The sequence below is a fragment of the Shouchella rhizosphaerae genome (assembly GCF_900142675.1).
In the GTDB taxonomy this organism is placed as follows: Bacteria; Bacillota; Bacilli; order Bacillales; family Bacillaceae_D; genus Shouchella; species Shouchella rhizosphaerae.
Map to the genome: position 1 here is coordinate 114,269 of NZ_FRBS01000003.1, position 115,343 is coordinate 229,611.

A 115,343-nucleotide genomic window follows, 5' to 3' on the forward strand; every position below is an offset into this window, starting at 1 on the left:
CGTGTTTGGTGCAAACTTTCCTACTACCGTTTTCGCTCCTACAAATAATAAAGCCAAACAAGCAGCACAAGCGACCATAGGCAAAAACAGCTTTGGCCCCAGCACAATAGCAAGCACGACAAATAATTTCAAATCCCCACCGCCCATGCTTCCATTGAGGCACGCAGCTACGAGAATAAGAAGCATCATTGCTGTACTGATTGCACTAAGCCACGAAAAAGGTACTGGCACGACACACAAGCGCAAAAAAACAAGAGGAATGGCAAAAAACAACAACACCATATTCGGGATCATCATCCGGCTATAATCAGTCATTGACACTAAGAGAAGCATAGCGATGAGAAGAATGGAAACAACCAATTCAAGGCGAAGACCTATCAAAAGCCAGGCAAGCAAATACAAACCAGCGCTGGCGATTTCGATAAGTGGATAGGAGATGGAAAGAGGCATTCGGCAATGTTTGCATTTTCCAGATTGGATGACATACGAAACAATCGGAATCAACTCAGACGGCCCTAATACGCGGCGGCAGCCCTCACAACGCGACCGTCCCCAAAAACTTAAGCGCAGTGGCACCCGTGTTGCCGCTACATGGAGGTAAGAACCCATTAGCCCTCCACAAATAGCAGCATAACAGGATATGACGAGAGACATCTTCACCTCTCCTTCCTTTTCGTCTTCGTTTTTCGACGAAAATAGCCTAATTCCTGCAAAAATGTTTCAATCTTCTAGTGAATATCGCCATTTTTAACTCATGTGAGACGAGCCGCAAATGAAAGCCTGCTGCATTATAAGTACGTCACATGCCTTCTTTGTGAGAAGCCAACAATTGCCGCACCTCTGAAATAAAATAAAGGGACCCTGTCACAACAAGGACATCCTGCTCGCCAAGGTTTTCCATCATTGTTTTGAGCGCTTTTCGCCAATCAGCTGCTACCTGCTTTCGCTTGACTGGTGCTTGTTTGAATAGGTCTTCAGCATTCGCAGCACGGTGGAAGTCGAAGCTTGTGAATGAAAATGCTACTTCAAGGCCGCTTGTTGCAAACGGCTTTAACAACACGTTCATGTCTTTTTCTTTTGTCGATGCAAGCAATACATGGATGCTCTTGTCGCTAAAACGTTCTTGTAAAGCAGCTGTTAGGGCTAAAAAGCCTTCTTCATTATGAGCTCCGTCTAAGACGATTGGTGGATTCACTTGGATAATTTCAAACCTTCCTGGCCAACTTGTGTTGGCAATCCCGATTGCCTTGGCTTCCTTCCCGATCTGCCGCTTCAGTGAATTGCTGAGCAACGAAACAGCTTTAAGGGCAAGCGCGGCATTTTTATGTTGGTGTGCCCCGTAGAGCCCAGCATGATAACGAACGGCTTCCTCGTCCTTTTCCTCTTTGTATGTAAACGTTCGTCCTTGAAGGCTCTCAACAAAAAACGTTTCATTTAACTGGTGCAAGGGACTTCCTATTTGGCGAGCTGTCTCGGAAATAACTGTATACGCTTCTTCCCCTTCGACACCGGAAATAACCGGAATGCCTGGCTTAATAATGCCCGCTTTTTCATAGGCAATTTCCGCCAGAGTATGGCCGAGAATGTGCATATGGTCGTGACCAATCATGGTGATAATAGATAAAACAGGCGTCACTACATTGGTGGAATCGAGTCTGCCACCTAGGCCGACTTCAATTAAACAAATGTCCGGTTTAGCGACTTCGGCAAAGTGGTAAAACATCATCGCCGTCAGCACTTCAAACTCTGTTGGCGACCCAAGGTCAGACTGTGCCACTTCCTCGACAATCGGCTTTAGGCGCTGGGCAGCTTGAAGCAAATCACGATCGGAAATGGGCACACCGTTCACCGAAATGCGCTCTGAAAACTGCTCAATGTAGGGCGATGTAAACGTGCCGACTGAAAAGCCGTCCGCTGTAAGGATGTGACGTAAAAAACTGACAGTCGAACCTTTTCCGTTGGTGCCGGCGACATGGACGGCCGTCAGCCTTTGTTCTGGGTGGCCTAACGCTTCAAGCATCCATTCCATTCGCTTTAATCCTGGCTTTATGCCAAAAGGCAATAGCGAGTGGATCCATTGTACTGCTTCCTCTGCTGTTTTCACTTCCATCCCCGCTTTCCTAATCAGTCTGTTTGAAAAAAACCCAGCGAACGGCCGCTGGGCTAAAAAATGCGTTATGCCTTCAGTTCAGCGATGCGCTCAATCACCGTTTGCCGCTTCGCTGCGTAATCTTGCTGTTTGGCTTTTTCCTCTTCTACGACATGGGACGGCGCTTTTGCAAGAAAGCCTTGGTTGTTTAACTTTTTCTCAATCCGTTCAACTTCCTTGTTTAACTTATCTAGTTCTTTTTCTAACCGCGCCACTTCTTTATCTAAGTCGAGCATGCCAGCCAACGGCAAGAATAGTTCCATTCCCGAAAGTGCATGGGACATAGCCTTTTCTGGTGTAGCCAAGTCGACCGCTATATCGAGCAGACTTGGATTGGCAAATTTCTCAATATAAGCGACCCCTCTTTGGAGCCGTGCCGCCATTTGTTCGTCTTGCGGACGGATCTTTAGCTCAATTTGTTTGCTCATTGGCACATTTAGTTCCGAGCGTGTTGTCCGGATGGCATGGATGAGCGATTTAAGTGCTTCCATGTCTTCTACGGCTTCCTCAAAAACAAGAGATTGATCGTACACTGGCCAGTTGGCAACGGTAATCGATTCGCCCTCATGAGGAAGATGCTGCCATATTTCTTCCGTAATAAATGGCATAAACGGATGGAGCATCCGCATCGTTTGGTCAAGGACATGAGCTAACACAGAACGAGTTGCCTGTTTTGCTTGCTCATTTTCCCCATAAAGGGCGAGCTTTGCCATCTCAATGTACCAATCACATACATCGTCCCAAATGAACGAATAGAGTAATCTTCCAGCTTCGCCGAATTCGTAAGCATCGATTAATCGAGTCACCGACTCTACCGTTTCTTGCAAACGCGTTAAAATCCACTTGTCCGCAATTGACTTTTCTTGGTTAATATCGATGTCGCTATAAGAGAAACCATCCATGTTCATTAAGGCAAACCGGGAAGCATTCCAAATTTTATTGCCAAAATTCCAAGTCGACTCAACTTTTTCCCAGTAAAAACGCAAATCGTTTCCAGGTGTGCTGCCTGTTGCCAAGAAGAAACGTAAAGAATCAGCGCCATACTTGTCAATAACCTCTTGCGGATCGACGCCATTGCCAAGAGATTTGCTCATCTTCCTTCCTTCCGCATCACGAATCAGACCGTGAATAAGCACGTCTTTAAATGGCCGTTGGCCAGTAAAGGCTTTGCCTTGGAAAATCATCCGCGATACCCAGAAGGCAATAATGTCATAGCCTGTCACTAACACATTAGTCGGGTAGTAACGCTTATAGTCAGGCGCTTCCTCGTCAGGCCAGCCCATTGTTGAAAAAGGCCAGAGTGCAGAGCTAAACCAAGTATCAAGGACGTCTTCATCTTGACGCCAGTTTTCGCTGTCACGAGGAGGCTCTTTGCCAACATAAATTTCGTTTGTTTCTTTATGGTACCAGGCTGGAATTTGGTGACCCCACCACAGTTGTCTCGAAATACACCAATCGCGGATGTTTTCCATCCAGCGTATATATGTCTGTTCAAACCGTTGCGGCACAAATGTCACTTTTGTATCAGCATGTTCTTGAAGCTTCAATGCCTCTTCTGCTAACGGGCGCATCTTCACAAACCACTGTGTTGATAAGTATGGCTCTACTACAGCGCCGCTACGTTCTGAATGGCCGACAGAATGGAGATGGTCTTCAATTTTGAAAAGAACTTGTTGTGCTTGCAAATCTTTGACAATCTGCTTCCGGCACTCAAAACGGTCCATTCCTTCATACTTCCCTGCTTTTTCATTCATCGTGCCGTCTTCATTCATGACAAGGACACGAGGCAAGTTATGGCGGTTGCCAATTTCAAAATCATTAGGATCGTGGGCAGGCGTAATCTTGACAGCGCCAGATCCAAATTCACGATCTACATAATCATCGGCAATGATCGGAATCTCTCTTCCTACAATTGGCAGTTTGACCATTTTTCCAATTAAATGCTGGTACCGTTCATCATCAGGATGCACAGCTACAGCTGTATCACCTAGCATGGTTTCGGGCCGTGTCGTGGCAATTTCGATTGAACCGCTTCCGTCGCTAAGGGGATAGCTCATGTGGTAAAACGCCCCTTGGACGTCCTTGTAAATGACTTCAATATCAGACAGAGCCGTTTTTGTTTGCGGATCCCAATTAATAATATATTCGCCTCGATAAATAAGCCCTTTGTTATATAGACTGACAAACACTTCTTTTACCGCATCGGACAGCCCTTGGTCTAGGGTAAACCGTTCTCGGCTATAGTCAACGGAAATGCCGACTTTTGCCCATTGCTCCCGTATAAACTTAGCGTATTCGTCTTTCCACTCCCACGATTTCTCTAAAAACGCCTCGCGGCCAAGGTCGTATTTGGAGATGCCTTGTTCCCGGAGTTTCCCCTCTACTTTTGCTTGCGTAGCAATGCCTGCATGGTCCATTCCAGGCAGCCACAGCGTGTCGTACCCTTGCATCCGCTTCGTCCGTGCTAGGATATCTTGAATGGTCGCATCCCAAGCATGCCCTAGATGAAGTTTTCCTGTTACATTTGGGGGCGGGATGACAATCGAGTAAGGTTGTTTATCAGGGTCACCTGTCGCCTCAAAAAATTTTCCTTTGAGCCAATACGTATACCATTTTTTTTCGGTTGCGCTTGGATCATACTTAGTTGGCATCGAGTGCTGTTCTTCCATTTTTTATCCTCCTTCACGTAAAAAAACCCCCGTTCATCTCAAAGGACGAAGGGAGTGTTCGCGGTGCCACCTTTGTTCACGGCATACTTGTAACCGTGCAGCTCGACTTTTTTGTAACGGTCAAAAACCGATTCCGCTTACTAACTCGTTCAGCGGAACAGCTCACAGGCGACCTTCAAACGCTTGTAGCCTAGGAAACTTCCAGCCTTGGTTTCCCTCTCTTTGAGGCACAGCCATTCTACTCTTCCTGCTCATCGCTTTTTATAGGATATGTCCGTATTTTACCGTTTGCCAGTGCAATCGTCAATAACAGCTTTGCCGGATAAGCGTTTTTTATACGAAGCCTTTCTTGGAGCACGCAAATAAGCAATGTTTGCATAAACTATTGCAAACCATTCACAGGAGGTCATGAACATGGCTAAACGGTTTCGGGGCTTTCCGCCTCCACACCCACCACATTGCCCGCCGAAAAAAGGATGGGGATTTAAAAACATTTTGCTCCAAGTGCTGCCGCCTATTATTGTTTTCCAACTTCTGCGCACCCTCTTTTTTCCGACTACGTTTGATTTGATTGTGTTAACTGTTATTATTGTTTTGTTTTTCTGCCTCTTCCTGCGTATTTTTTAAAGTGGCTGTAGCGTGTGGGGGAGGTGGCAAGGCTACCGGCATTTGCCCACCTTGCGTTTGTTCCTGTTGTTCCTCTAAAACGTATTTAAGGCGCCTTGCGCCAAACCAGCCGACAACGGACAGCACAAGGAACAACAGGCTACTCGGGAAGTCCAATATCACTGTAAGAAGCCCATCCCAAAGCCTCATTGCCGTAAAAAACAGCAACACAGCGAGCAGCTGACTTGCGACACCAGCTACTTTCCAAATGTTCGCGCGTTTTTTTTGCTTTGTGCCATGCACCATATAGATGCCTGCAAGGCCAAAAACAGCGAGTAACACGAGGGGAAACAATGAAAATTTTGTCGCTTGCACAGTGGCATCAAAAAAGCCAATAAATTGGACGATTGTCTGGACAGCAAAGGCAACCGCCAAAATGAGCATGCCTGTTGCAAGCGCTTGGGCTACTTTCAGTTTTGCAGGCTGCTTCGGTATACCTAAAAGCCGTTGTTGACAATAAGCAGCGACACTATGCTTTTGTACATGAAGAGGGAGGCGGCGCTGTTCAAGCTCAAGCCATTCAGCAATGATTTCAGCGAGGACTTGATTCGCCTGCCGCGAAGAAATCGGCGCTGAATAGATATAATGGGATACTTCTTCAAAAAGAAGTTGGTTTTCTTCGCTTAGCTTCTCTGCTTTCGTTCTAATATCGTTTGCGCGCAACATGTTGCCCACAGCTCATTGACACCTGCCTTTGCTCCTCATCGTTGTATTTTATTAAGATCTAGACTCTTTCATTTAACAGGAGAGCGGATTGTTTTTCAAGCTTTAACATTGCAGCAAAGCATTAACGCAAAAAAGGAATGCACACCCAATTGTCAACTAGTTGCCAGAAATGAATAGACAACCTATATTCCATGGAGCCTGATTTTTTTATTTCTTCGGTGGCAAAGAAAAAGCCTTCAGAGTGAAAGCTGAAGGCTTATGCTTCCTTTTTTTCTTCGGCTGGAGCAAGTTTGGACACAAAACGCTGAACTTTGCGCATGGCCATGATCCGCTTCTCAAGGCGCCGGACATGCTCAAGTTCGTTTCCCCCGTGCCTATAATCGCCGATCGCGTAATAAATTGGATCTGGATACAATAAGTACGCACAAAGGAGATGCTTTTCAGAATCAAGCAATGGCAAATGTTGCTCATAGCGATGCAACCAACGGAACACTTCATCCTCTTCCCATAATGCGTAAGGAAAGCTGCGTCGGCAAAAGGCGGCCAAGTCCCGTGCTGGTGTGTCTAAACTTGCTTGTTCAAAATTAAACAACAACAGTTCGTTTGTTTCGGTCGCCATTGCATGGTGACGAGAAAGCCTTCCATGTGTCAGCACGCTTCTATAGGAACGTTTTTCTAAAGTTGCTTCGTACCATTTTTCCAACTGGTTGCGCGCCCCTTCAGCAAGCTGTTCCAGCAAGCCGTAATGGGTTAAAAACGTTAACTCAAAGGGCGAAATATAACGATTCTGTTCAGCTTGATCAGCAAAACGGGACATTTCTAAAAAATGCCTGTCCCAACGAGCCAACAACCGTTCACACGATCCATCGAGTGACTCTTTTACAGCTGGCTGTGTCTTTACCGTTATGCGGTGGATGACACCAAGATGATCTGCAATCGTTTCTTCAATCGAGACGCGGCTTTGATAGTCAACCTCATTGACCCACGGCATTAAATAATAGCTTTTATCCCCAGCAAAAAGCGTATACTCGCCAAACTTCGTTGGCAAAACAGGGATAAATTGCCTGAAACGAAGCTTTGTCAACTTGCGGATCGCATGAACAAATTCATCGGCGCGGATTCGGTCAATATCCGTCTCCTTTAAAGCAAATATGCCTTGGTCCGTCTCTACACGGATTAACTTCTGGCCGACTTGTTCGATTGCCCTTGGCTGTAAATCATAGTAAAACAAAATGGCTTCATAGAGCGGATTCATACTTTCACCCTCTTTTCATCTAGCCAATTAGCAAATGCTGAAACAAACGTCCTTGTTTTGTCCCAATCGGAAACGGCACGTTCCACTAACACTGCCAGCTCTTTGTCGCGATTGCCTGATGCGTACGACAACAACGGGTCAAGCTCATGCACTTGCAGCCCTTCTGCCAACAGCGCCTTTTTTTCTGGCGTTGTCAATGCTGCTTGTGCATCCAATGCATCGAGCAACGCCCAAAATGATTCTTGTCCATGTTCAGCGTACCAGTTCTTTAAAAAGCGCATCATTGAACCGTATCCTACTTCAGGAGGCTTAGTCGTCCCTTTCACTACAAGCATATGAAAGAGAATTCCAGACTGTTCAGGCGCTTCGATCTGAGCCATTACCGGTTGCTTTTCCTGCGCTAGTTTTTCAGCTTTTGCCTGACGCTTCTCCGCTTCCTTCCACAATCCTTTTACAACCTTTTGTTGTTCAGGCTCGAGGCTGGGCAGCAGGCACTCCAATTCTGCCAAAGGTTTGGCCCTTTCTTCCCTATCCTTGCTTTCCTTCCTCCCGTTCGCCACCATAGCTCCTAATAGCGTGCCCCACTGCTGTTCATACCCTTTTTGCAAACAGCTAGGAACGATGTGGTCATGAACCGTGACGTACCGGCCATCCACTTTTATAAAAGGCTTTCCGTCTTTTGTGCGAATCATGCGATCCATCAAGACAGTTGGCGTGACGCTGCAACTGTCACGCCAATTTGTATGCCAATCCAATAACGCTTTATCTTGCCAGTATTCAAGCCGTTTTGTCCCATAGTCTGTCAAGAGCTGATCGTTTTCCAGAGTGGCATCTCCAAACCCGTAGCGTGCTTTCAATTGCTCAATCATTGTCTGCCTACTCCGCTTTCACAGGTATATAGAGAATTTGCCCTTCTGATACCTGTTCATCAGCTAAATTGTTATAGCGCGTCAATTGGCTTGCTGACAGTTCATACCGCTCGGCAATCGTGTCAAGCGTTTCATTTTCTTGAATGATGCACATTTTCCACTTTGTAAATTGCTCGACTTCATTTCTGAGCATGCTCGTCAAATACGTCGCGTTTTCTTCTCGCTCACCTTTTTGATCTTCCTCTTCAAGTGCTTCTTCTTCTAGTTCTTGGTCATCGCCTGCTAGCCCGTCTTCCTGCTGTTGAGATTCCTCATAACGAACCTCTTCTGCTACGGCTTCTATCACCTCATCTTCAGTCGTTTCCACAGACGCTTTTTTCTCTTGCTCAACGTCCAGTTCATTCTCTGTTGACCTTGGCGACACCGATTCAGAAGGCGGTGATGTTTCATGATTGTTTTCAAGTGCTGCTTCAAAAGCGGCAGAGATGTCCAACACTTGCTCTCGATGTTCTTGAGGATTTTCTGCGCCAGCTGATGCTGTTTGTTGTGCATCGGATTCGACTGTTGGTTTTTGCAAACTCGGCTCTTCTCCGTCAGGCTCCTTGTAAGCAGTGAAAGAAAAAGCCGTTTCTTCCGCTTCTTCTTCCTGTTCCAACTCACGGTCATCTGCATCGGCTTCCAGCTCCTGTTTTTCCGCTTTCATGCCGCTAATGCTAACGTCAGCCGTCAATTGGATGCAGCCTTTCTCTGGCAGATCATAGTCAAAGCTGGCAATTTCCACAAAAATATCATCAATATGTTGGATTCGAGCCATCGGAATTGTAATATCAATTGGAAACAAATGCTCAATCTCGCCAACTTCCCCTTCATGCTCAGTCAATTGCCCAGATTGGCGGAAATCGCTCAAGTCAGCAAATGATTCTCCATCATCAATGCGCTGTTCTTCTTCTACACCACGGTCAATTTTGTACTCACCGACAAAACGTAGTCCACCCTTAATCGTTACATGCTCGCCGTCTTGATCGACAAAGATCTCTGGCGTTAAGGTCATGCCAAGAATTTCGTCAATTTGTTGCCCTTGGTTCAGCCATACGGAATCTTCTATGGAAAAGGTTAACGTCGATGATTGCTCCTGCGCCACTCTAATTCCCCCTTCTCAAATGTCCTAAAAACGTTGTACATTATAACGTTTATGACACAGTTTATGTGATTATGCGTGGCCTCGGTCTATTTAAATCGTTAATAAAGATCTGGCGGCCTCTCCTAATCGGCCAAGCTTGACGAAAAACAGGGGGTGAGAGGAGCGGACTGATGATAAGCAATGGTTGGCGCCCATACAAAAAAACCAGTTGGCAACTGTGCTCAACTGGTTTGTGCAAGTGAATGCTGTTTATTTCGTGGCGATTGCTTGAAAGACTCGCTCTGCTGCTGCAATGGTCGCCTCAATATCTTCGTTTGAGTGGGCCGTCGATAAAAACAACCCTTCAAACTGCGATGGGGCAAGAGAGATGCCCTCTGCCAACATTCCGCGGAAATAGGCGGCAAACAAATCCAAGTCGGACGTCTGCGCTTTTTCAAAGTTATACACGCGCTCGTCTGTAAAGAATAAGCCAATCATCGAACCAGCACGGTTAATTGAGTGGGGAATGCCATGCTGTTTCGCTGCGGCTGAAAGACCAGCTTCCAAACGTTCTGCTTTACGAGCAAACTCGCTGTAATCTGCTTTTGTAAGCTGTGAAAGTGTGTAATAACCTGCCGTCATCGCAAGAGGATTTCCAGAAAGGGTTCCTGCTTGGTAAATCGGTCCGCTTGGGGCGATTTGCTCCATAATTTCCCGTTTGCCGCCAAAGGCGCCGACAGGAAGGCCACCACCGATTACTTTCCCAAGGCATGTGAGGTCAGGCGTTACGCCAAATTCCCCTTGTGCACACGTATAGCCAACGCGGAAACCAGTCATGACTTCATCAAAAATCAGGAGCGTACCGTTTTCTTCCGTCCATGTTCGCAATGTTTCTAAGAAGCCTGGTTCTGGAGGGACAACTCCCATATTCCCTGCGACTGGCTCGACAATGACGGCTGCCAAATCATCTCCAAACGTCTCAAATACATAGCGGACGCTCTCCACATCATTGTAATGCACCGTCAGTGTATTTTGGGCTACACTTTCTGGAACACCTGGACTATCAGGGAGGCCCAGTGTTGCCACACCTGAACCTGCTTTAATTAATAGCGAGTCGCCATGTCCATGGTAACAGCCGACAAACTTCAAAATTTTGTTTCGGCCTGTATAGCCCCGTGCTAGGCGCAATGCGCTCATTGTCGCTTCCGTCCCTGAATTGACCATCCGAACAACATCAATCGAAGGAACGCGCTCGATGACAAGTTTGGCAAGCCTCGTTTCATATTCGTGGGGAGCGCCAAAACTTGTTCCCAGTTCTGTTGCTTTTTTTAACTCTTCGACGACAACGTCATTGGCATGTCCTAAAATGAGCGGCCCCCAAGACAGGACATAATCAATGTATTCATTTCCGTCAATGTCTTTTATTTTTGCGCCTTTCCCCTCTTTCATGTAAACCGGGTTCATGCCTACTGATTTAAATGCCCGCACCGGGCTGTTCACTCCGCCTGGCATAAGCGGCTGTGCTTCTTTAAACGCTTCAATCGACTTTGTCCAATTTCCCATGCTTTCAGCTCCCTTTAAGCCAGTTGGCTACATCTTTGGCATGATAAGTCAAAATCAAGTCTGCTCCTGCCCGCTTCATGCTAATTAATGTTTCCATTACCATTGCTTTTTCGTCAATCCAGCCATTTTGGGCGGCCGCTTTTACCATTGCATATTCGCCGCTTACGTTATAAGCGACAAGCGGCATGCCTGTTTCATTTTTGACTTCGCGGACAATATCCAGATAAGAGAGCGCAGGCTTGACAATTAAAAAGTCGGCTCCTTGTTCTACGTCTGAATGGGCTTCTCGCAAGGCTTCTTCACGGTTGGCAGCATCCATTTGGTACGTTTTGCGGTCACCAAAAGCAGGAGCGCTATTAGCCGCATCACGGAACGGGCCGTAAAACGCAGAAGCATATTTAACGGCATAAGACATAATTGGAATATCGGTAAAACCTGCCTCATCCAATCCGTTGCGGATCGCATAAACAAAGCCGTCCATCATATTGGATGGGGCAATGATGTCCGCCCCTGCTTCTGCTTGGGAAACAGCCGTTTTCGTAAGCAACGCTAAACTTTCATCGTTTAGGACATCGCCCTCTTTCACAAGTCCGCAATGGCCGTGGTCCGTAAACTCGCATAAACACGTATCGGCAATCACGACCATATTTGGAAACGCATGCTTTACTTGTCGAATCGCACGCTGGACGATGCCTTCCTCCGCATACGCTTGTGAACCACAAGCATCTTTTTCTGACGGGATACCAAATAGAATAATAGCCGGGATCCCTAACTTTTCCACTTCTCCCACTTCTTCATTTAGGCGATCAAGTGAAAACTGATAGACCCCTGGCATCGACGGCACTTCTGTCTTCTTGTTTTTTTCTTCTGTCACAAAAAGCGGATAAATCAAATCATCAGCTTGTAATGTCGTTTCTCGAACCATGCGGCGAATCGCGGCACTTTGGCGTAAACGGCGGTGGCGCGTAAATGGTTGGTTCATCGTTTCATTCCCCCGATATCGTTTAAAATCGTATCAATTAGCCCTTTAACAGTATATTCGCTCGCAGTCACTAGAGGAGATAGTCCGCATTGCTTTGCTGCTCGGGCTGTAACTGGGCCAATGCAGGCAATCGTTTTAGCGCGAATCCCAGCTGCAGGTGCGACATTGGCATAATGTACGGCCGCTGACGTACTTGTCAGCGTAACGTAATCAAATGTCTTTTGTTGTAAACGTTTCGCCTGTTCCTCGGCACCAGCAGGGCATAGTGTATCGTATACGATCATTTCTGTAACAGTGGCCTGTCTGTCAGATGATGAAAGGATGTCGCACACCGTTCTTTTAGCCAGTTGTCCCTTTACAACCAATACATCCGAATGTGGAGCAAGCAATGGGACCAACTCTTTTGCGAGCGCTTCACCTGTATATTCACTCGGAATAAAATCGCAATGGAGCCCTTGTTCTTCAAGAAGTTGTGCTGTTTTTGGGCCAACAGCCGCTACTTTTGCCGTAAATGGCTGCCCTTTATACAGGTCAAAAAAAGCGCGCACGCCATTAGCGCTCGTAAAGACAACCCAAGCAAACTGGTGTAAATGAGCAAATGTTTCCCTCAGCGCCGGTGTCAAATTCCTCGTAACGCATTGAATGAGCGGCAAAGAATGAGGTATAGCGCCTAAAACAGCTAGCTCGGCTGCCCACCTTTCGTTTTGCCGCTCATCTCTCGTAATGAGAATATGTTTCCCCTTTAGCGGTTTCATGACCCTTCCAGTTCGCTCCTGACCTTTTCAAGAATCGCTCCAGCCCCTTGTGCAGTCAACAGGCTAGACACCTCTTTCCCTAGCTCATCCGCAACCATTCCGCTTTTTCCTTCTTTTAGTATCGTTTTGCCGTCAGGAGAACCGACAAGCCCTGTCAGGAATACTGCGCCATCCTCAAGCACCGTTGCATACCCGCCAATCGGCACTTGGCAACCGCCGTTCATTTCCTTTAAAAAGGCTCGTTCTGCCAAAACGGCTTTTCCTGTTTCTTCATGGTGCAGCTTTGCTAACAGTTCCGTTGTTTCTACGTCATCCACACGGCATTCAAGCCCTAGCGCCCCTTGGCCAATCGCAGGCAAGCATACGTCTTTGTCTAAGTATTCGGTGATGACGTCCTCGCCATAGCCAAGCCGCTTTAACCCAGCTGCAGCCAAGACAATCGCCGAAAAATCTTCCTCTTTTAGTTTGCGCAAACGGGTCTCCACATTGCCCCGTATCCATTTCACTTGCACGTCTGGGCGCCTATGTAAAATTTGCGCAGAACGCCGTAAGCTGCTCGTTCCGACAATTGCACCAGCTGGGAGCTCGTCCAGTGTGTGGCCATTTTCGCTCACAAGCACATCCCGTGGATCTTCTCGCTCTGTAATTGCAGCAAGAGTGAATTCTTCCAACAGTTCGGAAGGCACGTCTTTCATTGAGTGGACTGCAACGTCAATTTCCCCAGAGCGGAGCGCTGCTTCAATTTCTTTAACAAACAACCCTTTCCCGCCTACTTTTGATAACGTCACATCGAGAATGCGGTCGCCCTTCGTCACAATTTCTTTCACTTCAAACTCATAGGGAACGCCAAGCTGTTTAAGCTGGTCAATGACCCAATTCGTTTGCGTTAACGCCAATTTGCTTCGGCGTGTGCCAATCACAATCTTTCGCATGTGCTCCTCCTTATAACCATGTGTGAAAATCTGTATAACGGCCGCTGACAATATAATTAATGAGCAAAACGGCAAAGGCGCCTATATTAAGCCAAATCGACCGATAGCCTTTTCCGACAATCACCAGCCGCAAATAAAAATAAAGCCCATAAGCAGCAAGAACGGACAATGACCAAATCGTTTTGGCATCCGTCCACCAAACATGGTCATATTGGCTAATCGACCAAACGACGCCCCAGATGACGCCGACCAAATAGAACGGAAAACTGGCCACAGATGCGAAGTACGAAAACTTCTCCGTTTGTGGCAGCGAATCAAGGCGAATGAGCCGCTTCCCCCATAGCCGCCGCTTCAAAAGCTGGTGCGCCAGCAAATAGAGCACTGCAGCAGCGGCTGCGACAGTAAAACCTGTGTAGGAAAGCAAAATAAACACAACATGCATGACAAGCAGTTCCGAGGCAAGCAAATCCATCGTTGCTTGTGTCACATCACCAGAAGGGACGAACAAGCTGCCTGACATTACGGCAAAACCGAGGACATTTAGGACGAACACTAAAAAGGCCATTTTCACTTTCCAATTAATGAAAAGCGAAACGGTCACAATCGACCATGCATAAAAAAACAGCCCTTCAAACGGAGTGATTAATGGGAGCCGGTCCAATTCAAACATCCGCATAACGAAGTAAACAGTTTGTAGCCCCCACACAAACAAAAGCAACCAAAAGGCAATTCGGTTGGCTTTTTGGTTGTTAGTCAAAAAGTCGATAAAATATCCAATTAAGCTCAAACTATAGAGCAAGACGGTGATTGGATAAACGAAATCCATTGGCCCTCACCACGCCCTATGTCCGCAACGCCATGCCTTGATTTAAGGAAGGGCGCTGCCCTTCTTTCCAAGATTGTTCCGCATGATCGGCTTCTGCCTTTTCAGCCAGTTCTATTTGTGCTTCAAGGGCGAAAATCGTCTTAAACAATTCAAGGGAATGCTTGGCATCTGGCTCAGCTGCAAGCTCTTTCACTCTCGTCAACGGGTCGCGGAGCAATTGATTGACAATGCTTTTCGTATGTTTGTTCAACACTTTTATGTCACGTTCTGATAAGTGAGGAAGCTTTCGCTCAATGCTTTCCATTGTATCGCCTTGGATTTGCAATGCTTTCTCACGCAAGGCTGTAATAAGAGGTACAACCCCTAGTGTGTTTAGCCATGCTTTAAAGTCATCGATCTCTGCCTCGATCATAACACCGATTTTTTCAGCCTCTTTTTTGCGCTCTTTTTTATTCGTTTCAACAATGTTTTGTAAGTCATCAATGTCGTATAAGTAAACGTCGCTAATCGTTGCAATTTCCGGGTCGATATCCCGTGGCACCGCGATATCAATCGCAAACAGCGGCCTGCCCTTCCGTTTTTTAAGGGCGTCTGCAGCATTTTCCTTTGTGACAACAAAGTCGCGGGCTCCTGTGGAGCTAATCACGACATCCGCTTCTTTCAAAGCATCATTCAATTCAGCAAAAGAGCGAGCCGTTCCGGCAAACTGGCTTGCCAGTTCCACCGCTTTTTCTTTTGTCCGGTTCATGACGCTAATCGAAGCTGCCCCATTCGCATAAAGATGTTTGGCCGTCAGTTCGCTCATTTTTCCAGCGCCTAAAATCAGCACATGTTTCCCTGAAAACGTACCGAAAATTTTCTTTCCCAGTTCTACGCCTGCATAGCTAACAGAAACCGCTTGTGAAGAAATTTCGGTTGACGAGTGCACACGTTTGCCGAGCGTAACCGCTTGTTTAAATAGCTGGTTAAACACCGTGCCTGTAACTTTCTCTTCTTGCGCGAGCAAAAAGGCCTGCTTCACTTGTCCAAGAATTTGCGTTTCGCCGATTACCATTGAGTCTAGCCCACAAGCAACGCGGAAAAGGTGTTCAATAGCATGGTCATTTTCACGGATAACCAAATACGGCGTTACATCTTCCATATCGACAGAAAACCACTCTGCCAAAAAGGCTTTTGCAAAATAGCGCCCAGTATGAAGCTGATCTGCGACTACATACAGTTCAGTCCGGTTGCAAGTAGAAAGGATAACGCATTCCATCATGCTTTTAGATGAGCGAAGCTTCTTAAGTGCTTCTGGAAGCTGGTGTTCGCTAAATACTAGTTTTTCCCGTATTTCTACTGGGGCTGTTTTATAATTTAATCCTATTGCGATCGTATGCATGTCATAGCCCCCTAAAGGTCGATCCAATTCTAGTTTCTCTACTTTACTTTGCCCAAAATCGATTATAACATGTCTTAATTATAACATGTCTAAATAAGGACTCAAAAACATTTTGTGAACAAACAAAGAAAACGCTCTTATTTTGAATGAATGTAATCTAGGCTTGATCACTTGCAAAAAAAGCAGTGGAAGTTTACTCCACCGCTCATTCGGTTACTTTTAAATGGTTCAAAATCGTTCGCCAAGCCTCATCTTTGCCGAGCCCTGTTGCAGAAGAAAAGAATAGCAACGGGTCACTTGCCTCTTTGTCCAACGTTTTGGCAATGGCCGTTAACTGCTTCTGCCATTTTCCTTTCGGGATTTTATCAGCCTTTGTCGCGACCAAAATGACAGGGATGCCGTAATGCTTCATCCAGTTGTACATAAGTTGGTCGTCTTCGGATGGGCGATGCCGAATATCAACGAGTTGCAACACGGCTTTTAGCTCTTCTCGCTCGGACAAATACGTTTCAATCATTTTGCCCCAAGCAGCTCGTTCCGTTTTTGAGACTTTGGCATATCCATAGCCTGGAACATCCACAAAGTAAAGGCGTTCGTTAATTTCATAGAAATTGAGCGTTTGTGTTTTGCCTGGTTGGCCTGACGTACGGGCAAGCCCTTTCCGATTTAGCATTTTGTTGATGAAAGAAGACTTGCCGACGTTAGAACGGCCGGCAAGGGCAAGTTCAGGAAGCTGGTTCTTTGGGTATTGCTCTGCTTTTACAGCGACATGCGCTAATTCTGCCTTTGTTACTTTCATTGGGTTTCCTCTTTCAACGCAACTTTCAATACTTCATCCAAATGGGAGACAGAAACAATCTTTAATTCCTTTCTGACGCTTTCTGGAATATCATCGACATCCCGTTCATTGTCTTTCGGAATAATGATCGTCCTAATGCCAGCCCGATGAGCACTCATTGCTTTTTCTTTTAAGCCGCCAATCGGCAACACCCGGCCACGTAATGTAATTTCGCCAGTCATGCCGACTTCGCGGTCAACTTTCCTTCCAGTCAGTGCAGATATAAGTGCTGTCGCCATTGTAATCCCCGCTGACGGGCCATCTTTCGGAGTCGCCCCTTCAGGTACGTGGATGTGTATGTCTGTCTTTTCATTAAACCCAGGATCAATCTCAAGCTCTTTTGACCGGGAACGGATATAGCTGAAAGCTGCTTGGGCCGATTCCTTCATGACATCGCCAAGCTTGCCCGTTAGCGTCAGCTTGCCTTTTCCAGGAACTGCTGAAACCTCAATTGCCAGCGTTGTCCCTCCAGCGGATGTATAAGCAAGGCCAGTCGCCGCGCCAACTTGGTCTTCCACTTCCGCCATCCCATAGCGAAAACGCGGTTTTCCTAGCATCGTTTCCACCATTTTTTCGGTAAGGACGACACGCTTTCTTTCATTCATCACAATCATTTTCGCGGCTTTGCGGCATAGTGTTGCTAGCTGCCGTTCAAGACCACGGACACCTGCTTCTCGAGTATAGTAGCGGATTACTTTTTTAAGAGCTTCAGGTTTTGCTTGTAATGTGCTCTTTTTTAACCCGTGCTCGCTCACTTGTTTCGGCAGCAAGTAGCTTTGGGCAATCTCTAACTTTTCCAGCTCGGTATAGCCTGGGATTGAGATGATCTCCATTCGGTCAAGCAGAGGTCCAGGGATTGTGGCAATATTATTTGCCGTTGTCACAAACATTACCTTCGAAAGGTCATAAGCTTCTTCAAGGTAATGGTCGCTAAATGTACTGTTTTGTTCAGGGTCTAACACTTCAAGCAAAGCAGATGCTGGATCGCCCCTAAAATCTTGGGCCATCTTATCGATTTCATCGAGGAGAAATACTGGATTGATCGTCCCTGCTCGTTTCATTCCTTGGATGAGACGGCCTGGCATTGCGCCGACGTATGTGCGGCGGTGGCCGCGGATTTCTGCTTCGTCACGTACGCCACCTAGTGACATACGTACAAACTCCCGGTTTAATGAGCGGGCAATGGAACGGGCCAGTGACGTTTTGCCGACTCCAGGTGGTCCAGCTAAGCACAGAATCGGGCCTTTCATGCTTTTTGTCAGTTGGCGCACGGCCAAATACTCAAGAACGCGCTCTTTCACTTTATCAAGTCCGTAATGGTCTTCATTCAAAATCGCTTCAGCGCGACCGACGTCAAGCTCATCTTCTGTTTCGTTTTTCCATGGAAGTTGGATGAGCCAATCCAAATACGTTCTTAAAATCGAGCTTTCCCCCGCATTGGCTGGCATTTTTTCATAGCGACCTAGTTCTTTGATCGCTTTTTCATACACATGTTCAGGCATGCCAGCTGCATCAATTTTTTCACGGAGCTCCGCAATCTCGCCCGTTCGCCCTTCACGGTCGCCTAATTCCTTCTGAATTGCCTTCATTTGCTCACGCAAGTAATATTCTTTTTGCGTTTTCTCCATTGCCTTTTTGACGCGCTGGCCAATTTTCCGTTCAAGCCCCAGCACTTCTTGTTCATTGCCTAATCGTTCAATCAGTTTATGGAGCCTTTTGTTGACATCAATCAACTCAAGCAATTCTTGCTTTTGCGTTAGTTTCAACGTTAAGTTCGCAGCAACGGTGTCCGAAAACAATTCAGGGTCTGTCGTTTCTCTAAGGGAATTAACCGTTTCTTGTGAAGCTCGTTTCGATTGTTTGGCAAATTGTTCATACATCGATAAAAGCGTGCGCATCAATGCTTCTGATTCAATATCGCCTTCCCGTTTTACTTCAAATAAGGAAACATCGACAACTAAGACATCGCCATAATCTTTAAAAGAAGTGATTTCCCCTCGTTGGATCCCTTCCACTTGTATTCTGACAGTGCCGTTTGACAATTTTGACGCTTGGTTGATTTTCGCAAACGTTCCTATTTTATACAAATCCTCTTGTTGAGGATCATCTAACGTCGTTTCTTTTTGGGTGGCCAAAAATAAGTGATGGCCATTGCTTTTCGCTTCCTCTAACGCTTTGACAGATTTTTCGCGTCCAACGTCTAAGTGCATGATCGTGCCTGGAAAAATAAGCACACCACGCAAAGGAAGGAGCGGAACACGTCGTTCCGAACGAATTTCACCCATCCGTCATACACCTCCGCACAGTCTTCTCTAGAAGCCTTAATCCTTTTTGTTTTACCAGTGTATCCGAATGCAAGAAAAGATAATACTGTTTTCTTGCTTTCAAGCACACAACGCTTAGAGCGCCACTCAAATGATTGACGCTCTGTCATTTACATCATTTCTACTCATTCAACTTATTTTAGCTTACTTACGCGCCCTTTGTCTAATACTTAGATTGGAGAGGGATCGTATCCCACCGCAGACGCTGGGATCGCCTCTGTTTCAATTTTTTCCTCTACGAGTGCAAGCTCAAGGACTTCATCAAACGTTTTCACGGGATGAATGGTAATCCCTTCTATTGTTTTCAAGAGCGCTTGTTCATTTTCTTTCGGAATAATAATCCGTTTGGCTCCGGCTTGCTTTGCCGCTTTCACTTTTGCAATAACGCCGCCAATCGGTCGCACTTTCCCATGAACACTTAATTCCCCTGTCATCGCAACTTCGTTTGAAACGGCCTTTTGTTTAATACCCGAGTAAATACCAGTGGCAATGGCAATCCCGGCAGACGGGCCATCAACAGGCGTACCCCCTGGGAAATTGACATGAATATCGTAGTCACCAGTCGGCAGCCCTTTCCGCTTCAGAACGGTAATGACATTTTCAACGGATGACCGGGCCATGCTTTTTCGTTTAATTGAACGCATTTGCGAACCGGACTGTTCTTCTTCCGCAATTCCTGTGATCGTCAGCGTACCATTCCCTGCCCGCTCTTGTACAAGCACTTCAATTTCCAGAAGGGCGCCGCTATTTGGCCCTGTTACTGCCAAGCCATTGACGAGGCCAACGGCAGGCTGTTCGTGGATGCGCCGTTCGGGCCGTGGCGACATTTGGCTCGAATGGAGAACCCATTCAATATCATGCTTTTCAATGGAAGTGCGTTTATCGGCTCGGGCGGCTCCTACCGCAATTTGGACGACATTGACCGTTTCCCGGCCATTGGTAGCATAGTCAGCAACCTTTTTGGCCGCTTCACTTGTTAACGCCATGCCCGCTTTATCAGCAGCTCTTTTTGCAATTTCCACAATCTCATCAGGATCAAGAGCCCGGAAAAACACTTCTAGACAGCGAGAACGAATGGCTGGTGGCATTTCTTCTGGCTGGCGTGTCGTCGCAGCGACTAGGCGAAAATCAGCAGGGAGCCCCCTTTTGAAAATATCGTGTATGTGAGAAGGGATTTGCTCGTTTTCCGAGCTGTAATAAGCACTCTCTAAAAACACTTTTCGATCCTCAAGCACCTTTAACAGCTTATTCTGCTGGATTGTATGAAGTTCGCCGATTTCATCAATAAACAAAATACCGCCATGTGCTTTTGTAACAGCCCCTGGCTTTGGTTGGGGAATGCCCGCTTGCCCCATTGAGCCCGCCCCTTGGTAAATCGGGTCGTGTACAGACCCAATAAGAGGATCAGCAATGCCCCTTTCATCGAAACGGGACGTGGCGCCATCCAATTCAACAAAAGCAGCAGTTGAGCGAAACGGCGAGTCTGCTTGGCGTTTCGCCTCATCAAGAACTAAGCGTGCTGCTGCTGTTTTCCCGACTCCTGGAGGACCATATATGATCACATGCTGAGGGTTCGGCCCGCACAGCGCCATGCGAAGTGTTTTTAACCCATCTTCCTGACCAACAACTTCCGACAAATGCTTCGGTCTCACTTTTTCAGCGAGGGGTTCTGTCAAACGAATGTCACGAAGCCGTTTCATTTTCTCTAATTCCACTTTTGATTCTTTATCAAGATATGTTTTTTGGCTACGCTGGCTTTTTAACAAATTCCAAAAGTAAACACCAATGATAATTCCAAAAAACAGTTGCACAAACAAGGCAATGGTTGCAAAGCCCATAATTTCCTTCCTCCCTAATAGATGAATGATGCTGTTAGTATTTCCTAGAGCGTTTTCGTTAACCGAAAAACAACACGCTCATTTTTTCCAATTTCAATTGCACCTTTAGAGGAAGGAAGCGTAAAAACCCTCCGGCAGTTTGCCGGAGGGGGGCTAGCTATGCGCTTTCTTTCGGTTTATCCAACGTTAATTCTGTGCCGTCTGCTGATTTTAAAATCGGCGGTGCGTCATCTGTTACACATGCACCATGGATGATGCATTTGACTGCATCTTCTCGTGACGGCAAATCAAACATAACGTCGAGCATGATGCCTTCAATAATGGAGCGAAGCCCGCGAGCGCCTGTCTTACGTTCAATTGCTTTATTGGCAATTTCTCGCAACGCATCTTCGGTAAATTCAAGCTCTACATCATCAAGCTCTAGAAGTTTTTGATACTGCTTAACAAGCGCATTTTTTGGCTTTGTCAAAATTTCAACGAGCGCATCTGTGTCAAGCGGCGACAAACTTGAAATGATTGGCAAACGACCAATAAACTCTGGGATTAAGCCAAAGCGCAGCAAATCTTCTGGAAGCACTTTTGATAAATATTCACCTGGCTTCAGATCATCTTGCTTGGCATCGTCGGTACCAAAACCAATTACTTTCTTTCCAAGGCGCCGTTTAATGATTTGTTCGATCCCATCAAACGCCCCTCCACAAATAAAGAGGACATTGGTTGTATCAATTTGGATAAATTCTTGATGGGGATGCTTGCGGCCGCCTTGAGGAGGGACGCTTGCCGTTGTTCCCTCTAGAATTTTAAGCAATGCTTGTTGTACCCCTTCACCAGAAACATCGCGTGTGATCGATGGGTTTTCTGACTTGCGTGCAACTTTGTCAATTTCGTCGATGTAAATAATGCCTTTTTCAGCCTTTTCCACATCATAATCGGCCGCTTGGATCAGCTTCAGCAAAATGTTTTCTACGTCTTCCCCGACATAGCCGGCTTCGGTAAGCGAGGTGGCGTCCGCAATCGCGAACGGAACATTCAAAATCCGCGCTAGCGTTTGTGCGAGCAACGTTTTCCCGCTTCCTGTTGGCCCGATTAAGGTGATGTTGCTTTTTGAAAGCTCTACATCTTCAGACCTAGACATGGAATTAATTCGTTTGTAATGGTTATAGACTGCTACAGAAAGGGACTTTTTTGCTTCTCTTTGCCCAATGACATAGTCATCCAAAATAGAGCAAATTTCATTAGGCTTTGGGATTTCTTCAATTTCTACTTCTTCATCCGTGCCTAATTCCTCTTCTACAATCTCTGTGCATAGTTCAATGCACTCATCACATATATACACACCAGGGCCAGCTACGAGCTTTCGAACTTGATCCTGAGTTTTTCCACAAAACGAACATTTTAATTGGCCTTTTTCTTCGTTAAATTTAAACATGCCCTCACCCCTTACAGGATATTATTTTCTGTTGCTTGAGGAGCTCAAACAAAGAAAATCATTAACGTCAAATCATTGTAGCATATTCGCCGTTAACACTCTAGAAAAATGCTTTTTATGTACGTATTTTGCGATTTGCCTTAATTGTGGACTTCAAAAAGGAATGGATGCTCGCTTTGCCACATTATAATACTATTCAAGCAAACGATGCAAAAACCCTTTAAAATTTGCCTAGTTCCAGCATGTTCAATATCGGAACAGAACATACTAAAAATATGGAGAAAGGCATGGAACAATTCCATGCCAAGTTCACATACAAAGGCAGTGTAAGGCTCGTGCCGCCCTTATGATTCTGTTGTTACTTCTTTGCTGTTTTCGACAAGCACGTCAATCGCTTTGCGCAGTTTCAGATCGCCTTTTACATTGTCTGTGCCGCCTTGGGCAGCGAGCAATGCTTTGATTTCTTCCACTGAACGCTGGTACATATCAGCCATTTTTTGGAATTCTTCTTCAATCTCTTCTTCGCTTACTTCGACATTTTCCGCTTCTGCAATTGCTTCGAGTGTCAAGTTTACACGAACGCGCTTTTCAGCATCCTCTTTAAATTGGTTGCGCATGTCTTCTTCCGTTTGCCCAGAGAACTGGAAGTACATATCCAAGTTCATTCCTTGCGCTTGTAGACGCTGACCAAATTCTTGCAACATACGGTCTGTTTCCGTTTCGATCATCGCTTCAGGCACATTGATGTCTGCTTGTTCTGCCGCTTTTTCAAGCAGTGAATCACGGACGGCATTTTCAGAAGCTGTTTTCTTTTGCTCTTCCAATGTAGAACGCAATTCGTTCTTCAGTTCGTCCAATGTTTCTACTTTCTCATTCACATCTTTTGCAAACTCGTCATCGAGTTCAGGCAACTCTTTGCGCTTAATGTCATGCACTTTCACTTTGAATGTCGCAGGCTTTCCGGCAAGTTCTTCTGCGTGGTATTCTTCTGGGAATGTGACTTCGACATCTTTTTCTTCCCCTGATTTCAAGCCGACAAGCTGTTCTTCAAATCCAGGGATAAAGGAATTTGAACCGATTTCCAATGAATAATTTTCAGCCGTGCCGCCTTCAAATGCTTCTCCATCTACATAGCCAGCGAAATCAATAACAGCTGTATCGCCATTTGCGATTTCACCCTCTTCAAGAACAACGAGCTCTGCATGTTGTTCTTGTAGCTTTTTAAGCTCCGCTTCTACATCCTCATCGGTTACATCTGCGCTCGGCACTTCTACTTCAAGGCCTTTGTAATCACCAAGCTTGACTTCAGGCTTTACTGTAACGGTAGCTTTAACGATAAGCGGTTCATTTTTGCCAATGCTTTCTACATCGATTTCAGGACGATCTACAGGATAGATGCCTGTTTCTTCGACAGCATTTGCATAAGCTTCTGGCAACAAAATGTCAATCGCGTCTTGGTAAAGCGATTCAACGCCAAACTGTTTTTCAAATAGGCCACGAGGCACTTTTCCTTTACGAAAACCAGGGACATTCACTTTCTTTACCACTTTTTTAAACGCTTTATCTAAAGCATCATTGACTTTATCTGCTTCGACTTCAATTGTTAAGACGCCTGTGTTCTCTTCTGTTTTTTCCCATTTTGCAGACATGTTCTTATTCCCTCCAGCACTAAAATAGCAAAATCATTTCTCACGTTTTTGACAACCATTCCATTATAACATAAAGGCGCCATCTTTCAATCAGTTGCTTACTAAAATCTCTTATGTATGGAACCATTGGTTTTGATCTTGTGACTCAAGGAGAATATCCTTTTCCAACGCTTCGATTTCATTTGAAGCACATAGCACGTCAAACCGTTTGCAGCCATAACAATCAACCATGTCCTCTTCATCTGTTTCTAAGCCAAGCTGTTCAGCAGCAACTAAATGGAAAGCACATGCCCATGCTTTTGGATTCGGCGGATCTGGTAAGAAAGGATACGTGATCAATAAGTATGTATGGTGTAGTTGTCTTGCCATTTGCAAGAGCACCGGGTCTTCCTGTTCAAGTTGTTCTTCCAAAGCTTGACGAATCGCTTTGTCTATGTCCCGTTCTCCTGGTATCGGCAATTCGGCTGGTTGCACTTCCATGCTCCGCTCTTCCTTCTTAATGACGATCGGTAGCCGATCATTCCAATCATGCAAGAGCACAAGGGCATACGTGCGCATAAGTGCCTTGGCGTTTTCATCGGCAGCTAACTCGCGCACGTCTTTCAGTAACGCCTTCACATTGAGCTGCTTCACCGTTTGCAATGCTTTCCATTTTGCTGGCTCATTCGTTGCATGCAGGCCAGCACGCAACTCCAGCTCTGTTTCTTTTTTATGTTCTTCATCCAAGAGAGAGGCGTCATATGCTTGTGAGCTCGACATTTGCCTACTGAAATGGAGAAGTTCATAAAAAGTTTCCGCATGTTCAGATGGCAGCCGGTTTTCGCTGAGAACCGTTTCCAACAAGTGGACGACTTCCTCATAACGCGATAACTGTACAAGCAAAGACACATGGACTTGCAATGTTTCGTAGTAATCGCCAATGCCTTCGTTTAATAGCGCTTTTGTTTTTTCTACCGCTTCCTCTTGACGGTTTAGCTCAATCAAACTTAGTACTACGCCAAAACGTGCTTGGGCGCTCGTCGGCTCATACGTTTCCGCTTGTGAGAAAAGCTGGAGCGCTTTTTGGCCATTTTTTTGTTTTAATTCATCCATGCCTTCCTCTACAAGCCGTTTCACGACTCCTGGAAAAAGGATAATGTTTTGTGGTTCATGGTGATGTTCATTCGTCAATGCAATCGCCCGCTTTCTGCCCGATTCCTTTAATGTATCACGGCTCCTCTATCTTATACAAATCCCCATGTACTCCTATTCGCTATTCCTTCCCTATTCCCTTTTAAATCAAACTTAATCAAAGAAAGCCCCCAAAAGGGGACTTTCACAGACTCTAGCCAAACACTACATTCCTACTTAGGAAAGCCCTAGGGAATGGGACTCTGTATATCGAACATAGCTCCAACCCTCGCGCTTCTCTCTCCACGCCTCGTCTAGCAAGCGTTTTGGTTGCTTTTATTTATTGACTGCTGACTGGCGGTGCTCGTATTTAGCAATTGCTTCTTCATATTGAAGGGTAAGGCTAATTTCATCCCAGCCGTTGTAGAGCATTTGCTTCCAATACGAATCCATTTCAAACTTCGTTTCTAGCCCATTTTGCTTAATGAGCTGTTCGCCTAAATCGACCGTAATCTCTTCTTGGCTTTCTTTCGCCCGTTCCATCCACAATTCCGTTTCTTCAGGCGAAAGGCGGATCGGCAACAAACCATTTTTTACGCAATTATTATAGAAGATATCGGCAAAACTTGGGGCTATAATGACGCGGAAACCATAATCATACAAAGCCCATGGCGCATGTTCCCGGGAAGAGCCGCAGCCAAAATTATGACCGGTAATTAAAATGCTTGCCCCTTTTGCTTCTGGCTGATTCAGCTCAAATGCCGGGTTATCTGCACCATCTGCTTGAAAACGCCAATCGTAAAACAAATATTGGCCGAAGCCCGTGCGCTCTACCCGCTTTAAAAATTGTTTCGGGATAATTTGGTCTGTATCAATATTAACGCGGTCTAAAACAACTGCTTTGCCTTTATGAACTTGAATCGGTTCCATTAACACTCACCTGCTTTTACCATTTTGCGGACGTCTACAAACCGACCAGCGATCGCGGCTGCTGCTGCCATTGCCGGGCTAACCAAATGGGTGCGCGCTCCCTTTCCTTGCCTACCTTCAAAGTTTCGGTTGGAAGTCGAGGCACAACGTTCCCCTTCAGGAACAACGTCTGGGTTCATGCTCAAACACATGCTGCAACCTGAATCACGCCATTCAAATCCCGCTTCTTTAAATACTTGATCCAACCCTTCTTCCTCAGCACGTTTTTTGACACGTTGGGAGCCAGGGACAATAAGGGCACGGACGCCAGGCGCTACTTTCCGCCCGTTAATAACGGCTGCCGCTGCCCTTAAATCGCTCAAGCGTGAATTGGTACATGACCCAATAAACACATGCTGGATTTCAATCTCGCTCAAAGGCGTGCCTGGTTTGATGTCCATATAATCAAGCGCTTGGCTAATGGCGCGCCGTTCTACTTCCGATTTCGCATCGTCAAGCCGTGGTACAGCTTTTGAAATCCCTGCCCCTTGGCCAGGGTTGGTTCCCCATGTCACCATTGGTTCAATTTCCGCTGCATCAATCGTCACTGATCGATCATAGGTGGCTCCTGGATCGGTTGCCAATTGGGCCCACTTCTCGACAATCTCGTCGTACGCCTCGCCTTTCGGAACGTTTGCTCTACCTTGCAAATAATCGAACGTTACTTGGTCAGGGGAAATCAAACCTGCTTTCGCCCCTGCCTCAATCGACATATTGCAAATCGTCATCCGTTCTTCCATTGTCATACCGCGAATAGCTTCTCCAGTAAATTCAATGATGCTGCCTGTGCCAATATCGACGCCAAACTTGGCAATGATGGCCAAAATCACATCTTTAGCAGATATGCCTTCGTTCAGGCGCCCAGAAATATGGACCTCGAGCGTTTTCGGCTTTGATTGCCAAATCGTTTGTGTGGCCAACACATGCTCAACCTCGCTTGTGCCAATCCCAAATGCAATAGCGCCAAATGCACCATGGGTCGATGTATGGCTGTCGCCACAGACGATTACATGCCCTGGCTGAGTCAAGCCCAGTTCAGGTCCAATGACATGGACAATTCCGTTTTCCGGGTGGTCTAAATCAACCATCTCGATTCCAAACTGCTTGCAGTTAGCAGCAAGTGTCTCCATTTGCGTGCGCGCGATTTGATCACGAATGTCATAACGATTCACTGTCGGGACATTGTGGTCCATCGTGGCAAACGTTTTATCTGGCCGCCTCACTGTTCTTCCTGCAAGTCGCAACCCTTCAAATGCTTGTGGGGATGTGACTTCATGCACCATATGCAAATCAACATAAAGCAAATTAGGTTTTCCTGATTCATCCACAACCGTATGCGATTCCCATATTTTCTCGATAATTGTTTTCGCCATAACGCTCCCTCTTTTTTTAGCGGCTTGAGGCACTTTTAAGAGCAAGCGCCTCCATAACCGCATTTGTTATTGCCGTTGTCGAAACAGCGTTTTCGCTTGCTTTTGCGATGTCTTTTGTCCGTACTCCTTGAGCGAGCACACGGTCGACTGCGACTTCGATTGCTTTTGCCTCGTCCGCTAACCCAAAACTATATTGCAGCATCATCGCTGCTGACAAAATCGTCGCTAGCGGATTGGCCGCGCCCGTCCCTGCTATGTCAGGAGCAGAGCCGTGCACAGGCTCAAACAAGCCGACTTTTGACGTATTCATGCTCGCCGAGGGCAATAAGCCCAAGGATCCGGTAATCATCGAAGCTTCATCACTCAAAATATCGCCAAACAAATTTTCCGTTACGATGACGTCAAACTGCCTTGGATCACGAATAAGCTGCATCGCCGCATTATCGACAAGCATGTGCGAAAGCGTGACGTCTGGATACTCGCGGGCTACTTCATCAGCAATTTCCCGCCATAACCTGCTCGATTCCAAGACATTGGCCTTGTCAACAGAGACTACCCGTTTCTTCCGCGTTCTTGCAAATTGAAACGCTTGGTGCACAATCCGCTCGATTTCACCCCTTGTATAAAGGAGTGTATCCACTGCCCCGTCTTCTCCATTGATTTGTCGCCGTTCACGCGGCTCGCCAAAATAAAGTCCGCCTGTTAACTCCCGTACAATCAACAAATCAACGTCGGCCAACACTTCCTCTTTTAAGGTGGATGCACCCATTAACGGTTTCAGTACACGGACAGGGCGAAGGTTGGCGTAAAGGCCCAGTGCCTTGCGGATTTGCAGCAAACCTTTTTCTGGCCGTTTTTCAGGGGCATTGCCGTCCCACTTTGGTCCGCCGACTGCGCCAAGCAAAATTGCGTCGCTACCTTTGGCAAGATCCAGCGTCTCCTCAGGAAGGGGGCTGCCAGTTGCGTCAATGGCATCACCGCCAATTCGCCCTTCAACAAACTGAAATGTATGGTGATACAGCCGGGCAATTTCTTCTAACACCCGTTTGGTTTCGGCAATAATTTCCGGGCCAATGCCGTCCCCAGGTAAAAGCAATATTTGTTTTTCCATTGTCTCCTCCTTAGCTTTCCACCTTCGCCATTTCCCGTTTTGCATAATGCTTCCGGGCTATTACGCGGTTCACAGCGTGCAAATACGCTTTGGCTGATGCCTCTAACACATCATGTGCCACGCCCCGTCCGCTTTGTTCGAAATCGTCTGCTTTAATGCGCACATGAACTTCCGCTAACGCATCTTCTCCACCATTTACCGACTGGATTCGGTAATCAGCTAAGCTGTAATTGCCACCAGTCATTTTTGCCAATGTATTGTAGATTGCTTCGACGCTTCCAGAACCAGTCCCTGCTTCTTCGATTTCGCTGTCATCTTGTTTCTTAAGGCGAATCGTGGCAGTTGGTACGTGGTTCATTCCATACGTGACTTGCAGCGCAGTTAGTTCATAAGCTGTGCTATCTTGATCATCGGTTGCATCGGCAATCAATGCATACAAATCATCTTCGGTCACTTCTTTTTTCTTATCGCAAAGTTGTTTAAACGCGCTGAAAATCGTTTGTAGCTTTTCGTCAGAGCCAGAAAAACCTAATTCATTCAACTTTGTTTTAAATGCATGACGGCCAGAATGTTTTCCTAAAGGCAATGTAGACGTAGCGCCGACCAGTTCAGGCGTAATGATTTCATAGGTTTCTTTGTTTTTGAGCATTCCGTCTTGGTGGATGCCTGACTCATGAGCAAACGCGTTCGCTCCTACAACCGCTTTATTTCCAGGAACATTCATCGACGTTAGCCTGCTCACAAGGGCGCTTGTGCGCTTTAGTTCTGATAGTTTTAGCCCTGTTTTCGCCTGGTAATAATCAGACCGAATTTGCAAAGCAACAGCGATTTCTTCTAGCGCCGCGTTTCCAGCACGTTCGCCAATGCCATTGATTGTACACTCTACTTGGCCCGCCCCCGCAGAAATAGCGGCAAGTGAATTGGCTACACCCATGCCAAGATCGTCATGGTTATGAGTGGATAAAATGGCACGGTCGATGTTTTTGACATTTTCGGTTACAAATTCAAACAATTTCGATATTTCTTCTGGGGTTCTATACCCAACTGTATCAGGAAGATTAATGACAGAAGCGCCTGCATCAATCGCCGCTTCAATAATTCGTTTTAAGAACGGCCATTCTGAACGGTTTGCATCCTCTGCCGAAAACTGGACGTGGGGAAATTTTTCCGCTGCGTAACGAACGCTTTCTACCGCACGCTCCACTACTTGATCTGGAGTCAGTTTAAGTTTATGTTCCATATGAATCGGCGATGTCGCCAGAAAAACGTGGACTCTTGGTTCAGCGCTTGATTTTAACGCCTCCCAAGCAGAGTCAATATCGCTTTTCTTGGCCCGAGCAAGACCGGTAATGGATGAACCTTTTACTGTTTCAGCAATTTCCTTGACTGCTTGAAAATCGCCAGGTGAGGAGGCTGGAAAACCAGCCTCAATAATGTCCACACCTAGACGTTCCAATTGCCGGGCAATTTCTAACTTCTCTTTTACAGTCAAAGCGATGCCAGGCATTTGTTCTCCATCGCGCAGCGACGTATCAAACACGTTAATTTTTCGCATTCGCGACCACTCCCTTGGATTTGGATGCTTTCACAAATGGCATCATTTCCCGTAATTCGCGGCCAACTACTTCAAGAGGGTGATTTTTCTCCGCTTCGTTAATGGCGTTATACTCAGGACGGTTCAGTTTGTTTTCCAAAATCCAGCCTTTCGCAAACTTGCCTTTTTGGATGTCGCTTAAAATCTCTTTCATTGCTGCTTTTGTTTCGTCTGTCACGATGCGTGGTCCAGCTTGGAAATCGCCCCACTGCGCTGTATCAGAAATCGAATAACGCATGTACTCAAGGCCGCCTTCGTACATAAGGTCAACGATCAGCTTTAATTCATGCAAACATTCAAAGTAAGCAATTTCCGGCTGATAACCTGCTTCAACAAGCGTCTCAAACCCTGCTTTGACCAATGCGGAAGTTCCGCCACATAGTACCGCTTGCTCACCAAACAAGTCTGTTTCTGTTTCTTCTTTAAACGTCGTTTCAAGCACTCCTGCACGGGCAGCGCCAATTTGTTTTGCATAAGCAAGTGCAATGTCCTTCGCTTGCCCTGTCGCATCTTGGTAGACAGCAATTAGTGCTGGAACGCCAGCGCCTTCTGTATACGTACGGCGGACAAGGTGGCCAGGCCCTTTTGGGGCAGCTAGAAAGACGTCAACATGTTCAGGCGGTACGATTTGGTTAAAGTGAATATTAAAGCCGTGTGCGAATACAAGCGCTTTGCCAGCCGTCAATTCAGGTTCAATCGATTCTTTGTAGATTGCCGGCTGATGTTCGTCTGGTGAAAGAATCATAATAATGTCTGCTTTTGCAGAAGCCTCGCGGACAGAGTAGACAGAAAACCCATCTTCCGTTGCTTTATCCCATGACTTTCCTGGACGCAATCCAATAATGACGTCCACTCCTGATTCGCGCAAATTTTGTGCGTGTGCATGGCCTTGGGAGCCATAACCAACGATGGCAACCGTTTTTCCTTCTAATACTTGTTCATTTACATCTCCGTTATAATATACTTTTGCCATGATTCAATCTCCCCTTCAATTATTGTTTTTATATGGACTCGCTAATTAATCAGCGTTAGTCTTGACGTATCGGTGCTAGCTTTAGAGCTGCGATTAACAGCAGTCACGCCAGTGCGGGCCAGTTCTTGGATCCCATATGGTTTGACTAATTCAATAAATGCTTCAATTTTTTCGTTATTCCCAGTAATTTGCAATGTCATCGACTCTTTGCCGATATCGACTGCTTGCGCCCTGAATGTTTCAGCAAGGGAGGCGATTTCGCCCCGTTGTTGGGGCGTGGCTCCTACGCGGACAAGGGCAAGTTCACGCTCGACAATCGCTTCATCGGTAATGTCTTTAATCTTTAACACATCGACTTGTTTATGAAGTTGCTTTATCATTTGCTCGACGTTTTCCATCGAGTCGACAAAAACCACAAATGTCATTCGCGAAATCGTTGGATTTTCGGTTACACCGACAGTGATGCTGTCAATGTTGTACTGCCTTCTTGCAAACAAGCCTGTCATGCGGTTTAGCACGCCTGATTTGTTGTTAACGAGTACGGTAATCGTCCGTTTCATGATGGCTCTACTCCTTCCATACAGTGGTGACCTGTGCCTGGGCAAACCATCGGGTAGACGTTTTCTTCTTTGGCGACACACACTTCCAACAATACCGGACCTGGATGCGCCAATGTTTCAGCAATCGCTTCGTCCAGCATCGACAGTTTGTCGACCTTTACCGCTTTAATGTTATAAGCTTCAGCGAGCTTAGCAAAGTTAGGCTGGATTGGGAAAAGCGAATGGGAATAGCGCTCGCCATGAAAACGTTGTTGCCATTGCCGTACCATTCCAAGGGAAGCATTGTTGACAATCACAATTTTGACTGGCAAATCCAGTTCTTGCAAAATCGACATTTCTTGAAGCGTCATCTGAAAGCCTGCGTCACCAGTAATCGCCAATACCGGCAATTCCGGTTCAGCAATTTGCGCCCCAATTGCCGCTGGAAACCCGAATCCCATAGTGCCAAGACCACCTGATGTAATCCAGCGATTTGGTTTGTTAAACTTAAAATGTTGCGCCGTCCACATTTGATGCTGGCCGACGTCCGTCGTAACAATCGCCTCACCCTTTGTATGTTCATACAGTTTTTGGATCAGCTCCTGTGGCTTAATAACTTCCCCGTCGCGATGAAACCACAGCGGATAATCTCGTTTCCAATCGCTAACTTGTTTGCGCCACTCGTCGTGCTCATCTATAGCCCCGCTTCCTTTCACTAGCATCGCTAAAGCCTCTTTTGCATCCCCTACTACCGGAATTTCGACATGAACGTTTTTGCCAATTTCAGCAGGATCAATGTCGATATGGGCAATACATGCCTCCGGAGCAAAATGTTCAAGGGCACCAGTTAATCTGTCATCAAAACGAGAGCCAATGTTGATCAAAAAGTCTGATTTGTGGAGCGCCATGTTTGCAGCATATGTTCCATGCATGCCGGCCATCCCGAGATGCAATTCCTCTTCGCCAGGAAAAGCGCCTAGTCCAAGCAATGTTTGAGCGACAGGGATTTGAAATTTACGAGCAAATGCAGTTAATTCCTCACTTGCTTGTGCATGGAGGACACCAGCGCCGACAAGCAGGACTGGCCGCTTCGCTTCTTTAAACTTATCCAGAAGCTTGCGAATTTGCTGCTTATTCGGTTTAACGGTTGGTTGGTAGCCAGGCAAATGGACAGGTTCCTCATAATCAAAGATTCCCAGTTTTTCCGAAATATCTTTCGGCAAATCAATCAATACGGGTCCCGGCCGCCCGCTTACCGCAATATGAAACGCTTCTTTGACTGTTTGCGCTAGTTCTTCTATGGAACGGATTTGAAAATTATGCTTCGTGATCGGCATTGTAATGCCAAGCATATCGGCTTCCTGGAAAGCATCGGTACCAATCACTTTTGTAGCCACTTGGCCGGTGATGACGACCATTGGCAGCGAATCCATCATCGCATCCGCAATGCCTGTAACGACATTTGTTGCTCCTGGTCCCGAAGTGACGATGCAGACGCCTGGCTTTTGGGTAATGCGCGCATACCCTTCAGCCGCGTGGATTGCGCCTTGTTCATGGCGGGCTAGAATATGGTTCATTCCTAATTTATAAATCTCATCGTATGTTGGTAAAATCGCTCCGCCTGGATAGCCAAAAATGACTTCGACTCCTTCGCTGGCAAGTGCTTTTAATAAAATCTCAGAACCTGTGCAAACAGCCTGCTTGTTTTCAGCGGCTTGTGGCGTTGCCGCTTCATTGGAATGGATCATGTCTCTCGCGCCTCCCTTAGTTTTGATTTTCTATTTATTTATTTTCCGCCAACAAAAAAGACTTTCTGCGCGCCCATGCTGGGATCCAGCAAGGGGCGAGAAAGTCTTCACGCGGTACCACCCTTTTTCGCTAACAATGGTTAGCCTCTAGCAAGCCGAAATCCGGCTTGCAGTTTTTATAACGAATGCGTTCACAGCATCCGGCGCTCTTACTACAATGTTCAGAGACGCACTCAGAGGTGAGTTTCATTTAAGCTTTAACACCGTTTTCCAGCAACCAACGGCTCTCTGTAGATAAAGCAAAAATTACTTTCCTCTTCATTGTGTTATCGTTATTAGATTTTCATAACGCCGCCTGTATTGGCTGAAGTAACAAGTTTTGAGTAACGGGCCAAATAGCCTTTTTTGACTTTTGGTTCCGGCTCTGTCCATCCTTCACGGCGTTTTGCTAACTCTTCTTCGCTTATTTCCCACTCAATTGTGCGTTCGATTAAATCGATTTTGATCATGTCGCCATTTTCCACGAAGGCGATTGGCCCGCCTTCTGCTGCTTCCGGCGATATATGCCCGATTGAAATTCCTCGTGAAGCGCCGGAAAAACGGCCGTCCGTAATGAGTGCAACTTTGGTGCCAAGCCCTCTGCCTTGAATGGCTGAAGTCGGTGCCAGCATTTCTGGCATTCCAGGACCGCCTTTAGGGCCTTCATAACGGATAACAACAACTTGCCCTTCTTTCACAGCGCCGTTATTAATTTGCTCTTGCGCTTCTTCTTGGGAATTAAACACGATCGCTTCCCCAGTAAATGTTTTAATCGAAGGGTCCACTGCACCTACTTTGATGACAGCGCCGTCCGGGGCCAAATTTCCATAAAGGATTGATAGACCGCCGACTGGACTATACGCAGTCTCTTTCGTGCGAATGACATCGGTATTTGTTATTTGAGCATGAGCGACATTTTCATAGAGTGATTTTCCTGTAATGGTGATCCGGTCGCCTTTGACCGCTCCCATTTCAATCAGCTCTTTCATGATCGCAGCTACACCGCCCGCCTTATGGACGTCGTCCATCGAGTAATCAGAGGCAGGGCTAATTTTGCAAAGGTAAGGCACTCGCTCAGCCACTTCGTTGATACGTGTCAAATCGTAGTCGATTTCGGCTTCATTGGCAATGGCCAATGTATGGAGCACTGTATTGGTAGATCCCCCCATTGCCATATCAAGGGCAAAGGCATCGTCAATTGTTTCTTCGGTAACGATGTCGCGTGGGCGAATATCTTTTTCAATCAAATTGATTAAATGCTTCGCTGCATCTTTAATCAAGTTATGACGTTCCGTAGATGTAGCGACAAGCGTTCCGTTTCCTGGAAGAGCCAGACCGAGCATTTCCATAAGCGAATTCATTGAATTGGCTGTAAACATTCCAGAACAAGATCCGCAAGTTGGGCAAGCTAACTGTTCAATTTCAAGCAGCTCTTCCCTTGTCATTTTTCCTGACGAAAATGCGCCTACTCCTTCAAATACGGATACAAGTGAAAGGCTTTTTCCCTCTTTAGTACGGCCTGCTTCCATCGGACCACCAGAGACAAAGACCGCAGGCACGTTTGTGCGTACAGCCGCCATCAGCATTCCTGGCGTAATTTTGTCGCAATTCGGTATATAGAAGACGCCGTCAAACCAGTGGGCATTGATGACTGTTTCGGCAGCATCACAAATAATTTCCCTGCTTGGCAGCGAATAACGCATGCCGATGTGCCCCATCGCAATTCCATCATCTACGCCGATTGTATTAAATTCGAAAGGAATGCCTCCGGCTTCAATAATGGCTTCTTTCGCCACTTCTGCAAATTTATTCAAATGCATATGCCCTGGGATGATGTCAATATAGGAGTTGCAGACGCCGATAAACGGCTTATCCATATCCTCTTCTTTTACGCCGGCAGCCCGCAAAAGGCTTCGGTGAGGCGCTCGATCGATCCCTTTTTTAATCATGTTGCTTCTCATCGAATCGCTCCCCAGTTCACTCAGTCTCTCTACTTTAATAAATTCCCGTTTTCTCTCGTTTCCCAAAAGGAGTTCCTTTCGAGAAAGACATCTGTTTTTATTAAACTATTATTGCAATTTACTATACGCTTCTTCTGTTTTGCGGTCAACCGTTTTTTATCATAAAAAGATCGAAAATTTCGTTGAATGCGCTTCCAATGTGAACAGGCCGCGTTTTTTGTTTTTTTATTTTTTTACTGAAAAAGGCTATAAAAATCGGAAAACCGGGGATAGTAAAAAAAGGGGGTGTTTACATGAATTTCTTTTATAAGCGGGTAAAGAACACGCTTGTCAAACTGCCATTCCTGGCCAAATTTTTAACAGATCGGCATAGGCCATCCCTTGTGCTTGTTACGAACCATTGGGAGCAATGCCCAAATGAGCCGGAACGCCAACTTTGTAGAGCGTTGCAGCAGAGAGGCTATTACGCTTCCCCAGAATACGCAATTGACCATCTGTCGATTGATGTTGCCCTCGTTCCTTATCGCATAGCGCTGATGCGCGACACCACTCTCACACAAGAGCGAAAAATCGCTAGGTACCTTGAAAGAAAAGGCTGGACGCTCATTTTTTATGACGATAACCAAATTGATGGAAATATCGATCGACTCTTATATGAAGTGGACACGCTTGTTCACCCGCCAAAAAACGCCTCACTTACATAAGGCGTTTTTTTCGTTGTCATTTTCATCTTTTCACTTCATCCATTGCCCTTTTCCTGTTCCTCTTTTCCCCTAATCATGACGAATGCCTCTACTCCCATCTATTCGACTAAAAAAATTCCATCTGTTTTCTATCAAGAAATGAATTACCTTTTTAATAGAGCGAAAAGATTGATTATCGCAGCAGGAGAAGCAATCTATTTTTAAGCATAGTTATTTTTTACTACGTATCGATCATAAACATCAAACAAGCATACACGGAAAATGGGGGTAGAGAATTGAGCACAGAACATTTGCTTCCAATTACAAAAAATGCGTTTATGAAACCAAGAGTGGTTGCCTTCATTCCAGCACATAATGAAGAACAGTCGATTCGCGATTGTTTAGAAGGGTTAGCAGACCAGCAATTACCGGCAGGGGTTGACCTTGATGTGATCGTCATTGCCGATAATTGCACAGATCGTACGGCAGAAGTGGCCTTACATTGCGGGCAAGACCTCAATTTGCAATTGATCGTGCTAAAAACGAGAAACAACAAAAAGCGAAAAGTCGGAGCATTGAACACTGCTTGGAAAAGCTTGTATGGCGATTTATTAGACATTCACGCATCCAACTTAAGTCCGTACCAACAACTTTACAATAAATCGGTAAAGGCTATTTTAGGAATGGATGCAGATAGCAGAATGGCACCTGGAGCGCTTTTGCACCTGTGGGAAGGCTTAATGAGTGCCCGAAATATTGGCGGGGTAATGGCCAAGTACACGATGAGAATGCCTAAAAAGCTAAAAGAACTTTCTTTGGACGATCCATACTATGAAGAAAAAATCGCTAGCGGCCAGTATGGGAACCCCTTTACTAGATGGTGGACGCACCAACAAAAACAAGATATGGCCAGTTGGCTTTTAACATTGCAATATAACGGGGGCAGCACTTACGTATTAGGTGGGCAAGCGACGCTCTTTCGGCCAGAGGCACTCCATGATATTGTGAACCGAAACAATCTAGACGGACCGTGGCAAGATGATAGTGACGTCGAAGATATGCTACTAACTTGGCAGCTGCAAAAAGCGAAATGGAAAACGCTGATCAGCCCAAACGCTCGCTGCTTTGTTGACTCGATGAAGACATACCACACGTTCCGCCAGCAACGATACAAATGGGATTCCGGCACAATCGATTTGCTTACGAACAGCGAATTGGACATAAAAACAAAGCATCGATGGCGGATTTGGAGGGCGCAGTTTAGGTCATTGCTCGATTTAACGATTCGGATCTTGTTGGTCGTTTTGCTCGCTACTTCCCTTATTACTGCTCAGTTCTCCTGGAATTGGATTTGGGTCATTCCTATAGCAGTCGCCTCTCTCCTTAATTTGATTTTGGCCGTAAAAACGCCAATGAGAAGGCCAATCGATGTCATGCTTTCTGGCACGGTCATAAGTGCTGAAATCTATTTATGGGTGAAATTATCGATTTTTATTCATATTTGGCTAGACAAGCTTTCCAAAAACAAAAAAGACGGCTGGCATAATCAATACAACGCTGAGAAAGGACAAACACGGAGCAAACTGTTCGAATGGTGGTTTGTTCTTCTCATTTTGTTAGCTTTAATCGTTTTTGCAGCGTTCTATTTCAGGGATTTTTTCACTAGCTCCAAAGTGGTTGCTTTGTCAGCACCTTACTTAAAAGTCGGCTGGACGATTTTGAGCTATTTCACTGGATGGGCTACATTGTTAATGCTTTATCAGTTGTGGACATTGCGCAGGAAATACAAGGCCTAATTGCCCGAATCCGTTCTTCGGATTTTGCGGTTTTAAGAAAAAACGCTTTACCTATTTAGTGAAAGCGCCCAAGCAAAACCGTCAAACGGAACATTCCATATACCACTACCTACATGACAGGAGCGGATTTTTATGGAATTAGAAAAATTTGTCGACCCTATGCCTATTATGAAAACAGCAATCCCTAAAAAAACAAGCAAGGATGGAGACTATTACGAAATTGAGATGAAGGAGTTTTCACAAAAACTGCATCGGGATTTAAACCCGACTCGCTTATGGGGGTATGATGGCCAATTCCCTGGCCCCACGATTGAAGTGATGCGGGGAAAACCAGCTCGGATCAAATGGATGAACAACCTCCCTGATACCCACTTCCTTCCGATTGACCGATCGATACACCACGTTGCCCATGAACCAGAAGTCCGCACCGTCGTCCATTTGCATGGGAGCGAAACGACACCAGCAAGCGATGGCTACCCTGAAGCTTGGTTTACAAAGGATTTTGCAGAAGTGGGATCTTTTTTTGAACAAGAAACTTATGAGTACCCAAACGACCAAAGGGCTGCCACCCTCTGGTACCATGACCATGCGATGGGAATTACACGCCTTAATGTATATGCAGGGTTGAGTGGTCTATACATTATTCGTGACCCACGAGAAGAACAGTTAAACTTGCCAAAGGGAGAATTTGACATTCCATTGCTGATTCAAGACCGGTCTTTTAACGACGACGGCTCTCTCTTCTACCCAGCCCAGCCAGCCAATCCCGCGCCAAACTTGCCGAATCCGTCGGTCTTGCCGTTTTTTGTCGGCGATACGATTTTAGTAAACGGAAAAGTTTGGCCTTACTTGCAAGTTGAACCACGGAAGTACCGACTTCGCATTTTAAATGGATCCAATTCACGTTCCTACCAGCTAGCCCTTGATTCAGAAGCACCCTTTTATCAAATCGCTTCAGACGGCGGTTTGTTAAGAAGGACTGTTTCTTTGCAGGCATTCGATATCCGTCCAGCCGAACGGATTGAAGTCATCATTGATTTCAGTAAATTCGAAGGCCAAACGATCACACTGAAAAACAATGCAAGCACTGACGCCACAGCGGATGTGATGCAGTTTCAGGTCGTTCTTCCCTTATCCGGAGAAGACACAAGCATCATTCCTCAAAACCTATCTTATATCCCGTCGCTTCAGCAAAACGACGTCAAACGGATACGAAACTTAAAAATTTCTGGGACGACGGACGAGTACGGCAGGCCTCTCCTTTTGCTCAATAACAAACTGTGGAGTGACCCTGTTGAGGAAAAACCGTGTTTAGGAACGACGGAAATATGGTCATTCGTCAATGTCACCAACGTCCCCCATCCCATGCATATCCACCTAGTCCAATTTCAACTCTTGGACCACCGGGCGTTTAACGTTGAGCTGTACAATGAAAATGGCCAAATCGAATTAGTGGGGCCGACTATTCCGCCTAAAATCAATGAGCGAGGCTGGAAAGACACAATCACTGCCCCTGCAGGGCAAATCACTCGCGTCATTGCCCGATTTGCGCCGTTTTCCGGGTACTATGTATGGCACTGCCACATTCTCGAGCATGAAGACTATGATATGATGCGTCCTTTCGTTGTTATTGATCCGAAAACAGAGAAGGAAAGGCGATGAGGGGGGAAGGAGGTTGCCCCTGGCACCTACCCGATTGCCAGGGGACCTGTGTTTAATGTCTGCTATCCTATTTAATCGAAAAACCAAAAATTTCATCTTTCACAAAATAAAAAACTTCCAAACCATACAATTGGAAGTTTCATTTATGTAACGATATTTTTTGAAAAAGTATTTCCTTTAGTTAGACACCTTTTCGCTTTTGTCAGGCCTGAATTTATTAGGTTTTCTATGTTATAGAATGGCGTCCCAGGAGAGATTCGAACTCCCGACCGACGGCTTAGAAGGCCGTTGCTCTATCCTGCTGAGCTACTGGGACATGATTGGAGCGGGTGAAGGGAATCGAACCCTCATCATCAGCTTGGAAGGCTGAGGTTTTACCACTAAACTACACCCGCATATTAAATTAAGCTATTTTCTTTATTTCGAGCACCGTACTTTATGCCTCTTCCTCTGCTGGCTTAATCGACGAAGCCAATGCGTCGAGGCAACTCGGGGCTTTTTCATGGATGTGTTGCTCGTGGCTGAGGTTTTACCACTAAACTACACCCGCATTTTTATTAAGCTATTTTCTTTATTTCGAGCACCGTATATCATGCCTCTTCCTCTGCTCGCTTATTCAGCGATGTTCATGCGTCGAGGCAACTCGGGGATTATTCATGGATGTGTCGCTCGTGGCTGAGGTTTTACCACTAAACTACACCCGCATTTTCATTAAGCTATTTTCTCTATTTCGAGCACCCTATACCATGCCTCTTCCTCTGCTCGCTTATTCGATGAGGCAACTCGATGCCTATTGTCGGTGACCTTATTATGTAGATGCAAAGCGCCGCTTACAGCAGCGACGCTTATAACTATACAGGACATTGAAAAGATTGTCAACCATTATTTGCAAAAGCAACCCTTTAGAGCGTGAAGTGCTTGTCCAAGTCTGTTGCTTTTTTGCCAGCGGTTGTCCAATAGTTGATGTCGACATGTTCGTTTCCGATTGTTAGGCAGCAATATGTGCCTTCAGGGTACTGTTTTGGTAGGCGAACACTGCCAGGATTAATGAGGATGACACCATCCTGCTCTTCTGCCTGGGCAATATGGCTATGGCCGTAGATGGCGATGCGTGCGCCTTTTTCTTTTGCACGGTCGATTAGTTTCGCAAGCGTCTGTTTAACGCCATGGTGATGGCCGTGGGCGATGTAAGCGGTTGTTCCTTCCCATTGGCATTCTAGCTCATTTGGAAAAGAAGAGAACACATCGCAATTGCCCGCAACCACATTAACCCCAGCCAGTTCTGGCGCGTGTTCAGGCAGTTCTGAATCGCCGACGTGGATGACTTGGTCCACCTCATGTTCGTGGCGGGAGATAATCGCCTTTAGCTGATCGGTCCAGCCATGGCTGTCGCTGATGACAAGAATATTCATTTCGGCCACACTCCCTCGATTGTTTCTTTTAAGGCTGTGAGGGCACGGGCGCGGTGGCTGAGCTGGTTTTTTGTTCCGGCTGATAGCTCTGCCATTGTTTGTCCGTGGCTAGGTACAAAAAAGATCGGATCGTAGCCAAAACCATTCGAGCCCGTTGGCTTTTCGGTAATGCGGCCTTCGCAAGCTCCTTCGGCAAAAATCGTTTCTTTTCCTGGTTCAGCCAATGCAATGACACAAAAGAAGCGGGCGGTACGCTTCTGTGTCGGAACACCATCAAGCTCCGAAAGAACTTTGTCAATATTGGCTTGGTCGTTCTTCGGTTCACCAGCATAGCGAGCAGAGTATACTCCTGGTTTGCCGCCAAGGGCATCGATCAGCAGTCCTGAATCATCGGCAATGACCGGTTTTTGCAAATAGGCAGCCAGCGTTTCTGCTTTTTTGGCGGCATTCTCATGGAATGTGTCGCCGTCTTCAATAATCTCAGGGACTTCAGGGTAATCATAAAGTGATTTGACTATGTAACGATCCGTAAACAATGTTTGAAAGTCGGCAAGTTTGCCTTTGTTTTTTGTTGCTACAACCAATTCGTTCAATGTTCATGTCCCCTTTTTTTCTTCAATCCAACTAGCTGCCTCGCCAAGAAACGGGCGTTGGATGTGAATCAATTGGTCAATGCCCTCTGCAGCGAGGTCAAGGAGCTCATTCAATTCACTGCGTGTATAAACAGCTTCTTCTCCACTGCCCTGCACTTCAACAAAATCGCCTGAACCTGTTTGGACGATATTCATATCGACCTTTGCCTGCGAATCCTCGCTGTAACACAGATCACACACCGCCCCTTCTTCAGGCAAAATGCCGACAGATATAGCTGCTAGAAAATCAGTAATCGGCCAAGCGCTAATTGTTTTTTCAGCGAACGCTTTTTGAACTGCGAGCACAAGCGCCACATAGGCACCTGTAATCGATGCGGTTCGAGTACCGCCATCTGCTTGGATAACGTCGCAGTCGATCCAAATCGTCTTTTCACCGAGCTTTTCTAAATCGACAACTGCCCGGAGAGCCCGGCCGATCAGGCGTTGGATTTCCATTGTACGCCCGCTCAATTTGCCTTTTGCGGCTTCGCGAATCGTTCGCTGGCCTGTCGCTCGTGGCAGCATCGAATATTCCGCCGCTAGCCACCCTTTATTTTGCCCACGTAAAAACGGGGGGACGCGGTTTTCAATGCTTGCTGTGCATATCACTTTTGTATCGCCAACAGAAATCAGTACAGACCCTTCGGCATGCTTTGTAAAATGAGGAATGATCTCAACCTCTCTTAGTTGATTTTGTTTTCGGCCGTCTTGGCGCATTTGTTTTCCTCCTTAGCAATGGAAAGCCCTCCAAATTGTATCGGCTCTAGTATAACATACCTAAACAGGCGCCTGCATATGCAAGCGCCTTGTCTGCTTCCCTATAGCGGCTTAGCATTCACGAGCTCAGGGCGAGTGACTTCTTCCACTTCAATGCCCGCCTCATTTACGCCTGCCTCTCCGTTCACTTGGATTGACACTTTTTCGATGCCGCCTTGCTCTGTTAATGTGAGCGCTAAGCTTTCCAATACACTAGTCGGAATCGCGCTGCCTTCGTTGGCCGATTGAATGGCTTCGTTAAAGTCTAAGACGACTTCGCCATTTTGCAGTTTAGGTTCATTAAGAAGTTCCACATCGCCTGACATTTCCGTTAGCAAATTTGTCATGAGCGATGGCCCGTCAATCAATTCATTGATTGCCGCCTCTAGCTCATTGTCGACATTTTCAACCCTTTTCGTTACCGGTACATAGTATGTGTCCTCGTCATTTGCCCCAAGGAAATAGAGGGTAATGTCCGTGCTGTTGGTAAAGTCGACTACTTCGCTTGTGTCGACATTTATGCCGTCTGCGCGACTTAGGTTTCCGACAAGCGGTTTCTCACTTTGTGGCATTTTATCGAGCTCATAACCGTTTACTTCGACTTTCACTTCTTCAACGTCAGGAAATTGCGTCAATGTCCAGGTGACAGCCTCAAAAATCTGCTTTTCATCTGCAAGATTGTAGTCATTAAACTCGCTTGAAAAATTGACAATCGCCAACTTTTCTTCTTTTAAGTGGTCGATATCGACTTCCGTTCCTGCTGGCAAGACGGCCCGGAAGCCGTTAGGAAGAATATCGTTGATTGGTCCCCCTTCTACTAAATACTCAAGCGCCTGTTTCATCACACTGTCTGTTTTTGGAAGCGTCAACGTTTGCGGGACGACTAGGCCATTGCTATCAATTAAATAGAGCTCTCGCTGATTTAATGATTCGGCAGCTTCATCTGGTGTTGTTTCATCTGTTGAGCCTGTTTCCTCCCCTGTTTCTTCCCCTGCTTCGCTTTCATCGGCTTGTTCTTCCGTTACATCCTCTTCAGGTTCATTTTCTTCGTTTCCAAAATCCTCTTCCGCATCCGTGTATGTGACTGGCGGTTCATCGAGTGTGTCCACAGCATCATTGGCTCCAAGTGAACAGCCCGTAGTAGTAAGTGCAAGTACAACAACAAAAGGCGCGCTAACTCCAGCTAATTTACGCATACGTTTCCCTCCCCAGAATGGTTGTACTTCCATATATACGAGCTTTCTCTCAGATTAGACCAGCTTGTTTATACCTTGAATAAAAAAAACGCCTCCCAAAAAGGAGGCGTCAGACTATAGACAAACGCTCGCATACTTCGTCGTTTGCCTCGGTCATATGCTCATGAACCCTCGTTCTATTCGCATCTTCCCTCGGCTGCACTCCTCGTCTGACAAGCGTTTTCTATCAGTCTGATTGTTTGTCGACTTTGTCGACAACCTCACGCCTCCCAAAAAGGAGGCGTGTCAATGATTTATAATCGAGCAGGAAGCTTTTCTCCAAGAGCGTCAAGCCGCGCTTGGTGTTCTTCAGGAGAAAGCTGATGCTCTTTTACATAGAGATTGCGAGGGTGGACGCGGCATTCAGGTGTACAGCCGCGCAAATATTTATGCTCATTTTCCTCTGAACATAAAATTTGCTTGTTGCATTCTGGATTCGCGCAATTGACATACCGCTCGCACGGTTTTCCGTCAAAGTAATCTTTTCCGACTACAGTTGGCGCTACGTGGTTAATCGGCACTGTTAGCCGCTCATCAAATACATAGCATTTGCCATCCCACAATTCCCCTTTTACTTCTGGGTCTTTTCCGTAAGTGACAATGCCGCCATCTAATTGAGCTACATCTTCAAACCCTTCTTTTTTAAGCCAGCCTGAAAATTTTTCGCAGCGGATTCCTCCTGTGCAGTAAGTAAGAATTCGTTTATTTTCAAATTGCTCTTTGTTTTGTCGAATCCAATCAGGCAGCTCCCTAAAAGCCTTAATGTCTGGGCGGATCGCTCCACGAAAATGGCCGACATCATACTCATAATCATTGCGGGCGTCAATGACAACCGTGTCCTCTGCCAGCATTGCTTCACGCCATTCTTTTGGCGATAAATGCTTGCCTGTCAGTTCGTTTGGATTGACGTCGTCTTCATTCAAGCGAAGCGTTACCAGTTCTGGGCGAGGGCGTACATGCATCTTCTTAAATACGTGCTGCTCTTCTTCGTCCACTTTAAATACAATGCCTTCAAACAATGGGTTGGCTTTCATCGCCTCCATATAGGCATCGGTATGTTCCTTCAGCCCTGATACGGTTCCATTAATGCCTTCTTTTGCTACAAGTACTCGGCCTTTTAACTGCAAGCTTTTGCAAAAAGCGAGATGCTCTTTAGCAAACCCTTCTGGATCTTCAATCGTAGTGTAATAATAATACAGTAGTACACGGTAATCTTTAGACATATACTCTTCCACCTATCTCCTTATATTTGCAAGATACAATGTGTAGGTGTCTTACCTAGTCAGCCACATCTGTGTCTCATGTTTTGCCAACCTATATTATACAAAAATTCGCCTTTTTGTCCAGTTCCTTGCTATTTTAACAAAAGCAAGCGAAATGACCAAAACAAAAGCTCCCTCCCATGTTAAGGAGATGAGCTTTCTATCGTGGGCTACTTTGATAAATGTTGTTAGCGCCTTTCCAACTGTTACTCAATCCCAAAAAATTCTTCCGCTTTTTTCAAGAACTTTTGGTCTTCAGGGGCCATCTCATATTCTTCCACAATGGCATCAACTGGGCATACGCCTTGGCAAGCGCCGCAATCAATGCAAATATCTGGATTAATAAAGTATTGGTCTTCTCCTTCTTCAATGCAGTCAACTGGGCATACATCGACACATTCCCCAGCTTTCTCCCCGATGCAAGGGCTCAAAATGACAAATGCCATGTTTTACACTCCTTTAAAAGTCTCCTCTTTTAAGAAAACAGCAAAAAAGCCGTCTCTTCTTCTCAATCATTCTACTGCCTGTCTCTAGCATACACCCCTGCCTCAGAAACATAAAGGGGTTTGCCTGAATTTCACTTACTTTTCATCGTTGCTTGAACCGGCAATGGCCCATCAAGATGAATCGACGCGACTGAGTCTGTGTGAATGTTTAGCCAACTCGCCGCTAATTGCTTAAATTGATTCGCTTCTCCAGTCGTATAGAAACGATGTGTCGCCTTTGCCTGATGTTGTTCGTTCATTGAATGGTAAAACAGCAAACTGCTTACTTCCCTTGCTGTCTCCTCGCCTGATGAAATGACGGTAACGCCGGGCAAACACGCTTCAATGACAGGCTTTAACAATGGGTAATGGGTACAGCCTAAAATGAGCGTATCGAAACCGGCGCCTTGAAGGGGAGCGAGCGATTCGCGTACTACCGCTTCGGCTTCAGGTCCTTTAATCGTCCCCTGTTCAACAAGGGGCACAAATAACGGACATGCCAAGCTTTCAACCGTTACGTTTTCATCAATCGAATGGAGTGCCATCGTGTAGGCGTTGCTCGCAATTGTGCCTATTGTGCCAATGACAGCAACATGGCGATTTTCGCTCACTTGTATCGCGCTGATCGCCCCTGGACGGATCACGCCAACAACTGGAATGTCTAACTGGGCTCTTGCCTCTTCTAGCACAACCGCCGTTGCTGTATTGCAGGCAATCACAATCATTTTGACACCTTCATGTAAGAGACGTCCGATCATTTGCCACGTAAACGCCCGCACTTCTTCGACAGGGCGGGGGCCATATGGGCAACGGGCGGAATCCCCTATATATACAATCGGTTCTTTTGGCAATTGACGCATAATTTCCGAGGCGACAGTCAATCCCCCTATGCCTGAATCAATAATGCCAATCGGTCTGTTCACGCGTCTTTTCTCTCCCTTTATGAACGCACTTCACGCTTTTCCTTCATCGTTTTCAAAAGGAAATTTAAATTTTCTTCTAGATCGTTCACTTGTTCACTTGTAAAATGCTCAAGCATTTCCGCTAAATAATGTTGCCGCTTAGCGATCACTTCACGTATGATCGTTTGACCTCTATCCAACAAATGAATTCGCACGACGCGCCGGTCTTGTTTGTCTTTTACCCGCATCACCAATCCATTTTTCTCCATTCGATCTACTAAGTCCGTAGTTGTGCTGCATGCCAGGTGCATATGATTAGAAAGTTCCCCTATGGTCATATCACCATATTCATTTAACCACTGCAGTGCAACAAATTGCGGAGTCGTTATCGGGAAATGCGCTAAAATTTCTCTGCCCTTTTGTTTCACTAAGTCAGCAATTTTACGGAGAGAGCGCTCAATCTCCTCGAATTGGTGACGATTGTTGTCATAAGGTTTTTCCAATCGTTGCACCTCCATCCAATCCTATCGGTTTCTATTCATTCTAAGACTATTGTACTAACCTCAACGCCTCTTATCAACTAGATTTCTTAGATTGTCGACTAAACACATGGGAATAAGGACAAACGATTTCCGCTTGCCCTTATTTCCTTATGATTGGCTGTATTTGCTGCGAACTAGTTGTTCGACTCCATCGGCCGTATCTTTTGTCAATGCTTCTTGCGCAAAAGATTCCAGTTCAGCTTTAGACAATTTGCTAATCTGGCTTCTAGCAGGGAGAATCGACGTGGCGCTCATGCTAAACTCGTCTAAGCCAAGACCGAGCAAAAGGGGAATCGCAATTTCATCACCGGCCATTTCGCCGCACATGCCGACCCATTTCCCTTCTGCGTGGGCAGCTTGAATGACCATGTCAATTAGACGAAGAACTGCTGGATGGTACGGCTGGTATAAATAAGAAACTCGTTCATTCATACGGTCAGCAGCCATTGTATATTGAATCAAGTCATTCGTACCGATGCTGAAAAAGTCAACTTCTTTGGCAAACTGTGGAGCCGCCACCGCAGTCGATGGAATTTCCACCATAATGCCAACTTCCATCTCGTCGCTGACATCAACATTGCTCGCTTGCAGCTTGTCTTTTTCTTCGTGCAAAATTTGTTTAGCTTGACGCAATTCTTCCAACGTCGCAATCATCGGAAACATGATCTTTAAATTGCCATGTGCACTTGCGCGAAGCAAGGCGCGGAGCTGGGCCCGGAACATGTCCTGTTTTTCAAGGCAAAGGCGAATGGCCCGATGCCCTAAAAACGGGTTTAGTTCGTGTGGCAAATCCAAATAAGGAAGCTCTTTGTCGCCGCCAATGTCGAGTGTACGGATGACGACTGGCTTTCCATCCATCCGTTCCACCACTTCTTTGTAAGCTTCGTATTGTTCTTCCTCACTTGGAAGCTCTGTCCGTCCCATATAAAGGAACTCTGTCCGATAAAGGCCGATCCCTTCAGCGCCATTGTTAATCACGCCGTCTAAATCTTTAGGCGTTCCGATATTAGCCGCTAGCTCAACGTGGTGCGTGTCTTGCGTTGTCGTCTTTTTGTTGACAAGTTTTGCCCACTCCGCTTTTTGCGCTTCATAATCAGCTTGCTTTTGCTCATAAGCAGCTAACTCTTCTTCGGTAGGGTTGACAATGACGTGGCCATCAATGCCGTCAACAATCACAAGTGCACCGTTTTCAATTTTGGCAGTAGCTTCTTTCGTCCCGACCACAGCAGGAATTTCCAAAGATCTAGACATGATGGCAGAGTGAGACGTACGACCGCCAATGTTTGTCGCAAAACCTTTGATAACGTCAGGATTTAATTGTGCCGTATCAGATGGTGTTAAATCATGGGCAATGATAATGGTGTCTTCTTCGATAGCGGCAAGGGAAACGACTTCAATTCCCATAAGGTGACCTAATACACGGCGAGAAACATCACGTATATCCGCTGCTCGCTCTTTCATATATTCATTGTCCATGTTTTCAAACATGGTAATGAACATATTGGCGACTTCGTTCAATGCAAACTCCGCTGTTACGGAGTCTTCATTTACTTTTGCTTTCACAGCGTCGACCAACTCAGGATCGCTTAACACAAGCAAATGGGCTGAAAAAATTTCAGCCTTGTCCTCGCCTAATTCATTAAGCGCCTTTTCCTTAATAGCCGTCAATTCTTCACGAGAAATAGCCAGTGCTTCGTCCAGACGCTTGATCTCATCACTGGGGTTTTTGGCCTCTTTTTGTTTGATTGTAAAATCAGGCTCTTCGTGCACAAAGGCTTTGGCAATTGCTACACCCGCAGATGCAGCAATGCCTTTAAGAGAATGAAGCATTATTCGCCAAGTCCCTCTTTAATCACTTCTTCAATAGCTGAAAGCGCTTCATCTGCGTCTGAACCTTCCGCTTTGATTGTTACTTCTGCGCCTTGTCCAACACCAAGAGACATGACACCCATGATCGATTTAAGATTGACTGATTTCCCTTTGTATTCCAAAGTGATATCAGACGAGAATTGGCCAGCTTTATTAACAAGCTGTGTAGCTGGACGCGCGTGAATGCCCGTTTCTGCAGTAATTTTAAATGTTTTTTCAGCCATAGTAATTCCTCTTTTCTATTAGTATTTACTCATTGGTAAAGCCCTTGTACAGCGGGTCGCCTTTGCACAAATCACGACTGATTCTTACTAAGTATCGTACCCTGCAATGAGCTGCTCTAGCCAATTTATTTTTCTTTTTTGCTAAGCAATGCACTTTATTCAGCTGCAAAACCCTCTTATAAAAGAGCTTTATAAACATCGTCATTATAGCATGGGGGGTAATCCCTTTCAACAAAAAAACAAGGGCCCTATCAAAAAAACGACTAAATTCGACAATAATGAAAACGTCCTATTCGCAAATGAACGCTCACACCTTTTTCATACACAACATATACTGTCTTGACTAAAGCCTTTCAGGTCAGCGTTGACCTGCTCTTAGCCCGGCATGAAGGAGTGAACATATTGAAGGGAGCAGACTTCGGACCAAAACCTTTGCTTACGAAAAGGGAACGCGAAGTATTCGAACTACTCGTCCAAGACCAAACAACAAAAGAAATTGCTAATCACCTTTTTATTAGTGAAAAGACCGTACGCAACCATATTTCGAACACAATGCAGAAGCTGGGAGTAAAGGGGCGCTCTCAAGCCGTTATCGAACTTATACGTCTAGGTGAATTGACCATTTGAAAAAAGCCTGCTATGCAGGCTTTTTGCTATGTAGTTTTTTTACATGCTAGTTTAGCAAGCATCTTCTCAGAGAAAGGGAGTGCTTTGCCTGTCTGTTTGTCAACTTGCACCACTGTGCCTCTCCCTGTTAAACAAATATCAGTGTTTCTTTTTGCTACATAATGAATGTCCAATGAAGAACGCCCGATTTTATCCACTTTTACCCCTACTTGTAACGTATCCCCGTATTGAATTTGGGCCACATAATTACATTGCAAATCAGCAGTAACGACAATGGCATCATTGCTAATCGCGGCCCAATCTTCCATTAAGCCGCAAGACTCAAAAAATTCAAGCCTTGCGTGTTCAAAATAAATAAACGCAGACGTATTATTCACATGGCCAAATGCATCTGTTTCCGAAAAGCGGACTTTGATGGGAACAAAAAATGTAAATGAGTCTTCCCATGCGCTTATTTCATTGATATAAGCAGGCACTTTCATCGTTCATCGCTCCTTTTTTTGACAAATCTCAGCTTAATTGAAAAGGCTTAGTAGACGGGAATAATGGAGAGGAAAATGGAAATAGAAATGGGATTGACGTAAGCGGCGTTTGTCTATAGTTGAACGAGGCTGCTTCGCAGCCTCGTTGTATGATCATATGCTTCCAAAGAAGTTTTTAAAGGACTGCAATGCCGTCGCGCGGTTTAATGCAGCAATGGATGTTGTAAGCGGAATGCCTTTCGGGCAAGCTTGCACGCAGTTTTGTGAGTTTCCACAATTGGCAAGACCGCCGTCTGTCATAATCGTAGCCAACCGTTCTTCTTTATTCATTTCACCAGTTGGGTGGGCATTAAAGAGGCGAACTTGAGATAGTGCTGCTGGCCCAATAAATTCAGATTTTGAATTGACGTTCGGGCAAGATTCTAAGCAGACGCCGCAAGTCATACATTTAGACAGCTCATAAGCCCATTGGCGTCTTTTTTCTGGCATGCGCGGTCCAGGACCTAAATCATACGTGCCGTCAATTGGAATCCAAGCTTTTACTTTTTTCAGAGAATCAAACATTCTGCTGCGGTCGACGACAAGATCACGAACAACAGGGAATGTCCTCATTGGCTCAAGCCGAATGGGCTGTTCCAACTTATCAACGAGCGCGGTGCACGACTGTTGTGGTTTGCCATTAATAACCATTGAACAAGCGCCACATACTTCTTCTAGGCAGTTCATATCCCACGTGACAGGCGTTGTCTTCTCACCCTTAACATTGACAGGGTTGCGGCGAATTTCCATTAAGCAAGAAATCACATTCAAGTTTTGCCGGTAAGGGATAGCAAACTCTTCTTCATAGGAGCCGCTGTCTGGTCCATCTTGCCTTGTCACGATAAGGCGAATTGTTTTTTCACTCATTTGCTTCCAGCTCCTTGCTTTTTCTGTGAGTAGTCGCGTTTGCGTGGTTGAATCAACGATGTGTCGACTTCCTCATATTCAAAGTCCGGCGCGCCGGTGCTCGGATTGTACCAAGCTTTTGTTGTTTTCAAAAACTCTTCGTCGTTTCGTTCTGGAAACTCCGGCTTGTAATGGGCGCCACGGCTTTCATTGCGGTGGTAAGCGCCAAGCGTGATCACACGGGCTAGATTGAGCATTCCCCCAAGCTGGCGCGTAAATGCCGCTCCTTGGTTCGACCATTTAGCCGTATCATGGATGTTAATGTTTTGGTAACGTTCCATTAACTCCTGGATCTTTTCATCTGTTTTTAACAGCTTGTCATTGTAACGCACAACTGTGACGTTGTCCGTCATCCACTCGCCAAGCTCTTTATGAAGGACATACGCATTTTCCGTACCATCCATGCGCAAAATCGCGTCGAATTGGTCTTGCTCTTTTTTCACTTGCGCTTCAAATAGCGAAGACGACAAATCTTCAGTAGCTGTGTTCAATCCACTAATGTACTCCACTGCCTTCGGCCCAGCAACCATACCGCCATAAATGGCCGATAACAGCGAGTTTGCACCTAAGCGGTTTGCACCATGCTGAGAATAATCGCATTCGCCGGCGGCAAATAAACCAGGAATATTCGTCATTTGATCATAGTCTACCCACATGCCGCCCATCGAGTAATGAACAGCAGGGAAGATTTTCATCGGCACTTTCCGCGGATCATCGCCTGTGAACTTTTCATAGATTTCAATAATGCCGCCAAGCTTAATATCTAATTCTTTTGGATCCTTATGGGATAAATCCAAATAGACCATGTTTTCGCCATTAATGCCAAGCTTTTCGTCTACACACACATGGAAAATTTCCCTTGTAGCAATGTCACGCGGGACAAGGTTACCATACGCCGGGTATTTCTCTTCAAGAAAATACCACGGTTTTCCGTCTTTGTATGTCCATACGCGCCCACCTTCTCCACGGGCAGACTCGCTCATCAGGCGAAGCTTGTCGTCGCCTGGAATTGCAGTCGGGTGGATTTGGATAAACTCGCCGTTCGCATAGGCAACGCCTTGTTCGTACAATTTTGCTGCAGCGAAGCCGGTATTAATCATTGAATTCGTCGATTTGCCAAAAATGATTCCTGGTCCACCAGTTGCCATAATAACGGCGTCAGCTGAGAAACTGCGTATTTCTGCTGAATTCAGCTCTTGTGCTGTAATGCCACGGCACGCGCCCTCATCGTCGATCACAGCAGATAAAAACTCCCAGCCTTCGTATTTCGTTACAAGCCCTTGCACTTCGTAACGGCGTACTTGTTCGTCCAGTGCATACAAAAGCTGCTGTCCAGTCGTGGCCCCAGCAAAAGCGGTGCGATGGTGTTGTGTACCGCCAAAACGACGGAAATCGAGGAGCCCTTCAGGGGTACGGTTAAACATAACGCCCATGCGATCCATTAAATGAATAATCGCCGGAGCTGCTTCGGTCATTGCTTTAACAGGTGGCTGGTTCGCTAAAAAGTCGCCACCGTACACAGTATCATCAAAATGTTCGTAAGGGGAATCCCCTTCTCCTTTTGTGTTGACAGCGCCGTTTATGCCGCCTTGCGCGCATACGGAGTGGGAACGTTTCACCGGTACAATCGAAAACAAATCGACCGGTACCCCTTTTTCTGCCGCTTTAATCGTTGCCATTAGCCCGGCTAACCCGCCGCCTACTACAACAATTTTCCCTTTACTCATAAAGTCCACTCCCTAAAAAATTCGCTAGTTGCTGATTTTTATACGAAAGCAAATGCAGCGGAAACACCTACATAGGTAAGTGCTGCAAAAACGATAATTGATACATATGTCATAATTTGTTGTGAACGAGGTGTTACGGTGATGCCCCATGATACAGCGAATGACCATAGTCCATTGGCAAAGTGGAACGTCGCAGACACAATGCCGACTATGTAAAATGCCATCATCCAAGGGTTTTGCAAAATATTTGCCATCATATCGTAGTTGACTTCATGACCAAACAGCGCTTGGATCCGCGTGTCCCAAACATGCCAAGAAATGAAAATTAAGAGAAAAACCCCTGTCCACCGTTGGATGCGGAACATCCAATTTCGGAATGTGCCAAAGCGGCTCGTATTGTTTTTTGCTTGCATCGCAATGTAAATGCCATAAATCGCGTGATAAAGAATCGGAATAAAAATGATGAGCAATTCTAACGCATAACGAAAGGGCAGACTCTCCATAAAATGGGCTGCCTGGTTAAATGCTTCCGGTCCTCTTGTTGCAAAGTGGTTGACTATTAAATGCTGAATTAGAAAAATTCCAATTGGTATAACTCCTAGCAATGAATGAAGCCTACGATTAAAGTACTCTCGATTCTCAGCCATACACGTTCCCTCCACGATATTTTTCCTCATCAAGACCCCTTATACAAATTCGTGCGTTTTTCTCTCTCTTATAAACGTACCCCCTGATATGGATTATGAATGACTTTCATTGAAAAACTGAAACTGTGAAATCTATTTGACAGTTTCATTTTACTCCTAGGGAAAATCCGAGTCAAGAAAACGGATTCAATTCATCTTGATTTTAAAGGGTTTTGAATGTTCTTTCTACATAAACCGACAGAAATCGGCTGCTTGGCGCTAGCCGATAATGACTGGTTCTGTCGGATAATGGTAATGGCTTTTCGTATGTTTCTTTTTAAAGGAGAACAGCATAGCGACAATCCCTACTCTGCCAATAAACATTAAGCACATTAAAATGATTTGGCTTGGATAGGAAAGGGAGCCAGTCTCCCCCATTGTTAGGCCGCAAGTCCCAAAGGCAGAGGCGACTTCCACAATTAAAGCAAGTAAACGTATGCCGCTGTCTCGTTCAAAAAAAGCGATGCTAATTAAAGAAACGGCAATGAGCAATGCTGCAACAGACAAAACGATAAACGCCTTTTCCTGGTCATCTTTATGGATTTGCCGCCCAAATGCATTTACGCGGTTGCGCCCTAAAGCGTAGCCCCTGATTGTCAAAACCATTACAGCAAGGGTAGTCGTCCGTATCCCGCCGCCAACGCTTGAAGGGCTCGCTCCGATAATCATCAGTCCCGACATAAATAGCAGCGTCGACTGCTCAAATTGACTTATATCTATTGTTGATAACCCGGCACTTCTTGTTGTGGCCGATTGGAACAAGGAATGGCCAAACTGTTCAAACCAAGGCAAGCCAGCAAAAGCTCCAAACGACTCGAACAGCCAAATGCCAAGTGCCCCAATGGCGAAAACGAGAAAATAAGTGGAAACGGTCAATTTTGTAAACAAGCTGAAACGGAATCCGGCTTTCCGCTTTAACAAAAACTCCCTGCACTCTACAAGAACAGGAAACCCAATCGAGCCGGCTATGATCAACAAGATCATCACAAGCTGGACAACTGCGTCGCCGGCAAACGGTTGGAGTGATTGCCCGGTGAGGTCAAAGCCAGCGTTAGTAAACGCACTCAACGCAGCAAAAAATCCTTGAACATAAGCCTCCGTCCATGTGTCAAAGTAGCGCAAATAATAAGTACCGAGTACAAGCCCTCCAACACACTCGATCGCAAGCGCAAGTAGCAAAAGCTGCCTCATGAGCAAAACAAGGCCACTCATATGGTTTTGGACGCGATTTTGGTCGGCGATGATAAGCATGCGCTGGGCAAGGTTTATTCGCTTTCCTAATACGATCCAAGTGAATGTTCCGAGTGTCATAATGCCAATGCCGCCTAACTGAATCGCAAGGGAAAGCACCATAATGCCCGTTCCATTAAACGTGTCGGCAACAGATATTGTCGTTAGCCCCGTTACACTGACGGCACTAACCGCTGTAAACAAAGAATCGCGATAGGCAAGCGTTACGCCGTCTTGATGAAACCAGGGAATCATTAAAAGCAGACTAAACAAAAAAATCGTCAGCAAATAGGCAGTAATAATAATTTGGAATGAATTGCTTAACCGTGCATGCTTATTGTCCATGGCACACCTCTCATTTATCACCAGTTAGTATATCACTGTCTGGGCTCCTTTACTATATCGCCTAGGTTCCATTTGCCGTGAAAAATTAGACAGAAGAACTACTGACAAAATCGCTAATCACAGGTAGTATAGGAACATGGAAAGCTATCGAAAGGTTGAGGTGTGACAATGAGCGGGGAAGACAACAAGGAGCAAACAGCAGGGCAATATGGCTATGATTTAATCCGTAATGATATCCTGCGCACGATTCTCGGAGACGAGCACGACAGATTGCTTTATTGGGTAGGCAAAAAAGTCGCGCGCGACAACCCACTTGAATCCGTTGAAGAATTAATTTCGTTTTTTCAACGTGCCGAATGGGGGCAACTCCAGCGTCTAAAAGAAAAACGGAGCGAATACATTTTTGAACTAACAGGAGATTGGATGGGACGAAAAGATAGGCGCTGTTACCAGCTTGAGGCTGGCTTTTTAGCGGAAACATTTGAAGTGTGGCATGAGGTAACAACGGCCGTTACATATACGCAAAAACGAAACAGCACGATTTTTACGGTGCATTTTGACCGAAATGATACTGTCAACGTAGGCGACTAACAGGAGGGCACTAAAAAACAAGCCGTTAAGCATTCGGCTTGTTTTTGTTTAATGTGTGATGAATGGTTTCTGCCAGTTTGGTTGGCACGTGTTTGCTTAAGTCCTCAATGGAAGCTTCCTTGATTTTTTTTACTGAACCGAACGTTTTAAGAAGCGCTTTTCTCCGTTTCTCCCCTACGCCAGGGATGTCGTCAAGTGCTGATTGCAAAAACGATTTCGCCCGTGTTTGGCGATGGAATGTGATCGCAAAACGGTGCACTTCATCTTGGATGCGTTGCAACAAATAAAATTCATGGCTGTCACGCTGTAAAGGCACGACTACCGGAGGAGACCCCATTAATAATTGCGACGTCCGGTGTTTATCATCTTTAGCCAAACCGCAGACAGGGATAGCTTGGCCAAGCTCGTCTTCAATCACTTCTTTAGCTGCAGCAATTTGCCCGGCGCCCCCATCAATGACAATCAAATCAGGCAATGGCCGTTTTTCCTTTAAAAGGCGGACGTAGCGGCGACGCACGACTTCACGCATCGATCCATAATCATCAGGGCCCTCTACCGTTTTGATTTTATACTTTCGGTACTCTTTTCGCTGCGGCACGCCGTTTACAAAAACAACCATAGCAGATACTGGGTCAACGCCTTGAATGTTCGAATTGTCAAATGCCTCGATCCGGTAAGGCGCATTTATTCCGATTGCCTCCCCGAGACGTTCGACTGCTTTCACCGTTCTCTGTTCATCACGTTCAATGAGCGAAAATTTCTCTTTTAAAGCGAGAGCAGCGTTTTCTTCAGCTAAATCAAGCAACGCTTTTTTTTGGCCTCGTTTCGGCTGTGTGACGCGCGTCTCAAGCAACTCTTCCAGCAATTGTTTATCGACGCTTTCAGCAACAAAAATTTCTTTTGGCTTAATATGGTTTTTTTCTAAATAAAACCGGGCAATAAATGTTAACAGCTCTTCGCTTGCCTCCTGGTAAAAGGGGAAAATGGACACGTCCCGTTCAATGAGGCGGCCTTGGCGAATAAAGAATACTTGGACGCACATCCATCCTTTATCATAGGAAAAGCCAAATACGTCCCTGTCCGTTTTGTCAGCAAACGCCATTTTTTGCTTTTCCATTACTTTTTCCATTTGTGCAATCGTATCCCTTAATTCTTTAGCCCGTTCAAAGTCGAGGTCTTCGGCCGCTTTTTCCATTCGTTCGCGAAGTTGCTCTTTTATATCGCTATGACCATTTTTCAAAAACTTTGTGATCTCATTCACCATAGTTTGGTTGGTTTCTTCACTCACTTCGTATACGCAAGGAGCAAGACATTGGCCGATGTGGTAATACAAACAAACGGAGTCCGGCATTTTCCGGCATTTACGCAATGGATACAGGCGGTCTAACAGTTTTTTCGTCTCCGTAGCCGCGCCTGCATTTGGATAAGGGCCAAAGTACTTTGCCCCGTCTTTTTTCACTTTCCGCGTAATTAATAAACGAGGGTGACGCTCATTCGTGATTTTAATATACGGATACGTTTTGTCGTCTTTTAACAACACATTGTATTTGGGATCATGCTTTTTAATCAGTGTAAGCTCTAAAATCAATGCTTCGATGTTACTGGAAGTGACGATGTACTCAAAATCGCAAATTTCTCCAACAAGGCGTTGTGTTTTGCTATCGTGGCTCCCCGTAAAGTAGGAGCGCACTCTGTTTTTTAACACTTTTGCCTTACCAACATAAATAATCGTCCCTTGGCGGTCTTTCATCAAATAGCAACCAGGCTTGTCAGGCAAGAGAGCCAACTTATTGGTAATGGTTTCGTTCAATCGTTCCTCCTCCTGTAAAAAGTCCGCCTTTTTTAAGAAAGGCGGACTGCTAGGATTACATTTGTTTATTCAACAGCTCTTCCAATGCTTCTTTCGGTTGGAAGCCGACCGCTTTGTCAACCACTTCGCCGTCTTTTAAAACAAGCAGCGTTGGAATGCTCATAACTCCAAATTTCCCTGCGGTTTCTTGGTTTTCGTCGACATCGACTTTTACGATTTTCGCCTTATCGCCAAGATCACCGTCGAGCTCTTCTAATACTGGAGCGATCATTTTGCATGGTCCACACCAAGGAGCCCAAAAATCTACAAGAACGAGGCCTTCCTTTGTTTCCTCCGTGAAGTTTTGGTCAGTCGCATTGACAATTGCCATTTGCCAAATCCCCTTTCATTGATAACATATTTACAGTATACCATTCCGTAAGCATGTAGAAAAATATGCTGCTTCTCTGGAATAGATTACCCACTGTCGACTAATCATAAACGATTTTTTCCAAAATAGAAAGCCACTTGCTCACGCAAGCAGCATAAGGCGAAAGACTGGCTTCTAGTCGGCTTCTGCCGTCATGGGTGCTACCCGCTAGCGCAAGTAGCTGTTGTTATTTAGAGACAAGCACGGCTTTTAATTCTTCTGTAAGAAGGGGCACCACTTCAAACAAATCACCGACAATACCATAATCAGCAACTTCGAAAATAGGGGCTTCTGGGTCTTTGTTAATGGCTACAATCACTTTCGAGTTGGACATCCCTGCTAAATGCTGGATCGCTCCTGATAGGCCGACGGCAATGTATAAGTCTGGTGTGACGACTTTGCCTGTCTGGCCAATTTGTAATGAGTAATCACAATATTCGGCGTCACAGGCTCCGCGGGAAGCTCCGACTGCCCCGCCAAGAAGGTCCGCAAGCTCTTGCAGTGGCTTAAAGCCATCTGCGCTTTTCACACCCCTGCCGCCAGCTACAATAATATTGGCCTCAGACAAATCGACGCCGCCAGTCGCTTTTTTGACCACATCTTTCACGATCGCGCGCAAATCTTGGATGTCAACAGAGTGTGTTTCCACTTCACCAGAAGCGCTTTCCTCTTTAGCTAAAGCAGCAATGTTGTTCGGCCGGATTGTGACGATGTAAGGCCCTTCCTCAACAGCTTTGCGCTTTTCAAATGCCTTCCCTGAGTAGATTGGCCGTGTAAATACAGGCGTGTCGCCTGCCTCGATTGCAACGACATCAGAAAAGAGCGCTCCATCCAGTTTAACAGCCAAACGCGGCGATAGGTCTTTGCCAACTGAAGTGTGGCCAAGAACGACAATGTCTGGATTTTCTTTGTCAAACACTTGCAAATACGCTTGTTTATATGCGTCTGTTGTGTAATTTGCTAGCTCAGGGTGTTCCACGACAATAACCCGGTCTGCTCCGTATTGAAATAACTGTTCGCCAAGACTTGCAATCGCCTCCCCAGCAAGAACGGCTGTCACTTCGCCGCCATCCGCAAGCTCTTTTGCAGCAGCAATCGCTTCAAATGACACATTTCGTAGCTCATTGTTTTTCGCTTCTGCCAAGACAATTATTTTTTTCGCCATATTCCTCTCCCCCTTAAAGCACTTTTGCTTCTGTTTTTAACAACGAGACGAGTTCTTTCACTTGCTGAGATGGCTCTCCTTCTAGCTTTTTGCCTGCTTGCTTTTCAGGCGGCAAATAGACATCAACTACCGTGGTTTTTGCCGCTACGTCTTCTTCCTCTACATCTAAATCGTCTAAATCAAGCACCTCAAGTGGCTTCTTCTTCGCTTTCATAATTCCTGGAAGCGACGGATACCGAGGGTCGTTTAAGCCTTGTTGGGCAGTGACAAGGAGCGGCAGCTTCACTTCCAGTTTTTCTTCGTCCCCTTCGACATCACGAACAATATGAGCGGTTTGCCCCTCAATAGAAAGCCCGGTAATCGTCGTCACTTGGGCGATGCCAAGCAATTCGGCAAGCCGTGGGCCAACCTGGCCTGAACCGCCGTCAACCGCTACATTGCCAGCCAAAATAATGTCGACTTCTTTGTCCTTAAAGTAGGCATACAATAGCGCTGCTGTTGTTGCAGGATCGCTCTCTTCAAGCTCTTCTCTATCAATCAAAACAGCTTTGTCTGCTCCCATTGCCAATGCTGTACGAAGTTGCTTTTCTGCTTCCTCTTCTCCAACTGTGACGACTGTGATCTCTCCGCCATGTGCTTCTTTCAGCACAAGGGCTTCTTCGACAGCATACTCATCATACGGGTTAATAATAAACTCGGCGCCCTCTTCTTGGACTTTACCGTTTTGAATGGTAATGGCTTCCTCTGTATCAAATGTTCTTTTTAACACAACGAAAATATTCATGGGAATTCCTCCTATAAACTCGTAGTGACTATTTGCCGCGAAAAACAGGCTTGCGCTTTTCAATAAAAGCATTGACGCCTTCTATGCGATCCTCTTTCTGATAAACTTCAGAAAAATAAGCGATCTCCTTATCTAAGCCTTCCTTCAGAGCGCCTTCGCTCATTTTCGTAAGCTCCAATACGCGCTTGACCGTTAACGGGCTCTTCGCAGCAATCGTCCTTGCCATTGCCCTTGCTTCCTCCAGCAGATGATCTTCATCGCACACTTTATTCACAAGTCCAACGTTAAGCGCCTCTTCGGCCGTAATAGGAGCGCTTGTCAGCATCATTTCCAACGCTTTCGGCTGGCCAACAAGCCGTGGCAACCTTTGCGTCCCGCCAAAGCCTGGGATCAACCCGAGGTTCAGTTCTGGCAAGCCCAGTTTTGTCTCTGGTGCCGCCAGACGAATATGGCAAGCCATAGCTAGTTCAAGTCCGCCGCCGAGCGCGGCGCCATGGATAGCAGCGATAACGGGCTTCGGAGCTGCTTCAATTTTATTGAACGTATCTTGCCCTTTTTTGCCAAGTTGGGCAAACTCTTCGCTGTCGCCTACTTCTGTAAATTCTTTAATATCTGCCCCTGCCGCAAAAAAACGGCCTTCTCCGTAAATGATTGCCACTTTAATTGCATCATCGTTGTATACGTTTTCAAAAACTTCGCTCAGCTCTTCGATCACAGACCGTGCAAGCGCATTGGCAGGGGGCCGCTTTAACCCGATCTCTGCGATGCCGTCTGTGACTTTCCATGTTATGTTTTCCACTAGTAGTCCTCCTTTACTGTAAACCTATAATAAGAGCAATTGCCCCTTTTCAAGCAAGTCAAAACGTAGTCGTTATCGGTGTTGCAGTCACCTTGCGCTCAAACGTTACTTCCCTCGCAACCCGTGGAGGAGCAAATGATAGACATTTTCAGCTTGTTTCTTCAACGGAAACTTGCCTTCTGCCATGACCCAATTGGAGACTACTTCATCCATAACGCCAAATACCATTTGTCTTGCTAAAAGCGGGTCCAGTTCAGGGTGAAAGCAACCTTCTGCTTTCCCTTCTGCTATTAATTCATCTAAAAGTGTCAAATATCCTTTTAAAACTTGATTGATTCGTTGGCGTAATTCCGATTTAGATTGGCGCAATTCAAGCTGTGTCACCACTGCAAGATCGTAATTGTCTTCTAGCTGTGAGAAATGAGATTCAACTAAAAGGCGGAATTTCGCTTCTATTGAGTGTTCCTTGGCCAATCTTCTCCTGCTTTTTTCGACAAAAGCGCCTAGCTTCTTGTCAAATAGCGATACGAGCAAGTCTTCCTTGTTTTTAAAATACAAATAAATTGTTCCATCGGCAACGCCCGCTTCTTTTGCTATTTTTGATACTTGCGCTTGATGGAAACCGTGCTTGGCGATCACTATGACCGCTGCATCAATGATTTGGTCATACTTTTGACCTCTCTTTTTACTCAAAACCATCTCTCCTTAACTCCGTAACATGAATGAATGTTCATTCATGTTATTTAGTATAGTACGGGAAAGGGCGATTGTCAAATGATAACGGCGCTTAAAAAGGTTTCTCTACATGGGCGCATGTAAAGAAACCTTCCCTTTATGCTTCCTGCTGCGCTTGTTCTTCCTTGCGTGCTTGTTCTTCACTAATGAGCACCCGTTTTAAAATTTTCCCTGTTAGCGTTGTTGGCAGCTCATCCCTAAATTCATACAGTCGTGGAATTTTATAAGCGGCCAATTTTTGTCGACAGTACGCTTCCATCTCTTTTTCAGATATCGTTTCTCCTGCTTTTAACACAATAAACGCTTTCACCGTTTCGCCCCGATACTCGTCAGGAACACCAATTACGGCTGCTTGGACAACCGCTTCATGTTCAAACAACACTTCTTCTACTTCACGGGGATAAATATTAAATCCCCCTGCAATAATAATTTCTTTTTTTCGATCAACGATATACACATAACCCTCTTCATCCATACGGGCCATATCTCCTGTTTTTAGCCACTCGCCATGAAACGTTTGCGCCGTTTCTTCAGGTCTCATCCAATATCCTTTCATCACTTGTGGGCCGCGGACAAACAGTTCGCCAACCTCGCCAATTTCTGCTTCCCCGTCTTTTTCAAGTGAATACACCATTACATCTGTGTCTGGCCAAGGAATGCCGACACTGCCCGTTTTCCGCTTTTCCCAGATCGGATTGGCACAGACAACTGGCGACGTCTCAGTTAACCCGTATCCTTCTACGATTCTGCCCTTCGTTTGTGCTTCGAACTTTTGCTGTACTTCAAGGGGCAAGGCGGAAGCACCGCTAATGCACGCTTTTATCGAAGTCAAATCGTATTGATGAATACGTTCATTGTTTACGAGGGCTACATACATCGTTGGCGCTCCAGGGAAAAGTGTAATTCTTTGCTTTTCAATCGTTCTTAATACTTCTTCTGGCTTGAATTTCGGCAATAGCACCATTGTCGCTGCCGTTTTAACCGCGAAATTCATCACTGTCGTCATCCCGTACACATGGAAAAATGGCATGACGCCAAGCACCCGTTCACTTCTCTCTTCTGTTTTGTAAAGCCAAGCGTCACATTGCACTGCGTTGACCACCAAATTCCGATGTGTGAGCATTACGCCTTTGGCAAGCCCCGTTGTCCCTCCAGTATATTGGAGCAACGCCAAATCGTCTGCGTTCATTTCAACTTCAGGCTCCAACGCTTCTCCCTCTTTTACAAGCCGAGCAAACGGCAATACCCGCTCCGAATACGTCACTTTCACTTTTGGAATCCCTTGCTTTTTTTGCACAAAGGGAAAGAGCATATTTTTGGGGAAAGGAAGGTATTCAGCGATGCTCGTCACAATCACCAATTCAAGTGACGTACGCGCCATCACCTTTTCAACTTTAGGCAAGACCGAATCCAGGCACAAAATGACTTTTGCCCTCGCGTCTGCGAGCTGGTGCTCCAGTTCCCTTTCGACATAGAGTGGGTTCGTTTGAACGACGACGCCCCCTACCATGAGCACCGCATAGTAACCAATCACCGATTGGGGGCTATTGGCGAGCATAATTGCCACACGGTCGCCTTTTTTCACGCCCAGTTTTTGCAGTCGATTCGCAAACCGGAGCGTCTGGTCATACAATTCCTCGTAGCTTAATGTTTTCCCTAAGAAGTGGATCGCCTCGTGTTGCGGAAACCTGTTAGCTGATTGCTTGAAAAAATGCTGCAACGGCACATCCTCATAGTCCAAAAAGGGGCGGACTTGCTTCGGATAATGCTGAAACCACCTTTTTTCATCGCTCGCCATGGTTCTCCTCCTTATAAAGGCCCCTTTCGCAAGAAATTCTCCTCTCTTTCATTGTATTGTAATCGCTTACATGATTTCAAATGTTTTTTTCTTTTTTTGCACATTTATGCCAAGCGATCATTTCTTGCGAATGGCAAAAGCGCCTCCCCCAGCGAGAGGGAAACGCTCCTTAATGCTATGCGTATAAAATTAAGAACACGATTCCAGCAATGGCAAATAATCCACAACTAATGTATAAAATTCGTATCAACCGTTCCATGCACTCACAACCTATTCTCTAAGCGGTTATACTTGCACTAATGACAAACGAAAGGCCGACAGACAGCAGCAGTGACAGCAAGCCAACTGCGCGGTTGTCGTTTTTGATTTCCTCGTCGACCTTGAAACCTGGTGTTAGAAATTCAAAAATAAAGTAGCTAAATAACAATAACGCAAACCCAAAAATTCCCCACATCAGCATAACTAGTAAACCATCGGCATGCTGGATCGTCGCAGCAAAAATGTTTGCTGTCCCGACAATTTTCCCGCCTGTAGCCATGGCAACGGCCACGTTGCCTCTTTTGATCTCTTCCCAGTTATTATAGCGCGTCACTGTTTCAAAAACGGCAAGAAAGACGACTAGCATTAAGATCGTTACACTGTAGTTTGCTACGGTTTGAATCCATTCATTTTGAAGGAGAACGTCCATGTCTAGCTCCTTTCTATTTAAGCTCGATTACTGTATTGCCAAGTCCGCCTTCATTCATGCCGCCGTCACGGGCAGATTTAACACGTGGATGGTTGGCAACGAACTGTTTCACGCCTTTGCGCAAGGCGCCTGTCCCTTTTCCATGAATAATCGAGACTTGATGGTATCCAGCAAGCAACGCATCGTCAATGTATTTTTCGACTCGGCGCATCGCGTCTTCATACCGTTCCCCACGAAGGTCGAGCTCTGCTTTGACGTGTGCATCATTTCCACGTATCGTCGTAATTGCTTTTTCTGGCTGGCGCCGCTCCTGTTCAAGCAATTGAATGTCATCAATAGGGACGGCCATTTTCATAATGCCCAGCTGTACTTGGTACTCATTATCGCCTATTTTTTTCACGACTGTGCCTTTTTGGTTAAAACTTAACACTTTGACTTCGTCGCCTGGCTCTGGCAGACGTTTCGCCTTTTCTGCCTGCTTTTTTACTTGCTTGCGCTTTTTAGAGACAAGTTTTGGCGCCGCTTCCTCCAGTTGTTTCCGCGCTTCAATGAGCTGGTGCTCTTTTACAGCTACCCCTTGCTTTTGCAAATCGCGCAGCTCGGAAATGATCAATTCTGCATTTTCTTGTGCGGCAGCAACTACTTTTTCCGCCTTCTGTTCGGCTTTTTGCAAAGCCGCTTCTTTCATTTCTTCGAAAGAAGCCATCCGTTTTTCCAAGTCTCGTTTTAATGCTTCCGCTTCACGGCGGACCGCCTCCGCTCGGCTCCATTCGCTTTGTGCTGATTTTTGGCTATCTTCCAGGGAAGCAATCATTTTTTCTACTTGGGACGCATCGCTGTCAATTTGCAGTTTGGCCTGATCGATAATGCGTTCGTCTAGTCCGAGGCGCCTTGAAATCGCAAACGCATTGCTGCGCCCAGGGACGCCGACAAGCAAGCGATACGTTGGCCGCAGCGTCTCGACATCAAATTCAACACTCGCATTTAAGGCGCCTTCGCGGTTGTAGGCATAGCCTTTCAACTCGCTATAATGGGTAGTTGCCACAGCAAGCGCTCCCCGTTTATAGACATGGTCTAATATTGAAATGGCTAATGCTGCCCCTTCAGTTGGGTCTGTTCCTGCTCCTAGCTCGTCAAACAATATGAGGCTATTTTCATTCATTTCATTTAAAATCGAGACAATGTTTTTCATATGGGACGAAAATGTGCTCAAGCTCTGTTCTATGGACTGCTCGTCGCCAATGTCGGCAAAAATATGTTCAAAAACGGCAAGCTCCGTTTCTTCAGCAGCAGGAACAAACAGACCAGACTGGGCCATTAACGTCAGCAACCCAATCGTTTTCAGCGTAACCGTCTTGCCACCTGTATTTGGTCCAGTAATAACTAGCGAACGGACCTGGTCGCCGATCGCCATATCACTCGGTACGACTTTGTCTGGAGGCAAAAGGGGGTGACGCGCTTGCCGCAAATCCAAATACCCACGGTCATTTAACGTTGGCTTCACTGCCTTAACAGCTTTGGCATAATAGGCTTTCGCACATATGAAATCCAGTTGCGCCAGCTTATCGACATTAAGGAGCAGCTGCTCGCTTTCCTCTGCTACTTTTGCCGACAGTTCTCTCAAAATCCGTTCAATTTCCCGCTTTTCTTTTGCCTTGGCTTCTGTTAATTGGTTGTTTAGCGTCACAATCGCTGCCGGTTCAATAAACAGCGTCGCCCCAGAGGATGATTGGTCATGGACGATGCCGCCAAATGTCCCCCTGTATTCTTGTTTAACAGGGAGCACGTAACGGTCACTACGAATGGTTACAATTGCATCAGACAACATTTTCCGTGTATTGGACGAACGGGTTAACTGGTCAAGCTTGGACTTGATCCCGGATTCATAGCTGCGGATTTGATGCCGCACTGTCCGTAAACTCGTACTAGCTGAGTCAAGGACATAGCCGTTATCATCAATGCATTGTTTAATGGCTTTTTCAATTGGTGAAAGGGGCTCCATTTGCTCTACATGCCCTGCTAAAATCGGCACTTCGATATGACCGTCTTCAATGATCGTTTCGATAAACTGCTTCACCCTTTTTCCACCATATAATGTCGAAGCAATTTCAATCAATTCAGTTGCCGACAACACTCCGCCAATCGCTGCACGCTTAATATGAGGGCGGACATCTGAAATGCCTCCAAGAGGGACATGTCCCTTTAACCGTAAAACATTTGCTGCTTCAGCTGTTTCATCTTGGAGATAGCGGACTTCTTCTAAAGACGTAGAAGGGACAAGCTCGTTGACTTTCTGCCTGCCAAGGGATGAAGCAACATGTTCAAGCAGTTGCTGTTTCATTTTGTTGTATTCTAAAACGCGCTGCACACGTTCCATCGTGCAACCTCCTTTATTCAAAGCTAATGCTTGCGTTTAAGCCATTGCTGCAATTTTTCCAATGGCCAAGTATTCAACACTTGGTCAGGCAACAACATCGCTTTTCTTGCATGAGCATAGCCATATTCAACATTTGCCAGCGTACCGATTCGATGTGCGTCTGAATTGATGGCGATCGGCACGCCTGTTTCTGCTGCTAACTTTAACCATGGGACTTCTAAATCCAGACGCCTCGGACTTGCATTCAATTCGAGTGCGCAACCAGCTTCACTCGCCCATTGAATTAGTGTGGGCACATCAACGGCATAGCCTTTGCGCTTGCCAATAAGCCGGCCTGTTGGATGAGCAACCAGGTCCACATGGGGGTTGAAAATCGCTGCTTGCAATCGTTCCATTAGTTTCTCCTCACTTTGCGAAAAAGCAGAGTGGATCGAGGCGATTACAAAATCGATTTCTCTTAACAGCTCGTCTGGATAATCAAGCTCCCCATTAGGGAGAATGTCCATCTCAATTCCTGTTAATATCGTAATTCCGTTATTTTGTTGATTGTACTTCCTGATGTATTCATGTTGTTGTTTTAAGCGTTCAATCGATAAGCCGTTGGCTACTTTTAGAAAGCGGGAATGGTCAGTAATGGCAATATGGGTATAACCACGCTTCTTTGCTGCTTCCGCCATTTCTTCAAGCGAATGGGCGCCATCGCTCCACGTCGTATGCATATGCAAATCCGCTTTCGCATCGATGAAAGAAACCTCTTCTGCCGTCTCGCGGTAGCGTTCTAGTTCACTGCCATCTTCTCTTGCCTCCGGTGAAATATAAGGCAAGCCAAAATGGGCAAAAAAAGCTCGCTCATCGGGAAATGTTTGAATTGCGCCTGTCTCGACCGTTTCAATTCCATATTCATTAATTTTTTCGCCACGTTTCTTAGCGAGTTGCCGCATACGGACGTTGTGGTCTTTGGAGCCAGTAAAATGGTGCAGCGCTGTTGCAAATGCTTCATCAGGGACAAGGCGAAAATCAACGGAAATCGTATGTTCTTCAAGGTCAAGTTCAACAGATACTTTGCCATTTCCTTTCGCAATAATGTTGGCAATCCCTTCAAGCTGCAAAATTTGGTCCTTAACCGAAGATGGGTTATCAGTCGCAATGATATAATCTAAGTCTTTGACCGTTTCCCGCATTCTTCGTAAACTGCCTGCTCGAGAAAAACGTATCACATCGTCGAAGCCAGCAATCTGTTGTTCAAGTTGCTCGGAAAACGGCAGCACGTCAGCAACAGGAAGGCGCTCTGGCCGCACGTTCCAAACGGCAAGCGCTTCGATCATGTTGTCTTCTGATTTTTTTCCAAATCCTGCAAGCGCGCGAATTTGCCCAGCTTTAGCTGCCTGAAGCAAGCTTTCTGCGTCGGTAATGCCAAGTTCTCGGTAAAGCTTGCCGACCTTTTTGCCACCAAGCCCAGGAATCGTTAGAAGCGGCAATAACCCTGCCGGCAATTGTTGTGCCAATTCATTCAGCAACGATGACGCTCCTGTTTCCTTTAATTCCTGGATGACATCGGCCGTTGCTTGGCCGATGCCAGTAATCGCCGTTGGGTCATCTATTTCCGCTAGCGTGCGGCCGTCTTGTTCCAATGCCTGGGCTGCCCTCCGGTAAGCAGCTATTTTAAAAGGGTTCTCCCCTTTTATTTCCATGTAAGTCGCGATAGTTTCTAACACTTGGATCGCTTGTTTTTTGTCCATCGGCGTCCTCTCCTTCTTGCTCCTTCCCTATCATACCGACTTTTGCTCTTCAAACGCAAACAGCAACCGCAAAAATCGAGTGGTTCCAGCGGAAAACGCACACCGAAACTAGGTGGAGCCAAAAAGCAGCCCGCTATAGCGAGCTGCCAATTAAAACGTTGGCCTTACCCATAAGTCATTTAACCAATCAGACAGATAAGGCGTATGGTTAATCATAAATTCTGCGACAACGGACGATTGCAACGCCGATTGCACTTCGTTTATAGGCAATGCTGTTGCTACAAAAAGCAATACAAACAGCAGCAAATAAAACTCAACGAAGCCGAGCACGCCGCCAAGCAAGCGGTTGAGTGTATGCAATATCGGCAAATGGGAAACAAAATCAAGCATTGATCCAATAATATGAAGCAAGATTTTCGTCCCAAAAAATAAAATCGCAAATGCAATCGCTGAATAATAGACGCTTTCTGCGTCAAAGGCTTGGATAATCATGCCGAATGCCCCATCAGCCGAAAATTCCGGATATGGAATATAGAGACGGATGGTACGGGCAAGGGGCTCATAGTAATTCCAAGCGACAAATATCGCTACAAAAAAGCTAACCAGATGGATAAATTGTAAAATAAAACCTCTACGCCGGCCAATTAAAAAGCCAACTAGAAGCAACAGCATAATAACAGCACTAACCATGTTATTCTCCTTCGTATTGGCGTTTCAATTTTAAGTATTCATCAGCAATGTTTAAGGCAGTAAGAACAGCTAGTTTTGTTGAATCCAAATACGGATTACGCTTCTTTAGCTCCTCCATTTTTTTATTCATGTAGGAGGCTACTTCTTTTACATGAGCTGGTTCCTCACTGCTCACCACTTTGTAAGTTTGTCCTTGTATACGGACAGTTGCTCTTTTTTTATTATTGTTCTTCTCCACGAAAGAACCTCCTAGCGCACATTGATTGTGCCCTACCCTAAAACTAATGTTCATCATACCATGCGAAAGCAAAATTGGAAACTGCTAAAAAGCGATTGCTAAATGCAATCGCTCCATTGTTCTATTGCTTTCCATTTTAACCTATGCCCGCAACACGGCACCCGTTTGCTTTTGCACTTCTGCCACTATCCCTTCATGGGCCAAAGATGCTTCTTCGTCCGTTAATGTCCGTTCCGCATGGCGGTAAGTGAGAGAAAAGGCGATTGATTTCTTCCCGCTTTCCATATGCTCACCTTCGTACACATCGAAAATGGAAACTGTTTCTAATAATTCTCCGCCAGCTTCACGGATTATTGCCATTAATTCAGCTGCCGTCGTTTCTTTTGAAACAACTAGAGCCATATCGCGGGTAATTGCTGGATAGCGAGGGATCCCTCTATATATGAGCGCCTCTGTCTCAGCGGCAAAAAGCGCATCGACATTTAATTCCAACACGTATGTCTCATTTAAATCAAGTGCTTTTTGCGTACTCGGATGGACTTGGGCTAGAAACCCAATTGACTCGCCTTTGAGCAACACATTGGCGGTACGACCTGGATGGAAGCCTGGGCGCACATCCGGTTTGTATTCAATTTGTTCACTTAGACCAAGCGTTTCCATTAAACCTTCGGCAATCCCTTTTAGCACATAAAAGTCGACTGCTTTTTTCTCACCTTGCCACGGATGGCTCATATATGTCCCACTTAATAGGACAGCAAGACGTTCCTGTTCTGTAGGCAGTTCAGTCAACGTTTCTTGCTCGCTCAAAAACACTGAGCCACGTTCATACAGGAGGACGTCATTGTTTTTTCGATTCAAATTGTACGTGCAAATATCGTATAAATGAGGAAGCAAACTTGTACGCATTGTGCTCCGTTCTTCGCTCATTGGCATGGCCACTTGGATCGGCTTAATCGTTTCCGCAGCAAACAACGCTGCTTTCTCCGAACTGGTTAACGCATACGAAATCGCTTCAGAAAGGCCAGCACTTCTTAAATACGCCTCCATTTTCCGACGTTTTGCTTGTTCAGCGGTCCGCTTCCCTTGTGTAGTGTTGCCAACAGGTAATGTTGAAGGAAGCTCGTCATATCCATAAAGGCGTGCCACTTCTTCGTACAAATCCTCTGGAATCGTAATATCGCCGCGGCGATGCGGAACGGTTACATGTAGATCAGAGCCAACTTTTTCACACGGAAACTGGAGGCGTCTCATTAGTGCCGCAACTTCCATGATGGACAAATTTGTCCCAATACGCTCATTCATTTTGTCCAAATCAAGGGCAATCACTCTCTCCGAGCGAACACGCGCATCCGCAATGGCCGCTCCGCTTAGCACGATCCCGCCAGCTATTTCTTGGATTAAGTAAGCAGCTCGTCGTGCTGCCTCTGACACCCGTTCCTGATTAATGCCTTTTTCGAATCGAGCGCTAGAGTCACTGCGTAAGCCAGCAAGACGAGCTGAGCGTCTGACCACTGTCGGATGGAAGGCGGCAGCCTCTAATACGACCGTCGTTGTCGCCGCTGTTACCTCTGAATGAAGGCCGCCCATTACACCAGCAAGCGCGACTGGTTCGCGCCCGTTTGTGACCACTAACTGTTCAGGCGATAGTGTCCGCTTCTCGCCATCTAGTGTCGTAAACGCCTCTTCTGCTTTCGCGCGACGCACATGGATTGATTTCGAGGCAAGGGCATGGTAGTCAAACGCATGCAGTGGTTGCCCATATTCAAGAAGCACGTAGTTGGTGACATCAACGACGTTGCTGATAGGACGGATACCTGCTGCCATGAGACGGTTTTGCAGCCATGAAGGCGATGGCCCGATTTTAACGTCTTTTATTACAAGTGCTTGATAAAACGGTGTATCTTCGCCATTTTCGACGCTCACATTGATATAACCGTCAGCAGATTCGATGACTTCTTTCACTTTGGTTTTCGGCATTTTTATTGGCCGATCATAAAGGGCAGCCAACTCATAAGCAACGCCAAGCATATGCATGCAATCAGAGCGATTCGGTGTTAAATCAAGTTCCAGCACACTATCGTTTAACTCGAAAAGTGCTAACGCATCTTGTCCAGGTTCAACGCTTTGTGTTTCCGGGAATACATAAATCCCGTCAACATAACCTTTTGGCACTAGTTTGCTGTCAATACCGAGCTCTTGCAAAGAGCAAATCATCCCGTTGGAGTGCTGTCCGCGCAATTTCGCTTTTTTAATTTTGATGCCACCAGGCAAACGCGCCCCTACTTTGGCAACGGCGACATACTGGCCAGAGCTAACATTCGGCGCCCCGCAAACAATTTGGACACGTTCTTCCTCGCCAATATCAACTTGACATACATTTAGCTTGTCCGCATCAGGATGAGGGGCTACTTCAGCCACATAACCGACAACCACATTGGTTGCCCCTTTATTCCGTTCGTGAATAAAGTCAATTTCTATACCGCTCCGCGTCATTTTCTCAGCAATCTCTTGCGGGCTAATATCACCAATCTCTATATATTCTTGTAGCCATTTATATGAAACGAGCAATGTGTCGCCCTCCTTAAACGTCTTTAAATTGCATTAGAAACCGAAGATCATTTGCATAAAATTGGCGGATGTCGTCTATATCATATTTCAACATTGCCAAACGCTCTACGCCCATACCGAAGGCAAAGCCGCTATACTCATTGGCATCAAAGCCGCTCATTTCAAGGACACGGGGGTGAACCATTCCTGCCCCAAGCACTTCAATCCAACCAGATTGTTTGCATACTCGGCAACCTTTTCCGCTACATATTCCACAAGATACATCGACTTCCACTGATGGTTCCGTAAACGGGAAGAAACTTGGGCGCAGGCGAATGGAACGGTCTTGGCCAAAAAATTGTTTCGCGAATGTTTCGAGTACCCCTTTCAAGTCGCTCATACGCACTTTTTTATCAACATAAAGCCCTTCCACTTGCATGAATTGATGCGAGTGGGTTGCATCGTCATCATCGCGGCGAAATACTTTCCCAGGAACAACGACTTTAACTGGGCCTTTTCCTGCAAATTTTTCCATTGTCCGCGCCTGGACTGGCGATGTTTGCGTCCGCAACAACAAGTCCTCTGTTACATAAAACGAATCCTGCATATCTCTTGCCGGGTGGTCTTTTGGCAAATTCATTGCTTCAAAGTTGTAATAATCCGTTTCAATTTCTGGCCCTTCCCCAATCGAAAAACCAAGCCCTAAAAAGATTTCTTCGATTTCCGTGACAACCGCAGTCAATGGGTGAATCGCGCCTTGAAGCGCCGGGCGACCTGGCAACGTCACGTCGATTGATTCTTGTTCAAGCTGCTGTTTAATCGCAGCTTCTTGAAGTTTTTTACTTTTTTCATCCAATTTGTTTTTGATTTCATCACGCACTTCATTGGCGAGGGCACCAATAATTGGGCGTTCTTCCGCTGACAATTTCCCCATGCCGCGAAGGACTTCGGTAATCGGCCCCTTTTTCCCTAAATAGGCAACGCGAATCGCTTGAATATCTTGCTCTGATTTCGCTACCTCGGCTTTGTCCAACGCCTCATGCTTTAATGCCGTTAGCTGTTCTCGCATGGCAATGCCTCCTTGTATCCTTTCTTTCCTTTTAAACAATAAAAAAAGCCTTCTACTCCCTAAAAAGGGACGAAAGCTCCGTGGTACCACCCTTCGTTTGCACTTGCTAAAAAAGTGCAACTTCATTGTCCATAACGGCTCTAAACCGGGAACATCTTTTAGAGATGCCAGCTCAAGAGTGAATTCGGCCCATCCTACCATAGAAACGCTTCCAGTCTTTGGCATTCCCTCCCTGAAAGGCGGTTTTAAGCTTACTACTCTCTATCAACGCTTTTTATCCTATACAATTACGATTGCTTTTTATTATAATCAATTGCCACACAAGCTGCAAGCTTAACTTTTCAAGGCAAATAGCAAAATACCGGCAGCTACAGAAACGTTTAATGATTCTGCTTTCCGGTTTTGGCGGATAAATAGGTTCTCCGTAGCAGCATCCAACAAATGGCTTTGCACGCCTTCCCCTTCATTTCCAAGCAAAAGCGCAAACTGTTCTTGGGAGTGGAACTGATCATGTGGCGTAGCATCCTGTAAAGATGTTCCGTAAACCGGAATACCACTTTCTTTGAGCGCCTCTATCCAGGTAACTAGATCGCCCATATAAACAGGTAAATGAAACAATGCCCCTTGTGTTGCTCGGATCACTTTTGCATTAAATAAATCAGCACAACCACTGCCTAAAACAACTCCTGCTGCATCAGCAGCCAATGCCGTGCGGATAATCGTTCCGACATTGCCTGGGTCTTGAACCCGGTCAAGAAGAACAAACCGCCCTTTCAACCGTTCTGGGGTATGCCACTGTTTTTTTTGACATACAGCTACAATGCCTTGAGGGCTTTTCGTTTCCGATAACTCCTTCATGACGGCTTCAGAAACGCCTATGCATTCCCCGGGAAATAAGCTTGCATCGTCTGCAGTCGTAAGCACCGTTTCTACTTTCCAATCTGATTTCCACGCTTCTTCAACTAAATGTTCCCCTTCTATTAAAAACCGTCCTGTCTGGTCACGTCCTTTTTTGCTATGTAATTTTTTCCATGCTTTAATACGTTCATTTTTGACTGATTCTATCCGTTTCATGACCAATGGCCCCTTTTTATGCTGTTGTCGACATTTACTAACAGAATAGCTTGTTTTCGATTTATAATCCACCTTAGTTCGGGAATACTACTAGTCGATTCACCATTTTAAAGGGGGTTATTTCATTGAGCTTTAATTTGCGCAACGCGATTATGGCGAATATACAAGGCAGTTCCCAACAAGAAGTCGAAGCAACAATCGTCGATGCCATGGAAAGTGGCGAAGAAAAAATGTTGCCGGGACTTGGCGTGCTTTTTGAAGTCTACTGGAAACATGCAGATGAATCCCAAAAAGACGAGCTTTGTGCTGAAATTAGCAAAGGGCTTAATGAATAAGCGAGCAGGATTTTCCTGTTCGCTTTTTTCATAATCGCTTTAGTCAAGGACAGCAGCTTGTATAATAAACGGGCGTGCTGTCCCATACACTAGACTATTACAGTGGAAGGAGCGACCAATGGCAATGATTTTACGTTGGGGATTTTCTCTAATCGCACTCTGCTTAATTGTCTATGGACTCTTCTTTATGTTCGCTCACCCAATTGACCAATTTGGGTTAAGAGGATTTCGCCATTTTTTGTTTTTGCTTCATGTTAGCATTTTCTTATATGGAGTAGATATCGTCCGCAATGAGCTCACAAGATGATATTTTTGAATATTCTACATTCATCCGCTCATCCACACTACATTAAGCAAGATAGCGAGTATGAGCACACTTGCGCCAATTAAGAGCCACGGTGCAAGCTTCCACTTGCCAGTCTCCCCTTTTGCAAGAGACACCAAACTAACAATTGCGCTTGCCACTAGAACAACAACGGCAATGGTGCCGACCGCGCTCGTTGTGCTTGGCAAAAGTCGCAACGCATAGCCTGTAGTGAGCAAGAGTGCAAAGGCAATAAACAACACAAGCGAAATAATCGCGAGAAAGAATGACCATTTCCCGAACTTATTCATTCTGTTCCTCCCGTTTTTAAGCGAATGTGATGTTTTTAACCGTTTCCCCATCCAACCGTTTAACCAACTCAACGAGCAGTTTAACCGTGTTGTTGTAATCATCTCGATGAAGTAAACCTGCGTGCGTATGGATGTAGCGAGTTGCAATCGTAATCGACAAAGCCGGAACGCCATTGGCAGTTAAATGGATGGCGCCTGCATCGGTCCCTCCTCCTGGAATGGTGTCATATTGGAAAGGAATGTTGTTTTCCTCTGCTGTTTTCACAACAAAATCCCTTAGGTTTTTATGGCCAATCATCGAAGCGTCGTATAAAATAATTTGCGGGCCAGCTCCAAGCGTGCCTTCGCCCTTCGTATTCGGCGTATCTGCGCCAACACCAACATCAATGGCAAAGCCGATGTCTGGCTGTATCGCATGTGCGCTCGTTTTTGCCCCACGCAAACCGACTTCCTCTTGTATCGTTCCAACTCCGTAGACAACATTGGGGTGTTCGACGTCGTGTAATGATTTAAGGACGTCAATGGCGATGGCGCAGCCAATACGATTATCCCATGCTTTGGCCATCAACAACTTCTCATTTTTCATCACTGTAAATTCGCACACAGGCGCAATCGGGTTACCAGGCTTGACACCAAACTCTAGTGCTTCTTCTTTTGATGTGGCGCCAATATCGATAAACATGTCCTCAATCTCGACTGGTTTTTTCCGTGCTTCTGGGGACAGCACGTGGGGCGGTTGAGAACCGATAACACCAGGAATCGGCCCGTTGTCTGTGATGACTGTTACACGGCTGGCTAGCAAAACTTGGCCCCACCAGCCGCCGATGGTTTGGAAACGCACAAATCCTTTTTCATCAATGCTTTTCACCATAAACCCAATTTCATCTAAGTGGCCAGCGACCATAATTTTTGGCCCATCGGCATTGCCCGTTTTTTTTGCAATCAAACTGCCCAAATGGTCCGTTTCCACAGAATCGGCAAAAGGAGCAATATATGACTTCATGACGTCCCGTGCTTCTTTTTCAAAACCGGAAACCCCGTTTGCATCAGTTAGCGCTTTTAGCATTTGCAATTGTTGATCCAAATTGTTCCACTCCTTTTATGAATTCCTTCCTAGTATAGCGAAAACACCAGCAGCCAACAAATTTTTAAAAGCCAAATAGAAACTTTTATTAATAAAAGTGAAACCTTTTTTGTTGTAGAGCCGTATATATTGAAAACCATTATGCCAAAAAGGGGGTTTAGCCCGTGCTCGTCCTAATCTTCCGGCTACTGATAGTAGCTACCATTGTTGTCATTTCCTATAGTTTAATAAAATATACATTGCAGCCTGAACGAAAGCTAAAAAAAGCCCAGAACGCGCATCAGTTTTATTTTTTGGACGATAGCACGAATGTGCGCAAAAATTTCCAACTCACATTTAAAGGAATTATGTTTGAAGGAGAGAAGTATTTAGAGGCGACAAAGGAATCATTTGAAGTCGTTCGCGTTTATATAAAAGCAGATACAGATAGACTCCGCGGCTTAACTTTTTCTGACTTCCATTTTATTGAAGAAGAAGTCCTCTTACGTTATCCAGAGGCGACAATTGAATGGGCATCACCGATTAAAGAGTTTATGAAACAAGCAAAACAGCCTGAGGAGCGCTAGGATTAGCGCTCCTCCTGTACTGTCAACACATGTTCGCATACGTTGTGTTTTCGCAGCTCTTTGTTCCGACACAAACGTCAAGTTCTATTCGCTACTTCCCTTTCCTCGTCTAGCAAGTGAGATTGAGGATGGCGACTACCTCCATTCCTCGATCTATTCCGCTTTTCGGTAGCCAATGTTGGCCCGCACTTTCACTTCTGCGTATTTGGCATCGTCCCGTTTTTTAGACAACAACGTCCCTACTATGCCGCCGATAAAGCCAATCGGAACAGAAATAATGGCCGGGTTCGTTAATGTAATAAGCGGTTCCGCCGTAATAAATGCATCGCCTGTCGGCGATAGCACATTCGGGCTGATTGCAACGAGTATTAAAGCTGAGAACAAGCCTGACAACATTGCTGTTACGGCACCAGCCGTGTTGAACCTTTTCCAGTAGATAGTGTAAACAATAACAGGCAAGTTGGCGCTTGCAGCCACACAGAAAGCAAGGGCAACGAGAAAGGCGACATTCATATTTTGCGCAAACAGCGCCAACACAATCGATAGACCCGCAACTGTAACCGAAGCTATTCGCGCTGCCACAACTTGTTGCTTCTCCGTAATTTTTCCTTTTTTGATGATTTGCCCATAAATATCGTGGGCAAACGCCGAAGCGCCTGAAAGCACGAGCCCTGCTACAACTGCTAGAATCGTGGCAAAAGCGACAGCAGCGACAAAAGACATAAACAAATCGCCACCAAGACGTTCTGCTAATAATGGAGCCGCCATATTTCCAGCTGGATTGGCAGCCATAATATCGGTAGAACCAACAAATGCAGCAGCACCGAATCCAAGGAAAATCGTTAGAATATAAAAGATTCCGACAATCCAAGTTGCAGTAACAACGGAACTACGCGCTGTCTTTGCATCCTTTACGGTAAAAAAGCGCATCAGAATATGTGGCAAGCCTGCCGTCCCTAAAACGAGAGCGAGCATGAGCGAAATGGAGTCAAGGGGAGCTCTCCCTTGCATTCCAGGATGCAGGAACCCTTCTTCTTGAGAAGCGCCAACAGAGGCAAACATGTCTAATAGGTTAAAGTTAAACCGGACCAACACCATGATCGAAATCGCCGCAGTCGCGACCATTAGCAATGTAGCCTTAACAATTTGCACCCAACTTGTCGCTGTCATTCCGCCAAACAACACATAAATGGTCATCATAACGCCCACTAACAGCACAGCGTATGTATATGGAATTTGAAACAACAATTGAATGAGCGCTCCAGCCCCCACCAATTGGGCGATCATGTAGAAAATCACGATTGTAATCGTGCTCCCTGCAGCAACACCACGGACTTTCCTCGCATCAAAACGAGAATGGATCATGTCAGCAAGCGTATATTTCCCTAAGTTCCGAAGTGGTTCTGCCACCACAAACATCACAACCAAGTAGGCAACTAGATAGCCAATACTGTAAAAGAACCCGTCAAAGCCAAACAAAGCAATGGCACCGGCTATCCCTAGAAACGAGGCTGCAGACAAGTAATCACCTGCAATCGCAAGCCCGTTTTGCCAGCCAGTCAAACCGCCTCCAGCTGTGTAAAATTCACTTGCTGTCTTTGTCCGTTTCGCCGCATAGTAAGTGATGACAAGCGTCAGTATAACGATCGCTAGAAATAGTGAAATGACAGTAATGTTCATAAACCCGCCCCTTCTTTCCTGTCAGTGTCTTGCTCGCTTACTACCTTTTCAGCTAGCTTATCAAACCGCGCTGATTTTTTTACATACAAAATGCAAAACGTCCATGTCATAATAAATTGCGCAATTGCAAGCACCCATGCCCATGTGATTTCGCCAATAACCGGCGTTTCCAAAACAGTGGTATAAACGGCGAGTACTGGCAAGGAAAAGTAAAAGACCATAAAAAATAGAATACTAGGCACTAAAAACGCTTTTTTCTTTTTCATCAGCTCCGCAAAGGATGCGCTTTTCGTTATGCGCTCATACTCCGTTTCGCCTTTTTTTCGTGGCATACTGCTTCCCCTCCTACGTTTATCAGTATGTCATTATCATATGAAAACGCTACCATATTGTCAATTACAAACTTTCTGCAAATAGACTTTACTCATAAAACAACGTTGTTTTCAGTCGTATTCTTAAAATCGTGACGAACACACAAAAAAGCAGCCAATGTAATCGTTGGCTGCGTGTGTTTTTAGCTATTTAAGCTTTCTTTTGCTTTATCAGCAAGTTGAGCAAATGCTTTTTCATCGTTAACTGCTAGATCAGCAAGCATTTTGCGGTTAACGTTAATTTCAGCTAGCTTCAGGCCATGCATTAAACGGCTATAAGACAGGCCATTTAAGCGTGCAGCTGCATTGATACGCGTGATCCAAAGTTTGCGGAAATCACGTTTCTTCTGACGGCGATCACGGTATGCATATTGCAAAGATTTCATGACCTGGCCTTGTGCTGATTTAAAAAGCGTATGCTTCGAACCGTAGTAACCTTTTGCTAATTTTAATACTTTTTTACGACGACGACGAGCGACATAACCGCCTTTTACTCTTGGCATCGCAAATCCCTCCTTAATCTATCCGAACAGTTATTTTTTCTTGTATGTGAGCATTTGATGAATGCGTTTAAAATCTCCAGAATGCACAATTGCCGCTTTGCGGAGTTTGCGTTTTTGTTTCTGTGATTTATGGCGGAACATATGGCTTGTATAAGCATGTGAGCGCTTAAGCTTGCCAGTTCCTGTTTTCTTAAAACGCTTAGCAGCGCCTCGGTGTGTTTTCATTTTAGGCATAACGACGTCCTCCTTTAACTAATTCCTGCCCTTATTTCTCGGTTTTAGGTGCCATAACGAGAAACATGCTGCGGCCTTCCATTTTTGGGCGGGCCTCAATCGTTGCGATGTCCTCGCATTCTTTTGCGAGACGTTCAAGTACGTCACGTCCGATTTGTGAGTGCGTAATTGCACGACCACGGAAACGAATGGATGCTTTCACCTTATCGCCTTTTTCTAGGAATTTACGGGCATTGCGAAGCTTTGTATTAAAGTCATTGGCTTCAATCGTCGGACTTAAACGTACTTCTTTGATTGTAATAACTTTTTGATTTTTGCGCGCTTCTTTTTCTTTCTTTTGCTGTTCATAGCGATATTTCCCGTAATCCATAATCCGGCAAACAGGCGGTTTTGCATTTGGCGCCACACAGACAAGGTCAAGATTTACTCTTTGTGCCATTTCCAGTGCTTCATGCTTTGACTTGACGCCGATTTGGTCGCCGTTGGCGCCAACCAGACGTACTTCACGAGCCCGAATCCCTTCATTGACCAACATGTCCTTGCTAATAATGAGCCACCTCCAGTGGATTTTGTGATGCAGCTAAAGCAATTAACGCGTCTAAACGTGAAAAAAGTGTGGACGCACGGCACCCACACTTAATCAGCATTTTAACAAACTGACGGTTTCTAACCTGGCAACCAATGTCGTACAGGTGAGAAGCGGGCGCTTCTTCTTGCTCTATTAACTAACACAAGACGTATCTTACCATGGTGAATGGTTCCTGTCAATGCACGTTGCTGAATTTTGCCTGCATTATTCATATCGGAGTGATTCAACTGGATCTAACTTCGCCGCTTTATTGGCTGGCAATATGCCAAACAATATGCCGACCCCCAGGGAGAAAGCAGTCGCAATTAAGACAACCGTTCCAGACAAAACGACCTCCATATCAAATGCGTTGCCGATGAGCTGTACGAGCAGCGCCCCGAGCAAAATGCCTGCTGTCCCACCAAGCACGGTCAACACAATCGATTCAATTAAAAATTGAAACAGGATTTGTCCTCTAGTGGCCCCCATTGACTTACGGATACCAATTTCTCTCGTTCGTTCTGTCACTGAAACAAGCATAATATTCATGACACCAATTCCGCCGACAAGAAGCGAAATGCCAGCGATGCCACCAATAATGATCGTCATGACACGGGTAATCGTTGAATCTGTTTCCATAAATTCGCTCATATCATAGCTTTTGTAGGCATCAACTGTGCTGTGGTTTTCATTTAAAATCGCAGCTGCATCCACTACAGCCAATTCAACGTCTTCGACTGTTTCCGCCTTAATATGGATGGAGTCAAATCCATCACGGAAGAAAATTTGTTTCCACGTTTCATAGGGAAGCAACAATTGTTCCCTTTCATAGTTAATAATGCTGTCAGACGGCGCTAATACGCCGACAATTTCAATCGGATAAGCGCCAACTTTTACCGTTTGCCCGACAGCAGACTCGTAAGGAAACAGTTGTTCAGCCAGCACGGATGTAATGACGGCTTTCCTCGTTCCCGTTAAATAGTCGACTGGATGAAGCAAATTCCCTTCTAAAGCTTCATAATCGTAAAGATCCATATAGTGCATGTTGATTCCGTTAACTTCCGTTTCAACCTTTTCATCACCCGCCAAAATCGTCGTGTGTTCGGCACTAGAAGCGACGACCGATTGAACGGAAGGCAACGCTTGAATGTCTGTTACGTCTTGTTCCGAGTACTGCCAGAAGGCGTAAATGTTCGGATTTTCCTGTTCATCGAATTCCGATGGCTCGAAATAAATCTCACGAATGTTCTCTACGCCTACGATTTGTGCTTTTAATTTTTGTTCAGCACCTTGCCCAATTGCTACCACCATGATGACGGCAGCAACACCGATAATAATGCCAAGCGTTGTTAATAGCGCCCGCAATTTTTGGGCAGCAATCGAATGAAACGCCATTTTGATGTTTTCAATGATGTTCACAGGCCTCGTTCCTTTCCGGAAAACAAGCAGCTTATCAGGATGCTGTTGCCTCCTGGATTTTGCCATCCTTTACAAAAACAGTCCGGTCTGTTTTTTCCGCAATTTCCGTTTCGTGCGTAATAATCGAAATGGTTACCCCTTCTTCATTTAAACCACGGAGCAATTCCATAATCGACTCGCTCGTTTTCGAATCGAGAGCGCCAGTTGGCTCGTCCGCCAAAATAATCGACGGATTGTTGACTAGCGCCCTGGCGATGGCGACTCGTTGTTTTTGACCGCCTGAAAGGGAAGCAGGCTTGTATGTAGCACGGTCGCCGAGGCCCACTTTTTTCAATGCCTCATATGCCCGCTCTTTTCGCTCACTTTTTTTGATGCCGGCATATACCATCGGCAGTTCGACGTTTTTCCATGCCGAAAGCCGTGGCAATAAATGAAATTGCTGGAACACAAACCCGATTTTTTCGTTGCGGATCTTGGCAAGTTCTTTTTCGCTTAGTGTGCCGATCATCTGGCCATCAAGCAAATATTCGCCTGTTGTCGGTTTGTCAAGACAGCCAATGATATTCATTAGCGTCGATTTTCCAGAACCAGATGGGCCCATGATTGACATAAAACTTTCTTGTTCAATCGTTAAATCGATGGGAGCTAGCACTTGCGACCAAGCTTGCCCAACGCGGAACGATTTAGTCACCTGTTTGAGCACAATCATACCTCATCGTCCTCTTCAATAATCTCGCCGCCTTCAATCACTTCGCCTTCTTCTCCGTCAATTGGCGCTTCTAACGGTTCTTCCCCTTCTTCAAACTGTTCATCGACCCCGTCAAGCCCTTCTTCAAAGTCGCCATCTTCGTAAACGGCTGGCGTGACCGTCATGCCATCCTGCACTTCTCCCATGTAATCGAGAATGACCTCATCAGCTTCTGTCACGCCCTCTATAATCTCGATCGAATATTCAGTTGCAATTCCAATTTCAACGTCCCTACGTACAGCGATACCATCTTCATAAACATAAACAAATGAGGAAAACTCATCATATTGGATCGCTTCCATAGGCAAAGCAAGCCCTTCGTGTTCCATCGTTATAATTTCAGCATAAACTTGGTAACCTGGTCGGAGCTTGTCCGTATCGCCTTCGGTTATTTTAATTGTAACTGGGTATTGAGAGCTCGACGATTCTCCGTAAAATTCATCGCTTTCAGTTGGGAAATAAGAGACATCGACTACTTCCCCTTCCCAAAAACCATCTTCTACAGTATCAGATGTAATCATAACAGGATGGCCAGGCTCCACTTCGAGGGATTGCTGCTCGGAAATGTTGCCTGTAATCGTAAATTGGCTCGTGTCGGCCACTTCAAGCAACGCATTTGTCGCACTTTCACCGAGGCCTTCATTGCTTTCCTCTGCCGTGTCGTTTCTCTTAATGACCGTTCCTGCAATTTTGCTTTTCACGGTCAATTGTGCTTTTTGCTCTTTAATGCTTTCTAATTGGTTTTTTAGCCGCGTCAATTCAAACGCTTCTTCTTTTTTCTGTGCGGCAAGCTCAGCCAACTCAGCGTCAAGCTCAGCAACGGTCACGACCGGTTCAATTTCCGTTTTTTCACCTGTCTCCTCGTCCGTCTCATAGGTCGGTTTGACATCAGGCCCATTTTTACGCTTCTTCACATCCTCTTCTTGCTTTGAAAGTTCCGCAATCACCCCATTGGCTTTTTCAATTTGCAGTTCAACGTCCTGTTGCTCAAAATCAAGCTCAGATGTTTCATATTGGACGAGCGGCGTCCCTTCTTCGACTTCATCGCCGACATCGACTAATATTTCGAACCCGCTATGTTCAGCCAGTTCTGTCACTAACTGGCGATCGACTAACTCTAACTTCCCCGGAACCATTACCTTGGAGTCCATTACTTCATTCATCGGTGTAACCAAATCGACCGTGTATCCTGCCTCTCCGCCACCTGTTTCACGGGCTTTAGATAGTCCAAAATAAGTAAATGTGGCAATAGATACAACAACCACTCCACCAATGATTGCTTTTTTCATACTCAACGCAAAAGCCCCCCTAATAAATTGACAATTAACACCAATGCAAATATGCCCGCCCCAATCGCAATTGCTGGGAATTTTTTGAAGTTGGCTGTCTTAATGAGCCCCAGCGAAATAAAAGCAACAAACGCAAGCGTAGAGATTTCCAAGCTTTGTAACAGAGAATAGAATGGGTGTGTTTCATTGACAAACACAGATGGCGCCGTATAAATATAGCCGTACGTTCCGTTTGCCGCATTGACAATCATCAAATACAGAAAGCCAATGGCGCTTACGAGTGTGGCAAAAACAGTCATTGAATAAATTGCCTTATAGGGCGTCTGGTTGTTTTGCATTTTCGAAATCGCAAACAAGATAAGCGCAAGCAGAGGCGGTCCGGCAGCATAAGCAACCAGCATAATCATTCCAATTATAATTCCTGAAACGAGGCCATCTATGTTAAAGCTAGCAAACAGCGGCGCCTCTTCTTCATACATAGCATCCTCCATGTAGATTCCTTCTTCCATCATCATCCCATCCATGTCGCCGTCATAGGCAACCGCATCTAAGTCGATTAGCCCTCCTTGTCCAGTAAAAACGGGAAAAAGCAAGCCAAGTAAGACGAGGCATAGGATGATAAACATTGGAAAGCCGACGGACGGTTCCACTTTCATGCGCACAAACTGTTTACTTGGGTTAAAAAGAAAGGCGAAAATATTAGGCTTTTTTGAAAAAGCGAACTCTTCGGGCTGGTGTGCCTCCTTGAATTGTTCCATCTCTCGTTCTCCTTCGATAACTAGAAATTCGGTACATCTTCTATTTTTCTATTATACTGCTAAATACTAGAAAAACCAGGCACTTTATAAAAACTTTAGAATTTTTTGTTGGATAATCTCGTCGTTCTCAAGAACACGTTAGTCGAACGCAGTTGTTTGAAAACAAACCGCACGGTCAGAAGGCGCGCAGCTTTCTTTAGCCGCGCGCCCCTCGTATTCATTAGGATGATTCGCCAAGAATCGCCAACACGATCTCATCTTCAATGTGTCGAATCGTTTGGCTTTCGCCAATGAAATTATTCACCATAATCGTAAACAAATAGCTATCGCCGTCATTTGTCCTTGCATAGCCAGTTAAGCTTGATACCCCTGTAAGGGAGCCCGTTTTCGCTCTCACTTCCCCTTCTATCCCGCCTAAACGATTCCGCAACGTTCCGCCAACAAGCCGTTCTTTTTCTCCAGCCACTGGTAGACCATTGTAAAAATCAGTAAACCAATGCTGCTGCTGAGCGTGATAGAGCACGCTCGTTAAATCATTTGCTGCAACGAGCGTCTTATGGGACATGCCCGAGCCATCACGCAGTAATAAAGGACCGCTTGCCCCAAGCTGCTCGGTGCTTTCTGCGACAAGAGGCAATCCCGCATCCCAGCTCCCTTCTCCTTCTTTTACATAACCAATTTCTTTTACAAGCACTTCTCCATGTCCATTGTTGCTAAGCTTTAAAAACGGTACAAGCAGTTCATGCAAAGGCATCGACTCTCGTTCAGCTTGTTTCACTGCTTTTTTAGGCACGTACCCTATTGTCTCGTCCGCCTTTTTTATGTCAATCCCCGCATTGTTAAGAGCCTGCTTAAATACAGCAGTTGTATATTGAGCCGGCTCCCATACAGCTACCCAACTTCTTGTTGCGCTTGCCCCAATGGGCACATTGCCGGTGATGCGGATGTCCGCTTTGCCATGTTCTCTTTCTATTTTTAATGATTTCTGTTCTTCAGCTGCTACTGTCACTGCCTCATTTATAATCGGCACTGCTTTAACGTCAGGCTGCGTCGTGACAATTGGTTTTTGGCCTGCTTTTTTTCCCGGGGTCACTTCAACCAAGATGGTTCCTGCATCATAGTCGTCTGTCGGAGAAAGAGTCAATGCTGACACTTGCGCCCCTGTATAAAACGATTCATCTGACCAATTCAAATCTTGGGATAACCGTACGTCGTCATAGCGTGATTCATCGGCAATTATATCGCCATTTATTTTTTTGATGCCTTTGTTGCGCACCTCCTGTGCAAGCTCATTTAATTCTGCTTCCATGAGTGTAGGGTCGCCACCCCCTTTTATGTATACATTTCCATGGAGGACGCGTTTGCTTATTTTGCCGTCTGTAAACACGGTCGTTTTGAACGTATGGTCAGAGCCTAGCTCCGTTAAAGCAGCAACGGCAGTTAACACTTTCATCGAAGAGGCTGGATGGAGCAGCATGTTCCCATTGTGTTCAAACAACAGTTCATTGGTAGCGCCGTCCCGGACACTCACGGCAACAGATGCGCCAGCCAAACGTTCATGTTCCAATAGCGCAGCAATTTCATCTGCAAAATGTGGCGTTTTTTCTTTTGCCTGGAATGAGGTTGTAAGAGGAAATACAAGCAAGACTACCACAATCGCCAACAATGCTAAACGCCCATTCTTTTTCACTCGTTTCCCCTCCTATTAAGATGCTACGTTCAGTTTATTCCACTTTCTTTAAAATAAACCTAAAAAAGAAGCTGCCCTCTATAAAAAGAACAACTTCTACATGCCAATCATTATTTTTGTAAATCGAGCCAAGCAACTTCGTCAGCAGTTAATGCCAATGCTGCCCCTTTTGCACAAGACTGCATTTCTTGCTGATTTTGCGGTCCAATGATCGCAGCAGTAGGAAAAGGTTGGTTTAAGACATAGGCTAAAGCGACCTCAATTGTCGTTGCCCCTTTTTGTTTTCCTAACGCTTCTGCCCGGTCATAGCGCTGCCAATTGTCGTCATTGTAAAACACACGAACCAAATCTTCATTGCTTCGGTCATCCCGAGAAAAGCGGCCAGTAAAAAATCCACGTGCTTGGGAAGACCACGAGAACACAGGCAGCTTCGTTTCCACGTGCCATTCAATCGCTGTTTGGTCAAGGCTAATGCAGCCAGGCCAGTAAGGCTGTTGGGCTTTGGCAAGACTTAAATTGGGGCTGGAGAAAGAAAAACCAACAAGCCCATGTTTTTCGGCATATTCGTTCGCTTCGGCCAGCCTTGTTAACGACCAATTTGAACCACCAAACGCGCCTATCCGCCCTGCTTCTTTATGTTCATTAAGCCATTCTAAAATGGCGCCGACTGGCACTGTTGGATCATCGCGGTGAAGGGCATACAATTCAACTGCATCTGTTTGCAAACGGTCTAAGCTAATTTTTAATTGTTCGGCAATGTCGTGTTTATTAATCGTATGGCCCTTTTCATTCGGGTGGCCCCCTTTGGTTAACACATTCATTCGCGACCGGTTGCCAGCGTCAAGCCAGTTCCCAATAGCAACCTCACTTTTGCCGCCATTGTAAATAAATGCTGTATCAATTGTATTGCCACCGATCGAAACATACTGCTCAAGAATGTTGTTAACGGCCTCTTGATGATCTGGAGAAAAATAGTCACTGCCCATTATGAGGGCGGATACTGGCTTTGTTATGCCTTCGAAAGGGATTGCTTTCATTGTCACCGCTCCACTTCTATTCGTTTTCGTTCAAGTTGTGACTTCAAGCATGCGTCTAGCACTTTCATGTTTAACACAGCATCTTCTGCTGAAAAAGGCAACGGCTTTTCGTTGCGGACCGTTGCGGCAAACGCATCTGCCTGCAACGCATAGTGATCCACTGCATTGCCGCAAAAATGAGTGTGGCCATCGTTCGTATACAAATCATATCCATTTGCTTCATTAGTAAAAGCGGTTGGGATAGTAATCCGTCCTTTTGTACCAATAATTTCGGCTTCATCACGAAATGCGGCCCACATTCCACAATCAAATGTCAGGTAGCGGCCATTCGAAAATTCAACTAACCCTGCTGCTACCATATCGACTTGGTCATGGGAATCAGGCATAAAACTATGCATCGTCACTGCTTCGGGTTCCTCGCCAAAGACCAACCGCGCTAATGAAAGTGGATAGACACCGACGTCATAAAGGCCGCCGCCGCCATATGCTCGTTTCATACGGAAATTATCGAAAGCGCTTGCATTATTGAACGTAAATACAGCACGAATCCCGCGAATTTCGCCAATGTCGCCATTATCGATATGGGCTAATATGTCTTTGTACCGTGCTTGGTAACGGTACATAAAAGCTTCAGCGAGGACTACACGATGCTGCTCGCATGCCCCTTTCATTTCCTCGGCTTCCTCTGCATGTAAAGCAATCGGCTTTTCGCACAGGACATGCTTTCCGGCTTCGGCAGTTTTTATAACCCACTCCTTATGCAAGTGGTTTGGCAACGGAATGTAAACGGCTTCAATTTCCTCATCTGCCAATAGCTCCTCATAAGAACCATACGCTGTTTTAATGTCATGCTCAGCTGCAAATGCCTGGGCTTTTTCAAGTGAACGGCTCGCTATTGCTACCACTTCACCGCTTGCGGATGCAGCGATTCCAGGGATAATTGCTCGTTTTGCAATTGAAGCTGTCCCTAAAATGCCCCATTTCAAAGCTTCTGTATGCAAACTGCCATTCCTCCATTTCGTACAAATCTAAAAATTCTCCACTAGCTTAGCATAAATTCATAAGCATTTGCGCCTTTCAAAGCAATGTAACCAAATTGAAATAAACGTTCCAGCCACGGCTTGACCTAGCTGGAACGTTTATGCAGCCTTTATTTTCTCGCTTCTTTGCCAATCTCGTCGACAAAGACAGAGAGCGGTTGCGAAGAAGAGGCTTGCTCCCCATACTTACGGACATTTACCGCTTCAGCTGCCACTTCCTTGTCGCCAAGAACGAGCATATAAGGGATCTTTTGGATTTGCGCTTCACGGATTTTATAGCCAAGCTTTTCGTCACGGTCGTCGATCTCGACACGGACACCTGCTTGTTGCAGTTGTTCAATGACACGTTTGGCGTAATCCAGGTGGACTTCATTCGATACAGGAATCACTTGTACTTGGACAGGCGCAAGCCATGTTGGCAGCGCACCTTTGTATTCTTCTAACAAGAAAGCAACAAATCGCTCCATTGTTGAGACAACCCCGCGGTGAACGACAACCGGGCGGTGCAGCTTTCCGTCTTCGCCGACATAGGTTAAATCAAAGCGTTCAGGAAGGAGAAAATCAAGCTGAACAGTCGAAAGCGTCTCTTCTTTGCCAAGGGCCGTTTTTACTTGCACATCCAATTTAGGCCCGTAAAAAGCGGCTTCACCAATCGCTTCATAATATGGCAACCCTAATGTATCCATTGCTTCTTTTAACATCGCTTGCGCTTTGTTCCACATGTCATCGTCATCAAAATATTTTTCCTTGTCTTCTGGATCACGGTACGATAGTCGAAACTTATAGTCGTTTAAGCCAAAATCCTTGTACACTTCTTGAATAAGACGTACAACGCGAACGAATTCCTCTTTAATTTGATCAGGGCGGCAAAAAATGTGGGCATCGTTTAACGTCATTCCACGAACGCGCTGAAGTCCAGAAACAGCGCCTGACATTTCGTAACGGTGCATCATGCCCAGTTCAGCAATTCGCAGCGGCAATTGCCGGTAACTGCGCATGTCTTGCTTGTAAACCATCATATGATGGGGGCAGTTCATCGGCCGCAACACTAGCGTTTCATTGTCCATTTCCATCGGTGGGAACATGTCGTCTTGGTAATGGTCCCAGTGCCCAGACGTTTTATAGAGCTCAGAGGAACCAAGGATCGGCGTATAAACATGCTGGTAGCCAAGGCGCTCCTCTTTATCAACAATGTAACGCTCAATGATACGGCGAATCGTCGCTCCTTTTGGCAACCATAAAGGCAACCCTTGTCCTACTTTAGGTGAAAGCGCAAAGATACCAAGTTCCTTGCCAAGCTTGCGGTGATCTCGTTCTTTTGCTTCTTCGAGCAAGCGCAAATGTTCGTTTAGGTCGTCTTTGTTAAAGAATGCCGTTCCATAAATACGCTGCAACATTTTGTTTTTCGCGTCGCCGCGCCAGTAAGCTCCTGCAGTGGACAGTAACTTAAACTCTTTGATTTTATTCGTTGATGGCACATGGACGCCACGACACAAATCAAAAAATTCGCCTTGTTTGTAAATCGTGACTGTTTCTTCCTCTGGAATGGCTTCGATCAACTCTAGTTTATAAGGGTCATTTATTTCTTTAAAGCGGGCAATCGCTTCCTCACGGCTCACTTCTTCGCGTAGGATCTCTAAATTTTCGCCAATGATTTTTTTCATTTCTTTTTCGATCCGCGGCAAATCTTCTGCCGTAATCGATTCGTCGGCATCGATGTCATAGTAAAAGCCGTCCTCAATCACGGGCCCGACACCTAACTTAACACCTGGAAACAATCGCTTGACTGCTTGGGCAAGCACATGGGCTGTACTGTGCCTCATGATGTCTAATCCTTCGTCTGATCCTGCGACGACAATTTCAATGTTCCCATCTTCAGGAAGTGGCGTTTTCAAATCATACAATGTCCCGTTTAGTTTTCCAGCCAATGCTTTTTTCTTTAATCCTGGGCTAATAGAAGCAGCAATCGCTTCAGTCGTCGTTCCAATTGGAAATGATTTTACCGTTCCATCAGGAAACGTAAACATTCGTTTGTCCGTCATACTTCATCTTCCTTTCGCATTAAAATAAAAAACACTCGCCCCTTAATCGAAGGGACGAGTGTGGTTTCGTGGTTCCACCCTACTTACATGCTCTACATACAGATAACGGCTGCGGGCCGGCGCTGGATACTGTCATTCCCCAGGGCAGTTCAAAGGTGGTCACAATCGAGTCGCGTTTAGGGGTCCCAGCCTATGCCCCATTCTCTAAAAAACGCCTTACTTGAATGCGGTGTCCTTATCATCACTTTTCATACAGCCATTATACAAAAAACAAAGCTAAAAATGCAAGCTTGTTCGTTGTAATCGTTCAATGGCGTTCTTGCAAAGGGAAAATCGTCAGCCGTTCTTGGAAGATCGCTTGAATCGTTAAAATGACCCCATGGTCTGGTTCATCTGTAAATACATGGACATGCCCTGGAGCCATGCTAACGAGCGGGCTAATGACCATTTCAGAAAAATCAAGGCCTGTTTCAAATACAAGTTCTTGCTTTAAATAATAAGCCATTTCTTCAGCAGTCAACTCCCGGAAATGTTCATCATAAAACGTAAACATGTCCTTGTGAACGAGGTAAACCATTGGCAACCGTGCAGGTGTGATACGGATATAATGGCGCAAATTTTCAACCATTGCCTGGTAATCTTGTTCCATTAAATATTCGTCAATCGCAAGCTCGATACAATCAATTAACATTTCTCCATATTCTTTTAGCCGGAATGTCAGAAATGGTTCGTAATAAAATGTCGTATCCGGGTTGAGGTGTGAGGCGAAGGCGTCATATAGAAATGCACGTCTATCAAAATGCGGCTTAACAGATGGGATATCATTCCGATCCCCTTGAAGAATCGCTTGGGCAATGGCGACAATTTGCTGCTTTTCCTCTTCGTCGGTAAAGTAAAAAAGGTTTTCAGCAATGTCCATTAACCATTCATCTTCCTTTGTTTCTATGACATATTCCGCAAAGATCGAGGCCAAAAAAGGATGGAACGACTCATAAAAATCGACGTCTTTGTTTTCATAACGGACGGTGATCGTCGCTTCACTGTTTTTTTCCACTGCCCCGCCAAAACCATATGGCTTATAGGTTGCCATATAGCCCCTCAATTCATCAAACAGGCGCGAGCAGTTGCCGCGCTCTTCAAAATGAATGGCAATCACGCATGACTCCCCCTAACATATCAAAACCTTACCTAAAGCTCACTAGAAGCCAGACAGGCTTATTATCAATTTATGTTGGTGGCACAAAAACATGCTAATTGCATACAAAAAAGCTCCGGAGTCGCTCCGGAGCAATCGGGTCAATTTTGCATGATAAAGTCTTTCTCAACGTTTTCGTCATTGGAAAACGTTCTTAATATCTCATATTTTGTGTTACGTTGGGCTGGTATTTTTCCAGCTTCGCGAATCAATTTAAGCGTCAAATTTGAATTGACTTTGTGTGTCGTATTTGCAGCAGATACGACATTTTCTTCCATCATGGTGCTACCAAAATCGTTACAGCCAAAATGAAGCGATTTTTTGCCGACTTCAGGGCCCATTGTCACCCAGGAAGATTGGAAATTGGCGATATTATCGAGGAAAATCCTTGAAATCGCTACGTTTTTCAAATAATCTTCTGGCGTTAATTTTTTCAGCCTTCTTAACCCTGTATTTTCCGGTTGTAGCAGCCAGGAAATGAAGGCCGTAAAACATTCTGTTTCGTCTTGGGCATCACGAACGCGTTGCAAATGCAAGGCTCGTTCTTCAAACGATTCACCGAAGCCAATGACCATTGTGGCCGTACCAAACATGCCAACTTTCTTCGCTGCCTTCATCGCATCAAGCCACTGATCGGCTGTCACTTTTAAACGGCTGACGCGCATCCGTGTCTCTTCCGTCAAAATTTCAGCGCCTCCGCCAGGCATACTGTCAAGCCCCGCTTTGTGGAGTTCCCGAAGCACGTCTTCAATCGACATGTCCATCACTTCAGCGATTTTCCAGATTTCCGCAGGGGAAAAGGAATGCATCCAAATATCTGGAAAACGTTCTTTAATGCCTTTTAGCAAGTTTGTATAGTAATCAAGCTTTAAGTTAGGGTTGGTTCCGCCCTGCATTAATATTTCTGTCCCGCCAACGTCTTGTGTTTCCTTGATTTTTTGAAAAATGACTTCATCATCAAGAACGTAGCCGTCTTTATGGTTAGGCGGTCGGTAAAAGGCACAAAACGAACAATATGTATCGCAAAAGTTCGTGTAGTTCACATTGCGACCGATCACAAATGTCGTTATTGGCTCAGGGTGCCATTTTTTCATAATCGTATCAGCTGCTTTGCCAAGTTTATCGAGATCGTCGCTCTCGTAAAGCTTAACGGCATCGGCCATCGAAATGCGCTCGCCGTTTACTGCCCGTTCTAATATGGCATCTATGCTCATTGTTGTACCCCCAAGCACAAGTAATCTAGTATTCTCTATACATCGTACCATAGTTATCCTTAAACATCCAATGACCAAGCATTGCTCTAAAACCTTACATACGTCGCTCGTGAACCCCTATACTTTCCGCAATTCCACTCGCTTGCCAAGCAGCTTCTACCCGCCTGAGCGCTGTTGTCGAAAAATCGACAATATAAAAATCGGCGCTACATACTGCGCCGATTTTGTCCGCCCACTTCTACGAATGTGGTAAAATGTTTGATCCTTTCCATAATCCGTTTTGCTTTTAGCCGTTCGATCCCGCCTTTTTCCGAATAGGCAAGCTGCTCTTCTAACTCATCGTAATCGTAATTCGAAGTAAACAACGTTGGCAGTTTCTCAGCCATTCTGTATTGAAGAATGGGACCTAAAACTTCGTCACGGGTCCAAGCAGTTGTTGTTTCTGCTCCAATGTCATCTAGCATCAGAACAGGGGCTTTTCGGACAGCTTCCAGCTTTTCTTGAAAGGACCCATCGCCAATGGCTTGCTTCATTTCCCTAAAAAAGTCAGGTGTATAAATCAAATAGGATTGGATGTTTTTTGTTTTTAATTCATTTGCGATAGCTCCTAATAAATAGGTCTTTCCTACGCCAAATTTCCCGTATAAGTATAGACCCTTTCCCTTTTCTCCTGGATTGGCTGATAAAGCAAATTCGAGCCCTTCACTTAGCGCATCTGCCCGTTCCTCATTTTGTTCCATATCGTCAAATGTTGCTTTAAGGATATCTTTAGGAATATAAAGCGACTGGATTAGCTGTAGTTTGGCTTGCTCAGCCTCTTGCTCCCGTTTTAGTTGGCATCGGCTATAAGAAATCTCAATGCTGCCTCTCTCTGTATAAAGCGCCGGTTGAAACCCTTTTATCATATTCGGACAATGGTCTAACCCAGGGCAAGTTTGGCAGTTCCCCCGTTCCTTTTTAAACTCGTATAGTTTGCTAAGGGCACGGTCGATCATCGAGCGGGTTACATCAGGATGGTCTTGCAAAAAGGCTTGTACAATCGCGCTATCTAGCAGCTCCTGCCTTTGGCGCTCAATCCGTTTTTGCAGGCGCCCATCCTGGTCAAAAGCTTTCAGCGCCTGTTCTATTGATTCCATTCGCCCTCATCCTTTTTTTCCCTTAGTCGTTTTCGTTCCTCCATTAATGCAGCAATCCGTTTTTTTGACTCTGTTTGACTTGCGCTTGTTTTGGATTCAGTTGCTTCCGCCACACCGCTAGCTTGTTTGCTTTCTTGACTATTTCCCTTTTCTTGCTCAGCCATTAGCCACTTTGGTAGTTTGTCTTGGCGTGCGTTTCGCTTATACGTTTGCCGCAGCGATGCATTGGCCTGTTTTTGTTTGTCTTCCTTCACAAGCCCCATAGCGCCTGGCACCGTTTTTACTTTTTTTCGCTTCCAATGGCCAGCAATTTTTAACATAAAGCCGCGGGAAAGTTTCATATCGTGTTGGAATAGGACGTAATCAATCAGCACGTTCGCCACACCTGGATGCAATTTATAGTCAACGATGAGTTCTTCAATCAAGCGGGCGTCGGCTGGAGAAACCGCTGCTCCTTCTTGGCGCATTTCCAAGAGTGTCATTGGCGGTGTCTGCTCGTAAAATTGGATCGACCGTTCTTCTTCCGTTTGCGGCTCTTTCGTCATCGTTCGCGCTGTCTGCGGCTGTGTTTTTAAGCCAAGCGCAGGCGGTTTTGTGCCATTTTCAAGACGATACCACTCTTTGATCGTTTTACGTAAGTCGTCTTCATCCAACATGTCGCCTCGAGATGCTTGCTCAACTAAATTAGCCATTGTTAACGGCTCAACTTGGTAAACAAAGGCGAGTTTTTTGATCAAGTCGATCAATCGATCAGTCAACACTTCCGGCGGGACAATAAAGCTAGACAACGCTTGCTTCATTAATTCAACGTCAAAATCATCAAAGCGAATGCCATCGCTGTCCTTGCCGATCAGCGCCTCTCCATTTGCCCCTTTCAATGCACCATCTTGTTCGTTCATTAACGCTGGCTGCATTTCTGAATGAGTTAAAGAGGCAAACACATTGGAAAAGGATTCGGTCACTTCTTCAAACTCGCTACTGTCCAGCACGGGCAGAGCAAAGCGTTCCCTTACTGCCCGGTATCCTTGTTTGCCTAGCCTGTTATACAAAAAAACGCTAAGAACATCATCTCGGAAAAAACGGTGCGGTTTCATTGGCGGCTGTAATTCATACATAAAAAAGCGGACGTCATCTGTTTTTTTTCGGTATGTCCTGAGCAAATCTATTGCTTCTAACTTTTTCCGCGCTTCGAGCAGCTTAGGCAAACTCAAGTCAAGGAGGACGCTAAGTTGATGGTGAGTATGGATATCGCCTTGGTACTTCCCTGACGGAAGCTGCGATCTCAAACTATTGTATAGGCCAACAGCTTCAGTGCCAATCAAAGGCTGGTACAAAAGGGTAAGCACATGGTTATCCATGTCTGTGATAACATCGGCCAGCCGCACTGTGTACTGGTCTACAGGAAGAACTTCTTTCCAATGCCAAGGCATGGCCCTTACCCCTTTCGCTAAAAAAGAGCTTAAAACGCTCCATGCGTTTATAGCTCCTTTTAATTTTTATTCATTAACTCTGTCAATTCTTTTATAAATACATTGATGTCTTTAAACTGTCTGTAAACAGAAGCAAAACGAACGTAAGCCACATCGTCAATTTTCGCTAGCCGTTCCATGACGAGTTCGCCCACATCCTGACTCCGTACTTCTTGTTTCCCTTCATTGCGAAGCGTGCGCTCTACGTCCAATACCATTTTTTCAAGCGTTTCAAGGGGAACGGGGCGTTTCTCACAGGCACGCACAAGACCGCGCAGCATTTTATCACTGCTAAATTCCTCACGCATACCGTCTTTTTTAATGATGAGAAGAGGTCGTTCTTCCACTGTCTCATAGGTGGTAAAACGTTGCAAACATTTTTCGCACTCCCGCCTCCGTTTGATCGAGCGGCTTTCATCACTTGGCCTGGAATCGAGCACTCTTGTGCCGTTATGCTGACATTTGGGACAGCGCATTGCAATCATCTCCATCTGTGCCCAAAGGACGTGAATACCAAAATGAGATTGGTTTCTTCTATCATATAAAAAAAGGGCGCCTGTGGCAAGCCTCTTACAGCAGCTCTTGGCCTAGCGCTGAACCGACGTACGTTAATTCCTGGTCAAGTTTCTGGTAAAGAGCTAAAATGAATTTCCGGCTGTAGCCAAAATCGCTTGGAAGCACGGTTTCCGTTGCACAAGAAAAATCAACCGCGGTCCGATACGGTTTTACTGTAATAATGGATGCGACTAACAGTAGTTTTTTCCCTGATTTCGTTTGTGCCACAATTTCCCCTCTGTCATCTTCGCTCCGCTTTATCGTCAATCCTTGTTGTGTCAGCACTTGTTCAATTGTACGCATAGCCTTGTCTTTCGTTGTTTTATAGTAACGTGTTTGCAACTCTTTCACTGGGTGCTCTTCCCCGGTTTCAGTGCGTGTGCTGAAAATACGGTTCATTGTTTCACGAAAACCCATCCTGCTCTCTCCCCCTGTGTAAACGTTGCCTTTATCATACCATAAATCACGAAAGCGCATCCATTTATAGCAAAAAGAAACCGCCAAGCAGTATGCTCGGCGGTTCCCCTAATTTATTTAACAGCACTGTGGCTTAATCGTTTTTCTGGCTTAACCGGTCCCATTCCTCGTGGCAATTCCAGCACTTCGCTTGTTGTTGCATTCAACTCTCTTGCAATAAACTCAGCAGCAACGTTTGGATCTATAACTGGACCACATGTATAAACGTCTATGCTCGCATAGCCATGTTCTGGGAAACTGTGAATCGTTAAATGCGACTCAGAAATGATCACGACTCCGCTCACCCCTTGTGGGGCAAACTTATGAAACGCTACTTCCCTCACTTCTGCTCCAGCTCTTAAAGCTGCATTTACAAATACTTGTTCGATAAATTCCATGTTGTTTAGCTTGTTTGTGTCACAACCCCAAAGCTCAGAAATGACATGACGTCCCATTGTATCCATATGAACTTCCCCCTTTTCGGTAATTCGCCATGCAGCAAAAGCATGCATGTAGGATCGTCTTCGTACAGGGGGGAAAGTTAGTCCTAAGAGGTCCTAACCCATGCTGCAAGAAAAACGAATCCCGTTTTTAAACGAACTCACGGGATTCAGTATACTTGGTTTACACCGCGATTGCAACTGGATTTCTAAACAATTTTACAGCATGCTTACGATGCAGAATGGATTTCTTCTTTTGTCGACATCTGGGCTGCGACATGATTCATTAAATCAACTACTCTGCATGAATAGCCCCATTCATTGTCATACCAAGCAAGGACTTTTGCTTGACGATTGTTTAAAACTGCCGTTGATTGACCGTCCACAACCGCCGATTGTTCCTCACCATTAAAGTCGATTGAAACAAGAGGTTCATCTGTAATTCCTAAGATCCCTTTAAGTGTTCCTTGTGAAGCTTCCCAAAAGGCGTTGTTGATGGCTTCTGCAGTGGTTTCTGTTTTTAAATTCACAACTAAATCAACTAACGAAACATTTGGCGTTGGCACGCGAAGCGCCATTCCTGTTAGTTTGCCGTCCAAATTCGGCAACACTTTTGATAGGGCCTTAGCCGCTCCAGTCGATGTCGGGATGATGGACTGTCCACATGCACGGGCGCGCCGCAAATCTTTATGGGGGTTGTCAATGTTTTTCTGGTCATTCGTATACGAATGCACCGTTGTCATCATCCCTGATTCAATCCCAAATTTTTCGTCGAGGACTTTCGCAACTGGGGCTAGGCAATTGGTTGTACATGAGGCATTCGAGAGAATGTGATCTTCTTGTGGATTGTAGTCGCTTTCATTTACACCGACGACAATCGTTGCATCTTCGCCCTTTGCCGGAGCTGTAATAATCACCTTTTTCGCGCCTGCTTGCAAATGAGCACCGGCCGCTTCTTTTGTTTTAAATTTTCCAGTTGCTTCAATGACAATATCAATCCCTAACGCTTCCCAAGGCAAGCGCCGCGGATCCCGTTCAGCGAGCAATTCAATCTTCTTTCCATTTACGAATAACTGCCCATCTTTCGCATAAACGTCGGCCATAAATGGCCCATGAATGGAATCGTATTTGATTAAATGAGCCAATGTGTCTGCGGGGTAAGAAGCATTGATCGCGGTAATGTCCACTTTCCCTTCTAAAAAAGCTTTTCGGAACACCATTCGACCAATTCGTCCAAACCCGTTGATTGCCATTTTCACATTCATAAAGTCCAGCCCCTTCAGGTTATTATGTTATCCTTTTTACCAATATTATATGAAATAGTATAACATAAATAAACCAAAAACGTGAACCAATTTCAATTTAGGCACAAAAAAGACCGCCTATTCAATGGCGGTCTTAAGTTGTCGACTCTGTCGACAACTGTCCAGACTGAAAGAAAGCGTTTGTCAGACGAGGCGCGAAACCGAGTGAAGATGCGAATAGAAAATGGGTTCATGAGCATATGAACGAGGTGAGCAACGACGTATGCGAGCGCTTGTCTTCAGGCTGTGACCGCCTATTCGTGGGCGGTCTTAGCCAACGCATCGTATACTTGTCGGTAGGTGTTTTCCTTCGTTCCATTATTGTCTATGAGCACGTCGGCCTGTGCTTTTTTGGCGGTTAATGGCATTTGCGCAGCAATTCGTTGTTTCGCCTCTGTTTCAGTTAAGCCATCTCGCTCAATTAAACGCCGAAGCTGAGTTGCTTCGTCTACATACACGAGCCAAACTTGGTTGACCATATGAAACAAGTTGCTTTCGTATAACAAGGGGATGTCGAGCACAACTCGAGTGTAGCCCCTTTGTTCGTATAGATCGGCCTGTTTTTTCATCGATTGCCGTACAGCGGGATGAACAATTTCATTCAACTGCTTCCTTTTTTGTTCGTCACCAAAAATGATCGCCCCTAACTGTTTCCGATCTAACGTGCCGTCGTCCTGGAGAACGTGTTCGCCAAATGTCGCGACGATTTGGGCAAGCGCTGGCTCGCCAGGCTCTACGACCTGACGTGCAAGTTTATCTGCATCAACAACCGGAATGCCCTGTTTCTCCAAATAGGTTGCCACAAGCGATTTTCCGCTGGCAATCCCGCCAGTTAAGCCAATTCTCATAAGTACATGTTCCTCCTACAATTTCATCACGCCGATAATGAGCAGCAAGCAGCCTGGAATGAATGCCATTTTTTGCACCCACTTCAACCGTGCTGTCCGGTAGCCAAACGTCATACCTAGTGTGACAAACAAGGCGCTTAAAATAGCCGTACATGTCGCAAGGCCAAGAGGGGAAAGGCCCATTAACGCAGCGCCAATCCCAGCGCCAAAGGCATCAAGTGATAGGGCGAGGCCAAGTAAAAGGGCTTCCTTTCCAGTCACTGTGCCGGAACGGTCGATGTCGGCGCTTTCTGGTTCCCGTAAAATATGGATAACAAACCCGAATAAGCGAATCGTAAAATCCATTTTCGTCTGTTTAACACGCGGCTTCCGCTCTTTTTTCGGCCGATATGCTGCATAAACAGTCCAACAGCCAAGGCCTATTAAAATGATCGCTCCGAGCAATTCAGCCACGTCAGGCGACAACCACATCGATAAGGCAGAACCAACTGACATAGCGATTAAAATAGAGATACCTGAACAAGCTGCAATAAATAAAAGCGATATGAGTGGTATTTTGATACGACGAGTGCCGTAGGCAAACCCGACACCAAAACTATCAAGGCTAACTGCCGCGGCCAACATAACCAATGTTGCCAATAGAAGCCCCTCCTGTCTAATGTTCGTTGCCATTAGTATATGGAGAGGACTTTGTCATTGTTCACGGCCGTGGTTGGCAATTGGGGCAATAGTGAGTTCCGCGCCCGCCAACGACTGTCTTTTCAATCGCTGTGTCGCAATGATGGCACGGTTGTTGTTTACGGCCATAAACGTGGAGCTGTTGTTGGAACATGCCGATTTCCCCTTGGCCGTTTACATACGATTTTATCGAGCTGCCCCCTGCCTCAATCGCTTCTTTAAGCGTTCTTTTAATTTCCTTATGAAGGTTGTGATATTCTTCCTTTGACAGTGATGAAGCCGTCCGTTCAGGATGGATACCTGCATGAAAGAGCGCTTCATCGACATAAATATTGCCGAGCCCCACGACTGTTTTCTGGTCAAGCAATGCTGTTTTAATCGCTCTTGTTGTTTTTGCATAAGCTTGTTCCAGCAATTCGACCGTAAACTGTTCGGAAAAAGGTTCAACGCCTAGCTGGGCAAGAGGCATGGCAACGTGTTCGGCCCCTTTAGCAAACAAATGCATCGTACCGAATTTGCGCACATCCGCATAACGTAATTCAGACCCATCTGTAAACGAAAAGACGACATGCGTATGCTTCGTTTTTTCATCCGTTGGTTGATACAAACCATAGCGCCCTTCCATCCGCAAATGGGAGACAAGTACATAGTCGTTGAGCACAAACAGCAAAAATTTGCCTCTGCGCCCGATGTCTTCGATCGTTTGTCCCTTTAATAGCTGTATAAAACGTTCTACATCATCTGGTTCTTTAATCATTTTCGGCCAGCCGACGTCCACGTCCGCAATGGTCTTGTTCTTAACCAACTGCAAAAGTGTTCGGCGTACCGTTTCTACTTCCGGTAATTCTGGCATTTCTCTTCTCCTTATTTCGCGTCAAACCATGAATTTCCGCTAGAGACATCCACTTGTAAAGGCACATCAAGCTCAAGTGCCTGTTCCATTACTTCTGTGACAAGCTCTTGTAACGGTTCCACATCGTCAGGCGCCACTTCAAAAATGAGTTCGTCATGGACTTGGAGCAACATGTTTGCTTTAAGCCCTGTTTCTTCTAACGCTTCACTCATTTTCACCATCGCCCGTTTAATAATGTCAGCTGCGGTCCCTTGGATGGGTGTGTTCATCGCTGTCCGTTCTGCAAAACTGCGCTGATTGAAATTGCGGCTTTTCAGTTCAGGCAAATAACGCCTTCTCGCAAGCAGTGTTTGGACATACCCCTTCTCCTTTGCTTCTTTCACCACATTCTCCATATAAGCTTTCACTTGTGGATAACTTGCTAAATAGCGGTCGATAAAGTCTTTCGCTTCTTTTCTCGTAATTCCTAGGCTTTGTGAGAGCCCATAATCGCTTATGCCGTAGACAATCCCAAAATTGACGGCCTTCGCGCTCCTTCTCATCAAATCAGTAACTTCCTCACGTTTTACATGGAAAACATCCATTGCCGTTTTTGTATGGATGTCCATCCCCGTTAAAAACGCTTCCTTCATCCGTTCATCGCCAGAAATATGGGCGAGGACACGGAGCTCAATTTGCGAGTAATCAGCCGCAACTATTTTCCAGCCTTCCTTCGAGGCAACGAATGCTTTGCGGATTTTTCTTCCTTCCTCTAAACGGATAGGGATGTTTTGCAAATTCGGGTCTGTCGACGAAAGGCGTCCTGTTTGCGTTAAAGCTTGGTTAAAACGGGTATGGACTTTCCCTGTTTCCGAATCGATCACTTTAAGCAACCCTTCGATGTATGTTGAATAGAGCTTGCCAAGTTGCCGGTAAAGAAGAAGGTGTTCAATAATTGGATGTGTGCCTGCAAGTTTTTCCAATACATCAGCACTAGTGGAATAGCCTGTTTTTGTTTTTTTCACAGGCGGCAACCCTAGTTTTTCAAACAGGATAACGCCAAGCTGTTTCGGTGAATTAATATTGAATGGTTCTCCAGCTTCTTTATGAATCGCCTTTTCTAGAGTGTTCAAGCGATCCGATAAATCTTTGCCCATTTCCTCAAGTTGTTCTCGGTCGACACGGACACCTTCTTTTTCCATACGGCCAAGTACAACAGACAATGGCATTTCTAACTTCTTGAGCAATTCAAGCTGCTCATTTTGCGCCAGTTCATCTTCCAATGTGCTTTTTAACGTAAACATGGCATTCGCTTTACGGCAAAGATGTTCGGCTAGGGCGGCCTCTTCTGGAAGAGAGCGCTTGGCGCCTTTGCCGTATACAGCTTCATCTTCAGCCACGCCACCTGTCCCTTTACGGGTAGCAATGTCGCTAATTTCGTGGGATGACAGCGATGGATCGAGCAAATAGGAAGCCATTTGCAAGTCAAAATCAACGCCGTTTAATTCAACCCCATGCCAGGCTAAAGCGACGACAGCGCGCTTTGCGTCAAACAGCCATTTCTTTTTTTCTTGCGAACGGGCAAATGCCCTAAACGCGTCTGACTTCACTGCTTTCTCAGTCGGGAAATAAAAGCAGCCCTTCTCGTTCGCCACCGCCATACCGGCAATTTCGGCTTGATGGTAGTTTTCCGCTAACACTTCGACGACTAACGCTGACGGGCTGGAAAAATGTTCAGGCAACGGTTCTTCAACGATATCAAAATCCAGTTCCGTCAATTGCTGTGGTGCACTTTCTTCATCGCCGTTGCCGTCAATGCGGCCAAGCAACGAATGAAAAGACAGCTCTTTAAACGCTTCTTTAACTTGTTTATACTCATATCCGCCATACTCGAACGAATCAAGCGTTTCGGCAAGTGGCACGTCAAGGGCAATTGTGGCGAGTTTTTTGCTTAGGAGGGCTTGGTCTTTATTCTCTTGAAGACGTTCTTTCAGCTTCTTCCCAGAGATCGCATCAATCGAATCAAGCACCGTTTCTACGTCGCGGAATTCGGCAAGCAATTTTAGTGCCGTTTTCTCACCTACGCCGGGAACACCTGGAATGTTATCAGACGAATCGCCCATTAACCCTTTTAAATCAATAATTTGTCTCGGTTCAAGCCCGTAGCGTTCAGCCACTTTTTCACGATTATAGCGATCCACTTCAGAAATGCCTTTTTTCGTCAGCACGACTTCAACACGGTCATCAACCAATTGAAGCAAATCTTTATCACCTGTAATGACAACAACGTCAAAGCCTTCTTTTGCTGCATTCGTTGCCGCCGTGCCGATAATGTCGTCTGCTTCGTATTCGTCTACTTCATAACGCTTAATCGAAAACGCATCGAGCACTTGGTGAATCATTGGAATTTGCCCAGATAGCTCTGATGGCGTTTTCTGCCTCGTGCCTTTATAAGCCGCATAAGTCTGATGGCGGAACGTCGATTTCCCTGCATCAAAGGCGACAAGCATATGGCTCGGTTTTTCGTCTTCGAGAACCTTCAACAACATGGTCGTAAAGCCGTAGACAGCATTTGTATATTCGCCTTTTTCATTATTTAAAAGCGGCAATGCAAAAAATGCACGGTAAGCAATGCTGTTGCCGTCAATAAGCACTAATTTTTTCAAGCAGGAGAGCCCCTTTCTCGATCTATACATGTATTCTTATTGTACCATAGTCACTGGAAAAGAAAAAAGCATATGCGAACGAACGTACGCAGGAAGGCAGGAAGAATGGCTGATGAATCGAGGCTAGTTGCTACAAGAGAAAGCAGTATACGTGTTTAGTCAACCAAAAAGAAGGCAAGAGTTTCACTCTTGCCTTTAAAAAGGGCTGATCGGAAGAGGGATACCGATCTCATTACTGACCGTTCTCCCTTAGTGTAAGCGCGCGCCATTAAGCCTTGATGAACATTGTGTAAAGATTTTGTTAAAGTGTGCTTGGCTGTTTTTTTGGGAACGTCAAGGAAAACTCGGTTCCTTTGCCCTCTTCGCTCTGCACTTCTATTTTTGCATGGTGTGCTTCGGCCAAATGCTTGACGATTGCAAGGCCTAATCCCGTCCCTCCCGAATTGCGGCTTCTCGCCCGGTCAACTCGGTAAAAACGTTCAAAAATGCGCAATGTTTCTTTTGGGTCGATGCCAATTCCTGTATCTTGCACTTTTAGAACAACAGCGTCCTTTTGTTCTTTGAGTGCGACCGTTACATGGCCGCCTGATGGCGTATAGGCGATCGCATTGGAAACTAGGTTCAACACAACTTGCTTCAACCGTTGCCGATCCCCTTCAATCACGGAGCTGCCTTGTTCTTGTATATGCAAGTGCATGCCTTTTTCTTCAGCTTTGCCCCGCACTAGTTCAAACACATCTTCCGTGATGTCTTTCAATGACATATCTTCCAAATCGAGCTTAAACTGGGCATTCTCAATTTTCGACAGCTCCAACAAATCGACGATTAGCATTTGTAGCCTGTCGCTTTCTTTCCATATGATCTCTGTAAACTGTTTCGAAAGCACGGGATCGTTGATCGCCCCATCAAGGAGCGTTTCTGCAAAACCTTTAATCGATGTAACGGGCGTTTTCAACTCATGAGAAACGTTGGCAACAAAGTCTTTGCGAACTTGCTCTAGCTTTTTTTGTTCGGTAATGTCGTGCATGACAAGCGTCACACCTCTGAGCCTGCCCGAATCCGCCATTACCGGCGCGCCGTATACATCATAGACGCGAGTTGAAAAATGCTTCGTCCATTCGATTAGGCTGCGCTGTTTCTTCTCTGTCATATAAACCAATTGCACAAACTGGATAAGAGGTTGGCTCGGAAATACATGGTAGTACGGTTTTGAAAGCCAATCACTGCTATCGACTTCAAACACTTGCTCTGTCGTTTGGTTCAACAGCACCACATCGCCACGAACATTCATAAACAAGAGCGCACTTCCCATATGGTCAATTAGAGCAGCCATTCGGTCTTGCTGTGCCTGGTGGCGTCTCGATAATTGCTCCAAATTATACGCAAGCGCATTAATGGAACGGCCTAACAGCCCAAGTTCTTTATGGTGATCTTCATAAGTCCTAGTCTGATAATCGCCCTCGGCTAGGCGAATAGCCGCTTTTGTCGCTTGGTCAATCGGATGGATAATTTGTTTGGTGATGCGTGTAATTAAAAACAAAATGAAAATGAATGCTCCTAAAAAGCTGACGCCAATAACCGTCCATACCGTCCGATTCATATGGTTCAACGGCTCTACAGACACACCGACGCGGACATAGCCGAACATTTCCCTGCCTTCTTCTAAAGGAAGTGCGTAATAAAGCAATTCTTCACCAATGGTTTCACTAAAGCGCAGTTCCAATTCATCATCGAGGCGAGCACGCTGGATTTCTGGGCGATCAAGATGGTTTTCCATTTCTTTTGGATCAGCCCATGAATCGCCAATGACGTTCCCTTCAGCATCAATGATCGTTAGCCGTGCTTCAATTTCAGTCCCAATTTCTTCTGCAATTTGTTGGGCTTGCGTGCTATTTGGATAGCCATCGCGCATGACTGCCCAAACCGCTAGTGCTGCTTCATTTTTAACACGCTCTGAAACAAAGTCAACATAGCGCTCGTTTGACCAGGAACCAAGCGTTAATCCTAATACTAGGAGAACAAGCGTGATAACGAGCATAATGCTGAAAATAAAACGGTTGCGGAGTTTATTCATTCTTTGCTGGTTCCTCTAGCTTATAGCCAAGGCCACGAATCGTTTTAATATAGACTGGTTTTTTAGAATTAGGCTCAATCTTGTCGCGGAGGTGGCTAATATGCACGTCCACAATTCGTGTATCGCCAACAAATTCATAGTTCCATACAGCGTTCAGAAGCTGATCTCGTGTAAGCACCCGCCCTTTATGGTCTGCCAAATAAACAAGCAGTTCAAATTCTTTTGGCGTTAATGTAAGCAGTTCTTTTTTCACATAAACTTCGTAGTTTTGCGGGTAAATCGTCAAATCGGCAATTTGAATGCTTTTGCCTTTTCCTTGTTCATTCTTCGCTACGGCTCCGCCTGTTTGTTCAATTCGACGAAGGATTGCCCGCACCCGCGCGGTCACTTCCCTTGGGGAGAACGGCTTTGTCATGTAATCGTCAGCCCCAAGTTCTAAGCCAAGAACTTTATCGAACTCATCATCTTTGGCGGTAAGCATGAGAATCGGCACAAAAATTTGTTCTTGTCTTAGCTGCCGACATACATCCATGCCGTCCATGCCAGGGAGCATGAGGTCCAGGATAATGAGGTCAAAATCTGCTTCTTTTGCTCGGTCAAAACCTGCTTGGCCATCCAATTTGGTTTCGACTTCAAAGCCCGCTTGCTCTAAATTGTATTTCAAGAGCGTCGAGATGGACGGTTCGTCATCAACTACGAGTATCCGCTTTGCCATAGGTGCTTCCTACACTCCTAACTTTTTGATTTGAACGGTCTCTCTCTTTATAATGCTAGTATAGCAAACTTTTTACTCATATCCCTCTTCATCAGGCAAAATAATCCGATAGGGCACTGGGGAATTTAATACAGTAGACGTATTAATCGTTCCATACGGAATAAGGCGGTCAATTAATTTCCTCATGCTGCCTACATCTGATACAGCCGCTTTAATAAAGTAGCTCACTTCACCTGTTACCCGGTGGCATTCAATAATGTCATGCTCCTGTCGCACCATTTCTTCAAATTCCGCAACAGGCACTTTTAAACCACTGACTTGGATCAGCAACAGTATATCTTTGCCAATTTTTTTCAGTGAGACGCGTGTGGTGAAATGTTCAATAATGCCTTTCTCTTGAAGCCGCAGCAGCCTTTCCGACATACTAGGACGGCTTAGCGCCAATTCTTTTGATAATTCACTGATTGTCATTCGCGCATTCTCCTGCAACAATTTCAGAATATCGCGATCCATTTTATCCATTTCAGTCACCTTTTTCAAATTGAATCAAAATGAATAGTAAACACTTCATTCATTAAACCATAAATCACAACATCCTTCTAGTTGATAAGCAAAACTCTTTAAATGTCTTCTTCAATAATAGCCCGATTGAAGATGAGGGGATGGCAACGATGCAAGACGTGAAAAAGAGCAGCCCACATAAATAAGCATGCTCGAGAACCACTTTTATGAGTGTTGGGTAACATGGCGTGGCTATAGCCTATAGCCGACGTACGGATCGCCACGGATACAAGCTGATTATGAATGGGCATGCTCGATGATAAGTGTCCATGCAAAGCAGGCTGTACGGGAAATGAAAGTCCATTGCCACATCGATTACACCCAATCAAACCCACACGGGTCTGCCAAATAACAACATCGCTTGAAAAACAATCGATCAAGAAAATGGGAGTAGAGTTTATGTCAAATCTCTACTCCCATTGTTCAATTATAGGCTTTTGGAAGAGCCTCTAGCTTTCCTATTACTCCGCTGGCAATGCTGCCATTACATTGCGCACCGATTGTACTGATTTGTCCAATTGTGCCTTTTCTTCCTCTGTCAAGTCAAGCTCAATGACTTTCTCAATGCCGTCACCACCAAGAATGGTCGGTACGCCTAAGTACAGGTCATGCTGCCCATACTCGCCTTCGAGGTAGGCAATTGTTGGGATAATGCGTTTTTTGTCTTTCAAGATCGCTTCGACCATTTGTGTAAGCGAAGCAGCTGGTGCGTAATAGGCGCTGCCATTGCCTAATAAGCCAACGATTTCGCCGCCGCCTTTGCGCGTGCGTTCAACAATTTCTTCAATCCGTTCTGGAGCGATCAGTTTTGTTAACGGCACACCGCCTGCTGCTGAATAACGGATAAGCGGAACCATATCATCTCCATGGCCGCCTAAGACAAAACCAGTGACATCCTCTACGGATACATTTAGTTCTTGGGCGACAAACGTGCGGAAACGTGCTGTGTCAAGAACGCCAGACTGGCCGATGACACGGTTTTTCGGAAAGCCTGATTCTTTATAAACCGTATACGTCATCGCGTCAGCAGGGTTGGTCAAAACGATAATGTAGCTGTTAGGCGAATACTTAACAACTTCTTTTGTGACAGACTTCATGATTTTTGCATTTGTGGCTACAAGATCATCACGGCTCATTCCCGGTTTGCGGGCAATGCCAGCCGTAATGACAACGACATCCGAATCTTTCGTATCTTCGTAGCTAGAGGTACCCGTGATCGTTGAATCGACGCCTTGGACAGGTGTCGATTCAAGCATATCAAGGGCCTTTCCTTTCGTAGGACCTTCCATGTTTGGAATGTCCAATAAAACAACATCCCCTAGCTCTTTTTGGGCAACCATAAGCGCAGTGGTAGCTCCTGTAAAGCCACTGCCGATTACAGAAATTTTTCTTCGTTTAATTGCCATGCCAAACACTCCTCAACGTGTGTAGTCCATCTGCTTATCACGAAATAGATTTATAGATTTTTGATCAATTCATCTGCAAATCCTGAGCAAGACACTTCTGTTGCGCCATCCATCAAGCGGGCAAAATCATAAGTAACAACTTTGCTGGCAATCGTTTTGTCCATTGACGCCATAATTAAATCTGCTGCTTCTGTCCAGCCAAGGTGACGCAAAAGCAGTTCTCCTGACAACAGGACTGAGGAAGGGTTGACTTTGTCGAGTCCCGCATATTTTGGCGCCGTGCCATGTGTCGCTTCAAAAATGGCATGACCTGTATCATAGTTGATGTTTGCTCCTGGAGCAATGCCGATTCCGCCTACTTGAGCAGCAAGAGCATCGGAAATGTAATCGCCGTTTAAGTTCATCGTCGCAACCACATCAAACTCTTTCGGGCGAGTCAAAATTTGCTGCAAGAAAATGTCGGCAATGGCATCTTTCACAATAATTTTGCCAGCAGCTTCTGCTTCGCTTTGCGCTTTATCGGCAGCTTCGCGGCCACTTTCTTCCACAATTTTATCGTACTCAGCCCATGTAAATACTTTATCGCCAAACTCACGCTCAGCCAATTCGTAACCCCAGTTTTTAAACGCGCCTTCTGTAAATTTCATGATGTTGCCTTTATGGACAAGCGTCACGCTCTTGCGGCCTTCATCAAGCGCATATTGAATGGCAGAACGGACGAGGCGCTCTGTTCCTTCCTTCGATACAGGTTTTACGCCGATACCAGAAGTTTCAGGGAAGCGGATATTCGTTGCACCAAGCTCATCTTGCAAAAAGGCAATTAGCTTTTTCACTTCGTCAGAGCCTTCTTTAAATTCAATCCCTGCATAAATGTCTTCTGTATTTTCACGGAAGATGACCATGTCCGTATCTTCAGGACGTTTCACTGGAGATGGCACTCCTGTAAAATAACGGACTGGACGGAGACACGTGAACAAATCAAGCTCTTGGCGGAGCGCTACGTTTAATGAGCGGATGCCGCCGCCAATTGGCGTCGTTAAAGGTCCTTTAATCGCAATTAAATATTCGCGGACAGCGTCAAGCGTTTCTGCTGGAAGCCATTCTCCTGTTTCGTTGTACGCTTTTTCACCGGCAAGAATTTCTTTCCAGTGGATTTTGCGCTCGCCGTTGTATGCTTTCTCAACTGCAGCATCAAGAACACGAGAAGCTGCTGCCCAAATGTCTGGGCCTGTACCATCGCCTTCAATGAATGGAACGATTGGCTCGTTTGGAACGTTTAAAACACCGTTTTGAGTTTGAATTTTTTCTGCTGCCATAGTAAAACCTCCTAAAGATGTTTATGTAGAACGGAGTTTCCTCCGCCTAGGACTATCGTGATTCTACTGGTTTGTAGCTGCGTTTGTTCGGACCGACATACTCAGCACGCGGACGAATCAGGCGGTTGTTTGCATACTGTTCGAGGATATGGGCAATCCAGCCAGATGTGCGGCTGATCGCAAAAATCGGCGTGAACAAATCATGTTTAATCCCAAGACTATGGTATACAGTCGCTGAATAAAAATCAACGTTTGGCAGCAAGCCTTTTTGAGTGGTGACCAATTCTTCAATCCGCAAAGACATGTCGTACCATTTTGATTCTTTAATAACGTCTGTTAGTTGTTTGGACATTTCCCGCAAATGCTTAGCCCGAGGATCGCCATTTTTGTATACACGATGGCCAAAGCCCATGATTTTCTCTTTATTATCAAGCGCTTTCTGGATATACGGTTCCACTCGCTCAAATTCTTCGATTTCAAGAAGCATTTTCATGACGCCCTCATTTGCGCCGCCATGAAGAGGCCCTTTCAATGCGCCAATTGCCGCTGTAATGCCTGAATACATATCAGACAGCGTCGCTACACAAACACGCGCCGTAAATGTTGAGGCGTTCAGTTCATGATCCGCATGGAGCACAAGCGCTTTATTAAAAGCTTTTACTGAAATCGCATCTGGGTTTTCGCCCGTTAACATGTATAGGAAATTTGCTGCAAACGATAACTCCTTGTTTGGAGCAATCGGTTCTTTGCCAGAACGGATCCGCTCAAAGCCGGCAACAATTGTAGGAATTTTTGCTTGAAGTTTAATCGCTTTGCGGTAATTTTTTTCTTCCTCGACTGATTCTGCTTCATCATCAAACAAACCAAGCATTGAAACAGATGTGCGCAGGGCAGCCATTGGATGGACGCTATCGATTGGATAGGCTTTCATTTGTTCGAAAATTTCATCGGGGACGCCCGCTTGTTCAGCAAGCGCTCTTGAAAACGATTCCAATTCTTCTTTCGTAGGCAATTCACCATTCCACAGCAAATAAACGACCTCTTCAAAACTAGCATTTTCGGCCAGGTCGTCAATGCCATAACCATGGTACGTTAATTCATCATCAATAATGGAGCTAACGCTCGATTGTGTTGCCACAATACCTTCTAAACCACGAGTTGTAGTCACCTTTATCTCTCCTTTTCTGTAAATATGATCCCTTCGCGCACAACGCCTGGTAAAGCGGTTACGAAAAACGTCGTAAAGGATGATACGGCCGTGACACTTATCCCCATAGTTGGGCGATGTATTGGATAGCGCGCATCGTCAAATAAGCAATGCCTGCACCAATTAAAGGGCCGACCGCAACGCCGTTTAAAAAAGAAACAGCGACGATGGTGCCAAGTACGAGGGCAGCTGTAATATGCGGATCGTTTTTCAGCAAGTCAATGCCACTTGCAGCTACGAGCGCAACAGCGATGCCGCTGCCAAGTGCAACCCATGCATACAATGATTTTGTTGCTTCTCCCAGCTGTTTGAACCCAATATCCCCTGTAGCAATCGGCACAAGGACAGCTATGGTAATAATGGTGACGCCAAGGTTGATTCCTTTTGCCTGCATGAGAGGAAACACTTTATCTCCAAGCCCTGTCCATTTTATCAGTAACAAAACGGAAATAGCGATGATTAATGATTGGTTTTTTGCAATAAGGGCGATCGCCATTAATAGCAACAAAAACAAGGTACTCTGAGATAACAATGGTTTCTCCTCCAGCTTCAACTAGGCAATTCATATCATAACACAGTTTTGCAAATTCGGCTATATCCCACAAATTCAGACAAACTTAGCGCCGTTTTATCACGGTCCAGTTCCCTTTTGTCATGCTGCTATGAACGATTTTCAGCAGCAGTGCTTTTCCAATCGCACGTGTCCATGGAATAAGGAAAAATAAACCAATGGCGTCTGTTAAGAAACCTGGGATAACGAGTAGAATGCCACCAAACAAAATGCACAACCCATCAAGCAATGCATGGCTTGGAATTTGGCTGTTTTGCATCTGTAGCCGAGCAAGTCGGTACACTTGCATCCCTTGTTTTCTGGCAAAAATAAAGCCTAGTATTGACGTAGCAAACATAAGAAGCAGCGTTTGCCATATGCCTAGCCAATTGACAAAGGCCGTAATGATAAACAGTTCCAATACGGGAATCGCGATCGCAGCGACGACAATCGATTTCTTCATTGTTCGTACCACCTTTGCCGACTGTAAAAAAGGAGAGGCTCACCTCTCCTTTTCAGACTGTAGACAAACGCTCGCATCCATCATGGTTTGCGAAGCATTTTCTATCAGCCAGTTTGATTATTCCATTATAATACACGGGCTTGGCCGCTGTAAATGTTTCCGCTAATGCAGTCCACAGTCACTTCATCGCCGTCTTGGAAACGTTCAAGGGCGTTGGCTACACCGACGATAACAGGCGTGCTCAAGTTTAAGCCAACAACAGCTGCATGGGATGTAAGACCGCCTTCTACAGTCACGACAGCAGCAGCTTTCTCGAACGCTTCGATCATGTCTTTATCGGTTGATTTTGTGACAAGCACAGAGCCTTCCGTTACTTTTGCAATCGCTTCTTTTGCGTCACGGGCAACAACGACTTTTCCTGAGGCAGAGCGACGTCCGATGCCTTGTCCTTTTGCTGCAACTTCCCCAAGCATATGGACTTTCATTAAATTCGTTGTGCCTGACTCCCCAACGGGAACACCAGCCGTAATGATAACAAGGTCACCTTGTTTCACCACTCCTGTAGCGACAGCCGCTTCAACTGTACGGTCTAACATTTCGTCAGTTGTGTTTGCTTGTTTACCAAGTATTGGCGTAACCCCCCACACGAGCGCCATTCTCCGGTAAGCACGCTCATTGCTCGTTACGGCCAAGATTGGCGATTTCGGCCGGAAACGTGATGTCATCCGTGCTGTATAGCCGCTTTCTGTCGCTGTTAAAATCGCAGCAGCATTCAAGTTTGAGGCGGTGTAAGCAACAGACTGGCCAATTGCACTTGTAATCGATGTTTTCACTTCTTTGCTTTTCCGACGCAGCATGTTTTCATAATTGAGGGCTTGTTCTGTTCGTTCGGCAATATTGTGCATTGTTTGCACCGATTCTACAGGGTAATCACCAGCAGCGGTTTCACCAGAAAGCATAATGGCGTCTGTCCCGTCAAAAATAGCGTTGGCTACGTCGCTTGCTTCCGCTCGTGTAGGACGCGGGTTGCGTTGCATGGAATCAAGCATTTGCGTGGCAGTGATGACCGGCTTGGCCAACTCATTGCATTTTTTAATGAGCTGTTTTTGCACAAGCGGTACTTCTTCTGCTGGAATTTCTACACCTAAGTCTCCCCTTGCGACCATAAGGCCGTCCGATACTTCAAGAATTTCATCGATATTGTCAACGCCTTCTTGGTTTTCGATTTTCGGGATAATCGCTGTATCTGCAGCGCCATGCTTTTCAAGGAGCTCGCGGATTTCTAGAACATCAGAAGCGCGGCGCACAAAGGAGGCGGCTATAAAGTCAACTTTTTGCTCAATCCCAAATACAATGTCGGCTGCATCCTTTTCGGTCATCCCCGGTAGGTTGACGCTGACATTTGGGACGTTGACGCCTTTCTTGTTTTTCAGCACGCCACTGTTGCGAACAATCGTAACCAGCTCAGTGTCGCGGATTTCCTTTACCTCAAGCCCAATTAAGCCATCATCGAGCAAGATCGTACTTCCGACTTCTACATCCTCGCAAAGCCCTGGATACGTAATGGAGATCTTTTCTTTCGTACCTTGGACTTCATTCATTGACAAAATGAGCTCTTGCCCTTTCTCAAGTTCAATCGCTCCGCCTTCTACCGTTTGTGTGCGGATTTCCGGCCCTTTCGTATCAAGTAGAATAGCAACCGTTTTTCCAGTCCGTTTTGCCGCTTCGCGAATGTTTTTAATTCGGGCACCGTGCTCTTCAAAATCACCGTGTGAAAAATTCAAACGGGCTACATTCATCCCCGCTTCGATGAGTGCTGTTAGTTTTTCAAGCGACTCACTTGCTGGTCCAATCGTACAAACAATTTTTGTTTTACGCATACGTTCCTCCTTAATAGGTGTGTTGCTGTTAAATGGATAATTCCTGAGATAGCTTGTACATTTCTTGATCAATCGTGTGTGGGCGGTCTAAAATTTCATCAATTGGGTGATAAACAAGTTCATTTTTTTGAATCCCGACTGTCATGCCAGCCTTGCCTTCTAACAACAAATCAACTGCCTTTGCACCAAGTCTGCTCGCCAAAACACGGTCTGCCCCTGTGGGCGATCCTCCGCGTTGAATGTGGCCGAGCACGGTTACTCTCGTTTCCATATTCATTTCTTTGCTGATCCGGTCGCCGAACTCTATGCCTGAACCGACCCCTTCAGCGACGACAATAATGCTGTGCTTCTTGCCACGTTCTTGGCCACGTTTAATCGTTGCGAGTATTTGCTCCATATTATGCTCAGCCTCAGGAATGACAATGGTCTCTGCACCATCGGCAAGGCCAGCCCACAAAGCCAAATCCCCTGCATGGCGGCCCATTACTTCAATCACGTATGTACGATCATGAGAAGTGGCCGTATCACGAATTTTGTCAATCGCGTCAATGACTGTATTTAATGCTGTATCAAAACCAATTGTAAAATCAGTACCTGGAATATCGTTGTCAATCGTCCCTGGAACGCCGATTGTTGGAAAACCATGTTTCGTTAATTGTTGAGCGCCGCGGTAAGAACCATCTCCGCCAATAACGACTAGCCCTTCAATTCCAAATTTCTTCAGCTGTTCAATGCCCTTTTGTTGGCCTTCCAACGTTTTAAATTCTTCACAGCGAGCTGTGTAAAGCATTGTTCCGCCACGGTGAATAATATCACCGACAGAGCCAAGCTCCATTTTTTTTATGTCGCCATTAATTAAACCTTGGTACCCATAGGAAATGCCGTACACTTCCAAACCATGAAAAATCGCTTTCCGGACAACCGCACGAATGGCCGCGTTCATACCGGGAGAATCCCCGCCACTTGTTAATACACCTATCCGTTTCAATGCAAATCCTCCTAACACACTCATATCAAAGCAAAGCAGCTGTGTTTCTCTGCAGTCTCTGCAAGTAAAGATACCACTTTGATTTGTCGAAAACAAGTATCGTCCCACAATAAAAAGTGCTTCCAAACAATGAAAGCACTTCCATCTTCCTATTGTCCTGTAGTTGCCGCTTCCTCAGGGATATGACCGATTTTCATAAACTTTTCATAACGTTCATCGAGAAGGACGTCTACAGGCTTCTCAGCAAGCCTTGTTAATGCTTTTTCTAAAAGGCGGTCGATTTCGTCTGCTTGTTGGTGCAAATTCCGCTGGGCACCGCCTCGAGGTTCAGGAATAATTGAATCAATAATGCCTAGTTCATATAAGTCAGGGGCGGTGATGCGCATTGACTCCGCTGCCTTTTTAGCCTTTCCTGCATCTTTCCAAAGAATCGCAGCAGCCCCTTCAGGAGAAATGACTGAGTATGTCGCATTTTCCAGCATGTGAATTTCATCAGCTACACCGAGGGCAAGAGCGCCACCACTGCCGCCTTCGCCAATGACAATGCTAATTGTCGGCACTTTCAATCCGGCCATTTCCAACAAATTTCGGGCAATTGCTTCGCTTTGGCCGCGCTCTTCCGCTGCCTTTCCAGGATAGGCACCTTTCGTATCGATGAAGCAAATAATCGGGCGCTTGAATTTTTCCGCTTGTTTCATTAAGCGCAACGCTTTGCGGTACCCTTCTGGGTGTGGAGAGCCAAAATAGCGGACAATGTTTTCTTTTGTATCTTTTCCGCGCTGGTGGCCAATGACAGTTACCGGCTTGCCTTTATAAGTGGCAATGCCGCCTACAATGGCTTTATCGTCGCCAAACAGCCGATCGCCGTGCATTTCCAAAAAATCCTCAAATAAAACGTCCACATAATCGAGTGTTGTTGGGCGCTCATGGTCACGGGCGATTTGCACGCGCTCCCACGGTTGCAAATTGGCGTACACTTCTTCTTCCAACTCGCTTAAGCGGGCTTCCATTTTTTTTATTTCTGTACTGAGGTCCATATCCCTCTCCATTGCAAATGCACGGAGGTCGGCAATTTTTTGCCTAAGCTCAATGACCGGTTTTTCAAATTCTTGTTCCGAAGACAATGGTTATATCCTCCCTTGTTACTGATGCATCGCCAACAGCTTAGTCAGCGTTTCTTTCATTTCTAGCCTTGGAATGACACGATCAAGCTGGCCGTGCTCCAATAGAAATTCTGCTGTCTGAAAGTCTTCAGGAAGTTCCTGACGAATCGTCTGTTCAATAATGCGCCGCCCAGCGAAGCCAATTAATGCTTTCGGCTCGGCAAAATTGTAATCGCCAAGGGACGCGAAACTAGCAGACACGCCGCCCGTCGTCGGATTGGTCATAACCGAAATGTAAAGCCCTCCTGCTCGGTTCAGCCGCTCAAGTGCGGCGCTCGTTTTCGCCATTTGCATAAGGCTGAGCATGCCTTCTTGCATGCGCGCTCCCCCTGAGGCAGCAAAAATAAGCAACGGAACACTCGTCTCGGTGGCCAATTCAATTGCCCTCGTTAGCTTTTCCCCGACCGCTGAGCCCATGCTCGCCATTCGAAAATTGGGGTCCATAACCGCAATGACAACGGGATATCCATTTATCTTTCCTTCACCAGTGACCACCGCTTCATTCAAACCGGTTTTTTTACGGTCGCTCTCGAGCTTTTCCTCATACCCTGGGAACTGGAGTGGGTTGCCTCCTTTGACAGAGGCGAATGCTTCTTTAAACGTGCCATCGTCAATGATGGAGTCAATTCGCTCTCTCGCACTCATGCGGTGGTGATGCCCGCAAGTCCTGCACACACTCAAGTTCTTTTTTAAGTCTTTTGTATACATAATCGTGCGGCATGAAGGGCATTTGGTCATAATCCCTTCTGGCACTTCCTGCTTAGCCCGTTCAGAGGGAATCGTCGCGTACCTTTTTTTCTTTGAGAACATATCTTTTAACATGATATTCGCTCCTAACTTGATGCTAAAGCCGGCTCCTTGCTTAAAATCGGCTATTTTGCAAATGAAGACGCATCGCTAATAGC

General features: G+C 45.7%; 106 protein-coding genes, 2 tRNA genes and 4 other annotated features (2 of these 112 running past the window's edge). Of the genes, 9 read left to right on the plus strand and 99 right to left on the minus strand.

What is annotated here, in order from left to right:
• The 3 genes from BUC05_RS09655 to BUC05_RS09665 form a co-directional block, all read right to left on the minus strand.
• A protein-coding gene (locus BUC05_RS09655; RefSeq protein WP_011247462.1) for a prepilin peptidase crosses the window boundary here: on the minus strand, positions 1–654 show its 5' portion. 66 nt of this gene lie to the left of the window's left edge; the window shows 654 of its 720 coding nt (coding positions 1–654); the start codon lies at positions 652–654; its stop codon lies off the left edge, out of view.
• A 145-nt stretch (positions 655–799) separates the two neighbouring features.
• A complete protein-coding gene (locus BUC05_RS09660) occupies positions 800–2,110 on the minus strand; it encodes a bifunctional folylpolyglutamate synthase/dihydrofolate synthase (protein WP_073304669.1) in 1,311 nt (436 codons plus the stop codon).
• A 65-nt stretch (positions 2,111–2,175) separates the two neighbouring features.
• Positions 2,176–4,818 (minus strand): valine--tRNA ligase, encoded by a 2,643-nt coding sequence (locus BUC05_RS09665; RefSeq protein ID WP_035201804.1) that lies wholly within the window; start codon positions 4,816–4,818, stop codon positions 2,176–2,178.
• Between the two features lie 38 nt (positions 4,819–4,856).
• Positions 4,857–5,082, minus strand: a binding site (T-box leader).
• 150 nt (positions 5,083–5,232) lie between these two features.
• Here BUC05_RS09665 and BUC05_RS09670 point away from each other — a divergent pair.
• The gene (locus BUC05_RS09670) at positions 5,233–5,445 is read left to right on the plus strand and encodes a hypothetical protein (protein ID WP_011247465.1); all 213 of its coding nucleotides are present in this window, start codon (positions 5,233–5,235) and stop codon (positions 5,443–5,445) included.
• Here BUC05_RS09670 and BUC05_RS09675 read toward each other — a convergent pair.
• The 24 genes from BUC05_RS09675 to ilvD form a co-directional block, all read right to left on the minus strand.
• On the minus strand, positions 5,395–6,159 hold the full coding sequence (locus tag BUC05_RS09675) for a DUF2231 domain-containing protein (protein ID WP_035201806.1): 765 nt from the start codon (positions 6,157–6,159) through the stop codon (positions 5,395–5,397). The genes BUC05_RS09670 and BUC05_RS09675 overlap by 51 nt on opposite strands.
• Positions 6,160–6,406: 247 nt before the next feature.
• The gene (gene ysxE, locus BUC05_RS09680) at positions 6,407–7,405 is read right to left on the minus strand and encodes a spore coat protein YsxE (protein ID WP_011247467.1); all 999 of its coding nucleotides are present in this window, start codon (positions 7,403–7,405) and stop codon (positions 6,407–6,409) included.
• Positions 7,402–8,274 (minus strand): hypothetical protein, encoded by an 873-nt coding sequence (locus BUC05_RS09685; RefSeq protein ID WP_035201808.1) that lies wholly within the window; start codon positions 8,272–8,274, stop codon positions 7,402–7,404. Before BUC05_RS09685 ends, ysxE begins: the two co-directional genes overlap by 4 nt.
• Before the next feature lie 7 nt (positions 8,275–8,281).
• The gene (gene spoVID / locus BUC05_RS09690; protein WP_035201810.1) at positions 8,282–9,415 is read right to left on the minus strand and encodes a stage VI sporulation protein D; all 1,134 of its coding nucleotides are present in this window, start codon (positions 9,413–9,415) and stop codon (positions 8,282–8,284) included.
• Positions 9,416–9,664: 249 nt separating this feature from the next.
• The gene (hemL, locus tag BUC05_RS09695) at positions 9,665–10,957 is read right to left on the minus strand and encodes a glutamate-1-semialdehyde 2,1-aminomutase (RefSeq protein ID WP_011247470.1); all 1,293 of its coding nucleotides are present in this window, start codon (positions 10,955–10,957) and stop codon (positions 9,665–9,667) included.
• A gap of 4 nt (positions 10,958–10,961) precedes the next feature.
• Positions 10,962–11,939: a porphobilinogen synthase gene (hemB, locus tag BUC05_RS09700; protein WP_035201813.1), complete on the minus strand. Its 978-nt coding sequence runs from the start codon at positions 11,937–11,939 to the stop codon at positions 10,962–10,964.
• Complete coding sequence (locus BUC05_RS09705) at positions 11,936–12,694, minus strand: uroporphyrinogen-III synthase (protein ID WP_035201815.1); 759 nt, start codon at positions 12,692–12,694, stop codon at positions 11,936–11,938. The genes hemB and BUC05_RS09705 overlap by 4 nt, the downstream gene beginning before the upstream one ends.
• Positions 12,691–13,626: a hydroxymethylbilane synthase gene (hemC, locus tag BUC05_RS09710; RefSeq protein WP_035201818.1), complete on the minus strand. Its 936-nt coding sequence runs from the start codon at positions 13,624–13,626 to the stop codon at positions 12,691–12,693. The genes BUC05_RS09705 and hemC overlap by 4 nt, the downstream gene beginning before the upstream one ends.
• A gap of 10 nt (positions 13,627–13,636) precedes the next feature.
• Positions 13,637–14,452 carry a cytochrome c biogenesis protein gene (ccsA, locus tag BUC05_RS09715; RefSeq protein ID WP_035201819.1) on the minus strand — a complete coding sequence of 272 codons (816 nt, stop codon included), beginning with the start codon at positions 14,450–14,452 and terminating at the stop codon, positions 13,637–13,639.
• A gap of 16 nt (positions 14,453–14,468) precedes the next feature.
• On the minus strand, positions 14,469–15,833 hold the full coding sequence (gene hemA / locus BUC05_RS09720; RefSeq protein WP_035201820.1) for a glutamyl-tRNA reductase: 1,365 nt from the start codon (positions 15,831–15,833) through the stop codon (positions 14,469–14,471).
• 205 nt (positions 15,834–16,038) lie between these two features.
• Positions 16,039–16,632 (minus strand): ribosome biogenesis GTP-binding protein YihA/YsxC, encoded by a 594-nt coding sequence (gene yihA, locus BUC05_RS09725; protein WP_011247476.1) that lies wholly within the window; start codon positions 16,630–16,632, stop codon positions 16,039–16,041.
• Positions 16,629–18,956: an endopeptidase La gene (lon, locus tag BUC05_RS09730; RefSeq protein WP_011247477.1), complete on the minus strand. Its 2,328-nt coding sequence runs from the start codon at positions 18,954–18,956 to the stop codon at positions 16,629–16,631. Before lon ends, yihA begins: the two co-directional genes overlap by 4 nt.
• A gap of 209 nt (positions 18,957–19,165) precedes the next feature.
• Positions 19,166–20,833, minus strand: a complete 1,668-nt coding sequence (gene lonB, locus BUC05_RS09735) for an ATP-dependent protease LonB (protein WP_035201821.1) — start codon at positions 20,831–20,833, stop codon at positions 19,166–19,168.
• Between the two features lie 157 nt (positions 20,834–20,990).
• Complete coding sequence (clpX, locus tag BUC05_RS09740; protein WP_011247479.1) at positions 20,991–22,262, minus strand: ATP-dependent protease ATP-binding subunit ClpX; 1,272 nt, start codon at positions 22,260–22,262, stop codon at positions 20,991–20,993.
• Between the two features lie 344 nt (positions 22,263–22,606).
• The gene (tig, locus tag BUC05_RS09745; protein ID WP_035201823.1) at positions 22,607–23,911 is read right to left on the minus strand and encodes a trigger factor; all 1,305 of its coding nucleotides are present in this window, start codon (positions 23,909–23,911) and stop codon (positions 22,607–22,609) included.
• A gap of 111 nt (positions 23,912–24,022) precedes the next feature.
• Positions 24,023–25,081 carry a hypothetical protein gene (locus BUC05_RS09750; protein WP_035201826.1) on the minus strand — a complete coding sequence of 353 codons (1,059 nt, stop codon included), beginning with the start codon at positions 25,079–25,081 and terminating at the stop codon, positions 24,023–24,025.
• 276 nt (positions 25,082–25,357) lie between these two features.
• Positions 25,358–25,951, minus strand: a complete 594-nt coding sequence (leuD, locus tag BUC05_RS09755) for a 3-isopropylmalate dehydratase small subunit (RefSeq protein ID WP_035201827.1) — start codon at positions 25,949–25,951, stop codon at positions 25,358–25,360.
• Positions 25,951–27,363, minus strand: a complete 1,413-nt coding sequence (gene leuC, locus BUC05_RS09760; protein WP_011247483.1) for a 3-isopropylmalate dehydratase large subunit — start codon at positions 27,361–27,363, stop codon at positions 25,951–25,953. Before leuC ends, leuD begins: the two co-directional genes overlap by 1 nt.
• 16 nt (positions 27,364–27,379) lie before the next feature.
• Positions 27,380–28,474 carry a 3-isopropylmalate dehydrogenase gene (leuB, locus tag BUC05_RS09765; protein WP_011247484.1) on the minus strand — a complete coding sequence of 365 codons (1,095 nt, stop codon included), beginning with the start codon at positions 28,472–28,474 and terminating at the stop codon, positions 27,380–27,382.
• 10 nt (positions 28,475–28,484) lie between these two features.
• Positions 28,485–30,029 (minus strand): 2-isopropylmalate synthase, encoded by a 1,545-nt coding sequence (locus tag BUC05_RS09770; RefSeq protein ID WP_035201831.1) that lies wholly within the window; start codon positions 30,027–30,029, stop codon positions 28,485–28,487.
• Positions 30,016–31,041, minus strand: coding sequence for a ketol-acid reductoisomerase (gene ilvC / locus BUC05_RS09775; protein ID WP_011247486.1), 1,026 nt, complete (start codon positions 31,039–31,041; stop codon positions 30,016–30,018). Before ilvC ends, BUC05_RS09770 begins: the two co-directional genes overlap by 14 nt.
• 41 nt (positions 31,042–31,082) lie before the next feature.
• Entirely contained in the window at positions 31,083–31,601 is a 519-nt protein-coding gene (gene ilvN, locus BUC05_RS09780) for an acetolactate synthase small subunit (RefSeq protein ID WP_035201833.1), read from the minus strand.
• Entirely contained in the window at positions 31,598–33,328 is a 1,731-nt protein-coding gene (ilvB, locus tag BUC05_RS09785) for a biosynthetic-type acetolactate synthase large subunit (protein ID WP_011247488.1), read from the minus strand. Before ilvB ends, ilvN begins: the two co-directional genes overlap by 4 nt.
• 88 nt (positions 33,329–33,416) lie before the next feature.
• Positions 33,417–33,659: a binding site (T-box leader), on the minus strand.
• 4 nt (positions 33,660–33,663) lie between these two features.
• Positions 33,664–35,328, minus strand: a complete 1,665-nt coding sequence (gene ilvD, locus BUC05_RS09790) for a dihydroxy-acid dehydratase (protein WP_011247489.1) — start codon at positions 35,326–35,328, stop codon at positions 33,664–33,666.
• A 293-nt stretch (positions 35,329–35,621) separates the two neighbouring features.
• Between ilvD and BUC05_RS09795 the strand changes: the two genes are divergently transcribed.
• From BUC05_RS09795 to BUC05_RS09805, 3 genes are all read left to right on the plus strand, one after another.
• Positions 35,622–36,032 carry a hypothetical protein gene (locus tag BUC05_RS09795; protein WP_011247490.1) on the plus strand — a complete coding sequence of 137 codons (411 nt, stop codon included), beginning with the start codon at positions 35,622–35,624 and terminating at the stop codon, positions 36,030–36,032.
• Between the two features lie 317 nt (positions 36,033–36,349).
• Positions 36,350–37,807 carry a glycosyltransferase family 2 protein gene (locus BUC05_RS09800; protein WP_142237549.1) on the plus strand — a complete coding sequence of 486 codons (1,458 nt, stop codon included), beginning with the start codon at positions 36,350–36,352 and terminating at the stop codon, positions 37,805–37,807.
• Positions 37,808–37,939: 132 nt separating this feature from the next.
• Entirely contained in the window at positions 37,940–39,469 is a 1,530-nt protein-coding gene (locus tag BUC05_RS09805) for a multicopper oxidase family protein (RefSeq protein WP_035201837.1), read from the plus strand.
• 239 nt (positions 39,470–39,708) lie between these two features.
• Here the strand turns inward: BUC05_RS09805 and BUC05_RS09810 are convergent.
• The 12 genes from BUC05_RS09810 to BUC05_RS09860 all read right to left on the minus strand — a co-directional run bounded on the left by BUC05_RS09810 (position 39,709) and on the right by BUC05_RS09860 (position 48,788).
• Positions 39,709–39,785, minus strand: a tRNA-Arg gene (locus tag BUC05_RS09810).
• 5 nt (positions 39,786–39,790) lie between these two features.
• Positions 39,791–39,864, minus strand: a tRNA-Gly gene (locus BUC05_RS09815).
• Positions 39,865–40,371: 507 nt separating this feature from the next.
• Positions 40,372–40,881 (minus strand): metallophosphoesterase family protein, encoded by a 510-nt coding sequence (locus BUC05_RS09820; protein WP_035201840.1) that lies wholly within the window; start codon positions 40,879–40,881, stop codon positions 40,372–40,374.
• Entirely contained in the window at positions 40,878–41,474 is a 597-nt protein-coding gene (locus tag BUC05_RS21125) for an XTP/dITP diphosphatase (RefSeq protein WP_035201843.1), read from the minus strand. Before BUC05_RS21125 ends, BUC05_RS09820 begins: the two co-directional genes overlap by 4 nt.
• Positions 41,475–41,477: 3 nt before the next feature.
• A complete protein-coding gene (gene rph / locus BUC05_RS21130) occupies positions 41,478–42,230 on the minus strand; it encodes a ribonuclease PH (RefSeq protein ID WP_011247495.1) in 753 nt (250 codons plus the stop codon).
• A 101-nt stretch (positions 42,231–42,331) separates the two neighbouring features.
• Positions 42,332–43,465: a GerMN domain-containing protein gene (locus BUC05_RS09830; protein WP_011247496.1), complete on the minus strand. Its 1,134-nt coding sequence runs from the start codon at positions 43,463–43,465 to the stop codon at positions 42,332–42,334.
• A gap of 293 nt (positions 43,466–43,758) precedes the next feature.
• Positions 43,759–44,727, minus strand: coding sequence for an oxygen-dependent tRNA uridine(34) hydroxylase TrhO (trhO, locus tag BUC05_RS09835; protein WP_011247497.1), 969 nt, complete (start codon positions 44,725–44,727; stop codon positions 43,759–43,761).
• Positions 44,728–44,972: 245 nt separating this feature from the next.
• On the minus strand, positions 44,973–45,212 hold the full coding sequence (locus BUC05_RS09840; protein ID WP_011247498.1) for a DUF362 domain-containing protein: 240 nt from the start codon (positions 45,210–45,212) through the stop codon (positions 44,973–44,975).
• Between the two features lie 131 nt (positions 45,213–45,343).
• Positions 45,344–46,174 carry a glutamate racemase gene (gene racE / locus BUC05_RS09845; protein WP_035201846.1) on the minus strand — a complete coding sequence of 277 codons (831 nt, stop codon included), beginning with the start codon at positions 46,172–46,174 and terminating at the stop codon, positions 45,344–45,346.
• Between the two features lie 17 nt (positions 46,175–46,191).
• Complete coding sequence (locus tag BUC05_RS09850; protein ID WP_050748983.1) at positions 46,192–46,671, minus strand: MarR family winged helix-turn-helix transcriptional regulator; 480 nt, start codon at positions 46,669–46,671, stop codon at positions 46,192–46,194.
• A gap of 132 nt (positions 46,672–46,803) precedes the next feature.
• Positions 46,804–48,525, minus strand: coding sequence for a phosphoenolpyruvate--protein phosphotransferase (gene ptsP / locus BUC05_RS09855; protein ID WP_011247501.1), 1,722 nt, complete (start codon positions 48,523–48,525; stop codon positions 46,804–46,806).
• A complete protein-coding gene (locus BUC05_RS09860; protein ID WP_011247502.1) occupies positions 48,525–48,788 on the minus strand; it encodes a phosphocarrier protein HPr in 264 nt (87 codons plus the stop codon). The genes ptsP and BUC05_RS09860 overlap by 1 nt, the downstream gene beginning before the upstream one ends.
• A 402-nt stretch (positions 48,789–49,190) precedes the next feature.
• Between BUC05_RS09860 and BUC05_RS09865 the strand changes: the two genes are divergently transcribed.
• A complete protein-coding gene (locus BUC05_RS09865) occupies positions 49,191–49,415 on the plus strand; it encodes a helix-turn-helix domain-containing protein (RefSeq protein ID WP_011247503.1) in 225 nt (74 codons plus the stop codon).
• Between the two features lie 26 nt (positions 49,416–49,441).
• On the opposite strand, the gene BUC05_RS09870 is transcribed toward BUC05_RS09865, so the two are convergent.
• From BUC05_RS09870 to BUC05_RS09890, 5 genes are all read right to left on the minus strand, one after another.
• Positions 49,442–49,897, minus strand: coding sequence for an acyl-CoA thioesterase (locus BUC05_RS09870; protein WP_035201849.1), 456 nt, complete (start codon positions 49,895–49,897; stop codon positions 49,442–49,444).
• Positions 49,898–50,050: 153 nt separating this feature from the next.
• Positions 50,051–50,803 (minus strand): succinate dehydrogenase iron-sulfur subunit, encoded by a 753-nt coding sequence (sdhB, locus tag BUC05_RS09875; protein WP_011247505.1) that lies wholly within the window; start codon positions 50,801–50,803, stop codon positions 50,051–50,053.
• The gene (gene sdhA / locus BUC05_RS09880) at positions 50,800–52,569 is read right to left on the minus strand and encodes a succinate dehydrogenase flavoprotein subunit (RefSeq protein ID WP_035201852.1); all 1,770 of its coding nucleotides are present in this window, start codon (positions 52,567–52,569) and stop codon (positions 50,800–50,802) included. Before sdhA ends, sdhB begins: the two co-directional genes overlap by 4 nt.
• Before the next feature lie 38 nt (positions 52,570–52,607).
• Entirely contained in the window at positions 52,608–53,216 is a 609-nt protein-coding gene (locus BUC05_RS09885; protein WP_011247507.1) for a succinate dehydrogenase cytochrome b558 subunit, read from the minus strand.
• Positions 53,217–53,474: 258 nt separating this feature from the next.
• Complete coding sequence (locus tag BUC05_RS09890; RefSeq protein WP_011247508.1) at positions 53,475–54,830, minus strand: TrkH family potassium uptake protein; 1,356 nt, start codon at positions 54,828–54,830, stop codon at positions 53,475–53,477.
• Positions 54,831–54,998: 168 nt separating this feature from the next.
• On the opposite strand from BUC05_RS09890, the gene BUC05_RS09895 reads away from it, so the two are divergent.
• Positions 54,999–55,421, plus strand: coding sequence for a YslB family protein (locus BUC05_RS09895; protein WP_035201855.1), 423 nt, complete (start codon positions 54,999–55,001; stop codon positions 55,419–55,421).
• A gap of 25 nt (positions 55,422–55,446) precedes the next feature.
• Here the strand turns inward: BUC05_RS09895 and uvrC are convergent, their stop codons facing one another.
• The 15 genes from uvrC to BUC05_RS09970 all read right to left on the minus strand — a co-directional run bounded on the left by uvrC (position 55,447) and on the right by BUC05_RS09970 (position 73,343).
• A complete protein-coding gene (gene uvrC, locus BUC05_RS09900; protein WP_035201857.1) occupies positions 55,447–57,231 on the minus strand; it encodes an excinuclease ABC subunit UvrC in 1,785 nt (594 codons plus the stop codon).
• Positions 57,232–57,286: 55 nt separating this feature from the next.
• Positions 57,287–57,601: a thioredoxin gene (gene trxA, locus BUC05_RS09905; protein ID WP_011247511.1), complete on the minus strand. Its 315-nt coding sequence runs from the start codon at positions 57,599–57,601 to the stop codon at positions 57,287–57,289.
• 226 nt (positions 57,602–57,827) lie between these two features.
• Positions 57,828–58,805, minus strand: coding sequence for an electron transfer flavoprotein subunit alpha/FixB family protein (locus tag BUC05_RS09910; protein WP_011247512.1), 978 nt, complete (start codon positions 58,803–58,805; stop codon positions 57,828–57,830).
• Between the two features lie 13 nt (positions 58,806–58,818).
• Positions 58,819–59,589: an electron transfer flavoprotein subunit beta/FixA family protein gene (locus BUC05_RS09915; RefSeq protein ID WP_035201858.1), complete on the minus strand. Its 771-nt coding sequence runs from the start codon at positions 59,587–59,589 to the stop codon at positions 58,819–58,821.
• Positions 59,590–59,617: 28 nt separating this feature from the next.
• The gene (locus BUC05_RS09920) at positions 59,618–60,388 is read right to left on the minus strand and encodes an enoyl-CoA hydratase (protein WP_011247514.1); all 771 of its coding nucleotides are present in this window, start codon (positions 60,386–60,388) and stop codon (positions 59,618–59,620) included.
• 105 nt (positions 60,389–60,493) lie between these two features.
• Complete coding sequence (locus tag BUC05_RS09925) at positions 60,494–61,081, minus strand: fatty acid metabolism transcriptional regulator FadR (RefSeq protein WP_051881109.1); 588 nt, start codon at positions 61,079–61,081, stop codon at positions 60,494–60,496.
• A 139-nt stretch (positions 61,082–61,220) separates the two neighbouring features.
• Complete coding sequence (locus BUC05_RS09930; RefSeq protein WP_011247516.1) at positions 61,221–62,921, minus strand: long-chain-fatty-acid--CoA ligase; 1,701 nt, start codon at positions 62,919–62,921, stop codon at positions 61,221–61,223.
• Positions 62,922–63,198: 277 nt separating this feature from the next.
• On the minus strand, positions 63,199–63,609 hold the full coding sequence (locus BUC05_RS09935) for a DUF350 domain-containing protein (RefSeq protein ID WP_011247517.1): 411 nt from the start codon (positions 63,607–63,609) through the stop codon (positions 63,199–63,201).
• A 13-nt stretch (positions 63,610–63,622) separates the two neighbouring features.
• Positions 63,623–65,986 (minus strand): endonuclease MutS2, encoded by a 2,364-nt coding sequence (locus BUC05_RS09940; protein ID WP_035201860.1) that lies wholly within the window; start codon positions 65,984–65,986, stop codon positions 63,623–63,625.
• Between the two features lie 23 nt (positions 65,987–66,009).
• The gene (polX, locus tag BUC05_RS09945) at positions 66,010–67,725 is read right to left on the minus strand and encodes a DNA polymerase/3'-5' exonuclease PolX (protein WP_035201862.1); all 1,716 of its coding nucleotides are present in this window, start codon (positions 67,723–67,725) and stop codon (positions 66,010–66,012) included.
• A 150-nt stretch (positions 67,726–67,875) separates the two neighbouring features.
• Positions 67,876–68,415: a CvpA family protein gene (locus BUC05_RS09950; protein ID WP_011247520.1), complete on the minus strand. Its 540-nt coding sequence runs from the start codon at positions 68,413–68,415 to the stop codon at positions 67,876–67,878.
• Position 68,416: 1 nt separating this feature from the next.
• On the minus strand, positions 68,417–68,653 hold the full coding sequence (zapA, locus tag BUC05_RS09955; protein WP_011247521.1) for a cell division protein ZapA: 237 nt from the start codon (positions 68,651–68,653) through the stop codon (positions 68,417–68,419).
• A 141-nt stretch (positions 68,654–68,794) separates the two neighbouring features.
• Complete coding sequence (pheT, locus tag BUC05_RS09960; protein WP_035201865.1) at positions 68,795–71,221, minus strand: phenylalanine--tRNA ligase subunit beta; 2,427 nt, start codon at positions 71,219–71,221, stop codon at positions 68,795–68,797.
• Positions 71,222–71,234: 13 nt separating this feature from the next.
• The gene (pheS, locus tag BUC05_RS09965; RefSeq protein ID WP_011247523.1) at positions 71,235–72,269 is read right to left on the minus strand and encodes a phenylalanine--tRNA ligase subunit alpha; all 1,035 of its coding nucleotides are present in this window, start codon (positions 72,267–72,269) and stop codon (positions 71,235–71,237) included.
• Between the two features lie 62 nt (positions 72,270–72,331).
• Positions 72,332–72,546: a binding site (T-box leader), on the minus strand.
• Between the two features lie 56 nt (positions 72,547–72,602).
• Positions 72,603–73,343 carry a TrmH family RNA methyltransferase gene (locus tag BUC05_RS09970; protein WP_011247524.1) on the minus strand — a complete coding sequence of 247 codons (741 nt, stop codon included), beginning with the start codon at positions 73,341–73,343 and terminating at the stop codon, positions 72,603–72,605.
• A 125-nt stretch (positions 73,344–73,468) separates the two neighbouring features.
• Here BUC05_RS09970 and sspI point away from each other — a divergent pair, with 125 nt between their 5' ends.
• The gene (sspI, locus tag BUC05_RS09975; protein ID WP_011247525.1) at positions 73,469–73,678 is read left to right on the plus strand and encodes a small acid-soluble spore protein SspI; all 210 of its coding nucleotides are present in this window, start codon (positions 73,469–73,471) and stop codon (positions 73,676–73,678) included.
• Positions 73,679–73,796: 118 nt separating this feature from the next.
• The gene (locus BUC05_RS09980) at positions 73,797–73,985 is read left to right on the plus strand and encodes a hypothetical protein (protein WP_035201869.1); all 189 of its coding nucleotides are present in this window, start codon (positions 73,797–73,799) and stop codon (positions 73,983–73,985) included.
• A 20-nt stretch (positions 73,986–74,005) separates the two neighbouring features.
• Here BUC05_RS09980 and BUC05_RS09985 read toward each other — a convergent pair whose 3' ends face one another.
• Together BUC05_RS09985 and BUC05_RS09990 are read right to left on the minus strand one after the other, a co-directional pair.
• The gene (locus BUC05_RS09985; RefSeq protein ID WP_035201871.1) at positions 74,006–74,293 is read right to left on the minus strand and encodes a hypothetical protein; all 288 of its coding nucleotides are present in this window, start codon (positions 74,291–74,293) and stop codon (positions 74,006–74,008) included.
• Positions 74,294–74,309: 16 nt separating this feature from the next.
• Positions 74,310–75,359 carry a M42 family metallopeptidase gene (locus BUC05_RS09990; protein ID WP_035201932.1) on the minus strand — a complete coding sequence of 350 codons (1,050 nt, stop codon included), beginning with the start codon at positions 75,357–75,359 and terminating at the stop codon, positions 74,310–74,312.
• 182 nt (positions 75,360–75,541) lie between these two features.
• Between BUC05_RS09990 and BUC05_RS09995 the strand changes: the two genes are divergently transcribed.
• Complete coding sequence (locus tag BUC05_RS09995; protein ID WP_011247527.1) at positions 75,542–75,943, plus strand: hypothetical protein; 402 nt, start codon at positions 75,542–75,544, stop codon at positions 75,941–75,943.
• 153 nt (positions 75,944–76,096) lie between these two features.
• Here BUC05_RS09995 and BUC05_RS10000 read toward each other — a convergent pair whose 3' ends face one another.
• The 38 genes from BUC05_RS10000 to BUC05_RS10185 all read right to left on the minus strand — a co-directional run.
• The gene (locus BUC05_RS10000) at positions 76,097–77,623 is read right to left on the minus strand and encodes a solute symporter family protein (protein ID WP_011247528.1); all 1,527 of its coding nucleotides are present in this window, start codon (positions 77,621–77,623) and stop codon (positions 76,097–76,099) included.
• Entirely contained in the window at positions 77,620–77,955 is a 336-nt protein-coding gene (locus BUC05_RS10005; RefSeq protein ID WP_011247529.1) for a DUF485 domain-containing protein, read from the minus strand. The genes BUC05_RS10000 and BUC05_RS10005 overlap by 4 nt, the downstream gene beginning before the upstream one ends.
• Before the next feature lie 182 nt (positions 77,956–78,137).
• Complete coding sequence (rplT, locus tag BUC05_RS10010) at positions 78,138–78,497, minus strand: 50S ribosomal protein L20 (protein ID WP_011247530.1); 360 nt, start codon at positions 78,495–78,497, stop codon at positions 78,138–78,140.
• 30 nt (positions 78,498–78,527) lie between these two features.
• Positions 78,528–78,731 (minus strand): 50S ribosomal protein L35, encoded by a 204-nt coding sequence (gene rpmI, locus BUC05_RS10015; protein ID WP_011247531.1) that lies wholly within the window; start codon positions 78,729–78,731, stop codon positions 78,528–78,530.
• Between the two features lie 31 nt (positions 78,732–78,762).
• Positions 78,763–79,266: a translation initiation factor IF-3 gene (infC, locus tag BUC05_RS10020; protein ID WP_011247532.1), complete on the minus strand. Its 504-nt coding sequence runs from the start codon at positions 79,264–79,266 to the stop codon at positions 78,763–78,765.
• 66 nt (positions 79,267–79,332) lie between these two features.
• Positions 79,333–79,452, minus strand: a sequence feature (ribosomal protein L20 leader region).
• Between the two features lie 72 nt (positions 79,453–79,524).
• Positions 79,525–80,718: an ABC transporter permease gene (locus tag BUC05_RS10025; RefSeq protein WP_011247533.1), complete on the minus strand. Its 1,194-nt coding sequence runs from the start codon at positions 80,716–80,718 to the stop codon at positions 79,525–79,527.
• A 34-nt stretch (positions 80,719–80,752) separates the two neighbouring features.
• Positions 80,753–81,427 (minus strand): ABC transporter ATP-binding protein, encoded by a 675-nt coding sequence (locus BUC05_RS10030; protein WP_011247534.1) that lies wholly within the window; start codon positions 81,425–81,427, stop codon positions 80,753–80,755.
• Complete coding sequence (locus tag BUC05_RS10035; RefSeq protein ID WP_011247535.1) at positions 81,424–82,755, minus strand: efflux RND transporter periplasmic adaptor subunit; 1,332 nt, start codon at positions 82,753–82,755, stop codon at positions 81,424–81,426. Before BUC05_RS10035 ends, BUC05_RS10030 begins: the two co-directional genes overlap by 4 nt.
• A 2-nt stretch (positions 82,756–82,757) precedes the next feature.
• On the minus strand, positions 82,758–83,513 hold the full coding sequence (locus tag BUC05_RS10040; RefSeq protein ID WP_011247536.1) for a YIP1 family protein: 756 nt from the start codon (positions 83,511–83,513) through the stop codon (positions 82,758–82,760).
• Between the two features lie 220 nt (positions 83,514–83,733).
• Positions 83,734–85,203 carry a D-alanyl-D-alanine carboxypeptidase/D-alanyl-D-alanine endopeptidase gene (gene dacB, locus BUC05_RS10045; RefSeq protein WP_011247537.1) on the minus strand — a complete coding sequence of 490 codons (1,470 nt, stop codon included), beginning with the start codon at positions 85,201–85,203 and terminating at the stop codon, positions 83,734–83,736.
• A 110-nt stretch (positions 85,204–85,313) separates the two neighbouring features.
• Entirely contained in the window at positions 85,314–86,240 is a 927-nt protein-coding gene (locus tag BUC05_RS10050) for an aldo/keto reductase (RefSeq protein WP_035201875.1), read from the minus strand.
• Between the two features lie 2 nt (positions 86,241–86,242).
• Entirely contained in the window at positions 86,243–87,241 is a 999-nt protein-coding gene (locus BUC05_RS10055; RefSeq protein ID WP_035201877.1) for a Gfo/Idh/MocA family protein, read from the minus strand.
• Between the two features lie 149 nt (positions 87,242–87,390).
• A complete protein-coding gene (gene thrS, locus BUC05_RS10060) occupies positions 87,391–89,322 on the minus strand; it encodes a threonine--tRNA ligase (RefSeq protein WP_011247540.1) in 1,932 nt (643 codons plus the stop codon).
• Positions 89,323–89,629: 307 nt separating this feature from the next.
• Complete coding sequence (gene ytxC, locus BUC05_RS10065) at positions 89,630–90,478, minus strand: putative sporulation protein YtxC (RefSeq protein WP_011247541.1); 849 nt, start codon at positions 90,476–90,478, stop codon at positions 89,630–89,632.
• A gap of 140 nt (positions 90,479–90,618) precedes the next feature.
• The gene (gene mqnC, locus BUC05_RS10070; protein ID WP_035201881.1) at positions 90,619–91,731 is read right to left on the minus strand and encodes a cyclic dehypoxanthinyl futalosine synthase; all 1,113 of its coding nucleotides are present in this window, start codon (positions 91,729–91,731) and stop codon (positions 90,619–90,621) included.
• Positions 91,732–91,937: 206 nt separating this feature from the next.
• On the minus strand, positions 91,938–92,867 hold the full coding sequence (gene dnaI / locus BUC05_RS10075) for a primosomal protein DnaI (protein WP_011247543.1): 930 nt from the start codon (positions 92,865–92,867) through the stop codon (positions 91,938–91,940).
• Positions 92,855–94,297, minus strand: a complete 1,443-nt coding sequence (locus BUC05_RS10080; RefSeq protein ID WP_035201884.1) for a replication initiation and membrane attachment family protein — start codon at positions 94,295–94,297, stop codon at positions 92,855–92,857. The genes dnaI and BUC05_RS10080 overlap by 13 nt, the downstream gene beginning before the upstream one ends.
• 59 nt (positions 94,298–94,356) lie before the next feature.
• Positions 94,357–94,812 carry a transcriptional regulator NrdR gene (nrdR, locus tag BUC05_RS10085; protein WP_011247545.1) on the minus strand — a complete coding sequence of 152 codons (456 nt, stop codon included), beginning with the start codon at positions 94,810–94,812 and terminating at the stop codon, positions 94,357–94,359.
• Between the two features lie 94 nt (positions 94,813–94,906).
• Entirely contained in the window at positions 94,907–95,308 is a 402-nt protein-coding gene (locus tag BUC05_RS10090; RefSeq protein ID WP_011247546.1) for a hypothetical protein, read from the minus strand.
• Between the two features lie 113 nt (positions 95,309–95,421).
• Complete coding sequence (speD, locus tag BUC05_RS10095; RefSeq protein WP_011247547.1) at positions 95,422–95,811, minus strand: adenosylmethionine decarboxylase; 390 nt, start codon at positions 95,809–95,811, stop codon at positions 95,422–95,424.
• Between the two features lie 206 nt (positions 95,812–96,017).
• On the minus strand, positions 96,018–97,052 hold the full coding sequence (locus tag BUC05_RS10100) for a glyceraldehyde-3-phosphate dehydrogenase (protein WP_011247548.1): 1,035 nt from the start codon (positions 97,050–97,052) through the stop codon (positions 96,018–96,020).
• Positions 97,053–97,345: 293 nt separating this feature from the next.
• Positions 97,346–97,939, minus strand: a complete 594-nt coding sequence (gene coaE, locus BUC05_RS10105; RefSeq protein ID WP_011247549.1) for a dephospho-CoA kinase — start codon at positions 97,937–97,939, stop codon at positions 97,346–97,348.
• 15 nt (positions 97,940–97,954) lie between these two features.
• A complete protein-coding gene (gene ytaF, locus BUC05_RS10110; RefSeq protein WP_011247550.1) occupies positions 97,955–98,578 on the minus strand; it encodes a sporulation membrane protein YtaF in 624 nt (207 codons plus the stop codon).
• A 61-nt stretch (positions 98,579–98,639) separates the two neighbouring features.
• The gene (gene mutM / locus BUC05_RS10115; protein WP_011247551.1) at positions 98,640–99,470 is read right to left on the minus strand and encodes a DNA-formamidopyrimidine glycosylase; all 831 of its coding nucleotides are present in this window, start codon (positions 99,468–99,470) and stop codon (positions 98,640–98,642) included.
• 11 nt (positions 99,471–99,481) lie between these two features.
• Positions 99,482–102,115 (minus strand): DNA polymerase I, encoded by a 2,634-nt coding sequence (gene polA, locus BUC05_RS10120; RefSeq protein ID WP_374757915.1) that lies wholly within the window; start codon positions 102,113–102,115, stop codon positions 99,482–99,484.
• Positions 102,116–102,416: 301 nt separating this feature from the next.
• The gene (pnpS, locus tag BUC05_RS10125) at positions 102,417–104,189 is read right to left on the minus strand and encodes a two-component system histidine kinase PnpS (protein WP_035201893.1); all 1,773 of its coding nucleotides are present in this window, start codon (positions 104,187–104,189) and stop codon (positions 102,417–102,419) included.
• A complete protein-coding gene (locus tag BUC05_RS10130; protein WP_035201896.1) occupies positions 104,182–104,904 on the minus strand; it encodes a response regulator transcription factor in 723 nt (240 codons plus the stop codon). The genes pnpS and BUC05_RS10130 overlap by 8 nt, the downstream gene beginning before the upstream one ends.
• A 72-nt stretch (positions 104,905–104,976) precedes the next feature.
• Positions 104,977–105,426, minus strand: a complete 450-nt coding sequence (locus tag BUC05_RS10135; protein WP_011247555.1) for an Lrp/AsnC family transcriptional regulator — start codon at positions 105,424–105,426, stop codon at positions 104,977–104,979.
• 500 nt (positions 105,427–105,926) lie between these two features.
• Positions 105,927–106,871, minus strand: coding sequence for a malate dehydrogenase (gene mdh, locus BUC05_RS10140; RefSeq protein WP_011247556.1), 945 nt, complete (start codon positions 106,869–106,871; stop codon positions 105,927–105,929).
• Between the two features lie 50 nt (positions 106,872–106,921).
• Positions 106,922–108,187 carry an NADP-dependent isocitrate dehydrogenase gene (icd, locus tag BUC05_RS10145; RefSeq protein ID WP_011247557.1) on the minus strand — a complete coding sequence of 422 codons (1,266 nt, stop codon included), beginning with the start codon at positions 108,185–108,187 and terminating at the stop codon, positions 106,922–106,924.
• A gap of 52 nt (positions 108,188–108,239) precedes the next feature.
• Positions 108,240–109,355: a citrate synthase gene (citZ, locus tag BUC05_RS10150; RefSeq protein ID WP_011247558.1), complete on the minus strand. Its 1,116-nt coding sequence runs from the start codon at positions 109,353–109,355 to the stop codon at positions 108,240–108,242.
• Positions 109,356–109,452: 97 nt separating this feature from the next.
• On the minus strand, positions 109,453–109,926 hold the full coding sequence (locus tag BUC05_RS10155; RefSeq protein WP_011247559.1) for a DUF441 domain-containing protein: 474 nt from the start codon (positions 109,924–109,926) through the stop codon (positions 109,453–109,455).
• 85 nt (positions 109,927–110,011) lie between these two features.
• Positions 110,012–110,407 (minus strand): FxsA family protein, encoded by a 396-nt coding sequence (locus tag BUC05_RS10160; protein WP_035201898.1) that lies wholly within the window; start codon positions 110,405–110,407, stop codon positions 110,012–110,014.
• Between the two features lie 125 nt (positions 110,408–110,532).
• On the minus strand, positions 110,533–112,287 hold the full coding sequence (pyk, locus tag BUC05_RS10165; RefSeq protein ID WP_011247561.1) for a pyruvate kinase: 1,755 nt from the start codon (positions 112,285–112,287) through the stop codon (positions 110,533–110,535).
• Between the two features lie 28 nt (positions 112,288–112,315).
• Positions 112,316–113,275 (minus strand): 6-phosphofructokinase, encoded by a 960-nt coding sequence (gene pfkA, locus BUC05_RS10170; RefSeq protein WP_011247562.1) that lies wholly within the window; start codon positions 113,273–113,275, stop codon positions 112,316–112,318.
• Between the two features lie 149 nt (positions 113,276–113,424).
• Positions 113,425–114,399: an acetyl-CoA carboxylase carboxyl transferase subunit alpha gene (accA, locus tag BUC05_RS10175; RefSeq protein WP_011247563.1), complete on the minus strand. Its 975-nt coding sequence runs from the start codon at positions 114,397–114,399 to the stop codon at positions 113,425–113,427.
• A gap of 18 nt (positions 114,400–114,417) precedes the next feature.
• Positions 114,418–115,260 (minus strand): acetyl-CoA carboxylase, carboxyltransferase subunit beta, encoded by an 843-nt coding sequence (gene accD, locus BUC05_RS10180; protein WP_011247564.1) that lies wholly within the window; start codon positions 115,258–115,260, stop codon positions 114,418–114,420.
• Between the two features lie 40 nt (positions 115,261–115,300).
• Positions 115,301–115,343, minus strand: the final stretch of a protein-coding gene (locus BUC05_RS10185) for a FadR/GntR family transcriptional regulator (protein WP_035201901.1). Its footprint extends 623 nt past the window's final position; the window shows 43 of its 666 coding nt (coding positions 624–666); its start codon lies off the right edge, out of view; the stop codon is at positions 115,301–115,303.

Bases quoted from the DNA above. Each gene is read 5' to 3' on its own strand.
- ilvN (WP_035201833.1), bottom strand. From the start codon at position 31,601: ATGAAACGGACGATTACCGTACTCGTTAACAACAAATCAGGCGTGCTA.
- ccsA (WP_035201819.1), bottom strand. From the start codon at position 14,452: ATGGATTTCGTTTATCCAATCACCGTCTTGCTCTATAGTTTGAGCTTA.
- BUC05_RS10035 (WP_011247535.1), bottom strand. From the start codon at position 82,755: ATGAAAAAAGCAATCATTGGTGGAGTGGTTGTTGTATCTATTGCCACA.
- BUC05_RS09840 (WP_011247498.1), bottom strand. From the start codon at position 45,212: ATGGCATTTGTCATTTTGAGCCCTTGCATCGGGGAGAAAGCTGGGGAA.
- ilvB (WP_011247488.1), bottom strand. From the start codon at position 33,328: ATGATCCATTCCAATGAAGCGGCAACGCCACAAGCCGCTGAAAACAAG.
- icd (WP_011247557.1), bottom strand. From the start codon at position 108,187: ATGGCAGCAGAAAAAATTCAAACTCAAAACGGTGTTTTAAACGTTCCA.
- speD (WP_011247547.1), bottom strand. From the start codon at position 95,811: ATGGATACAATGGGACGTCATGTCATTTCTGAGCTTTGGGGTTGTGAC.
- BUC05_RS09660 (WP_073304669.1), bottom strand. From the start codon at position 2,110: ATGGAAGTGAAAACAGCAGAGGAAGCAGTACAATGGATCCACTCGCTA.
- yihA (WP_011247476.1), bottom strand. From the start codon at position 16,632: ATGAAAGTAACAAAGGCAGAATTAGCGCATGTCGCTGTAAAAGCAGAG.
- BUC05_RS10030 (WP_011247534.1), bottom strand. From the start codon at position 81,427: ATGATTGTGCTCAAACAGGTGACTAAATCGTTCCGCGTTGGGCAAGCT.
- lonB (WP_035201821.1), bottom strand. From the start codon at position 20,833: ATGGGCTTTGCAACCATTGCCTTGTTTGTGCAACTGTTTTTTGGAATT.
- leuD (WP_035201827.1), bottom strand. From the start codon at position 25,951: ATGGAACCGATTCAAGTTCATAAAGGCAAAGCAGTTGTTTTAGACCGC.
- BUC05_RS10050 (WP_035201875.1), bottom strand. From the start codon at position 86,240: ATGAAAGCAATCCCTTTCGAAGGCATAACAAAGCCAGTATCCGCCCTC.
- pheS (WP_011247523.1), bottom strand. From the start codon at position 72,269: ATGCGAGAACAGCTAACGGCATTAAAGCATGAGGCGTTGGACAAAGCC.
- BUC05_RS09885 (WP_011247507.1), bottom strand. From the start codon at position 53,216: ATGGCTGAGAATCGAGAGTACTTTAATCGTAGGCTTCATTCATTGCTA.
- lon (WP_011247477.1), bottom strand. From the start codon at position 18,956: ATGGGTGAAATTCGTTCGGAACGACGTGTTCCGCTCCTTCCTTTGCGT.
- trhO (WP_011247497.1), bottom strand. From the start codon at position 44,727: ATGTCTAAAGATTACCGTGTACTACTGTATTATTATTACACTACGATT.
- BUC05_RS09935 (WP_011247517.1), bottom strand. From the start codon at position 63,609: ATGGACGTTCTCCTTCAAAATGAATGGATTCAAACCGTAGCAAACTAC.
- BUC05_RS09980 (WP_035201869.1), top strand. From the start codon at position 73,797: ATGGCAATGATTTTACGTTGGGGATTTTCTCTAATCGCACTCTGCTTA.
- leuB (WP_011247484.1), bottom strand. From the start codon at position 28,474: ATGGAAAAACAAATATTGCTTTTACCTGGGGACGGCATTGGCCCGGAA.
- nrdR (WP_011247545.1), bottom strand. From the start codon at position 94,812: ATGCGCTGTCCCAAATGTCAGCATAACGGCACAAGAGTGCTCGATTCC.
- BUC05_RS09990 (WP_035201932.1), bottom strand. From the start codon at position 75,359: ATGCTAAAAGCGCTAACTGATGCAAACGGGGTTTCCGGTTTTGAAAAA.
- BUC05_RS10040 (WP_011247536.1), bottom strand. From the start codon at position 83,513: ATGGAACAATTCAAGGAGGCACACCAGCCCGAAGAGTTCGCTTTTTCA.
- ilvD (WP_011247489.1), bottom strand. From the start codon at position 35,328: ATGAGAAGCAACATGATTAAAAAAGGGATCGATCGAGCGCCTCACCGA.
- BUC05_RS10000 (WP_011247528.1), bottom strand. From the start codon at position 77,623: ATGAACATTACTGTCATTTCACTATTTCTAGCGATCGTTATACTGACG.
- BUC05_RS09705 (WP_035201815.1), bottom strand. From the start codon at position 12,694: ATGAAACCGCTAAAGGGGAAACATATTCTCATTACGAGAGATGAGCGG.
- rph (WP_011247495.1), bottom strand. From the start codon at position 42,230: ATGCGCCAAGACGGCCGAAAACAAAATCAACTAAGAGAGGTTGAGATC.
- BUC05_RS10135 (WP_011247555.1), bottom strand. From the start codon at position 105,426: ATGGATAAAATGGATCGCGATATTCTGAAATTGTTGCAGGAGAATGCG.
- BUC05_RS09830 (WP_011247496.1), bottom strand. From the start codon at position 43,465: ATGCGTAAATTAGCTGGAGTTAGCGCGCCTTTTGTTGTTGTACTTGCA.
- BUC05_RS09930 (WP_011247516.1), bottom strand. From the start codon at position 62,921: ATGGCGAGCGATGAAAAAAGGTGGTTTCAGCATTATCCGAAGCAAGTC.
- coaE (WP_011247549.1), bottom strand. From the start codon at position 97,939: ATGAGAATTGGCTTAACTGGCGGGATTGCCAGCGGAAAATCGCTTGTG.
- BUC05_RS10090 (WP_011247546.1), bottom strand. From the start codon at position 95,308: ATGGGTTTTCGTGAAACAATGAACCGTATTTTCAGCACACGCACTGAA.
- hemB (WP_035201813.1), bottom strand. From the start codon at position 11,939: ATGAACCAACCATTTACGCGCCACCGCCGTTTACGCCAAAGTGCCGCG.
- hemL (WP_011247470.1), bottom strand. From the start codon at position 10,957: ATGGGAAATTGGACAAAGTCGATTGAAGCGTTTAAAGAAGCACAGCCG.
- BUC05_RS09970 (WP_011247524.1), bottom strand. From the start codon at position 73,343: ATGAAACGGATAGAATCAGTCAAAAATGAACGTATTAAAGCATGGAAA.
- clpX (WP_011247479.1), bottom strand. From the start codon at position 22,262: ATGTTTAAATTTAACGAAGAAAAAGGCCAATTAAAATGTTCGTTTTGT.
- ptsP (WP_011247501.1), bottom strand. From the start codon at position 48,525: ATGCTTCATTCTCTTAAAGGCATTGCTGCATCTGCGGGTGTAGCAATT.
- thrS (WP_011247540.1), bottom strand. From the start codon at position 89,322: ATGACGGACAAACGAATGTTTACGTTTCCTGATGGAACGGTAAAATCA.
- dnaI (WP_011247543.1), bottom strand. From the start codon at position 92,867: ATGGAATCAATAGAACAGGCGCTGAAAGCTTTTGACCAGGATGGGCGC.
- sdhB (WP_011247505.1), bottom strand. From the start codon at position 50,803: ATGAGTGAAAAAACAATTCGCCTTATCGTGACAAGGCAAGATGGACCA.
- rplT (WP_011247530.1), bottom strand. From the start codon at position 78,497: ATGCCAAGAGTAAAAGGCGGTTATGTCGCTCGTCGTCGTCGTAAAAAA.
- BUC05_RS09850 (WP_050748983.1), bottom strand. From the start codon at position 46,671: ATGGAGGTGCAACGATTGGAAAAACCTTATGACAACAATCGTCACCAA.
- BUC05_RS09820 (WP_035201840.1), bottom strand. From the start codon at position 40,881: ATGAATATTCTTGTCATCAGCGACAGCCATGGCTGGACCGATCAGCTA.
- ysxE (WP_011247467.1), bottom strand. From the start codon at position 7,405: ATGAATCCGCTCTATGAAGCCATTTTGTTTTACTATGATTTACAGCCA.
- BUC05_RS10130 (WP_035201896.1), bottom strand. From the start codon at position 104,904: ATGGCAAAGCGGATACTCGTAGTTGATGACGAACCGTCCATCTCGACG.
- pyk (WP_011247561.1), bottom strand. From the start codon at position 112,287: ATGCGTAAAACAAAAATTGTTTGTACGATTGGACCAGCAAGTGAGTCG.
- BUC05_RS10080 (WP_035201884.1), bottom strand. From the start codon at position 94,297: ATGCCTTGGCATTGGAAAGAAGTTCTTCCTGTAGACCAGTACACAGTG.
- BUC05_RS09665 (WP_035201804.1), bottom strand. From the start codon at position 4,818: ATGGAAGAACAGCACTCGATGCCAACTAAGTATGATCCAAGCGCAACC.
- accD (WP_011247564.1), bottom strand. From the start codon at position 115,260: ATGTTAAAAGATATGTTCTCAAAGAAAAAAAGGTACGCGACGATTCCC.
- BUC05_RS09940 (WP_035201860.1), bottom strand. From the start codon at position 65,986: ATGGAACGTGTGCAGCGCGTTTTAGAATACAACAAAATGAAACAGCAA.
- BUC05_RS09950 (WP_011247520.1), bottom strand. From the start codon at position 68,415: ATGGTTAGTGCTGTTATTATGCTGTTGCTTCTAGTTGGCTTTTTAATT.
- BUC05_RS09895 (WP_035201855.1), top strand. From the start codon at position 54,999: ATGAGCGGGGAAGACAACAAGGAGCAAACAGCAGGGCAATATGGCTAT.
- tig (WP_035201823.1), bottom strand. From the start codon at position 23,911: ATGTCTGCAAAATGGGAAAAAACAGAAGAGAACACAGGCGTCTTAACA.
- BUC05_RS09805 (WP_035201837.1), top strand. From the start codon at position 37,940: ATGGAATTAGAAAAATTTGTCGACCCTATGCCTATTATGAAAACAGCA.
- BUC05_RS09870 (WP_035201849.1), bottom strand. From the start codon at position 49,897: ATGAAAGTGCCTGCTTATATCAATGAAATAAGCGCATGGGAAGACTCA.
- hemC (WP_035201818.1), bottom strand. From the start codon at position 13,626: ATGCGAAAGATTGTGATTGGCACACGCCGAAGCAAATTGGCGTTAACG.
- BUC05_RS09795 (WP_011247490.1), top strand. From the start codon at position 35,622: ATGAATTTCTTTTATAAGCGGGTAAAGAACACGCTTGTCAAACTGCCA.
- BUC05_RS09860 (WP_011247502.1), bottom strand. From the start codon at position 48,788: ATGGCTGAAAAAACATTTAAAATTACTGCAGAAACGGGCATTCACGCG.
- BUC05_RS09915 (WP_035201858.1), bottom strand. From the start codon at position 59,589: ATGAATATTTTCGTTGTGTTAAAAAGAACATTTGATACAGAGGAAGCC.
- infC (WP_011247532.1), bottom strand. From the start codon at position 79,266: ATGTTGGTCAATGAAGGGATTCGGGCTCGTGAAGTACGTCTGGTTGGC.
- rpmI (WP_011247531.1), bottom strand. From the start codon at position 78,731: ATGCCTAAAATGAAAACACACCGAGGCGCTGCTAAGCGTTTTAAGAAA.
- mdh (WP_011247556.1), bottom strand. From the start codon at position 106,871: ATGGCAATTAAACGAAGAAAAATTTCTGTAATCGGCAGTGGCTTTACA.
- BUC05_RS09910 (WP_011247512.1), bottom strand. From the start codon at position 58,805: ATGGCGAAAAAAATAATTGTCTTGGCAGAAGCGAAAAACAATGAGCTA.
- BUC05_RS09670 (WP_011247465.1), top strand. From the start codon at position 5,233: ATGGCTAAACGGTTTCGGGGCTTTCCGCCTCCACACCCACCACATTGC.
- sdhA (WP_035201852.1), bottom strand. From the start codon at position 52,569: ATGAGTAAAGGGAAAATTGTTGTAGTAGGCGGCGGGTTAGCCGGGCTA.
- polX (WP_035201862.1), bottom strand. From the start codon at position 67,725: ATGGACAAAAAACAAGCGATCCAAGTGTTAGAAACTATCGCGACTTAC.
- mqnC (WP_035201881.1), bottom strand. From the start codon at position 91,731: ATGAGCATAGATGCCATATTAGAACGGGCAGTAAACGGCGAGCGCATT.
- ilvC (WP_011247486.1), bottom strand. From the start codon at position 31,041: ATGGCAAAAGTATATTATAACGGAGATGTAAATGAACAAGTATTAGAA.
- BUC05_RS10005 (WP_011247529.1), bottom strand. From the start codon at position 77,955: ATGCCACGAAAAAAAGGCGAAACGGAGTATGAGCGCATAACGAAAAGC.
- BUC05_RS09890 (WP_011247508.1), bottom strand. From the start codon at position 54,830: ATGGACAATAAGCATGCACGGTTAAGCAATTCATTCCAAATTATTATT.
- hemA (WP_035201820.1), bottom strand. From the start codon at position 15,833: ATGCATACGATCGCAATAGGATTAAATTATAAAACAGCCCCAGTAGAA.
- pnpS (WP_035201893.1), bottom strand. From the start codon at position 104,189: ATGAATAAACTCCGCAACCGTTTTATTTTCAGCATTATGCTCGTTATC.
- BUC05_RS09800 (WP_142237549.1), top strand. From the start codon at position 36,350: ATGAAACCAAGAGTGGTTGCCTTCATTCCAGCACATAATGAAGAACAG.
- BUC05_RS09770 (WP_035201831.1), bottom strand. From the start codon at position 30,029: ATGCGAAAAATTAACGTGTTTGATACGTCGCTGCGCGATGGAGAACAA.
- BUC05_RS09985 (WP_035201871.1), bottom strand. From the start codon at position 74,293: ATGAATAAGTTCGGGAAATGGTCATTCTTTCTCGCGATTATTTCGCTT.
- mutM (WP_011247551.1), bottom strand. From the start codon at position 99,470: ATGCCAGAATTACCGGAAGTAGAAACGGTACGCCGAACACTTTTGCAG.
- BUC05_RS09685 (WP_035201808.1), bottom strand. From the start codon at position 8,274: ATGATTGAGCAATTGAAAGCACGCTACGGGTTTGGAGATGCCACTCTG.
- leuC (WP_011247483.1), bottom strand. From the start codon at position 27,363: ATGGCGAAAACAATTATCGAGAAAATATGGGAATCGCATACGGTTGTG.
- BUC05_RS10160 (WP_035201898.1), bottom strand. From the start codon at position 110,407: ATGAAGAAATCGATTGTCGTCGCTGCGATCGCGATTCCCGTATTGGAA.
- trxA (WP_011247511.1), bottom strand. From the start codon at position 57,601: ATGGCAATTGTCAATGCGACTGACCAAAACTTCACGGAGGAAACAAAG.
- BUC05_RS10100 (WP_011247548.1), bottom strand. From the start codon at position 97,052: ATGAATGTGAAAATGGCAATCAACGGGTTTGGACGAATTGGTCGAATG.